The organism is Patescibacteria group bacterium, from assembly GCA_028715115.1.
In the GTDB taxonomy this organism is placed as follows: Bacteria; Patescibacteriota; Patescibacteriia; order UBA2591; family UBA4787; genus JAQUSN01.
On record JAQUSN010000001.1, the window covers coordinates 1 to 115343 of the forward strand.

The following is a 115343-nucleotide window of genomic DNA, read 5'->3' on the forward strand; positions in this document are numbered from 1 at the left end:
ACGGCGAAAATGGCAATGGTAGTCAAGAGGCCAATGATGGCAACCACAATCAAAAGTTCGACGAGAGTAAAAGACCGTCGAGAAAAATCGGCCTTAAATCTACCAACACTATTAATGGACATAAAAAATTAAAAGCTAAAAACAGAAACTCAGGGAAAGATGTGAGAGTAGGTTTTCATCTATTATAGATTATTTTTCCTTGGGCCGCATGGTCGGGAATAAAATAACCTCGCGGATATTATGAACATTATTAAATAAAATAGCTAAACGATCAATACCAAAGCCCTCACCGGCTGTCGGTGGCATGCCATATTTCAAGGCTTCAATAAAATCAAAATCTAAGCGTTGCGCTTCTTCGTCGCCGGCTTCGGCCATAGCCTCTTGAGCCCTAAATCTCCCCTCTTGGTCGATCGGATCGTTTAACTCGGAAAAGCCCTTGCAAAGCTCCATGCCAGCCGCCACCAGCTGAAAACGTTCCACATAGTCAGGATTATCGGCTTTTCTTTTGGCTAACGGTTCAAGCTCAACCGGATAATCAACTATAAAAATCGGATCGATTATTTTTGGCCTGACAAATTGTTTAAAAAATTCGTCTAAAATATTAGCCTTCTCCCAAGTGGGGTCAATTTCCAGACCTAATTTTTTGGCTTCTTTGGCCAACTCTTTAGTTTCTTTACATTTATCAATATCAAGTCCTGTTTGTTTTTTTATGGCTTCGCGATAAGTAACCCTAGGAAAGGGTGGGGTAAAATCCATTTTGTTATTTTCATAACTAACCTTGGTGCTACCGCAAACTCGTTCGGTTAAAAACTTTATCAGTTCTTCGGTCAAAATCATCAAATCATTATAATCAGAATAGGCCTGATAAAATTCTATTTGGGTAAATTCTGGATTGTGAGCTTTATCAATACCTTCGTTTCTAAAGCAACGAGCAATTTCGTAAACCCGATCATAACCGCCAACAATTAATCTTTTTAAATAGAGTTCCGGCGCAATGCGTAAGTACAATTCCATATTCAAAGCATTATGATGCGTAATAAACGGCCGAGCGTTAGCACCGCCTTGTAGGGGTTGTAAAATCGGAGTTTCAACTTCTAAATAATCACGGTTGTTAAAAAATTCACGAATCGACTTAACTATCAAGCTTCTATTGCGAAATAATTGGCGAACCTCAGGATTAGATATTAAATCCAAATAGCGCTGTCTAAATCTAACCTCGACATCAACCAACCCGTGCCATTTTTCCGGCAAAGGTAATAAGGTTTTCGTAATTAAACGAAAACTTTTAACTTCTAATGTCTGCTCATTGGTTTTGGTCAAAAATAATGTACCGGTTGCTTCAATGAAATCTCCCAAATCAATAGAATCTTTCAAGAGTTTATAATTTTCTTCACCGACTATATCGCGGCGGAAAAGAATCTGAATTTTATCCGTTCCGTCCTGTAACTGCGCAAAAGAAGCCCCGCCATGAAGCCGCAGCAAGACTAAGCGACCCGCCAAGGTAATTTCCTTTTTAGTCTCAGATAATTTATCAAAATTTTCCTTAGCCAAATGGCAAGTATGGTCGCGCTTAATTTTAGCCGGATAAGCATTAATGCCTTTTTGGCGTAAGGCGTCTAATTTTTGCCGTCTGATTGGTTCTAATTCGGTCATACCAAATTTGTCGAAATTTACGAGTTAGTTTGTAACGAAGTAAATTTCGTTACAAATTTGCCTGTCCGCCATAAGCCAGCCAAAGTATTTTTACCATTATTATTAGCAGGTAAAATCTAAAAGCTTTATTAGCTATAACATTTGGCAGGCGATGGCAGGCGGGAGTATCCCGTAAGCCGATAGCAGTCGGCTTTTACGGGATAGCCTATATTCAGTCTATGTTAAGTATAACAAATTTTTTAATTTACCACCAGATTATCCGCCTAATGATAGCCCAATACAAGCCAAAAACAGGATTGACTATATATCGTAAAATCGGATTCTTAAAACCGCTGAAGGTCAACCTGCCTTCTATCCATTTAACCATTTGCCGATCAGGGATTTTCCTTGTTTTTTGCACATCTCGCCGCGCATGCAAGGTATTGGGCAATTGTTTTATCGCGCTGATATAGGATTTAATTTTCAAACTAAACCATCCTGCTGTAAGGGCAAATACCAATACGCCCAGCTCCATAATCAACCAAGGCAGAAAAATCAAAATCAAGGTTGGCCATTTATAAAATTTTAACAGTGTTAAGGTTCGATTTCTTTCTGACCAAAACCATCTATTTTTAACAATTCCGTCAGTATATTTATGATAAACAATGGCCTGCGGCGCCACAAATATCTGATAGCCTAAAAATCTTGCTCGCCAAGACAAATCCAAGTCATCGTGATACATGATTAAATCTTCATCAAACAACCCCACTTCTTTTAAAACAGAAGCGCGCATAAACAAGGCTGCACCTGAGGCGTAAGTAATTCTTTTTATTTTTAAATTTTGATATAAATCTGCCGATTTTTTAAAATCACCGGAATGGCCAAATCCTAAAAAATGAATTTTATCTCCGGAAGTCTGAATTACGTTTGTCTGCGGCCACCACAAAAGCATAGCCTGTAAGGCAAATAAATTATCCTGCAATTCGGCCGCTTCTAATAATTTTTCTAAACATTTATCATCGCAAATAGTATCCTGATTTAAGAGAAAAATATAATCTGCGCCATTGTTTAAAGCTTCGGCCATGCCCTTGTTACATGAACGGACAAAGCCGATGTTTTTTTCATTATAAATAATCTTTAAATCAGTGCCTTTTATTTTAGCTTGGGATAAAAATTCTCGACTCGCATCTTTTGATTGATCTTCAACCACAATCACTTGATGGGGCAAATATGTCTGCTTGGCTAAACTAGCAAAACAGTCGGGTAAATATTCCCGACCATTATAAATAGGAATAACAACGCTTATTATTTTTCCGGCCATAAAATATTCAAACTATAATTTCGCCTTCGCCGGTCTTATTTATTCCAGCTGCATTAGCTTCGTCAGTATCGATATGAAAAACTGGCATAAATTTTTCATCAGATTTCAGATAAACATTATTAAAAACCAATCCTCTCTCTCCATCAACCTTAACCGACACCGACTCTTTTTCGGACAAACCGTTTTGTGCCAAAAACTTAGAATTAACGTGAATATGCCGCTGGGCCAAGATTACGCCTTGCGATAAACTTATCTCGCCAACCGGACCAACTAAAATACAAGGGTCAGAATTAGCCAAATCTCCCGAATTGCGCACTGGTGGATTAAGACCAAGAATCAGGGCATCGGTCTTAGAAATCTCAACCTGGGTTTGCGGGCGAAGCGGACTAACAACTCTAATCTTCTCTAATTTATTTTTAGGAGTTTTTATAGCCAGTGTTTCTTGAGCGGCAAACTCTCCAGGCTGCGAAAGATCTCTTAATTTATTCAATTTATAGTTCACGCCAAATAGTTTTTCCAGGTCATGCTGTGACAAATGAACGTGCCGGGCGGAACTTTCAATAATAATTTTGGTCATTTTGTTAAAAATTTCTTAATTTAGCATTAAATTTATCAAATAATAATTTTACCAAATCATTAATAACCTTATCTATTTCCTGTGAATTTAATGTTCTTTCAAATGATTGAAAAGTTAAATGAAAGGCGACATTAAGCACGTCAGCGCCTAATTTGTCTGACTCAAAAACATCAAATGCTTCTACTCCAGAAATTAAGGGATGAAAGTCCTTGATTGTTTTTAATAAGTCAGCTAAAACCGTCGACCTAGCCACAATAAAAGACAAATCTCTTAAAATCGGAGGGTAATTGGAAATAGTTTTAAACATTGGCGTGGGCCTTTCGATTACCTTGAGGTTTTCTATATTAATTTCAAATAAACCAGCGCCGGAATTTATCTTTAATGAGTTTTTTAGAGCATCATCTAATTCTCCTGTGACGCCAATCAATTTTTTATCAACAAAAATGCCGATTATATTTTTAAGATATTGATACTGATGATTCTTGCCAACTTGAAAAGAGATTCGTTCCGTACCAAAACCGGCTTTCGACAAAACCGTTTCGATTATTGATTTAATCGAATAAAATAATTTTTTATTCTTTTCGATGATAATGCCCGAGCAATATTTTTCTTCTTTTACCAGCATTTCCTGATCCGGTTGATAGATTTTACCAACCTCAAAAATCCTAAACTGACCAAAAATTGGAATATTCTTTAGGGCATTCTCCAATAAATAAGGAATTAAACTTATTCTTAAATATTTCAATTGCGGACTTAAGGGGTTGGCTAGGGACAAATGATCCTCGATCTTCAGCTTTAGCTGATTAATTAATCTATCTCCGTAAAATGAATAATTATAAGTCTCATCAAAACCACTGGCAACTAGGGTTAATTTAATATTTTGCTCAAGTTTAAAATCGTCATTATAAGAAACCGGCGTAATTTGACCCGTTAGCGGTTGCGGCATCAAATCGTCTAAACCATAAATACGCACAATATCTTCTATTAGGTCTTCCGGCTGCTCCACGTCAGGCCTATACAAAGGAACGCTTACTGATATTTTTTTCTGGCTTATTTTTTTCACCCCAAAACCCAATGACTTTAAAATGCTTATTATTTTAGTTAAATTAATCGGAGCGCCAACTAAATCATGGACTCTTTTTACGTCTAAGGCGATGATTTTTTTGTTTTTTATTAAATTACTAATCTTAACACTCCGTAAATCATAAATCTGGCTGACTATCTTCCCGCCGGCTAATTCTTCTATTAATTCAACGGCTCTGGCGAGTCCTTGCTCGGAAAAAGTTACAGGTAAACCTTTTTCAAAACGCAAAACCGCCTCGGTTCGCAAGCCGGTTCGCCAAGAAGTACGACGAATAGCGGCTGGTTCAAAAAGCGCCGATTCGATTATGACAGTCTTGGTCTTGCTATCAATAGCTGAGTACTGGCCGCCGATAATGCCGGCCAAGGCTATTGGACCGCGGTTATCAGCAATAACCAAGTCGCCTTCCTGGCATTCGTAGGTTTTGGCATCAAGCGCTAAAATACGTTCGCTTTTTTTAGCCAAACGAACAAAAATATTTTTATTTTTTTCTGACGATACCTTGTCTAGCTTATCAAAATCAAAAGCATGAAGCGGCTGACCTCTTTCTAGTAAAACATAATTAGTAATGTCTACGACATTATTGATCGGTTTAATGCCCAAATTTCTCAATCTATTTTGAAGCCAAAGCGGCGAAGGGCCAATCTTAATAGAATCCATAATCACCGCCATATAGCGTGGACAGAGTTTATCGTTGCTAATTTTAATGTTAACTTTTAGTAAACCGCTTTTTGTTTTTGGTAGTTTAAGCGGTATTTCTTTTATTTGCTGTCCTTTGATGGCTGCGATTTCTTTGGCAAAACCTTCAACCGAGAATAAGTCAGGCCGATGAGTTAATGATTTATTTTCCACGTCTAAAATAGTATCGTCAAGCTCTAAAAGTTTAGTAATTGGTTCGCCGACCCTTGATTTTTCGGGCAAAACTAAAATGCCGGTATGATCATCGCCCAAACATAATTCATCTTCGGCGCAAAGCATACCGATCGATTTTACACCCCTAATAACAGCCTCTTTTATCTCCGCACCATTAGGCAATCGCGCACCGGGCAAGGCTAACGGAACTATCTGACCGGACTTGATATTAGGCGCGCCGCAAACAATTTCTAAGCGCTGATCTTGCCTGGTTTTTTTGTCGGGGAAAATAATGGTCGCGATTTTTAATTTATCTGCGTTAGGGTGCGGCTTAACTTCAACAATTTTGACGGCAATAATCCGATCTAAATTTTTATTCAAAGATACCGTGCCCTCAACCTGCGCTACGCGCGTAGTCAAAAGTTTAGCCAAATTTTCTGGCGATTCGTTGAATTTTACTAACTTCTTGAGCCACTGATAAGATAATTTCATGCCAAAATTATTAAAAAATTTAGAGTGGAGCGAATAAATTTTTTGCCTGCCTGCCGGCAACTAAAATTTTGCCTGCCCGCCATAAGCCAGTCGAAATATTTTTGCCGTTTATTATTAGCAAGGTATGTCTAAATTTTATTTGCTATAACATCTGACAGGCGATGGCAGGCGGGTGCATCCCGTGAGTCCGACTATAGTCGGACTTTTACGGGATAACCAAAAATTTATTACTAAAATTTTAGATTCGCCATCTGGCGAAGACAAAGAGAGATAACCCAATCAACAATTATTATTATTATTGTGACTAGAATTAATATTGTTAACTGGTTTTTCTTTTTCGATTAACCTAACCCTCGCTTTAGCCACGTCTGACTTAGAAGGATCGTTAATTGAAGTGACCTGGATTGGGAATTCGTAAAATCTATTTTCTATAGCCTCTTCATTTTTGACGGAAATTTCTAATCTAACTTCTTTGGTTAAACCGCTGGCCAAGTTGCCGCTTTCCCAACCGGTTCCCAAAATTTGTGAAGTAATTTCATTTCCATCTTCTAGAATATTGAAAAATCTAATATTCCAATTTTTATCCGGATAAGCCTGAACTAAGAATTTATCCACGCCTCGCCCGTCGTTTTGAACTTTCAGGTGGAAAACCGCAGTTTGTTCAGCAGCAATTTCTTGTTCTTTGCTTTGACCTAGGCCATCTAAATTATAAATTGTATCTCCCAAGTATCGATCATCTGTTTCGTCGCCATTTTTAATCTGCGCATCCGGTTGATAGGCTAGAATCTCTTGCTTGTAGAAAGCATCTTTCAGCTTCCAAATTAAAGCCACCAAGATGATAAAACCTATTAAGCCTAAAACCCAATATAAAACAATCAGCCACGCCGGCGTCTTTAATCCTAATAAAATATCTATTTTATTACCATCTTTACTTAAAGTAAAAATTGGAGACGCGTATGGATTGAAATTCTCTTGATTAACTTTCAACCGATATGATCCGGCAGGTAGCATGAATTCATCATATACCCCGTTCTCGTCGGTTATGGTTGAAGCCATAAATTGGCAACAGCCCTCGCCACATCGATATAAGTTAACCGTCACATTAGCCATAGGCTCATGATTTTTTTTCTTATAAACATGTCCGTATGGACTGACGAAAAATTGATTTTCCTGAAAAACCTTGCCATTGCCGATGGTTTGCAAATTATAACCACCAGGCTGAATTATCAAATCTTTATTGATTTGGAAAGTCAGCATGCCGTCTTTATTGGCCTGATAATTAAAAGGACTTTTATTGTCGGTGGCATTAATTAAATTAAAATTAATAGTTTGCTCTGGTAAAATAGTTCCAATAATGCTTTTCACCGGACCAGCAATAACAAAGTGGTCAGATTTTAATCCCGGCAAAATAAGTTTTGTATTTTCAACTATTGCTCCATCCCACAGCCCATCACCGTCAGTATCTTTTTCTTTAGGATTAGTCCCTAAAGTACACTCTTCCTTATTAATCACAAAGTCACCATCTAAGTCTAATTGAGCGTCACTTGGATCCTTTGGATTAAGTCCATATTTAACCTCGCAAAGATCAGACATACCATCTTTGTCTAAGTCTGTATCAATATTTACTCTAACCTTAGCTGCATCTATCTTATTAACCGGATCATTGAGAGAATGGGTGGCAATACCAAATTCAGCGAAATCACCGGTCTGGACTGATTCGGGCACGCTAATTTCCATCTTAAATTCTAAGTTTTTATTGGGCTGTAAGCCGAATCGATAACCATTTAACATTTGCAGACTAATGTTGTCCCATTTATCACTATTTTTAACAAAATAACTAACCTGCCAATCCTTGGTTTCACTGCCCGCTTTAAGCACAAACGTATCAGCTTGGCTGCCGACATTAGTCACTCCCAGGTTAACGACCGCCGGATTAAAGGCGGCACTAGAAACTATGATTTTAGATTGGATAACCACTGCGTCTGGTTTTTCATAAACTCCCAATCCGATATAATTTTGCTCGCCTGCTGTCTTAATTTCTAAATCAGGCTGTTGAGCAGTTGTCGGCGTAGTTGAACCGCCTCCACCGCCTTGGTTACCACCGCCAGGCTGACCCGGCTGACCAGGAGTAACACCACCGCCTTGGTTACCACCGCCGGCATTAGCACTATTGAAGCGTATGGTAATGACACCCCTAACTAAATCTTGATTACCGCTGGTAGCTGAACGAGCTCGAACGAAAAAGACGCTTTCCTGGCCGTAAAAAACATTTTCCGTCGGCGTCACATACATAAAAAATTCTTCCTGGCGATTATGCGGCAAAGAAGCCGTGCTCCAACCGCTTCCGGTGATGTTGCCGGTAATATCTCGGCCTGTAACGTCCTTATAAAGTATAGTCCAATAGCTATCAGTTGATGAACCAGTAATCACAAATTTATCTACTGGGTCACCGTCATTTTCTACTCTCAGACGATAACCAACCTGTTTATGCGCATCAATAATCTGATAAATAGTTTGATTAAAAGCAGTGTTGTTATAAATCCCACCGCCAGCATAATTAGCCGTAGTGTCATAGCCGATCATTAAATCAGGCTGATAGTCCGGCGCCTGAGCTTTAACCACCGAAGAATCAAATGTTGGCAATAAAACAAAACTTACTAAAATCAAACCGACTAAAAACATTTTTCTGATCGATGTTTTATTCATAATCCTTTAAATATATAATTTAAATATTTAAAATTGTCTTAAAAACCTTAAATCACCGCCATTAAACCATCTAATGTCATCAACTTTATGACGCATCATCACCAACCGATCTAAACCGATGCCAAAAGCAAAACCAGTATATTGAGGCTGGACCTGCCTGCCGGCAGGCAGGTAGCCAGCAGCACGCAAAACATTGGGATGAATCATGCCACAACCGAGCATTTCGACCCAACCGCTTTGACCGCAAACAGGACAACCCTGGCCACCACATCTAAGACAAGAAAAATCTAATTCAAAACTTGGTTCAGTAAAAGGAAAATAGCTTGGTCTAAGCCTAACTTCGACGTCGCGACCAAATAAATAATGCAAAAAAGTCTTTAAAGTATGAAGTAGGTTAGCTACGGAAACGTTTTTATCAACCACAAATCCTTCAATTTGGTATAAACTATGTTCGTGTCTAGCATCCGTCGCTTCGTGACGATAGCATTTGCCGATAACGCAAACCTTGAGTGGCGGTTTTTGTTTCTCCATTACCCTAACCTGCATCGCCGAAGTATGCGCCCTTAAAAGCAATCTGCCATTTTTTGATGGTTGATGATTGAGCCAAAATGTATCCCACATGTCGCGCGCCGGATGATTAGCGGGAATATTTAAAACATCAAAATGATAATGTTCGTTCTCGACCTCTGGCCCCTCTAGCACCTGCCAACCCATGGAGTGAAAAATGTCAGCTACTCGCATCTTCATTTGCGTGTGTGGGTGTAAATGACCGAGCTTAATCGTCTGATCAGTTAAATTTAAATTCAAGTCCGGCAAATCGTCGACTTGTCGAGAATCAGCCACTGATAAATCATTTTTTCTATTATTTATAGTTGACTCTAAAATATTTTTTACCTCATTGATAAGTCGTCCCATTTCTGCCTTCTCTTGTGGAGTCATATCTTTTATCTTTATGCTAAAATTCCGCAATTGCCCGTTGCGTCCTAAATATTTGCGCCACAATTCTTCTAATGAATTAAAGCCGCCCGCCGTTCTAATTTCTTGCAGCGCTGAATTTTTTAAATTTTCCAAAGACTCTTTCATGGTTATTCTAAATTTTTAATCGGGCGACGATTGGTTAAAATTAAAACCTCAATAATAATGACGAGCAGGGCAAACAAGGCGACATTCCACCAACGTAATAAGCGAAAACTTTGAAGCAATAAAGCAAAAATAATTATTAAAGCAATCCAAATTCCCTGACGGAAAGCAATGCTGACTTGGGCAAAAATAGGGGTTTTGCCCAAACGAGCACGAATTAAAAATCCCACCAAGGCAGTACTGCCCAAAATCGCCAAAAATAAACTAAGATAAAATAAAACAAACCCTAATATGCCGGCGTTTTGCGGGTTGACCAGGAAGATCGATAAAACCCAAACGCCCCAACAAATTAAGGTGCAAATAAACATTAAATTGAGATATTGTTTTAACGTCATAGATGTTAGTTATTTTAACAAAATTTAATAAAAAATCAAGCCCAGTTAGAACAACTTTACTAATGCCTTAGCCCCGCTAAGCGGGGCGTAAAGTTTAAGGGTAAGTCTATATTTTACGGTACTCACAAATATCCTTAAAATCGCAATACTTGCAAAGCATACTCGGCTTGGCCGGAAAATTACTGTGATGAATTTCGTCAAAAATTTTGGCGATTTTTTGTTTCATATCATCCAGCTCGCCCTCCGTCCCTAAAAAAGACAACTGGGAATTATCTTCTAAAAAAATATAAGTTAATTTTTTAATTTCTTTTTTGAACAAACCGGCCGCGGCTAATTGATAAATCAGTAATTGCTCTTTATCTTCGGCTGATAATTTTCCGTCTTTAACGGTACCGGTTTTATAATCAATAATTTCTAAACCGTCTCCCAAATCGTCTACCCGGTCAATTTTTCCCTTAATCGTGCAGTCGCCGACCTTAAAATTAAAATCTAACTCCACATATTGAACGTCTGGTTTCGAGGTGCTGAATTCCTGATAAAATTTCTTTAAACTCTTCTCTCCCTTTTGCCGATATTCTTCCCGCAACTTATCGTCCGGATACCATTCATCAATCCAGCACTCATCATAAATCTTCATTATCAAATCCTGGTTTGGCACGACAGGCTCTTCCTTTTTCGGCGTTTCAAATAATTTGCTTTGTACGACTTTCTTCTGCAATAAAACTTGCGACAAAAACTTTTGGAGCGTTAGATGCATAGTCTGGCCAAAACTAAATACATAACGGCCGCGAACTGGAATACGCAAAATAAAACCGAATTTATATTGCAACGGGCAATTTTCAAAAGCGCGCAGTTGGCTAAAACTAATTTTGGCCGGCAAATTAAATTGAGTGATTACTTTTTTTTCTTCCTCTTTAAAAATCGGCAATTTTAAGACTTTTGTTTTTTTACCTATAGCCTCTTCTTTTATTAAACCTAATTCATATAAAAATCTTGAGGCCTTTTTCTTGCGGGCGCCACCGTAATCATCGGCTAAAGTTAAAAATAAATTATCTTTGGCGCGAGTTAGTGCCACGTAAAATAATCGCCGTTCTTCTTGTAAATGAATATCGCCTTCGGGAATTATCTCGCGAGTCAAGGCATCGGGCAATTCAACGCCTTCTTTGCGCTCTGAAGTAGGAAAACGGCGATCAACTAAATTAACTAAAAAAACCGTTTTAAATTCCAGGCCTTTAGCGCCATGAACGGTCATAATTTTTACCGTCTCCGGACCAACTTCAATAATATCAGTCGGCAACGAGCCCTCATCGCCAGCTTCAATAATAATATCGATCGTCTCAATAAAATTCTTTAATGATTTATCGGTATTGGTTAATTCGAATTCTTCTATTTTTTTGAAAAATTGGCTAACCCAGGCAACATTCTCTATATTTTCTAGGCCGCCTTTTTCAGCCTGCCGGGAAATACTTTTCAAATAACCAGAATCTTCCAAGAAAGAATAAACTATTTTACCCGCGCCCTGCTGTCTGGCCATCTGGCTATGTTTTTCAATCCAGCCCAAAAGCTGATCAATGGCCGACGCGCCATCTTTGGAAATTTCTTGCAAAGAATGAATTGTTTTTAGTGTTTGATAAAGAGATTTTCCTTTGCGGCGCGCCGCATTTATTATGTTGACTAAGTCTTCGTTAGTTATTTTTCCGCCCGAGGCGTGAACCCTAGGCTCATCAGCCTTGGGCTGAGATCGGCCTGCCTGTCCGCTAGGCAGGCCCTGGGCCGAAAAAATCGGCGACGTTAAAATCCGATAAAGCGCTGTGCTTTCGTGATAATTAACTAATAATTTTAAATAGGCCAAAATGTCTAAAATAATCGGCTTAGAAAATAATCCGCTGTGGGCTAAAAATTGATAAGGCACATTGCGCCAACGCAAAGCCTGGCAAAATATTTCCGCCTGATTATTAGCCCGCACTAAAATGGCAAAATCGTTCCAACTGGCTTCCGGGTTTTTTTCTTTCATCTCGATAATTTTATCGACTACGGCTTTGGCCTCTTCGTCTTGAGTGGCACTTTGCAGTAAATCAATGTTTGCGCCATTACCGCGCGTAGCTTCAAGTTTTTTGCAAATTACGTTTTTGGGCAAATCGCCCACTCCGTCAAGCTGAGAAACCTGCGCCTCCAGACGATTGGGATTATTAAGCTGAATAAAACGATAGGCCATATCTAATATCTCTTGTCTGGAACGATAATTTTTCACCAAAACAACTTCTTTGGTTTTGGGGTAATCTCTTTTAAACTGAATAACATTGTTATATGAAGCGCCACGGAATTTATAAATACTCTGGTCATCATCGGCCACTACGGTTAAATTATTCTTTGGAGCGCCTAATAATTTTAATAATTCATATTGCGACCAATTAGTATCTTGAAATTCATCAACCAAAACATATTTAAACTGTTCCCTGTATTTAGCTAAAACGTTTGGCCGATCTTTGAAAAGCTTGATCGTATAATTAATCAAATCACCAAAATCAAGCGCCGAATTTTCTAATAATAGTTGCTGGTAAGTTTGATAAGCCTCGGCGATTTCTTTGAGCCGGCCGGCTTCCTGATCTAAAAGTTTATGGCTGGTTACCGTATCCTGATCTAGGGCAATTTTCTCCGCGTAATTTAAATATTCTTCGGGTGTAATAAATTCGTCTTTAGCCCGAGAAAAATGCTTGATCAAATCTTGAATGAATTTAAACGGCGTACCGAGCGGCCGATAATAGTTTAGATTAAAACGGCTAAAATTCTGGCGGACCAAAAGAGCCTGTTGGGCAGAATTAATGATTTTAAAATTAAGCGGGAGTCCAATTTCAATGGCGTGCTGGCGTAAAATTCTTTCGCAAAAAGAATGAAAAGTCGAAGCCCAAAGGTCAACATAACCATAAGGTAATAATTTATCAATGCGCTCTTCCATTTCTTCGGCCGCCTTATCAGTAAAAGTCAAAGCTAAAATTTCTTCGGGTTTGGCCTTTCCGGACAAAATCAGCCAGGCGATGCGCCGGGTAATAACCGTGGTTTTGCCCGTACCCGCTCCGGCGATAATTAAAAATGGACCGTCGCCGTGAATGACCGCCTGTTGTTGCTCTTGGTTTAAATCGCTGGTTATTTCTTCTAAAATCATAAGCATATTCTAGCAAATTTAATTTAAAAAGCCAACCCTTGACAAAAGAGAGAAAATATGATAACATATGGGTACTTAGCACAAAGGGCACTAATGCCCAAGGAGGTTCTACGTGAAAGTTCGCAATCTCTGGCACCTGACATGGATCGTGCCTGTGACCGTAACGGCTGTGATTGGGCTCGGGACAGCAATCAAGCCCATCACCCACGGCATCAAGCAGGCGTACGCCAAAATGGGCCGAGTGGCCGGCGATTTCGCCGACAACACAGCCTGTGCAGCTATAAACCAGCTCAATGACGACACGCTCGACGCGAAGCGGCTGTCCAGGCGGCAACTACTCGACTCCCTCTACTACCTAAGAATGCGGGTCCAGGAACAGGAGTATGAGCTGACAGACCTGTACAACCAGCTCAACACCAACCTGTACTACCAGACCGGCATCTTCCGGGTCGAGGCGGCGGAAATACAAAACGTCCAAATCAACGGCCTCTACGAAGAAGCCGATGGCCTGATCAACAGACTGATCCATACCTGTTACCTCGGTCGAAACGTCATGTCCGACTACCTGACAGCACCCAAGGGCGCCCAGGCAGACACCAAAGTCATGCTTGAGCATGCGTTTTACCAGGTCATTCGACCTGCGTCGCGACGCATCATCCAGTACCTGCAGATCAAGCACTACAGGGACGGATGGACCAACAACCTGGGAATCGGATGGCCGGAACTGAACGGGGAAGATCTGCGATGCCTTAACTGGGCAGTCGCGGTCAACCTAGACCAGCCAACAACCTGGCTCTACAGCGAACCGTAACCGTTCCGAAAAAGGCCGGGCCCCGCAAGGAGCCCGGCCTTGACTTTTATCTAAAATATGCTATTATATAAAAGCAATCGTAGAAATACGAAGGCAAGAACGTCGCTGGACACAAGTCTAGCGGCACAAACTAAGGAGACAAGAATGAAGACGCTTATTCCCTTAACGATAGTTATCCTGCTGCTCGGCTTCGGGGGCTGCACCAAAACTGGCGCAATTCCCGAGGACAATCTGGTAGCAACCAGCATAACGGCCCCGCACGATTCCCTGGATGAACTCTCAACATCAGCGAAACAGCTGATACGGGACGTCAAGGACGCCATAACAGACAATGACAACCCGCGCGACTTCTGGTTCTGGACGATCGGCAGGTCGTTGGCCAAGATGGCTGTGGCACTGCAACGTGCCCCGACCGAACGACAGACGTTCTATCTGCCTATCCTGAAGAAGGAACTCGAAGTCTACAACCAGAAGTTCTGCCCTTGTGCCCGTTCCTACCGAGAAGACCAGGCAGTCCTGACCTGGGTAAAGCAATTCCAGGCGGAAGACTCGACTACCTGGACACCACCCGAAGTGCTCCTGCGCGGAGCACTCGAATAACCTCCGCTGGAACCAAAACCGGCCGCCTTCGGGCAGCCGGTTTTCCTTTTGCGCAACAATCTATTAAATACCAAATAATTTTTCGCTGTTTTCCATCGTCGCCTGTTCTACTTCTTCAAAAGAAGTATTTTTTATTTGCGCGATTTTTTCGATAATATATCTGACATGCCAAGGTTCACAACGCTGGCGCCGCACTGGCTGTGGCGATAAATACGGACAATCGGTTTCAACCAAAATTCTATCCAAGGGTGTTTTTGCCACCACCTCAAGTAAATTGTTCATAGCGACCCTCCTTCGTTCGTCTGACGAACGACGGGTTCTCGATTTTTCATCTTTGCTTTCAGCAAAGGAAAAATCGGAAGGATATGTAATGATTCCGGTAAAACCAAGATAAAATCCGCAGCTTAAAAATTTATGCGCGGTTTGCCAATCAGCTGAAAAGCAGTGCAATTCGCCTCGCGGCGCATAACCAAAATTATCTATTATTAACAATAGATCTTCATAAGCCTGAAGCGGTCTATCTTTACCGCCCCGACAATGTAAAATAACCGGTAAATCAACCTCTTTGGCTAACTCTAAATGTCTTAAAAAAACTTCTTTCTGCCTATCATAATTCATAATTCCTGATTCATTATTCTGATGTTGATCCAAGCCTGTTTCGCCAATGGCTTTAATAAAATCATAATTATTTTTTACCAATTGGCAATATTGTTTTAAATCAAAACTCTCGTCTTTGACATGAATCGGATGAAGGCCAACGGCTGCAAAAACTCCGTCAAATTGCCGAGCAATCTGAATGGCCTTTTGACTAGTTAAGAAATTTGAACCGATATTAATAATTTTAGCCACGCCTTTGGCTTGGCTATTTTTTATTACCTCGGCATAATCGTCTTTGAACGCCTGAAAATTTAGATGGCTATGAACGTCGAACATGAAAAATAAAATATGAGAGATAAAAACTCGGTCTTATCTTTTTAATAAATATTTTAGCCAACTGGACGCGTGAATCCAGGTTATTTTTTTAAATAGGCCCAGCGGTTCAGCTGATAAACGCTGGTGATAATGATAAAACGGCGCTTCGGCTACGTACCAAACCTGCCAATTATTTTTTTTCACCCGGCGGCATAATTCCACGTCCTCAAAATAAAGAAAGAATCTTTCATCCAGCCCGCCAATTTGCTCAACCGCCAACCGGTTTAACATCATAGCTCCGCCCAAAACCCAATCAACTTCCCTATTTTCTTGATGATCCCAGTCTTTCATTAAATAATAATCAATTTGTTTTTTACCCCAGCCAAATCGGCCCAAAAAAGTACGCCGCAAAATTGGCATATACCACTTAGGAAAACGATAGGCCGAAAACTGAAGGGTTTTATCCGGATTTAAAAGTTTTGGCGCAGCAATAGCGCAACGACCATGGCTCTTTATAAATTGATGCAGTTTTTCAACCGACCCGGGCAAAATAATAATATCTGGATTTAAAACTAAAACATATTGGCCAATAGATTGTTTAAGACCTTGATTTACGGCCTTAGCAAAACCAAGATTAACAGCATTTAAAATTATTTGCGGTTTAATAGCGGGCTCGTTTTTAATGTCACTTAATAAGTCCCTCGTGCCGTCGGAAGAATTATTGTCGACAACAATCAATTCAAAATTTAATTTTATCTGTGCATTAATAATGTTCTGCCAGCATTGTTTGAGCAGATTTTTTTGATTGTAATTAACAATGATAATCGACAGGTCCATTTTAATTAATATATTTTCTTATTTTATCGCTCTTGATTTTAGCCCGAGAAAAAATCTGCGCGCGTTTTTTAAACATTAAAATCTGCTTAGCATAAAATGATTTTTCGGCTTTTAATAAAACCCCTGGTTGAGTAAATAATAAATATAAAATTTTGATTGATTGGTAAAAGAAAATATGAAAAATATCTTTTAAAAAATTGGCGATGGGCTCATTTTTAATAAGCAACCACAAATGATTGCGATAGGATAAAAAATTAACCCAGCTCGACTTGTTGAATCTTTTCATTGCCGACACTTGCCGAACATGATATGCTATCGCCTCTGGCACATATAAAGCACCCCAATTGCGCCACTTTAGTCGCCACGCCAAATCAATGTCTTCTTGGTAAGAATGAAAATCTTCGTCAAAATATTCATTTCTAAAAGCCGACTTGCGTCGCTCTCCCATAGAAAAACGTGAAGCACTTGGTGCAGACGAATAATGAGAAAAAATTTTTAATTTTATATCATCTAAAGCCTTCCGTCTATACAAGACGCAAGCACCAGAAACGCCAAAAATATCAAATAATTTATCGTATTGTTTTTTATCGACTTCCCCTTCGCCGCGATCAACTACCCGCCTAGTTCTTCTAATAGCAAGGCCTGTGCTATCTAAAATATCGGTTTTAGTCACGCACCAGTCGGGGTTGATGGCTGCGCCAGCGCCTTGTTGCTCCTGGTGCTCGCCGTGATCAATATGAGAGAATTTCATCTTTAATAATTTTGGCGCAAAGCTGCCAATCTTCTTTTGTTTGTCAACTTCATTAATTATTTTTTCTAAAAAATCCGGCTCTAAAATAACGTCCGGATTTAAAACCAAAACATATTCGCTATCTGTAGCCAAAATCCCCTGGTTGTGGGCTCTGGCATATCCGCAGTTGCGGGAATTTTTTAAAATTTTAACTTGCGGCCAATTCCTAATTAAATAGCCGACCGAATGGTCAGAGGAGGCGTTATCGATAATTAAAATCGAAAAATCCCGAAAGGTTTGGTTAAATATCGACTCCAAACAATCAGGCAAAAACCTTAAAGAATTCCAAGTGACGATTTGTATTGAAACCTTGACCATCCTACCTACTAATTACGAATTAAAACTAATTGCGAATAATTTCTATCTCCGATCAATATTAAATAAAACTAATCATTAAAACTTGATAAAAAATTCCTAAAGGATGAAATAAAAATGGGCCGGTTAAATTAGCCACCATTAAAGAAACAAAACCAACCGCTAAGCCGACGGAAAGATCTCGGGAAAAACGTGAAGCACCTTTAAGATAAGAAAAAATTAATTTGCCCGAAAAAGCCAGATAAACCATTAGGCCCAACAAACCAAGCTCCAGCCACATCTCTAACCATCCCCAATCAGGATTCGAAGTTTTCGTGATTAAATTATTAAGCGGATTTAAAAAACTGACCATAGAGCCCAGGCCAGGGCCAAAAATTGGATTCTGCTTTATTTGAAACAATAAATTGGGCAGAATTCTCAATCGCGTCAAAGAGCTTAATTCTTCTTCTGGTTGAGTAATAGTCCCCAAGCGTCCAGACAGAAACGTCAAACCAGCCAGCTTCCCGGTAGTTAGAAAATAAATCAAATTAAATTCTACTACAAAAACCAATAAAATCAAGATGAAAGCTATTAACCAACGACGCCAAGATAAATTGAGCTTTAAAAGCATAAGTCCAGCTAAGATGCCTAAAAAATAACCGCGCGAAAAATTAATCATTAAACTCAAACTAATGGCCACGGCTAAAATAATAAGATTCTTTCGTTCTCCACGGGAAACATTTCGGCCCAAGACAAGACTTAAAAGAACTAGAAGCAACGGCAACATCCATAAATGAGCCGGAAAAACAATGCGATAAAATCCGCTTCCCAAGTCAGTCACCTTGCCCACGGCTATTTGCCTCAACCACCAATAATAATTATCATGAACTTGGCTTAGGCCAGCTGAATAAATAAATAAGTTAGCCAAGGTAAGGATGCTTACGCCGATTACAGCCACGGCCAAAATTCTCGTCAGCCACGGCCAATAACTTTCTTTTCTAAAAAATTCGCTGAGCGGAAAAACTAACAAGAAAAAACCATAAGCCATGGCGTCTTGAATCACCAAAAGAGACTCATGGTTATTCCAAAATCCTCGCCCCACAGCCAGTAGAACCATTAGGGCTAAAACTAGCCAATAAACAGAAATAGATTGTTGAAAAAAAAGTATTTTTTCTTGCTTCACTATCTTTCTTGTTAACCAACCAATCAACAAAATTATCATCAAGGCTGAACGCAAAGAAATGTTTTGCCATTCGAGAAAATGCCCAGCCTGACCAAATAATAATTCTCCCAAAAATAATAAAATGGCGAAATCAAATCGCCAAATAACCAAACAGATCATTAAAAATACCAGCAACCAAAAGAAAACAACCTGAACAATAAGGACATGAAAGCCTAAAAATGAAATTAAATTAAAAGCAAAAAAAATGGCCAAGCACAGCCAAAATCTTCGGTCAAACAAATTAGTAACGGCGAGAGACATAATAATTCTTTAGCCAAGGATAAAACAATTGAACAAAAAACGACATTAATAAGCTTAGTGGCGTTAAGCAGGCTAGAAATATCGCCTGCCAAAACGGATGGTGCTTACGAAAATAATAAATCAAACTGCGATTATAAATTTTTTGTTTTTTTAAAGGTGAAATTTTGAAAAAACTTTGATGCCCTAAATGCTTCACTTTTATTTCCGGATCATAAACAACCTGATAATTTAATTTTTTAGCTCGATAGCACAAATCAACTTCTTCAAACCACAAAAAGAATTTTTCGTCAAAACCATGCAATTTTTCCATTAACTCCCGCTTGATTAAAAGGCACGCTCCCATCACCTGATCCACGGCTTGTTGTTTTTGATAGTCAAAATCGGACAAAAAATATTTTTTAAAAACTTTAGTGCGCGGAAAAAGATTGTGTAGTTTCAATAAAATTAAGGCCTGTGAGAAAACGTCGGGAAAACTCCGTACCGAGGCCTGGGTTTCTTTTTCTTCGTCGATAATCTGTCCGCCCAAAATGCCAGCTGATGAATCTTTTTTAAGATGATCGATAGCAATATCTAATGAATTTAATAAAATTTCGGTGTCAGGATTAAGGAAAAGTATTATTTCGCCTTTTGATTTTTTAAACCCCTGATTGCAGGCTCTGGCAAAACCAAGGTTTTGATTATTAAAAATAATCTTAAGATTATCGAATTTTTTACTAATACTTTCTAAAAAATCCTGACTGCCATCGCGTGAATTATTATCAATAATAATAACTTCATATGGCATTGACGGCTGGTTTTGCCAGATAGAATTCAAGCATCGCTCCAATAGCGATCTGACGTTCCAGTTAACAATGATAATAGACAGCATATGGTAATATTATTGATATATCTGATATTTTATCATTTCTTGACAAAATGTCAAAAAATATTATAATTAAATCAAGCAACCTGTTTGGAGGTGTTGATGACTAGAGAGCAAAGTGATTGGCTCGTAATAGGAATAGGGTTTGTACTTACCTACACGCTCTCCCTGTTCTTGCCCTACACGCCATTCTTCGTCCACGCCATCAAGATGTTCATCGTCAACTTACTGTGGTGGGGAGTCGTCATGGGGCTGGCCGCTTCAGAAGGTCGACGCTTCGACGAAGAAACGAAGCAACGAGCCATACGACTGAGCATAACAAACGCCGGTCGCGCCTAAGCGCGACCGGCTTCTATTTATATTATAAGTTTATTATAAAAATTATTGCATCACTTGTCCATCCGGATACCATTCAGCGTCAGGAATGGTATTAATGTTTGATTGTTTGTATTCCAGACGATTAAAAACATCCATACTGGGAATGGCGCGTTTAGTGCCGCCATCAATCACATAAATAGCCGGACTTGAAGCGTATTTAATTAAACTTCCGTCAGGTCGATTACCGCGGTATTTTCCGGCCGGCATATTTTCCGCCGATTGATTGCCTAAAAAATTAAAACTCTTAATCATCATCTTAAAAGTTGTTTTAAAGTTCGCCTCTTGCGCCAAACCTAAATTATAAGTCAAGATATACATTTTATTATCCTTGCCCACATAAACATTTAAATGATCTGGGCTCCAAACTCCCGGCTGGCCGCTGACCACCGCGTCAGCCACCTGATCAGAGGCAACGTCGGTTGATTTTTTTAAATACCACTCGCGCGGCGTCAAGCGATCAAAATTATCTTCCACGGAAACTTCAAAAAATTCATCGGTGTTGGTAACGACCATCACTTGACTGTCGTCGGTTTCCGGCAAAGATTTAACCAACCAATTACCCGGATAAAAAATCGTATAAGACCAAATCGAATTGGTAAAAACCTTTGTCAGGCCAGACATGGCTAGGGTGCCGTCGGTATGCAACGGATCTGACAGGCTGGCCACTTCTAAACCATCTTGTTGACCATCACCATCAGTGTCGGGATTATTTATGTTGGTTTGATAAATCGCTTCTTCGGTATCAGTTAACCCATCATTATCTTGATCGACAGTTGAAAAAATCTGCGGAGCCACCTGTACATCATTGGTAGCTGGTTGTATCTTATTTTTTTCTACAACCAAAGCAAAAGTATCGGCAGGAATAATATCTAAATTGATAGTTAAAACATTTGTAATCGTATCTGGTTGAGCCGATAAGGGCGTCCAAACTCCATCTTTAAGATAGGCCAACTTAATGTCTGCTTCCCAAGCTTTATCAACCGCTGAATCATGATAAGAGAAGGTTAAAATGGCAGCTTTTTTAAGCGCCGGAATAACCGATAATTTAAAAGCTTCGGGCGCTCTCGGCAATATTTGATAAGTATTATCGGTAATAGTCGAGGGCTCTGGAACAAGCACAATCGTCTGTCCTTGATCTAGAGCACCAGCGGGAAAATCAAATTCAGCTGTAATAATTTTAGGTTGCGGGTTCTGTGAACTAGCTAGATCGGTAATATCAGCGGTTAACTTTAACTCCGCCGATTGATTTAAATTAGCCCTAGTTTGTGTGTTTGTTTGCGTATTAATATCCTTGGGCGCTTGCAGATAGTTCTTTGCCCAAAATAAAAAATAAAATAAACCGCCGAAGACAACCACTATCGTCAAGCCTATCGCGCCAATGGTAATTATTTTATTTTTTTTCTTTTTCGCCGTTAAAATCTCTTGGCTGTCAACGTTAAGACTGGCCGAACCTGACAAAATTGACGGCGCCGGCTTATTTTTTTTATAACGATTGGGCATCACTGAAATAAACTCCTCGTCTGACTCTACTGGCGGTTTCGTCGGAGTCGGTTGAGTAGAAGCTGATTGGGCTTGAGACGGTTGGACCGGAGTCGAGGATTGTGGCTGCGAAGATTGTGGAGTTGATAAATTATCAAACATAAAAAACGTTAAAAATTATTAATGGCTTTTTGTAGATCAAATTGCGCGCCCGTAACCGGATCAATGCCGCGGCGGACCGAATCGCCATCGGAAATACCGTCATTGTTGGAATCGCCGCTTAAAGGATTGCTTTTATAAATTTTTACCTCTTCGTTATCTAATAGCCCGTCGTTATCGCTATCGGCTTTATTCGGATCAGTGGCTAAGCTTTGTTCTTCTTGATCGCTCAATCCGTCTTTATCCGAATCTAGAATCGTCGAAGGCTGTGAGGTGTCGTTATTGATTTTATTATTAACCACTTCTTGGACTGGAGTTGGCTTGGTCGACTTCACTTCGGCTAATTTTGATTTTATAATCGGCCCAAATTTTCCATAAGCGTAATAACCGCCATAACCAACCAAAGCAATAATAATAATAATTAAAATTATTTTTAAAAACTTGGTTGCTTGTCGCGGAGAGCCTTGACGTTTAACGGTCCGAGATAATGGATCGGTTTTGCCGGGTACGGCTGCGACAGATTTGTTTGACTCGCCAGAAGCAAAAATATCCTCCGGTTCCTGGTTTAAGTTTGATTCATTAGCAAACATATAAAATTATTTATTTACCATTTTAAAATACTACCCACCCTCCTCCTAGAATCTATTTCTACTTTTGTGACTCTTGCTGTTGCTGCCCCCATTCTTGTTGATAATAATAAGTTTCTAAGTATTGCATGTTAAAACAGCTACAAGATGACGGACTACTGCAAGCATTACCGGTAAAGTTTAAGTCTTTTGCCTTACAGCTGCCATTAATCCAGGCGCACCAATTATGCTTGCTGCAGGTGCTTGTTTGATTATAGCTCGCGCAATTGTGTTGCCAATTATTCGGCTCTCTATACTCAAAATTACTATAAAGAGCATAGCCTTTATTGCCTTGGAAAAACTTATACATATATTGATAAACATGGGATCCGGCAACACACTCGTATTTTAATTTGTCTGGCGCAGAATTATAGCATCTGCCTTGGCATTGCGGATCGTTCACCGGACAATCAGCGCAACAGCTATAAGGTTTTTGGCCAGAACAATTATTTCTGTTAGCAAAAGTGTTAATCGGATCAATAGGCAAAGCTGAACCTAAGCTGTCTCCTAAAGTATCTTGCCAGGAGCTCCAGCGGCTAGTCGTCATGCCGGGCACATAAATACCAGAAATTAATTTTGGAAAATCATTGTTGGCCGCGCGATATTGAGATAGCAACTGATTTAATTGATTAAAATTAACCAAACGGCTTAAGTCGTGAACCAAGCTCATTTTATCGCCACGCACATTAATATTAAACGTCCAATATTTTATCAAATCATTGACGATTTTAATCGTCTCCTGACTGGCATTATCATTATAAGACAATAAGAAAATATTACTATACAACTTCGGCTGGCCGCCACCAATTAAACCAAAATCAACATTGGTAGCGCCGACATAAGTGGTTCGCCCGTCTTTTATCGCCTGATAGTCATCAACGCTAGGCGCGGCAGAAGGATTAGATTGCGAGTTAATTTTCACCTTATACCATTCGGCTGGCGTTAAGTGGTCAAAATTATCGTAAATCCTTAAGCCTATTACGTCCGAAGTGTTTGGTACATTAAATAGCCAACTAACCTTTAATTCGCTATCGGCCTTAGCCGCATTAACCGGATCGGGTAAGGCCGGCAAAAGCGGACTGCCATCGCGACAATAATTTAACTGGAAATTATAAAAATTAGTATCATTGGGCCGCGGATAAACCCATGGGTTTTCACAAATAAAAACCCTGACTGCTGCCGAGTTGGTGAACGACTGATTAAGAGAATCAACTGCTTCGGCAGTTAAAACCGTATCGCCATTTGTACTGCCAGCCACAGCCGCACCCCTAGAAGGATTGTCTTGATCTCCGGTAACCGTAATTAAATTATCCTTAACGGTCCACGCCCATGTCCAAGTATAGACGCCTGTGATCGGCGAAATCGGCTGGTTGTCTCTGGCATAAGCTGTAGCAAAAAAATCATGACCCTTCCTAGCTTGGCTGAAAATATAACTTTGTGGAGTAATTTGAACTCTTTGAATTTGACAAATCTTGTTGCCGGTCGTAAACTGCCACGACTGATCTTGGGCCATCGACACCCCATATTTACTTTTTACTCCGTTGGGCCCGCCGACAATACGTATTTCATAGAGCCGCTGGCTGTCCAAGGCTGAACTAGGAACAAATCGCACTAATGTTTGTTTTTGCTGCGAATCCGAATCAATGCCGCCAATACTAATTACTTGGCTTTTGACTTCTCCGGCTATTTGAGTCCACTCTGATTTTGGTGGCCCTTGTGGTGCGGCCTGAGAAACGTTGATTAAATTATCTCTTAATTTTAAAACTAAATTCTTGAAAAGGTTCCACAAACTGCTGGTTGGACTGCCTTGATCCTGATTTTTGCCCCATAAAGTTACCGTAGTTGTAGTGGCCATGCTGGTATTAATAGTATTGAGATCCATCTCTTGGTCAAAAGTGAACAGAACAAATGCATTGCGACATATGTTAGTTGAATTTGGTGCCGGAAAACGGCTACTTGAGATTATAGTGGGCGCCGGAGAAACCACTAAATACGCTTGATTGCTTTTGCCGCTAGTAGCAGCGGTAATGTTTGTTTCCCCCAACCCCTTAGCCGTAGCAGTTGTGGAATTATTCGGACCGGTCGGGCTAACAGTAGCTATTTTAGTATCACCAGAACTCCACTGCCAAGTATAGCTGCCGGTTAACATTTGACAGGCTTCTCCTAAAGCCTCTGAGTCAAATTTTTGCGTATCATTAATATTTAAAAGCTGTGTTCTGATTGGCAAAACCGCCACTGATTCAACCGGACAGACCGAATCGTTTTTAGTTTTAAATTGCCAAACATAATCCTGAGCCATGCTTGATCCATCTTCACCAATAACGCCCGCCTCTCCGCCAGGCACAATAACTTCATAATAAGTATCAGCTGATAAGTTTTGCGTGGGTTCAAAAACAAAAGCTTCTTTTTCTAAAGTAACCGGATAAACATATACGTCTTTTGCGCCTACTTCGGTTGGATGAGAACAGGTTTGATCCGAACCGCAATTATAAACTTTAATTAAATTGGTACCGTTAATGCGGCCATCATCCACATTTTTATTAAACCGGGCGCCAACTTTTATATTAAGACATGCTTGCTGATAATTGGGTCGTGGATTTGGTGTAGAATAAATTTGGCTCGGAGGCTCACAAGTTGAATCTTCTTCAACGGCTAAATCAGTTAATTTGACAGTCAAAACGCCTAAACCAGTAATCTTTCGGCGTTGACCTAATTTACCGGGTATCTCTATCCAGGTTGAAGCAGAAATATTTGTTTGTCCTTGGCTTAAAGCGCTGGCCGTAGTTTCTAGCCCGGCAATTGGCTCTACGGTCGCCACCACCGGCGCGCTAGAGTCCCAATCAAAGCTAGCAACACAAACTGGTTGTTGATCATCATAAGCATTAGCCGTATATCTTTGTTGAGCGCCGACCTTAACCATTTTATTGGCCGGATTAACATCTATTCTATCAATTTGGCAAAGCTCGTCGCCCGTCTGAAACACCCAGCTATTCACGCCTAACATGGAAACGCCTTTATCTGAACGAACTCCATCGCCGGGTTGACCGTCTAATTTTTTACCGGTAACCATTATGCGATACCATCTATTGGCTTCTAAGAGCGGATTGGTTAAACAGGGATTAATCGTAAAACCAGTCTTAGTAACCAGATCATTAATGGTTAATGTGGCAGGCACAGAGGTTCCGTTGGCACAATTATTATCGTCGCAAATTTCAAACTTTATATTATTCCAATTTAAGCTCGCTTCATCCATTTTTTGATTGAAAACCGCGACTAAAGCCGCATTACGGCAAACTCCTATTTGGTTGTCATCTGGATTTTTTGACTCAATAATTGGCTGAGCATGACAACATTTATTTGTATCTAAAATGCCACAACCCATGCCGGTGCCACACTGCTCGTCTGTTTGACAGCCGCAACAAAGCCCTCGGCTACCGCCCGTACAAGGCGACTGATTGGCCATACATTGCAAACTGCCGGGACAAGTATTTTGTTCGGTCGGGTTACAGCAACATCGGCAATCGGTATTGTTAACTCGACAAGTATAAGTCGGTTCGCCTTGGCATCGAGTTGATCCATTCGGACAAACGTTTCCATCCGAACACACCTCGCCCGGACCGGGTAATTGTTCTAAAACCGTAAATGGCAAAGCATTGCTATTGCCGTTATTATTACTAACATAAACGTCTCCTGTTCCCGCTAAGCTAGGCACTTTAAAATTATTTATTTTCGTATCACTCCAATTACAACCAGTACCAGGGCAGTTGCTCACCGCCGCTTCATTATAAAATTTAACCGCATCCTTTTCGCCACCGCCATTGCCCAAACGAATACCATTTAATTCAATATTGGTTTTATCTCGATAGCCAGAACTGGGGTTAATTACCCACAAGCACGGACCCTGGGCTGAACCGGATCGATCGATTGTGTAAGTCACGTCACTATTACTAGTTTCTTCTTCGCCGCTCGAACTATAAACGATCGTCAATCTTACCTTAGCTGCCACTGGCAAGTCTTCGCCGGTATCGGGTACAGTAGTGGTTAAATAATTATCACTGACATATTCTACTGGCGAATTAACTACTGAGGGCCCGATTAAAAAACTGATTTGATTATTTTTGGGCGCAGCCGAATGGCTGGGCGTGCCGGTAAAACATTCTCCGAAAACGGTTATGCATTGACCACTTGGGCCTTGAGCTGGACTCACGCGATTAATCCACGGCGCACACAAACAATTAGCCGCCGTAGTTGTTTTAAATGACCAAGTTTTTCCTAAGGTATCACCCTTTTGATTTATAACCAGATCGCTTGTCATCTCGATTTGATAAGTTAGGTTGGGCGTCAAATCAACGCGCGGGTTTATGATAAAAACTTTAGTCTGGAGATCAGGGATCGTTAAATCGGCATATTGGTTACTGATAACTACCGGCCCTTTAATGTTTGGATTTTTATTAATCTCAAAAATCAAATTGTCGCCCTGCTTTACCCTAAAGAGGACTAAATTATTTTCCATCGAAGTGCCAAAAGTCAGACCAATATTGGTGCTGGAGCAAACTTTTTCGCCGGTTGGATAATATGAAGAGATTCCCGGAGCATGATCGTTGGTCTGAAACTCCCATTCTACATTATCCGGATCCATGATATTGGAGCACAAATCTTTAATACCGGAAACATGAATGCGATACCAAGTAAATGGTTTTAACTGAACCGTATCGCGCAAATATATTTTAAAACCGGTGTCTTCTATGTCTACCAGCCAATCGGTCGCCGGAATTTGCTCAACCACTAAACCGCCGCGGCCATCTAGGCGTGAGACCCAGATATTTGCAGCGATTGGATTATTATTACTATCCATTACCGTCGTAGCGTCAACTGGTTCGGAAAAATTAACGTCAATAAGCGGCGTTAAATCAACATTACGATCAGGATAGTTGGGGTCGTTCTGTTTTGAAATCGGATAACTACTGGTAATGTATGGTTTGGACGTATCAGTGTGAATCCCGGTAGTAAAGCGCCAAGTAAAATCAGTGTCTGTTTCCGTACAGCCATTGCTGGCTTCACATTTTTTCAATGTCTTACCGCCATTATCGCCAATTTGTTTTGGCAAATGCACGGTATAATCTGTCTCTGAAGCGAAGAGCGAATCGTGCTTAAAGACCAAGGCATTGCCTAAGACCTGCCAAGTGCCGGTAAATGTACCGCCGCTTTCTACTTTTAATAAATTATCCTGAACTAATTGTTGGATGTTGTCCGGCTTAACGCGATGATTAAAAATCGGCTGAACGGCTGAACACAAATAAACGCTTTGATGATAGTTTTGCGGTGGACCTTCATGGGTAGTTAAAATTCTGCTTACCTTAAAATCATCTGGCAAGATTCCCGGACCGCCAGGTTCTCCGCCATTACCAGCAATACCACTAATTATTTGACTAATGGCATTGATAATAAAAGAGGCAAAAGCATAAGCTAGAATAATAATAAGTAAACCAATAATACCAGCGGCCATTAATTTTTTAGCTCGAGTAATCTTTTCTTCGTTACCGCCCGAAGTCATCCAAATAAATCCGCCATAAACGACGATAACCACGGCGATTAATCCCAAGAATCCCAAAATAAAACGAACTATACGGCCGATAATAATAGGCAATGGCGTAGATGGTAGTTCGGTAGTATTAGAAAACTGTTCCAGTCCTTCGTTCATCGGCGGCTGAGCATGAGCAACAGAAAATTGGCCGACTAAAATCAATAAAATAAAAAAGAGAAACGCTAGAGAAAAGAGTTTCTTAGTTCTTGCGCTAAAAAATAACTCTCCAAACTTTAGGTTTCTCATACAAAATAATTTTACTTATTTTATTTGCTCAATTCTTCTTTGACTAAAGCGCTGACCTTGTTGCCGTCGGCTTTTCCTTTAGTTTCCTTAGAAACGGCGCCCATCACCTTGCCGAAGTCCTGCGGGCCAGCCGCGCTTAATTCTTTTATCTTGCTTTGAATTATAACTCTTAATTTTTCTTCTGACAATTGTTCGGGTAAATAAACAGATAAAATTTCTAATTCTTTTTTTTCTTTTTGAGCTAAATCCTGACGGCCGCCTTTATCAAAAGCTTCTATAGATTCTTTGCGGCGTTTAGTTTCACAGCTGACGATTTCTATCGTCAATTCGTCGGTCAATTCTTTTTTCTTAGCCTTTAGTTCGATTTCAAGATTTTGTAAAGAAGCCTTCAGCATTCTCAAGGCCGAAACTTTTATTTCATCTTTCTTGATCATCGCCTGCTTTAAATCTTCTAAAATTTTCTCAAACAAAGTCATAAAAATTATTTTAATAATTTCTAGCTCTTCAAGGCGCCAGTTTTAATCAAAAACTCGCGCTTAGCCTGATCGCTCTTGCGTCGTAAAGCGCTAATTTTTCTCGCTCGCGAAGTAGTTGTTCGAGAACGAAAACGGCGGCCTTTCACTTCTTTGACTAGGCCACTGCGCACTACGCTTTGATTGAAGCGTCGAATCATTCCCTCGGTCGATTCGCCAGCTTTTTTCTTAACTTCGATTGTCATAAAATTCACCTCTTATAGAAATTATAACGTAAAATATAAGAATGTAAATACATTATCCCCAGTTAATAAAGAAAAACAGGTCCCAGCCGAAGCCGGGACCCGTAGGGGGTCAAAACCGCTCTCAGGACGAAAGCGGAGACCGAAAACTCGCCGCCTCCACCACAACATCTTAATATATTTTGACTTTTTGTCAATGGTGTGCTATAGTACGTTCTATGTTAAAAAACCTCAAAAAATCAGACCCGATTATTGCCAAAATAATCCAAAATGAAATCAAACGCCAGCAAGACGGCCTGGTTTTGATTGCCTCGGAAAATTATGCTTCACCGGCAGTTTTAGAAGCACTCGGCTCGGCCTTGACCAATAAATATTCCGAAGGTTATCCGGGCAAGCGTTATTACGGCGGCAATCAATTCATCGATCAGACAGAAAATCTGGCCATTGAACGGGCTAAAAAATTGTTTTTGCCCAAAAATCAATGGACAAACTGGCAAGTTAACGTCCAACCCTATTCCGGTTCGCCGGCTAACTTGGCTGTTTATTTTGCCCTACTTCAACCCGGGGCCCTTGCCAAAGGGAATAAGGCAAGCAAAATCATGGGCATGAGTCTGGCCCAAGGCGGCCATTTGACTCACGGCCATCCGGTTAACCTTTCCGGCAAAATATTTAAAATAATTCCTTACGGCGTTGACCAGAAAACAAATTTATTAAATTATAAAGAAATCGAAAAAATCGCACTAAAGAATAAGCCGCAACTTATCGTTTGCGGCGCTACGGCTTATTCCCGGGAAATAGATTTCAACGCTTTTAGAAAAATCGCCGACAAAGTCGGCGCGATTCTCATGGCTGATATTTCCCATATTGCCGGGCTTATTGCCGCTAAAAAACACTTGAGTCCCTTTCCTTATTGTGACGTTATTACAACCACGACCCATAAAACCTTACGCGGCCCGCGCGGCGCTATGATTTTTGCCAAAAACGAATTGGCTGAACCGATTCAAAAAATGATTTTTCCCGGCACGCAAGGCGGACCGCACGACAATAACGTCGCCGGTATTGCTGTGGCCTTGCAAGAAGCACTAAAACCTTCTTTTAAAAAATACGGGGCACAAATTTGTCTTAACGCCAAGATCCTAGCTCAAACTTTAAAACAAAATGGACTAAACATAATTACTGGCGGCACTGATAACCACTTGATTTTAGTTGACGTACGTAACGCCGAATTAAATGGCAAGGAAGCAGAAAAATTATTGGAAAAAGTCGGTATTTACGTTAACCGCAACACTATTCCTTTTGATCCTAATCCTCCCTTTAAGCCGTCTGGTCTACGACTCGGCACACCGGCTTTAACCACGCGCGGCATGAAAGAGAAAGAAATGAAAATTATCGGCCAATTAATCGCTAAGATAATTTTTGCGCCGCAGAATGAAGCAATAAAAAAAACGGTGCGGCAAACCGTTAAAAAACTAACAAAAAAGTTTAAAATTTACTAATCTTATTATTCCGCTACAATATCATCAAAAATTATCGGAATTCTTTTTTTAAATTCAGCCAGAAGCGGAATGATAATTTCTCTCATTTGTGGGTGAGCCGCGGCAGACGTTCTTAGTTTGAAAAAATGCCGCCATTCACGTAAATTGAAGGTGGTGACGATTTCAGTTTTCAAGGAGTTCGGCAAAACACTGCGCGCTTCTTGCGGCGTCGCCCCCAGCTCGATCAATTTATTGTAGGCTTGTTCTGTATCTTCCATGGCCTTCTGCCAAGCTGCGTACTTCTCAGGGTTGCCAGCGAAGAAAAACGGCTCGATAACCTGAATGCTGCCTTTTTTATGGTAATCACAATAGCGAGTTGACTCCTGAGAATAAGAAGCGAGGCGATGGCGGACTAATTCATGCGTCACGCCGCGATCGCAGATCAATCGCACCGTAACTTTCTCGTGCTCAATCACGCTCTCGTGCCCGCGTTTCAAAATATTAGCAATTAATTTTTCGGCCGACCCTTCGCAGATTTTGTCTTCGCTTTTATAACAGGTTCTAGCGTATTTTTCTAAATTTTTAAGAATTTTTTTACCATCAACTTCGTCTTCTATTATAAAGCTCGGCTTAATAACTTGCATAAATTTTATTTAAAATGGTTAAATTACTTCTCGGAAAACCCGGCGCTGACAAAGTCCTCTCTTCTGTTAAGAGAAAGATTTCTCATAACCGGAAACGACCATGCCTAAGCGCGATTTTGGTCGGCCACGACAAGGCCTCTCTCACTTATGTTAGAATAAAAGAAAGAGCTTGTCAAAGGGTGGGTATTGATTTTAAAAAATATTTATTGCCCGAAAATATCTCGGAAAGTAAAATTGCCAAATTGATTAAAAAAATCAATAATGATAAGCGTATTAACGGCCTCATTATTCAATTGCCTCTACCGCGGCACCTTAATCAAGAAAAAATTACCAGACTGGTTTCGCCGGAAAAAGATGTTGATGGCTTTGTTGTTGGTACCCAATTTGTTTCACCGGTTTACCAGGGTATAATTTTTCTAATTAAACAATCCGGATTAAAATTAAAAAACAAAAAGGCAGTTATTCTGTCTAATAGTTATACTTTCGCCGACCCGCTGGCTAAAATTCTTTTGAAGAAAAAAGTTTCAACCGATATCATTGTCGTTAAAAAACTAAATCCTGGTGATAAAAAAATTATCAAAAAAGCTGACATTATTATTAGCGCCTTGGGCAGGTCCCATTTTATAAAACCAAATTTAATTAAAAATAAATCTTTAATCATCGACATAGGCTTTAGTCACTCGCACGGTAAGCTCTGTGGCGACGCCAGTCCGTTCTGCCAAATGAAAGCCGGTTTTGTCTCGCCCGTTCCCGGCGGCATTGGTCCGCTAACCGTGGCGTTTTTATTAAAAAATTTAACGACGCCCTCTAAAACTAAATAAAGGGCGGGGTCCTTCGAAGCTCTTATATTTAAAAAATAATTAATAAAACTCTCTTTGCTGGATACCTAAATTTAAATCCATAAAATCATCCAGCGAAGGAGGATTTCTTAAAATTTTTTTATGAACAATATCGAATCTAGCCTTGATCCATCTTCATCCGTACCAACAAACAATCCAGAGTCGGAACAAAAAAAGCAGACAAAAGAATACGAACAAGAATCCCGGCCAGATAATAGTTTTTTGATGGTTTTTGAACAACGATTTAACCTTTCAGAAAAAGTTTTAAAATTAATTCCTCCCTTTATCACCAACCGTACCCTGATGCATACTGGCTTTATTGCCGCATGTTTAACGGGTCTTTCTTTTTTTCTAACCACTTTTAACAAAACCTGGTTTCTATCTGCGGCTTTCTTTTTACTAGTATTTCTTTTTTGCGATCGTTATGACGGACGAATTGCCCGCGCCAAAGGGGTTATTAGTAAGCGCGGCTACTTTGCTGACCATATGTTTGACGGTCTCTCCTTGTTTATTTTTTTCGTCGGCTTGGGTTTTTCGCCAGGTATGCGCTTATCAATAGCCCTCGGTATTGTTTTGTTTTATTATATTTTGGCTATTAATACTTTTTTGATGACCTATATTACCGGAACGTTTGCCACTACTTATTATCGGTTCAGCCCGGCTGAAGCAATTTTAATTTTAGTTATAGTTTGCGTTATCAGCTTCCTTTTGCCCTACCCCTACATAGTTTTTCAAACAAATATCCGCGGATTAGAAGAAGTAACCCTCTTGGACTTGTTGGGAACTATTTTTATGATACTTTTTGCCGCCTTGGCGATCAGCGCTACGATAAAAAACTTTTTCTTCGTGGAAAGGTTTGAAAAGCGTTATCCAGCTGACACGATTTGGATGTATTTGCGCAAAAGACAATTAGTAAAAAACGAATATGTTGATCAAATTCTCGACGATTTAGATAAACTATTCAATAATAAAAAATAATATGGCTTATGGCGACGCTAATTTAGAAAAACCAAAAGAAGAAATTATTATATCCGATCCGGAAAGATTAGCTGAATTAGAGCAAGCGCTAATAAAAGGCGGGCCACAAAACCTGCACATTCTTTCTGACTTTGACAGAACCTTAACAAAGGCTTTTATTGATGGGCAATATATTCCATCGTTAATTTCTGTTTTACGAGACCATGGCTATCTAACTCCTGATTATCCGGAACAAGCCCATGCGCTCTTTAATAAATATCATGCCATTGAGCTTGATCCCAAGGTTTCTTTAGCTGATAAAAAAAGAGCTATGCTTGAATGGTGGACGGCTCATTTTGATTTGTTGATTAGATCGGGATTAAACAAAAAAGACCTAAGCGACGTAGTCGAATCTAACCAAATTGTTTTGCGGGATGGATTTAAGGAATTTAGCGAACTTCTAAAAGCGCAAAATATTCCATTAGTCGTGCTCTCTTCGAGCGGATTGGGCGGTGAAATTATTGCTATGCTTTTGGCTAAAGCCGGAGCATTATCAAGCAACGTGCACATTGTTTCCAATGAATTTGAATGGGATGCCGAGGGCAAGGCGATTGGCGTTAAAAAGCCCATAATCCACTCGATGAATAAAGATGAAGCTGCACTTAAAGATTTCTCGTTTTTTAAAGATATAAAAGACAGAAAAAACGTACTGCTAATGGGTGACAATTTGGAAGATACGGCTATGATCACCGGCTTTAGTTATGATAATTTAGTCAGAATCGGATTTATGAACGAAAGAACTAAAGAAAATTTAGAACATTATCAACAAAAATATGAGGTGGTAGTTTTAAATGACGGCTCGCTGGCTTATGTGAATGATTTGCTGAAAAAAATTAATCAGAGTTAAAAAAAACAAAAAATCGCGAAGCTAAAACTCGCGATTTTTTTATTTTAGTTTACCCCATCAGAGATTTAAGCAAATGAGATTTAAGAAATAAAAAATATGATAAAATTTGTCTAACATTTCTTTATTCTAATTAAGATAATCTCTAAGGGGTAAACTATCTTGATTCGATTATTTTATACAGCGCGATAGCCGCAGCCGTAGAAACATTAAGCGATTCTTTAATACCAGCCATGGGTAATTCGATTATTTTATCAGCGCGTTTTAATAAACCCTTAGAAACACCATTAACTTCGTTGCCAATAATCAGGGCCAGAGGAAATTTTGGTTTAAATTTTAAATAAGAAATGCTTTTGGGTGTCTGCTCCAGAGCTACAATTTGATAGCCCTGTTTTTTTAATTTATCGACTTCGCGCCAAATCGACCAATAATGTTCGAAAGGCACGCTTTTTTCCGCCCCCAAAGAAACCTTATCGATTTTGGGCTGCGGCGGCCTGCCAGTAATGCCACCCAAATAAATCTCATCTACTCCGGCACCGTCAGCTAAGCGAAACATCGAGCCGACGTTAAACAAACTTCTGATATTATCCAAGATTAAAACTAATTTTTTATCTTTCTTCGCCACTATCTTTAAATAAAATATTTAATGTATCATCTGCTTAAGTCTCTCGGCTTCTTGCTCGACCACTGCACCGCTATATTCTCCATTGTGGGCATGCGCGCCGTCATAAGACGGTTTTTTTTGGTCTAAATGTAGATTATAAATTATCTGATCGGCCTTCTGTTCGATATAAATATGAAATCGCGGATAAAAAAATCCGCGCAGACGACGAACAAAACTGGTTTGGTGGCTTATCGGATCTTTAAATTCAGCATAACCGCAGCGCTTCAATTTAACTATCGCTTCGGCCAAACTTAGATTTTTAAAAATAATTTTCATGATTATTTTTTTGCTTTTTTGAATCGTTCGACGCGAATCAAGCCGGAACAAGAAATGATTTTTATGCCTTGTTTAGCTAATTCATCTAAGAATAAATTCATGCCCAAGGAATCCGAAGCCATATGGCCAGCCACCACCACGTTAATATGCGCTTTTTCCGCTTCCTTACGGTGCTCTTCGCTCATGTGCATGGCTACTACCGTGCCAATGCCGACTTGGGCTAACTTTTCAAATATTAGCGGTGAGCCCTCGGTACCACCGGTTAATTCAGTTAAGGCTATTTTACCGCAATGATTTTCCGGACGGCCGGAAAAAAGACGCGGACCAGCATTAAGTTTAATCGCCTCTTTGTACTCGGGAATGCTTTTCAAGAGTTTTAATAAATCTTCGACATATTCTGGCTTTTCTTTTTTAATCATCTTATCTAAAAATGAAGCGACGAAATTGTCGGCCGGAGTATGTACGCACATTAAATTCATTTTCAATAACTTAGCTGCATCAACCACTTCGTTATGATTAGCCGGAGACAGCTTACGGCTCACCTCGTCAATTCTAATTTTGACTAAATTTTCGGCGATATTAATCGGCACACCATACATACTTAAAACATCGGCCTGTAAATGCATCACATCGTCTAATCCGGCTAAGCCAATCCCCTCAGGGTGATGGGCTAAAACTAAATCAACACCACCCAATTTATCGGCTAATAATAATTCTCCCACGCCAATATCCACACCAGTAAGAATCTTTTTTATTTGTTTTTTATCGTCAACCAAAACCCGAGTATCAGAAAAAGGATTAATCAATCTTTCTTTGTCGAACTCCTCTTTTTGATCTTTTGATAACTCTTCATATTTTTTCTTTAAATGGGTCAACATTTTGCTAACCGTGGCTTTTCCGCGTAAGTCGGCTTCAGTGCCTAGTTTAATGGCTAATTGATAAATTTGTTGCGCGTTCATAGGGTTATAATTATGGAGTTAATTTCTCTAGTTTAACAAAATATAGATAAAAATCAAGACTTTCTAGGGGTTGACTTTTAACCAAAATATGCTATAATTTAAAAACAAACTAAGGAGGAAATCATGCTGATTGTGATTGTGATCTGGGCCGTCCTGATGCTGGCCTATCCCGTCCTTCCCGTTGTTCTTTCGGGAATCTTACCGCCCCTGGTCTTTCTGATCCTGTCCCTGATCTCAAACGAGGACTCTGTGTTCTCGACTCTGTGGACGGTCTTCATCATCTGCGGTATAGTCGGCGCCATCCTGAGCATCTTCTTCGTCCCGCAAGAGATCTTTTCGGCCAAAGACCCTGTGGTGCTGTATTTCCGGTTCACGAGGATGTGTGGCCTAATCGCCGCCTACGCAGTCACGATTGTCGTGGCTATTGTGAAAGTCATCAACTTAATCGAGACAAGGGCAAGAGCAAGGGCCGCAACAACCGTCTGATCAGCAACTGGGGCGCTCGCACATCGCGGGCGCCTCTGACCGTTTTAGAAAAATTCTACCAAAAATTCTATATTCTTATCTTGATATTTTTGGTTCATATATTTTTTAATCAGGCCTTCGGCCAATTTGATTAATTCATTTTTAACGGCCCGATCAAGCGTCTTCTTGAAACGAATTAAAACTGTCGGGCCGGCCACATTGTCGGGCTCAACTAAAATATCTTTGGTTCGGCTTATTTTTTTTAATTGCTGATTTTCTTTATGATTACGGCCGACTACACACAAGACATCTTCATGCCAAAAATTACGGCCCACTTTTAATAATTCCATATCTTCAATGTCGGCCTGCGGCCATTTATTAAACATTTCTTTGAGCCGCTGACCAAATGCCGGATCAGTTAACAGACATCCGCCGGCTGGCGTCGGATAATCCTCAAGATTATATTGCTGCGCTAAAGCCATTTGTTTCTGTCGCGAGCGACCGCTGATATCCATTAATTTATCTCTACCAACAATACTCCTGTTTTCGGCAATGGTCGACGCTAATAATTTAGCCGATAAGGGCCTTAGCAAATAACCTTCGAGGCTCGATTTTTTTTCTAATAATTTTAGAGCGGATTCATTTTGCGAAAACGGCCGTTCACCTAAAACCTCGCCGGTAGCGACGAAATCAAAGCCCTCCCGCCGCATCATCTCGCCAGCTTTTTTAAGCATCATTAAATGGCAATCAAGGCACGGATTCATATTCTTGCCATAACCATATCGCGGATCTTTTACTATTGTTAGATGTTCTGAAGAAATATCAACTACTCGTAAAGGTAAGGAAATTTTAGCGGCCATTTTTTCTGGTATTGTAGCGTTAAAAAAACAACTGACAAACGTCAGTCCGGTCACCTTTATCGCTTGCTCTTGTAAGAGTTTAACCGCTAAAATCGAATCAAGCCCGCCAGAAAATAAACAAAGGGCTTTAGCCATGAAAATTATTTAATCTTTATTTAATAGTAATATTTTAAAACTAAAGCCATGCTAATTGCGCCCCAAAATAGAGATAAAATCATCAACCATTTTCCGTCATTTTTAAGTCCTGGTTCCCGCCACAAAGCATAGCCATAAATTAATCCGGCAAAAAATGGATTAAGAATAGTAACCAAAAGGCCAACAATTATCCATTTTTGTTTTGACACAACAATCTTGTCCGAGTCTTTATTTCTTACCTCGGTTATCATAAAAAATAATCTACTCAAATTATCCTTCCACTTTAAAAACAATGTCGCCGGGCTTGACCATTTGGTCAACCTTCATGCCTACAGCATCGCCAGCTTTAGCTTCTTCGATAGTTTGATGTTCGACCTGCATTGAATCCACAATTTGAGTAAAATCTCGACCACCGCCAACGATGTGAATGGTTTCGCCGGCTTTTAAACTGTCGGTTAATTCTAAAACGGCTACGCTGATTTTGGCAAAATAATGCGTTATTTTGCCGATTTGTTTTTCTTCGGCCATAAATTTATAACAAACTAATTAATATATAAATTATAAAGGGTATCTTGATTCAAAGCAAGCTTTGAAATTATTTGCTTTCCTGATTAAAAAATCGGTTATTATCTGTAGATAATTAAATAACGTATCGACCGCCCTTGATTTGATCGCCGATAACCATGCCGTGATCTAAGGTAATTACTCGACGTTTTAATAAATTAACAATTTCTCGATTATGACTCACCAGTAAAATAGTCGTACCGAATTTATTAATTTTTAAAAGCAAATCAATTATATCTCTGGTATTAATGGAGTCGAGATTGCCAGTCGGCTCATCGGCAATTAAAATTTTTGGCTTATTGGCAATGGCTCGGGCAATAGCTACGCGCTGCGCCTCGCCAGCCGATAATTGATGAGGCCAACGATTGGCCTTACTTTCTACGCCAACAATGCGTAAAATTTGCGGAACCATAGCTTTTATTTTTTTTTCCGGAGTACCGACTACTTCAAGGGCAAAAGCAACGTTTTCGTAAACGTTTTTTTTGGGCAATAATTTAAAATCCTGAAAGACCACACCCACCTGACGGCGTAAATATGGTATTTCTTGACTATTAATATCAGTGATATCCCAGCCGCCAATGATGATTTTGCCCTGGGTGGCCTTTTCTTCGGCAATAAGCAATTTTATAACCGTGGTTTTGCCGGCACCTGATTGGCCAACCAGGGAAACAAACTCGCCCGCCTCAACACTAAAAGAAACATTACGCAAAGCATGCGTATTTGGCGGATAGAATTTACTAATGTTGATTAATTTAATCATTTAATTTTTTTCTGGAGCCGAGGGTGAGGATCGAACTCACGACCTATGGTTTACGATACCGTTGCCCCGCCTGCCATCGCCCTAGCCCGCGGTCGGAATCGAACCGACAACCTACGGTTTACGATACCGTTGCTCTACCAGTTGAGCTACACGGGCTCAGGCTATGGCGGGCAGGTCTACCCTACTTCGAGCTTATTAATTAAGCTCGAACGGGCCGTCCAGTTTTTTTCAAAAACTGGAATAGGCCAATTGAGCTATCTGGGCAAAAGTGGCGGGGCAAGGCTGCCCCGACGTTTTAGTCGGTCCGATGACTCCGACGAGTATCGGACTCCGTCGGAGGACTCCGACTGTAACGTCGGAGAGCTACCTCGGCATTAACACTCAGTCAGCCTATTAATATAATACACTAGGCTGAAAATTTTTCAATTGGAGCGGGTAACGGCCTGCCTGCCCTGACTGCCGTCAGGCGGGCGGTAGGCAGGGAATTGAATCTTTACTTGGGAAGTCCTAAAAGTTTTTGCAATCCGCCAAATTGCGGAGAAGTAGTGAATTTTTGTGGAGCGGGCGACCGGATTCGAACCGGCGACCTTCTGCTTGGGAAGCAGACATTCTACCACTGAACTACGCCCGCTTAATCAAAAGGGATATATCTTGGCTCGCAAAAAACCGGATCCTCGAAAAAGATATTCACTGCCAACTGGCAGATCATTCTTTTCCGGGAGACGCATTCTGCCGTTGAACCATACCCGCCTAAAATTATTTTTTAGAGCTATTCTTAATTTTTTTTAATTGTCCTCTTAATTTGGCTTTTTGATAAAAACTTAGTCTATCAATCAATAATTTACCGACTAAATGATCCATCTCGTGTAAAATTACTCTAGCTAAAAGATCTTCAGCCCTAATAATGGTTTTTTGTCCGCTAGAAAAATCTATATTTTCAATTTCTATTTTTTCCGGCCGTTTGACTAATACGGATACTCCTGGCACGCTTAAACATCCTTCTTCTAATTTTTTGCATTTTTTTGACTTCTTAATTATTTTGGGATTAATTAAAATAATCGGTCCTTCGCCAATATCAACGATGGCGATTTTTTTAGCCACTCCCACTTGATTAGCGGCTAGACCAACTCCATCAGCATCGCCTAAAGTCGCCAGCATATTGGCAATTAGTTTTCTCGCCTCATCGTCAATAGCTAAAACCGACTTAGCCGTCTGACGCAAAACTGGATGCCCATAAGCTACAATATCTAAAATTTGCGAGGTAAAATTTTTTATCTCGCTATTAATTATCGGTATAGCATTGATTCTCTTGCCTTTTGAGGATAAAGTCATAAGTAAATAATATATTAGCAAAATCTGCCGATTTGTCAAAATTAGTTAGACAATTATCGACGTTGGGTATATACTTAAACTATTAAATAGTAATATAGATTTTATGATTCTCTTTTGGGTCATTTTAATTGTCGTTGTTTTGTTTATTCTTTGGCTGATTGGCGTTTTTAATTCGTTGGTTATGGCTAAAAACCGAACCAATGAAGCTTGGGCTGACATAGAAGTACAATTAAAACGCCGCTATGATTTAATCCCCAATTTAGTTGAAACCGTCAAAGGCTATGCGACGCACGAACGTGAACTTTTTGAAAAGGTTACCTTGGCCCGCACTAAAGCTATGGGCGCACAAACCCTTAAAGAGCATGGCGAAGCGGAAAATATGCTAACCGGCACGCTGAAATCTTTATTCGCCGTAGCGGAAAATTATCCAGACCTTAAGGCCAACCAAAACTTTTTAGAATTACAAAGAGAATTAGTTGACGCTGAAGATAAAATCCAGGCTGCTCGCCGATTTTATAACAGCAACGTCAGAGACTTTAACACAAAAATAGAAATCTTCCCGAATCGCATTGTGGCTGGTTGGTTAAAATTCACTTCTCGCGACTTCTTTGAACTGGGCGAAAATGACGCAGCCGCCAAAGAACCGGTTAAAGTAAAATTTTAATCACATGAATCTCTATAACAATATTTCTTCCAATATTCGCAAGACATGGTTGCTTATGACAATTTTTTTGATTTTGATTATCGGTATCGGCTATTGGTTGTCCTATGTTTATAATTCTTATGATATTTTGATTATTGCCGTTATTTTTAGCGTAGGTACCAGCTTTCTTTCCTATTGGTATTCTGATAAAATCGTGTTGGGCTTAAATAAAGCGCAGGAAATAAAAAAACAAGACGCACCCGAGCTTTATCGCTTGATTGAAAATCTCTGTATTACTGCCGGTTTGCCGACGCCAAAAGTATATGTTCTTGAAGAACCAGCTATGAATGCTTTTGCCACCGGACGAAATGCCCAACACGCGGTTATTGCGGTTACTCGCGGCCTATTAGAAAAGCTAGACAAAACCGAATTAGAAGGGGTTATTGCTCATGAATTATCACATATTGGCAATCGCGACATGTTACTGCAAACTGTAGTGGTAATTCTGGTTGGCATGCTTACTATGGCTTGTAATTTATTTTTTAGATTGAGTTTTTATGGGGGCCGACGGCGCTCTGACAATAACGAAGGTGGCGCGGCCGGCGCGATATTTTTAGTCTTGGGTTTGATTGCTATTATTCTAGCGCCGATTTTAGCCAGATTGCTTAGTTTAGCTATTTCGCGCAAGAGAGAGTTTTTGGCTGACAGCTCCGGCGCCATGCTTACTCGCTATCCTGACGGCTTAGCCAGCGCTCTAGAAAAAATAGGCCAAGATCAAGCGCCGCTTAAAGTCGCTAATCCAGCTATGGCCCATCTTTACATCGACAATCCGTTTCACAATCAGCAAAAAATAAATTGGTTTAACAAGCTATTCCTGACTCACCCGCCGATGGAAGATCGAATCAGGGTTTTAAGGCAAATGAATATTCAATAAGGTGACCCTCCGACTCGCAAACTCGCTCCGGGTTATTTTAGCTCCGCTTAATACCCGCTGACTTGGCATTGAAGCTAAAATAAAAAATATAAAGTAAAACAAAAATCCTGAGTTAATCGGGATTTTTTGTTTAGAAAATTTCTGGCGGGATAAACTTCGTTTCACTACACTTATCTCATCTTTCTGCTGTTAAACTTCACCAACACCTCATTAAGCGAAGTGTTAGCGGAGTTTAATGGCGAGACGTTCGGGTTAAGCGCCCCGATAGCAAAACTTTATAAGGGTATTTTAACGTTATTTTTGCTGAGATCCTAATGTTTACGGGTCGCAGCTAAAACAGAAAGAATATAAATATTATAAGTTATCTTGAAATAATCCCGTTTTAAGTTGCATAATATATCTTTCCACAAGATCTATATTTTCCTTTGTCGCGATTATACTAGTGGGTGAGAACTTATAAATCTGGGATCTATTACTTAAAAGCTGGTTGAATAAATTTGACAGCTCTCTCGGTATGTTGTTATTTTTAGCTTCAATATTGACTAAAGATTGGGTGGCGCCGTGAGTTTTCGCACCTTTTATATTATTACCTTGTAGAGGATTTTTAAAAAGTGTAGCATGTAAAGCCTGTTCGAGAGCTTGAAATAAATTATATGCTTTAACCTTTTCGGTACTTACGGCCTTAGCGGACTTGATAAAATCTTCGGCTAATCTTATCTTTTCACATGCATTTTTTTTGTTCGGGATAAAGTTAAAATAAATTGTCCAGTATTTGTTTATGGTGACCACAGCAATAAAACCAAAGTTGTCAAAAATTTCTTCAGGAACCGATATATTCTTTATTTTATGTTTTGCTAGTTCTTGAGCGGTAATAGGAGCGCCGGGCACTAAAGGGCCACCCACCGAGGGATCAATAGTGATTTTAAGTTCGGTTTCTCCATTCAGGCGAATTTCTGTTTTTTCCGGTCTAAATATTATTAAAATTGCGTAAATAGGATCGGTAAAGTTGCGACGAGCAACTTCAGGCATAATCCACAATTCATGGATTTGTCTGATTAAATTTTGAGTAGCGATAGTGTTCATGTCCTAATTAACTACTGCGCCATGGAAAAAAATAATATTTAAAAATAAAGATTCGGGTCATGCCGATAAAAAATTTTAATGGCGGGGGTGGCAGGAATCGGACCCGCATTATCGGTTTTGGAGACCGGTGTTCTACCACTGAACTACACCCCCGTATTTGATGGTTTTGCCTACCTGCCGCAGGAGACTAGTGCTCTGCTTCACCCCACCTAAACAAGCCGGGCAAATTTAACTACGCCCCCAGGCTGGTAGTACACTGTTTATTTAGTTTCCTTGTGAACAATATGCTTTCGGCAAGAACGGCAATATTTTTTCAATTGCAAACGCTCTTTGACGTTTTTTTTATTTTTCGTGGAAAAATAATTAAGCCGATGGCATCCCGTACATTCTAATTTTATCAAATTTTCTTGACTCATAGAAAAATGGTTATGTATTAATAATATTTTCTAAAACTAAACCGTCCCCCTTAATTAAAGTAAAGCTCCGGAAAAATCATCTCGAGATTACTCGCTCGACCACCTCTCTTGAATTTTAGGACAAGTAATATTCTTATTCTTTCTCGGGGTTAAAAATTTCTTGCGAGCCAGCTTCTATTTGGTTGTCCGGAGGGAAAGATCGAGAAAATTCAATTTGCTTACCAAGAATATTGGCGAGCCTTTGTTTCCCATCTTCTGTAAAACTGCCCGTAAACCCCACCTTCCCTTTGTCCGCCTCTATTCCACGCAGTTCACCGAGATCACCGAATTCGTAAACCTCCTTTAGCTTTTCCTCGGGTATGCCCAAAAGGAGAAACAGCTTCTCTACTTGCATTGTTTTAATCTTACCGGGGCCACCTGATGGTATATGCACGGAATTGTATTCTGGAAAAACAAAAGCTCTACAAGGAACGCCAACCTTGGCGCTAGCCCGAAGATCGTCTAGAAACTTCTGGTCTTTCGCTTCTTCTTTTGCAATCCACTCTTCAGCAGCTTCATAATCTCTTTTTGTCGGCTGAGCGTCTTTATTTAGCGAGCCAATCGTTTTGTAATCAAACACTTTTCCGCTTGCTTCAACCTCCATTCTAACTGCCGCGAACGATCTTGCTATGGTTTCTACCCTCTTTTCTCTCGGCACTTTATACCATGGTACTATATTGGGTTCAGGCCTTCTGACCGTGTTCTCTGGTGATGATACCGCCTCATGTTTTCTAAAAGGATTAAACATAGATTTAATAGTTTGATATTAATTTATAACTTCAACCTGGTCTATCTTATATTTCGACCTTTAAAATTAACATGCCCTTCCCATTAGCCGAGGGTCGGAATCGAACCGACAACCTATGGTTTACAAAACCATTGCTCTGCCTATTGAGCTACCTCGGCATAGTCAGCTCAGACTAAGGCGGACGGGCAGAGCCACTACCGCCCAGTTTTAAGAAAAACTGGAATAGGCTGTTGTCCCGACGTTTCAGTAGAAAAGTCGGGTCTCCGACCGAAAGCGTCGGAGAGCTAGGGCGGCATGCTCGCGGTTACAAATCGCGTAACTATTTTTTTCTAGCCAATTTTCTTGTTTCCTGAATTATACCCATATAAATTCTGGTGGGCGGGGCAGGATTTGCACCTGCGAAGGCCGGAGGCCAACAGATTTACAGTCTGCTGCATTTGACTACTTTGCTACCCGCCCCAATTAACATCTAAGCCCGAGGTCGGATTTGAACCGACGACCTACTCCTTACCATGGAGTTGCTCTACCAGCTGAGCTACCCGGGCATGTTGTAAATATTGTTTTAAAATTTTCTGCTTTAATTTGGCGCTATATAAACTTTTAAAGTATTTTTCTTGTTCCATCGCTTCAACTCGTGTATCAAATGATTCTTGATGAATAACAATAAACGGCCTTCTATTTTTTGTCGATATTACCTGCCCACTATTATGTTTTTTAACTCTCGCCACTAGGTCATCAGTTTGCCCAACATATAATTTTTTATCTTTCAGGCTATATAAGATATAAACAAAATACATATTTTGCTACTTGCTTTACCCTAATTCGAGCTTATTAGATAAGCTCGAACGGGCCGTCCAGTTTTAAGAAAAACTGGAATAGGCCAGCTGAGCTACCCGGGCATAAAAACATGATTAAAAATTATAGCAGATATTCGTTAAAAAATCAAGAGGTTTTCTTAGAAAAAACTTTCTTACAAAAAGCAGCAAATTTTGAACAACCGACTCTTGTATCCTTAAAAAATTTTTGCCACCAAGCTGCCCACTCGCGCATAAACCTTTGCTGCATTAAATTCTTTTTAATTTCCGCTTGTAGTTCTGATCTGGTATCTAGCGGGATAGAGGCAACTAAAGGCAGTTTTTTGAAAATTATTGCCCAAATAATAATTAGCGCTCCAACTAAAATTATTAATAATAGAATATTGAAAATCATATAATAATTATTAAGAAATTATTCGGCACAAACGAATGAATTCAGTGGGGTTCAGGCTGGCCGCTCCAACTAAAATTCCATCAATAGTGTCTTGTTCTAAAAACTTTTTAATGTTGTTGTGATTGATATTCCCACCGTAAACAAAATTGATATTATTGCGAACTATCGGCAAAGGATATAAATCAATCATCTTCTGCTTAATAACTCGATTAACGTATTCTGCTTCGTCGGCCAGAATGGTTTGCCCTGAACCGCTAACCCAAACCGGCTCATAGGCTAAAATTAATTTTTGGTGAACTTTTAATTTTACTCCATCCAACGCTTGGCCGACCTGCTCCATTATCTTATAATCACGAGCCCCGCTTTGTCTTTCGGTAAAGGTTTCGCCCACACAGACAATCGGTGTTAAGTCGTTATTAAGGGCGATTTTTATTTTTTTATTAATCATTTCGCTCGTCTCTCCTAAATATTCCCGACGTTCAGAATGACCTACTAACACATACTGACAACCGATCTGTTTTAAAAATAACGGCGAAGTTTCACCGGTATACGATCCTCGTTCTTCCCAAAAACAATTTTGTGCGCCCAAAGCGATATTTAAACCGCCAATTTTGTTCTTTTTTATAATATTTTGCGCGCTAATTAAAGAAATAAGGTCGGGACAAAAAACTAAATCAAAATTTTTAATACTTTTGTTCTTTTTTAATTCTTTTAAAATATCGGCCAGTAAAAAATCCGTTTCCTTTGAAGAAATGTTCATCTTCCAATTCGCAATAATTATGGGTTGTTTCATAATAAATTAATTATTTATTCTCAGCCGCCCAAACAGTCAAACCCTTAACCTCCTGAGCTCTATCTTGCTCGCTATTGGCGCCCAATAAAATAACTATAAAATCATTTTTTTGATATTCAGTAATGCCGGCAAAACAATAGCCCGCTTCTTCGAGATAACCAGTCTTACCCAAATTAACCGTTAAAAAACTATTCAAAAGCTTATTAGTATTTTTAACCTGATATGATTTGGTCCCTCCGCTGAGCGTAGTTTTAAAACTATATATTTTATTAGCTAAAGCTTCGGTTATCTCTTTTTTATCTTTTACTTCCATAATCAATTTGGCTAAATCTTGCGCGCTGGATAAATTGCCGGAATTAAGACCGGTTGGTTCGATAAAAATAGTTTGTTTCATTCCTAATCCTCCGGCCTTCTGATTCATCTGCCCGACAAAATTATTACCGCAGCAAAATGGCGTTTGGCGAACTATGGTTTTAATAACATTATTGGCTGATTTAACCAGGGCGGCAGTAAACAAATCCTTTAAATTTATTTTCTCTCCGTCACTAAAAGCAATTTGCGACGGTTCCAAAGATTTGCCTTTTTGCTCTGAATCAGTATTATCTTCTTTTTTGTATTCTATCTGTAACGACCAATCGGGATTAGTCCCTAAAAAAATATCGGCAGTCATCAGTTTAGTTAAACTGGCAATCGGCAAAGGTTGTTCGATATTCTTGGCAAATAAAACTTTATTGGAAGATAAGTCGATAACCAAAGCGCTTTTAGCAGTCAAATCAATGCCCAAACTCACGGGCTTATCTTCTATTTTATCAAAGCTGATGACTTGATTGACGAGCGTCGGTTGCGGCAATTGAGTCGATAAGTTCAGGGTTAGTAAACTGGCTAAAAAAAATAACAACATAATTAACAAACAGATAAATGCTTTTCGAAATAAACTTTTAATTCGTCAGCTTTAATTAATTCCTGCTTCATACTATCTCTGTCGCGAATCGTGACCGTGCCTTTTTCTAAGGTATCGAAGTCAACGGTAACGCAATACGGCGTGCCGATTTCATCTTGGCGGCGATAGCGCTTACCGATATTGCCATTGTCGTCGAACTCGCACATATATCGTTTTTTTAAATCTTCATAAATGGAGCGAGCTTTGGCTACTAATTCCGGCTTATTTTTCAGAAGCGGAAAAACAGCAATTCTAATCGGGGCTATCTTTTTATCAAATTTCAAAACTATGCGCGTTTCATCTTTTACTTTTTCTTCATGATAAGCGGCATCAACAAACATTAAAAATAACCTAGTTAAGCCAACCGACGTTTCAACCACGTGTGGAATGAATTTTTCTTTTGTTTCTGAATCAAAATAGGTCAAATCAACTCCGGAAAACTCAGAATGCCTGGATAAGTCCCAATCGCCGCGAGCATGCACCCCCTCAACCTCTTTAAAGTCGCCTAGCGCCTTAAAATCATATTCAATATCACAGGCTTTAGAAGCATAATGCGCTAGTTTCTCATGCTCGTGCCAACGAATTTGTTTTTTGTCTATACCGTTTTCTAAATACCAATTCCAGCGAATTTCTCGCCACATTTCATAAGCTTTTTTTACGTCTTTGGGATTTAAAAAATATTGCATTTCCATTTGCTCAAATTCTCTGGTGCGGAAAATAAATTGCCGGGCCACTATTTCGTTGCGAAAAGCTTTGCCGACCTGGGCTATGCCAAATGGCAATTTAGGGTGTAGGGAATCAAGCGTATTTTTATATTCCAAATAAATACCACCGCAAGTTTCTGGACGCAAATAAACGACATTCTCTTCGGTCAGCGCTTCAGTTGGCGAACCGAGGTTTGATTTAACCATTAAAGAAAATTGTTTGGCTTCGGTTAAATCCGTACTGCCGCAAACCGGACATTTTAATTTGCCCTTGGCTCTTAATTTGTTTATTTCTTTATTGATGAAGTCGAGCGACTCCTTGTCAGTCTTAACTCCCAGCGGTTCAAGTAAATCTTCGGCAGTGGTGCGATTCTTACATTTACGGCAATCAATCATCGGATCGCTAAAGCTCGCCACATGCCCTGAGGCAACCCAGGTTTTTGGATGCATGAAAATAGCGCTATCTAGACCCAAGACATCGTCGCGCCGCTCAACCATCGCCTTCCACCAGGAATCGCGAATATTATTTTTAAGCATTACACCATAATGACCGTAGTCGTAAATGGCCGACAATCCCCCATAAATTTCCGAAGAAGGAAAAACAAAACCGCGGCGTTTACAAAGCGAAACTATTTTGTCCATTATTTCCTGATTTGCCATAGATAATATAAAAAATTAAATAATATAGTATTGCCAAGGGAGCGACCTGCCCGCCTATTGCCTATCCAAGAGTTAATCTAAACAAGAATTAAAGAAACAATATTCTTTCTAGGTTTTAACTCCATGGGACGGCGTTGGCAGGCGGGGCGATAAAGAAAAATTAATTTTTCTTTTCCGATCCGCCAGCCGGCGGAGTTGGCAACAATAGGATGTTATACATCCTATTATAATATAAATAATAAAAAAGAAAAGCCAAAAACCTGGCTTAAAAGCGGTAAAGTATTGAGTTGGTTTTTAAATATCCTGGGCTCGTTTGATCACGATAATGCCCATGGCCTGAGCCAAAACCGACAATGATTTATCACGGGTTAATAAATATATTTTATCATTTTCCGTCCTTTTTAAGGATAAACAAGAAGCAATAATACGCAGGTCTGTCGTGCCGATTAAGTCGCGTAAAGCGGTGGCGTGTGGATCAGAAATCGGGGCTAAGTTTATTTTTTCTCGTTTTAAATTCCACTCTCGTTTATTTTTACGGAAAATATTTCTTAACTGCTCGGCGGTGTTAGTGTCAAATTCGGCCAAAGTTTTGTTCTCGATTGATTGTAAAAGTCCGGAGCGAGACGAGCCGGCCACGTGCCATTTCCTGTTTAATATCTTCTGCAAAATAATAATCTGGATAATGAAAAATATATTATAGTGCATATTTTCGTCCTCTTCTTTCTCCTTTTGCAACCCCATACGCAGCACTTGTTCTAAAACGGCGCGAGGGATATAAATATTTTTCAAATATTTTAATCGTTCGCGATCCTGACCGCTCAATAAAACACAGGTGTCAACCACCACGTTTTTTTTCTTTCGGCTTAACCCCCAAAAATATAGTCGTATCTTTTTAAACATGTAGATATTATAATCAAAATCAAATAAAAAGTCAATTCTTCTGTTAAACTTTACCTCGACTTATCAACTGTCTCAATTTGGACATTAATTCTAAGTAAAAATAAAGATTATGAATACTTGCCAAACGCTGACCAAGTTGCTCATTAATCACGAATAAATGCCGTAAATAAGCACGTGTAAAATTCGAGCATGTATAACAAGCGCATTTTGAACTAATCGGCCGAAAATCGTTTTTGAACTTCTCGTTGGTAATATGGATCTGGTCGTAGAAATTTCCTTTTAATTCTTTGTTTTTCCAAATGTATAATAAGCCGTGCCGGGCGTTACGTGTTGGAATGACGCAATCAAACATATCCACGCCGAGCTTGACCGACTGAACGATTTGTTCGGGTTTACCCGCCCCCATTAAATAACGCGGCTTATTTTTTGGTAAAAACGGCTCAACCACTTTTATGGTCTTATAGGTCAACCCTGTTGGTTCGCCAACGGCCAAACCGCCAATCGCATATCCTGCCCAGCCCGGGGCGAAGCCTTTAGGGGAAAGATCCAAAGCAACCAGTTGTTTGGCGCTTTCCATCCGCAAATCCTGAAAAGTACCACCTTGAATAATACCAAATAACAAAGATTTGTTTTTATGCTTTTTAAATTCCTGCTGACCGCGCTTAGCCCAGCGACTGGTTAACTCCAGCGCTTTTTTTGCTTCTTCTTTTTTAGCCGGATAACCGATGCACTGATCAAAACTCATAATAATGTCGCTTCCCAAGGTCAGTTGAATTTTTATTGATTCTTCCGGGGTCAAATTTATTTCCCGGCCATCAATTTCAGAACGAAACTTAACGCCTTGTTCGCTGATTTTTCTACGATGCGCCAAAGAAAAAACCTGAAAGCCGCCCGAGTCGGTTAAAATCGGCTTATCCCAATTTATAAATCGGTGAAGTCCACCGGCTTTTTTTATAATCTCCAACCCTGGCCGAGTAAATAAATGATAAGTATTGCCCAAAATAATCTGCGCGCCCAGAGTGTTTAATTCGTCGGGTGCTAAATGTTTGACCGCGCCGCGCGTGGCAATGGGCATAAAAATCGGCGTGGCAACAACACCATGCGCCGTGGTCAGTTTGCCCAGGCGCGCTTTAGATTTCTTTGATTGTTTTAATAATTTAAAAGACATAATTTATCCTAAATGCCATTTAAAGAAGCGATTTATAACTACTTTGGCACGACGAAAATCAGCTTTTATGAATTTACTTCGCTCTAATTGATCAAAACGACGATACAATAATTGACGCAAAACTTCGGCCACGGCCGGACTAATTGAGATGGCCGCGGCATGTTTTTTTACCAAACATTTTTCACACACCAAACCGCCATGAGACACATCAAAAAATATTTTTTCACCCGCCTTGGGCTGCCGATGGCAAAACAAGCATTTTTTTATTTCCGGCTGATAACCCAATAAAGACAAAAACTTTAGTAAAAAGGCGTAAAAAAATATTTCTTTATCGATTAAGGTGCGCCGGTTCAGGCTTTCTAAAAATTTTACTATTAAATCGAAAACTTGACGATTAATTTTTTCCGGTTTGATGATTTCATCCAGCGTTTTAAATAAGCGCGCCAAGAGCCAAGTCTTGTCGTAACTAGATAAAATATTTTTGAAATACTTTTTTATTTCACCGCCGATTAAATGATAATGATTTCTGCCTGATTCAAGTGAAAGACTTAGTATAGCATAAAATCCGCTGGTCAGCGGAGCTAATTTGCTATTTGATTTTTGAGCGCTGCGAACCAAAATATCAACCTTACCGAGTTCACGGGTATAACAAGTAATTATCCGGTCGTGTTCTTTATGCACTCTCGACCGTAAAACTATGGCATTAAGAACCATATTGAATTATATAAACAATATTATTTCTGCTCCATCAATATCGGCTTCTTTAGAAAACTTCGCTTCTTTGGGTTGGCCAAGAATAAAATTATTGCTTAATGTTTCGGTTTTAATCTTATCAGAAAAATTATCGATAACGCCTCTTAAGCCTTCGTCGCCGGTGCCATAATATAAATCGATTTTATCTTTAATGGTCAATTTAGCTTCCTTGCGGAACGAATTTATTTGACGAACCAACTCACGCACCTGTCCCTCGGCTTTTAATTCAGGAGTAATGATCGTATTAAGAGCAACTCTGTCTTCGGCGCTCACCCAGCCGTCGCCGCTCGATAATTTTTCGACAATCGTCGTCTCTTTAACGTTTAATTCTTCTCTGATGATTCCCAGAAGTTCTACCGGAACCTGACATGATTTGGCAATTTCTAAACGGCCAAGCGGTTGGCGGACTTTAACGCCACTCGAAGCTCGCAAACTGTGAGCCAAAGCGCAGATATCAACGACTGCCTTCATCTGGCTAAGTAATTTCTCGTCAATTAGAGATTTATCGGCTATCGGCCAATCGGATAAATGAACCGAATCGGCTTTATTGGTTAGTTGCTGATAAATTTCATCGCTGATAAACGGCGTAAATGGCGCTAATAATTTAGCTATGCCTAATAAAACATAACCTAAAACCTGGCTTTCGTTAGGATTTTTTTTGAAACGATCGCGTGAACGGCGAATATACCATTGCGACAATTCGGTGATAAAAGCTTCGATGTCGCGGCCGGCAGTCGTTATATCATACTTATCTAATCTTTCGGTAACGTTTTTGACCAAAAAATTATATTTTGCCAAAAGCCATTTATCTAAAACATTTGATGATTTATTTGCTTCAATATTAGACGGCAAAGAATGACCGGTTAATTTATAAAACTCCAAGCAATTCCAAAGTGTCAGAAGCATGCGTTGCACGACTTTTTTCACACCTTCAGTATCAAACAGTTTGCTTTCGCCAGGCTGATTGACGGTATACAAATACCAACGCAGGGCATCAACGCCGTATTCGTTGATCACGCTCATCGGCGCGATGACATTACCCACGTGCTTGGACATCTTCTGTCCCTTTTTATCTAAAATATGACCCAAACAGATCGCGTTTTTATAGCAAGCGCCTTGATCTAAGAGCGTCGAAATACCGAGCAAAGTATAAAACCAGCCACGCGTCTGATCAATGGCCTCGGAAATATATTCAGCCGGATAGTTTATGCCTTTATCGATTCTCTCTTTATTCTCAAAAGGATAATGCCACTGGGCAAAGGGCATGGCGCCGGAATCAAACCAACAATCCATCACTTCGGCTACGCGGGTCATTTTTTTGCCACACCCAGGGCAGTTCCAGGTGTAATCATCAATATATGGTTTATGCGGATCAAAAGGCTCAGGTAATTGTTTACCGGCTTTCTCTGATAATTCTTTATAAGAGCCTAAACATTCTCTGTGTTGGCAGCCCTTACATTCCCAGATCGGAATCGGTGTACCCCAATAACGTTCACGCGAGATCGCCCAGTCTTTAATGCCGCTTAACCATTCACCGAAACGTCCTTCTTTGATGTGGGCCGGCACCCAATTTATTTCCTTGGCATTATCCAATAATTGTTTTTGCAGTTCGGTCATTCTGATAAACCAGGATTTTCTCGAATAATATAAAAGCGGTGAATCGCAGCGCCAGCAAAAAGGATAATCGTGCGCGTATAATTCCGTACCAAAAAGAATGCCTCGTTTTTTCAAATCTTCCATAATGTCCGCATCAGCATCTTTGGCAAATTTCCCCTTGCCCGGCACATCAACTACCAGCTTGCCCTCCAAATCAAGTGTCAGCATTTCCGGAATTGGCAGTTTATCTTGAATAAATAATTGATAATCTTCTTCGCCGTAATGAGGCGCGATATGAACCATGCCCGTGCCGTCTTTAATAGAAACGAAATCAGCCGCGTAAACTTTAAAATAAGTTGGATCATCGTAAATCTTGTACATCGGTTCATAGCGCCAGCCAATTATCTTATCGCCCTTAAATTCTTCGACAATTTCATAGCCATGCGCGCCCAAAACTTTATCTACTAAATTTTTAGCTAAAATATAAAAATCTTGGCCTGACTTAGCTTTGACATATTCTATTCGTTCACCGGCGGCTACGGCCAAATTTGACGGTAAAGTCCAGGGCGTAGTCGTCCAAACTAATAAATAGGTATTTTCCTGACCGACAACTTTTAATTTCAAATAAACTGATTGCTCTTTGACGTTTTTATAACCCTGGGCCACTTCATGCGAAGACAAGGCCGTGCCACAACGCGGACAATATGGCACCACTTTATAGGCTTGATAAATCAAACCCTTGTCCCAAACTTGTTTAAAAATCCACCATAGAGTTTCAATATATTCTTTCTCATATGTGATGTAGGGATGTTCGAGGTCCAACCAGAAACCGATGCGCCGAGTCATATCTTCCCACTCTTTTTTATATTTCCAAACGTTTTCCTTACATTTTTCATTGAATTTGGCCACGCCGTATTTCTCAATGTCCGGCTTGCCGGAAACGCCGATTTGTTTTTCAACTTCAAGCTCAACCGGCAATCCTTGCGTATCCCAACCAGCCTTACGTTCAACAAAATATCCCTGCATGGTCTTATAGCGCAAAATGATATCTTTAAAAATTCGGGCTAAAACATGATGAATGCCGGGCAGACCGTTGGCGGTCGGCGGACCTTCAAAAAACACAAAATTGCCCTTGGGCGATTTTTTCGCCAAAGATTTGGCAAAAGTTTTGTCCTTATCCCAAAAAGCCAGGATCTTTTCTTCAATTTTAGAAAAATTTATCATACCAAATTTGTCGAAATCAAGGTTGGTTAATAGAAAAATAATACCACAAAATTAATCGTTGTCAACAAAAAACGCCTAAATCAGGCGTTAATCGGAGCTTATGGCGTTGTTATTAACAATTATTTAATATCTTGACATTTTCTTAAAAACGTGCTATAGTATAATTACCAATTAATAAGGAGGCTCCGGTGAGCGATTTCTTGAAGATATTGATCGGCTTAGTAATGCTGATCGGAGGCGGACTACTGAGCTATACGGCGTTCTGCCCCATCGTCCTGTGCATTGCCGGAGCAGGCGCCATCATAGCGCTTTGGTCCGCTTATGTCATGGCTTGCCGGTCTTGTCACATAGCAGGCTGACTTCGGTCAGCCTGCTTCTGCTTTTATTTAATTTTTTCTTTTATTTTTAATATTATTTCGTCAACCTTGCTTTGCCAAGAATTTTCTCGGGCCGCTTCGATTCGCAGTCTTTCCCGTTCAGCGTCATTTTCGGCCAGAGCTTTTTCTATATTTTGCTGAAAACCGGCATAATCCTGGGCAAAATAAATCAAATGTGAAAATTTGCCCAAGGCCGGCATCGGCGTACTGACTACCGGCTTACCACAAGCCAGATAGTCATAAAGTTTCATCGGGTTCATCGACATAACAAACTCATTGACTTGATGGGGAATAATGGCTACATCAAATTGATGAATATAATTTGGCGCCGCATCATAACCCTTACGGCCCAAAAAATAAACGTTTTTATACTTTTTTAATTGGCGAATTTCTGAGGGCGCCTTTCTGAAGGAACGGAAAAATTGCGGCCAAATCGGCCCAACTAAAACCAGGGATTTGTCCGGATTTTTTTCGGCCACATATTCTAATAAATTAAAATCTAAACGATCTTGAATAATGCCCAAATATCCGATAATCGGATGTTTTATTTTTTTCATATCAAACGGCACTTTATCGGCGCCGATAAAGTGCGACGCATCAACGCCGTTAGGCAGCCAATAAATGTCCTTGTTCCGCCCCAGCTGCCGAAACAAATCAACCAACGAATTGGCAACGGTAAAAATTAAATCGGCCTTTTGGCTGATAATTTGATAATTTCTTTTTAAAATTTCTTGATATTTAATATAAGAGGGGTGGGCCAACCAATTATCCACGGCCTCAAAAACATTTAAATCCTCGTTTAACCGACCAAAATATTCAATAAACATCGGGAAATAGGAAATCACCACTCGCTTCATTTGTTTTGGTCCGTCGTTTAATTTTTCTAAAATAGAATTTAATTTTTTTATTACCAATTTTTTTGAAAAAAAAGAATCAATGGTGGAAAAAACTATTAATTTTTCATTAATTTGCCTAACTCGCGTGGTCGGATCGCTATAAATCAACTCTTGCTGGGGAGCGCCGATAATATTTTCTATCCAATTTCGAATCGCTCGATGAAATGTAAAAGGCAAAAAATCAACAACTACAATTCTTTTAATTTCGGGGCTGGCCAATAATGAATTTAAAATATGAAAATTACGATTATTGGTGCCGCGCTGCCACTCTGAATACGAAGACATGTTAAACATTATCAGCTCCATATCTTTTAGCGATTAGTTTTAAAAAATTTGGTCAAGTTTTTTAAATATTGAATATCGGCTGCATTAATAAGTCCCATAATCCAAACGCCTAAAGCATAAATACCAACGCCAATGATGGCCACCACCCACCAAGGAAAAAGCGAATTTAATAAAACCATAATTAAGCCCATGACTACGCTGATAACTAAAACCTGGACGAATTTACTTAAAAGCGAACGAAGTGGAATAAAAATTACTTTCTGCGTTCCGAGCCAACCCAAAACAACCAGCAAAATAAAACTTAAAACAAAGGCAATAGAAGAACCTATCTGTTGTAGTAAAGGAATTAAAAGCAAGTTAAAAATAATTATTACTATCATGGCTACGGCTCGATTAAAAACATTGCGTTTTTCTTGGCCGATGGCGTTTAAAACGGTAAAAAATACATAATCCAAGAAAACAAACAACATACTCCAGCTTAAAATTTTTAAAGCCGGCACGGCCGATAAGAATTTATCACCGAAAAGAATTAGAATCGCCGGTTCGGCTAAAACCCATAAGCCCACCGCCAGCGGTACGGTAAATAAAATAATATAGAAAATAATTTGTTCTAAAATTCTTTTTAATTCTTCTTTATTGTTTATAAAATAAAAACAAGCCGCCGGATAAAGCGCCGAAACCAGAGCAATCGGGAACATCCTCAGCCCTGCCGGAATCTTGCCGGCCGCCGAATAAAATCCAACTGCCTGATCATTAGCCAAGCGCGACAAAAGCACAACATCAATATAAGAAAAAACCGTGCCGAATAAACCAGACCAAAAAAATGGCAAAGAGACTTTAATCATTCCTCGAATAGTCGCCTTGTCTAGTTTTAGGCTTATCTTAATTGATCTTTTTTTGCGCAAAAAAAACATTCCGTTTAAAAAATTAAAGATTGAAGCTAAAATTAACGGAATGATTAAATATGGCAAAGGTAAATGGGCGAATAAAATCACCAAACCAGTTGCTAAAACGATTACTTGATAAATTCCCAAACCCAGACCTTCATATTTTAAGTTTTGCCAACCGCGCAACACCGAATAGTTGGTATTGGCAAGATTCTCTAAAACAATAACCAAGCCGGCCAAATAAACTAATTGTCGAGTAATCTCCGGATAAGGTAGAAGCTTAACCGCGATAACTATTAAAAGATAAATAATCGCCGAGGTGATCAGCTTAACCGAAATAATATTGTAAAAATAACCTCTAGCCTTTTCTTCGTCACGAGCGGCTTCGCGTATTAAAAATTGGTTTAAGCCCAAGTCGATAAAAATAGAAAAAATCGCCGCAAAAGAAATGGCGAAAGTGTATTTACCGACTGAGTCAGGCCCTAAAAATCTGGCTAAAAAAATAAAATAGACAAAGGCCAGTATTTTCTGAACAACCGACCCGCTAAGTAAATAAATACTATTGCGAGATATACTGGCCATATGACTATTAATTTATATAGCTCTTTAGCGTTTAGTCCATTGTGGAGCGCGTCGAGCTCGCTTTAAACCTGGTTTCTTTCTCTCTTTCTTTCGAGAATCACGGCTTAACAATCCTAATGGTTTTAAGGTTTTTCTAACTTCAGCATTAAAAATCACCAAAGCACGGGCAATACCAAGACTAACCGCTTCGGCTTGCCCCATGATGCCACCGCCATTAACTTTAACATCAAAAGTTCCTTTCTTGTCCCATCCGGCCGCGGAAATTGGTCTTTCAACTGTTTTTTGCCAGTCAAAATATGAAAAATATTTACTAATTGGTTTGCCGTTAACCGAAATCTCCCCTTGGCCATCGGTAAAAAACTTTACACGAGCCACTGAGGTTTTTCGTTTGCCGGTCGCTAAAATGAATTTATTTTCGGCCGCATGGCGAACCGGCGCGGTTTTAACAACCGGTTTCTCTATTTTGTGTTCGATCGCTTTGTGTTCTAAATGAACTGCGGCTGGTTTTTTAACGGCCGTTTTTTTGATAGTTTTTTTAGTAGCTGGTTTTTTAATTTTAGTGGGCATATTACTTCTTTATTTCAAAGGCTAATCGCTTAAGCATTGGTTTTCTTAATTTATTTTTGGGCAACATGTGAGATACGGCTCTTAAAAGAACTTTTTGCGGTTCTTTAATAAAAACTTCTCCCATTAGCTTGGATTTCATGCCACCAGGATAATTACTATAATGGAAATATTTTTTTTGGGTTAATTTATTGGGCCAAATCTTCATTTTATCAACATTTGAAACGATCACACGATCGCCGCATTCTTTATAAGGAACATAACTGGCTTTATGCTTGCCAATTAAAAGGGTGCTGATTTTAGTCGCCAATCGGCCCGGAGTTTCACCACTAGCGTCAAGATGATGTGTTTTGATTTTATTTTCTGCCATAATTTTTTAAAATGCGAGCATCCCGTCTCGGTGGGACAACCCATAATTAGATAAATTCGAGCACGGCAACCTTGGCCGCATCGCCCTTTCTTTGTTTTAATTTTACTACGCGAGTATAACCACCCGGCCTGCTGTTATAGCGAGGACCAAGTGTCTCTAGTAATTTTTTGGTGGCTGTCTGATTATTTAAGTAAGATAAAATTTTTCGACGGCTTGATAAATCATTTTTTTTAGCCATAGTCACTAATCTTTCGGCTAAAGACTTAACGGTTTTAGCTTTAACTTCGGTAGTTTTAATCTTTTCAGCTAAAATAAAATTAATAGCCAAGCCCCTTAACAAGGCCCTGTGTGGACTGCTCTTTCTATCAAGGGTTTTTTTATTTTTTCTATGTCGCATAACTACTTCTTTGATTTAGCTTTAACAACTTTCTTCTTAATGACCTTTTTAACCGTTTTAACTTTTGCCTTGGCTTTCTTAGCCTTAACCGTCTTTTCTTCAGATTTAATATCCATTCCTTGGGCAATGGTTCTTGCCTGGCCGGTTAAAAAGGCAAATTGACTATTTAACAAATCGGCTGCTTCGACAAAAGCTGCATAAGGAGTAATAGTGCCATCGGTTTCGATGGTTAATTTTAGTCTGTCATAATCAGTACGCTTACCAACGCGCATGTCTTCAACGTCAGAGGCAATCTTAACGATTGGGCTAAAAATTGAATCCAGAACAATAGTACCAAGGTCTAAGCCAGTACGATCTTTTTCTTCTGATGGAATATAGCCGAAACCCTTGCTAATATTAATTTCAATTTCTAATTCTGCCTTTTTGTCGGTTAAGGTTGCCAAATGCAAATCAGGGTTAACTATTTCCACGTCGGCTGATTTTTCGATATCTTTGGCGGTGACTTCTTTTTCTCCTTTTACCGATAATTTAAGCTGGATCGGCTCTTCTCTAAAAACCTTAAATCTTAGTTGTTTAAAATTTAAAACTAAATGCAAAATATCTTCTTCAACGTGGGGTAAAGTTGAAAATTCGTGGCGACCGCCTTTAATTTTGATCGAATCAACGGCTGCCCCGGGCAAAGACGATAGAAGAACTCTTCGTAAAGCATTGCCCCAAGTAATGCCGTAGCCCGGATAACATGGCTCGATAGTAAAATAACCCTTATTTTTGTTTTCGGGATCGGCCTGGTATTCAATTTTATTCGGTAAAATTATTTGCTCCATAAAATATGTTTTATTTTTTAATATTTTATCGACTATAAAATTCGACGACTAATTTGGTATTAAAATCTTTCGGCAAATCTTCGGCGCCCGGCAATTTGATGACTTTAATCTCCGGCTTGGTTTCATCAATCAACAGCCAAGGAACACACCTTTCTCGGCGCTCTTTAGAGGCAACGGAACCGGTTAAAGCTTCCTGAACTTTTTTTGTTAATTTTGTGTTTGATTTTAAAGCAATCACGTTATTAACCCTTACTTTAAAAGAAGGAATACTGACTTTACGTTTATTAACCGTAACATGGCCGTGATTAATCATTTGCCTGACACCATAGCGAGACGTGCCGAATCCGGCATTAAATACTACGCTATCTAATCTGGTTTCAAGCATTCTGATTAAATCAATTTCGGTATTACCAGTTTTCTTTTTAGCCTTATTAAAATAATTTTTTAATTGCCGCTCGGAAATATTATAAAATCTTTTAATTTTTTGTTTTTCGCGCAATTGAATGCCATAACCGGTCATTTTTGGATAGCCCTTTTGACCATGGATTCCTGGCGGATATTTTCTTTTAACTATTTCGCATTTAGTCGTATAACAACGATCGCCTTTTAGAAAAAGTTTGGTTCCTTCGCGGCGACAAATTCTGCATTTTGGACCTAACATAGATGTTTTAAAAAATTAGACTCGTCTGACTTTTGCCGGCCGACAACCGTTATGCGGTACCGGAGTCAAATCTTGAATCGATAAAATATTTAAGCCATTGGCATGGAAAGCTCGAACCGCGCCTTCACGTCCAGCACCAACGCCTCGAATAAAAACTTGAACTTCTCTCACGCCATATTTGGCGATTTTATCCAATAAATCTTTAACCACTATTCCGGCGGCATAAGGAGTAGCCTTTTTCGGTCCACTAAATCCCATTTTGCCCGCTGCTGACCAGCCCAAAACATTACCTTGCAAATCGGTCACATTAATAATGGTATTATTATAAGTAGCATGAACATAAGCCCGCCCGCGCGGGACCTGAGTCACCACTTTATTGGACTTTCTCACTTTTTTTACTTTTTCGGCTTTTATTGCTTCGGCCATATTAATTTAAATTAAGATTAACCTTTAGTGACGGCGCGACGACCGCTACCCATGGTATGGCGAACATTGCCGCGGACTGTGCGCGAATTAGTTTTGGTTCGTTGTCCGCGAACCGGCAAATGTTTGGCATGTCGAGATCCACGATAAGAACTGATTTCTTTCAATCGTTTAATATTCGCGGAAACATCGCGGCGCAAATCGCCTTCTACGCGATAAGTATTCTCAATATGAGATTTTAGACTATCGATTTCTTTATCGCTTAAATCTTTAACTCTTTTTTCTCCGTCAACGTTAGTTTTGTTTAAAATTTTTTTAACCGTAGTTGGGCCAATGCCAAAAATATAGGTTAAACCTATTTTAACCTTTTTCTGCGGGGGAAGATTGATACCGGCAATTCTAGCCATAAAAATTAAAAATTAATCGTTATCCCTGTCTTTGTTTATGCTTGGGGGTAACTTTACAAATAACATAAACTCGCTTGCCCCGACGGACAAGTTTACAATGTCGACAAATTGGTTTTACAGATGTTCGAACCTTCATCAAACCTACGAATTACGAATAATGAGTGAATTCTTTAAGAATTATAATTTGTATTCGGCAACTGGCGGAAATTTATCTATAGCTCAGAACCTATAAGTTACTCTGCCCTTGGTTAAATCGTATGGACTCATCTCTATTCTCACTCTATCTCCCAATAAAATCCTAATCTGATTCATTCTTAAACGCCCAGACAAATAAGCCAGAATTTCTCGGCTATCGTCTAGTTTGACTTTAAAAGTCGTGGACGGCAGCACTTCTTCGACTACACCCTCGACTTCTAAAAAATCTTGTTTTTTTCCCATACGTAGTAAAAGAAAACAATGTTTAATTATTATAATGGAAAGCTAAATTATGTCAAGTCTAATTTTAATTCTTTCCCCAGAGGCTGGCAACCTGGCCTTCTGGCTCCAGGAGTTGATTATTTTTGAGCTTTGTAAGTTGGGTAGAGTTCGCAAATAATCCTTTGCTTCGTCAACCGTCTTGTTCACTAATTGATTTTTTATTTTCGCAAAATCATAAACGGGAATTACCTCATTAGTGACAAAAAATGTTACTATCGCCGTCTCTTTCACTGGATCAAAGGCCGTAACCTGAGAACTATAAATAACGAATTTATCCTTTAACGGCGCCCGATCTCCATATGTGGTGTCGATTAGCTTCTGTTTGAATAAGGCATCCAAATCAGACAAACGGCAGGTTAAAAGTCGATTAGTCTGCGGGTCAAATAGCTTGTCACTCAAAAAATATCTTCTAGTATTAATCTTTTGACCGCGGACAACTATACCGGGGACAGTGTCCAGCTGATAAATACCTTCTTTTATAGAAGAGTCTATTCTAACTAATTGTTCCGCACCATACGGCTCTCTGTTCACCCGTAAAATAACCTGCGCTGAAGGTAAAAAAAATAAACCCGCCACTATTAAAAGGATAACAAATAATCCCAAAAAAACAAGGGCGATAAAACGATGGTGCTGAAATTGCGTTTCCGATTTAATGGCCTTATTAAGCATAATTAGATTATCTCCACCTCTTCTTTTATTTTAATTTTAAATTTTTTAAAAACCGCTAATTTGGCCAGCTTAATCATCCTCAAAACATCCCTAGCCTTGCCTTGACCTAAATTTACTATGAAATTGGCATGCTTGGGACTAATCTGGATTTGCCCGATTTTTTTACCCTTAAGACCAGATTTATCTATTAGCCAAGCCGCGGGAATGAGACCAGTTTTAGTGATATTAACAAGCTCTGGATATTTTTTAAGTAAGGGCTGATGTTTTCTCGAAAAGGTAATATTTTTAAAAATACAACCGGCGCTGGGCTCGCAAGGCTGGCCAGATCTTTTGAATAAAATTTCGTGAATTTGTTTTTTGATTAAATTCTTATCGCCCCCTTTAAGCTCTATCTCTACCTCTAAAACAATAAGCAAACGATTTTGTTTAAAAATACTATCTCGATAAGAAAACCTGCACTCTTTATTGGAAAAATTTTTTTTCGCTAATTTAGGATCAATAATTAAAACTCTTTTTACCACGTCGGCCATCGAACCGCCAAAAGCGCCAGCATTACCGCGAATCGCTCCGCCCACCGTGCCCGGGATCCCGGCCGCCCACTCTAAACCGCTTAATCCGTTTTTAGCCGCCAAGCTTACTAATTGCGCCAAAGGCATATTAGCGCCAACTGATAATTTTTTGCCCGATATTTTATTTTCGTTTAATTTAATCTTAATTACCAAGCCGTTAAATCCTTTATCAGGAACCAATAAATTGCTTCCACCGCCCAAAATAAAATGTTTTAATTTGTTTTTCTTGGCCCATTTAAGGGCGTTAATCAGTTCATTGGCTGATTTTGCCAGAAAAAAATATTTGGCCGGTCCGCCAATTTTAAAAGTAGTATAATGTTTTAAATCGACGTTTTGATTAATCTTTAGATTGGCCATTCAAACAAAAAATTGTTTAGTTATTAAATTATAGCGAAAATTTTTAAAAAATCAAATCCTTTATCCACAAGAAATTGGGACTATTGGCAAAATTAAAATTTAGCATATAATCAAGAAGGATACTTAACATTAAAAACCATATTTATGGACCATCCTTCAACCGTTCAAAAAATCGAGGGAAACGGCATTAGCTGGATTAACGTCTCTAAGATCGGTTCAGAAGAAATGAAGTATTTGGAAAAAACTTTTAATTTCCGTCCACTTCATTTAGCTGATTGTTTTTCACCGCTACAACGCCCTAAGGTTAATCTTCAAAATGATTACTTGTTTATGGTGTTGCTTTTCCCTGTTTATCGGCGCAAGACCAGGGAAATTATCACGGCCGAATTAGACGTTTTTATTGGTAAAGATTACTTGGTCACAGCTCATAATAATGACTTGTCTCCGTTGATTAATTTGTTTAACCTCTGCCAAATCAACGAAAACCAACGGCAAAAATATTTTAAAAATAATCCAACCTTCCTAATTTACGAAGTCCTTAATCGCCTTTGCTGTTATTGCCAACCGATTTTAGATGACATGCAACTGGCCACGGCCAGTATTGAAGAGCATATTTTCCGCGGCTATGAACGCCGCATGGTCAGGGAAATTCTAATCGTTAAAAGAAACATAATTAATTTAAGACAAATCACGCGAGTTCATGAATCTGTTTTAAGCCAATTCGTCACTAAAGGAGAAAAGTTCTTGGATTTTAGCGGTATTAAAGCTAATTTTTTAGAACTTATCGAAAGTACCGGCGACATGTGGAATCTTCTAGAAAACCTTTATCAAAATATCGAAGCCTTAGAAGAAACCAACAACTCTCTCGTTTCTTTTCGGCTTAACGATATCGTAAAAATTTTAACCACCATTTCCGTTCTAGCCCTGCCAATTACAATCGTTACCAGCCTTTTCAGCATGAATATCCATCATAGTCCGCTTATCGATTATCCGGCCGCTTTCTGGATCTTAATCAGCGGCATGATTATACTTTTCGCCTTCTTGCTTTTTTACGTTAAAAGAAAAAAATGGATTTAATATGCAACTATTTAATACTTTAACTAGAAAAAAAGAAGAATTTACTCCCATCAAACCGCCTTACGTCGGTATGTATACTTGCGGACCGACGGTTTATAATTTTGCTCACATCGGCAATTTACGCGCCTATCTTTTTGAAGACTTATTGAAAAAAACCTTATCTTACAACGGCTATCAAGTTCACCATGTAATGAATATTACCGACGTTGGCCACCTGATCTCTGATTCAGATGCTGGCGAAGACAAAATCGAAAAAGCCGCGAGCGAAAAAAAACAAAGCCCACAAGCAATTGCCGAATTTTACACCAAGGCTTTTCAAAAAAATCTGTGCGACTTAAACATTGCCGACCCCGATATTTGGTGTAAGGCTACCGAACACATCCAAGAGCAAGTCGAATTAATAAAAAGACTAGAAAAAAATGATTATACTTATATTGGATTAAGCGGAAATGTTTATTTCAATGCCTGCAAATTTAAAAATTACGGCGACTTGGCTAAATTAAATCTGGAAGAACAGAAAGCTGGCGCGCGAACGGAGATAGATTCAGAAAAAAAACATCCACACGATTTTGTCTTGTGGTTTTCGGTCAACGGTTCAAAGTTTAAAAACCACTTATTAAAATGGCCATCGCCCTGGGGTGAAGGTTGGCCCGGTTGGCACATTGAATGTAGTGCCATGAGCATGAAATATTTAGGTGAACAGTTTGACATCCACTGCGGCGGGATTGATCATATACCCGTTCATCATACTAATGAAATAGCGCAGAGCGAAGCGGCTACTGGCAAAAAATGGGTTAATTATTGGCTACATAACGAATTTCTTTTGCTAGATAAAGAAAAAATGGCCAAATCAGCCGGCGGATTTATTACCCTGGAAAACCTAATAAACAAGGGCTTTAATCCACTGGCGTATCGTTATTTATGTTTAACTGCTCATTATCGTTCACAGCTAAATTTTTCTTGGCAATCTTTGGAAGGAGCGCAAAATGCCTTGAACAAACTTTACCAAACTATCGCCAATTTTGATAAGGCCAATGGCGTTGATCCGGAATATAAAAAAGAATTTGTGGAAGCGATTAGCGACGATCTTGATTCGCCCAAAGCCGTGGCCCTGGCCTGGGAATTACTGAAAAGCGATTTGCCCGAAGAGATTAAACTGGGCACATTATTTGATTTTGATAAAGTTTTAAGTTTAGATTTAGAAAAAAAATGGCGCGAAACTAAAAACATTCCTCAAGAAATAAAAGATTTAGCCAAAGAACGAGAAAACGCTCGCGCAAATAAAGACTGGGCTAGGTCTGATGACTTGCGAAAAAAAATACAAGAACTCGGTTACTCGGTTGAAGACACGCCTGACGGCAACTTGGTCAAAAAGATGAACCAATAAAAACGCATATTTTCTCGGCCGAGAAAATATGCGTCATAATATAAAAACAGCTCTCAGAATTACGGGAGCTGTTTTTTATATTTTAAAAAATTATTTAGAAATAGCCTGAAAAACCAGGTTTTTTATTTTCTTATTTTTGAATTTCATTTTTTTGACAATATTTTGGCCCTTTTTTGATAACCGAAAGTACATAAAAGCGATCTTCTTTAATGCTCTTTCTTGCCCGTTTCTTTTTAAAACCGACGGAATATTGTAAGCAAAAAAGGCTAAACTATCGGCATTTTTTAAAATGTCGGTGTTTCGATCTCCTCCAACTTCATGTTTCTTAATCAAAGCTACAGCATCTTTAATCAAAAATGATTGATAATGATGTTTTTTAATAAATCAGCGGTAATTTTGGCTGATCGCAGGGCATGAGCCTTTTTGAATTGATTAATCTTTGAATAATCTTTAAGATCCCTCTCTGTAATTCCCGTAACCGCTCGCTCGATATCGTGTGTAATGGCCGCTATTTTAAGTGCGTCATTGGCTTTCGGGTTTAATTTTAAAACATATTTTAAAACCAAACGAGAATGCATAACCTCAAAATCAATTGGTGATTTAACTAAATTTTTTTCTACTTCTTTTCTAAATGAATTAAATTTTTTAATATCCATAATCTATTTTTTATTTAGAATCAACGCAAATACAGCGGCGAGTAAAGCCAATAAATTCAGCGAAGCAATCATACTAATACCAGTGCGATAACCGTCAACAACAAGTAAGAGCACCCCCAAAGCATAACCAGCCACGAATAAATTTTGTAGATTATGATTTTTCTTTAAAAGCATTACTAATTGATAAAGCCAGGCCAAAACAATGATCACTAAACCAATAGTTGTCATAAATTTAAAATTAACTAATTAGATACCGACAATTTTAGCAAATCCAAAAATTTATTCAAGTTTAAAATTTAGCCAAGCGATACCAACGCATTGATAGAGCGTTTAGAACCACGCTTACCGAAGAAAAAGCCATAGCTGCCGCGGCCAGAGCTGGATTTAAAAGCCAGCCGGTTATAGGGTATAATATGCCAGCGGCCACGGGTATAGTAATCGTATTATAAAACATAGCCCAAAACAAATTTTGTTTAATTTTTCTAAGCGTATAGCGCGATAAACTCATAGCTCTCAACACGTCTTTCAAGTCATCCTTAATTAAAACTATCTCGCCCGTTTCTAGCGCTACGTCCGTACCAGAACCCAGGGCAATGCCCAAGTCTGCTTGCGCTAAGGCCGGCGCATCGTTTATCCCATCGCCGACCATGGCAACGACAAATCCTTGATCTTGAAGCTTTTTTATTTCTAAAGATTTATCTTGCGGTAAAACTTCGGCCAATATATTATCAATGCCTAATTTTTGGCCAATTGCCCCAGCTGTTAATTGGTTGTCTCCGGTAATCATCGCTATCTTTATGTTTTGTTTTTTTAAAGCAGCGACTACATTATTGGCGCTCGGTTTTAATTCGTCAGCCAACAAAATAACTCCTACTATGCCTTGTTCTTGCGTTACAAATAAATACGTGCCTATGGAATTTAACTTGTTAACAAAAGAATTATCTAGCCCAACTAATAATTTCTTATTACCAAGCATGATTTTTTTATTTTTATTATCAAAGCCAATAATTCCTTGCCCTTCGATTTCTTGAAAATCTTTCACGGGGAATGTCTCTATCTTTTTTTCTTGAGAGTAAAGAGCAACAGCTTGCGATAACGGGTGATTAGAATTTTTCGCTAAAGAAGCAGCTATTTGAATAATTTCTTTCTCATTAAAACCAAGCGACGGATTAATGACAACTTCCTGCACTTCGGGCTCGCCTTTAGTTAAGGTTCCTGTTTTATCAAAAACAACAAAATTAACTCTGCGACTAATTTCCAGCGCCTTGGCGCTTTTAATTAAAATGCCATTTTTCGCCGCCAAGCCTGTCCCCATCATTACAGCCGTCGGCGTAGCCAGGCCTAGGGCGCAAGGGCAGGCAATAACCAAAACTGCGACAAAAACCGTTAAAGCAAAAGACAAAGGATAACCTATAATTAGCCAAATAAATAAGGCTAATAATGCAACTCCAATAACTGCTGGCACAAAATAAAAAGAAATTTTATCGGCCAAAAGCTGAATGGGCGCCTTAGAGCCCATGGCTTGTTCGACAACTTTAATAATCTGGGCCAACATTGTGTCTTGACCTATCTTAGTAGCCCGAAATTTTAAAATGCCATTTTTATTAATCGTGGCGCCAATAATAGTGTCTCCTGCTTTTTTTTCTACTGGCAAACTTTCGCCAGTAATCATTTTTTCGTCGACACTCGAAGCTCCTTCGATAATTATCCCATCAGCCGGAACCCTTTCCCCCGGTCGAACCAATATAATGTCGTCTAATTTTATTTGATCAATAGAAACTATTTGCTCTTGATACTCACCATTAATTAAAATTAACTTGGTTGCTTCTTTTGGCTGTAAACCGATTAAATTTTTAATGGCTTGGCTGGTCTTGCCTTTGGTTAAATTTTCTAAATAATCTCCTAGGGCGATAAAAACTAAAATAAAAACGGCACTTTCAAAATATATCTCAACCGATTTGTTCGTTAATCGGCCAAAAATAAATAATAAAGCAACAACCATACTGTATAAATAAGCCGCGCTAGTGCCCAAGGCGATTAAAGAATCCATGTCGGGCCTCCGGCGCCACAAACCCAAAAACCCGGAACGATAAATTCTTCGATTAATGATAATAATTAAGGTTGCTAAAACCATTTCTATTAATAGCTCGACGGCCATTGAAAGCGGTAACCGCGGAAGGCCAAACATCATGCCCATAGTTAAATAAAGAATCGGTAAACTTAAAATTAATGAACCGATAAAGACATTTTTCAATTTTTTATTATTTTGCGCTTGCAGATGATCGGTATGGATAGACACCCCAACTTCATGTTCTATCGCCCGATAACCAAGGGTGGCAATTAAATCCTTAATTAATTGCGCATTGCTTTGATTTGGCTCAAATTCTACTAAGACCGTTTCTTGGGCAAAATTAACACTCACCGATTTTATGCCAGCCTGCCGGCCTAAAAACTGCTCAATATTAACCGCGCAGGAAGCGCAGTGCATGCCAATAATTTTAAATATTTTTTTCATATAGATTATTTGGTTGTCTTGGCAGGATATTCTTTAAAAATACCAGCCGACAATAACTGGTCAACCGAGGTTTGCTGCGGATCGTATTTAACTTCAAAACGATTAGGCAAACTAAAATAAATAGTTCCCACTCCTTTTATTTTTTGTAATTCGCTAATAATCAAAGAGCTATGTCCCGAACAAGGAATATCTACCTGAAGAATTACCGAATTGCTTTGAGCTAAAACCTGGCCGTTTTGGTTAACATTGGCTACTAACGGAAAAACAACTAAAAATAATAATAAATTAATGCCAATGGTAGTACCATAAAGGGTCAATAAGTATTTCCATTTTCTTTTAATACCTAAGCGCGAAGCTGCCTTATGGCGCCTAAGATAAAACACGGCCGATAGAGTAGCGAAAACCAAAGACAGACCGATTAGGATGTAGAAAAAATATCGATTAAGCAATAACGCTCGAAAAACTGAAGTAAAAATTGTCACGCCCAGCACAGAAAAAATAATAAAAATCAAACATGGAATATGAGGGAAGGCCCCGAAAAGAGCTCCCTGCCAAAAACCTTTTTTGTTTGAATTTGGCTCTTGGCAACAATTATTATGTATATTCATAAAATTTTTATTAAAAAATTAACAATTATGATTTGTAGTAAAAATTGTCAATAATTCTTTGATCATTTTCTTGCGCGCCTGCTCATTGTTACTTTTAATGACTGTGGTAACACAAGTATTAAGATGATTAGCTAGAATAATATCATTTACTTTTCTTAGGGCGGCAATGACAGCTAAATTTTGTTTAATAACATTTATGCAATAAACATCATCGGCAACCATCTGCCGGACACCCTCTAGGTGTCCTTTTAAATAATTCATGCGGTTTAGAACTTGTTTTTTAATGATGCTTTTCATAGATTAATAATTAAATTTTAATTTTTATTTTTATTCATACCCCCTGGGGGTGGGTCTATTATATAACTAAAAATAAAATAGGCAACGTTTGCCTGTGGATAAACTAAACAAAACTATATTAATTATTCGGAACAATTATTACAAAAACTGGCTGATTGCATTTCCCGACAAATATGGCATATTTCTTTGGCGTTTAAAGCGCGATTATAAATGCGCATATCATCAACAAGGCCGTTCGCATAATAACTTGAACCAAATTTCCCCGTTAGAAACTTTGATGGGCCACTCGCCAATGCGCCAGATGCCGCCGTGGGTGCTCCCGAAGCCCCATTTACATAAGCAGTTAAAAACGATCCATCCCAAACCATAACAATATGAGAGAATACAGTAGTGTCGGAAATTGAAGCAGTGGCATTTTTACTAACACCGTCCACATTAACCGTGGTGAGTATTGATGATCCCGCCTTTGGAATAAGAAATAAATTATAGCCTCCACTTCCATTAATAGCTGCAGCTATCAGATGATGTGTGCTATTTGTGCCGCCAGAGTCTCTAAGTCGTTTCCACCATACACTTACCGTAAACGCAGAGGGCGTAGAAATAGCGCTACTCGCCTGCACGTAATTTTTGTTGGTCCCGTCAAAGTTCAAACAGCCACCAGAACCGCACCCCGAAATTTGCCAAGTCGGTGGTGTAGCGCTTAATGTTCCGTTATTGCCCGAACCCGAGTCATCCACTGTCGTTGCTCCGGCTCCACCCGTCCCCTCTTCAAAATTCCACCAGCCCAATAAACTAGAATAATTTGGATCAAGATTTGAAAGTCCGCTTGATGGCCAAACAGACTTGTAGGCAGAAAGAAGAATGGAAGAAAAACTAGAATAAGCTTCAAAGAATTGAGGATAGAGGCCTCCGTCGCCCTGAGAAGAGGTATAGCTAGAAGATGACTCTAATTTAGCAGCTATTCTGAAATTTGTGCCATCTGAGTTATATAGATAACACTGCTGATTAGGTAGAGGGTCATTAGGAATATTAGGTATTTGGGCTAAAAGGTTGGTACACCAGGCCGGAGGAGAATCAGCCACGCAAGTAGACAGACAAGCAGTAGCAGTGGGATTAGGATAGGCGCTGTTAGTGGCATAGGCTAATTCCAAGGCATTGGCAATCTGTTTAAGATCTGCCATGCGTCTCGCGTCCCTAGACTTAGCTCGAGCAGCGCTAAAGCCGGGAACCGCAAAGGCCACCAAAAGACCGATAATAGCCACGACAATGAGTAATTCAACGAGAGTAAAGGAGTGTCGAGAAAAATCAGATTTTTCTAAACTTAACATAGATATTAAATATTTTATTTCTTCAGAGCCATGGTGGTTTTAATGACCGTGTCTGGATTAAGAGAGATGGAATCAATCCCTTCTTTGACTAAAAATTTAGCAAAATCAGGAAAGTCCGACGGCGCTTGTCCGCAAATACCAACTTTGCGCTTATATTGATGGGCGATTTTTATTAACTGACGGATTAAAATTTTAACTGCCTCATTTTTTTCATTAGCAATGTGTGAAATTATCCCTGAATCGCGATCAAGCCCTAACGTCAACTGAGCCAGATCATTAGAGCCGATCGAAAACCCGTCAAAAATCTTACTAAACTCTTCGGCTAAAATTATATTTGACGGAATTTCTGCCATCACATAAACCTTAAGCGGTTTTAGTCCTGCTTTCTGCTTTTTTAACCCATGAGCGTTAATAATCGAAATAACTTTTTGGCCCTCTTCAATCGTTCGACAAAACGGCACCATGGCGATAACGTTGTCTAACCCGAAAATTTCGCGAACTTTTTTAATCGCCCGGCATTCAAGATCAAAGGCTGCTTTAAATTTTTGATCATAATATCTTGAAGCGCCGCGCCAACCAATCATCGGATTCTGCTCAACTGGTTCAAATAATTTTCCGCCAATTAAGTTGGCATATTCATTGCTCTTGAAATCAGAAAAGCGAACGATCACGTCTTTGGGATAAAACGCAGCAGCAATACGGCCAATGCCTTCGGCTAATTTGTCGACGTAAAATTGAGTTTTATTGCTATAGCCAGCCGTAATTTGCTTGACTTGTTTTTTAACCGAGGCTGGCATTTTAGAAAAATTAAGCAAAGCCAGCGGATGAATACCGATATAATTATTAATAATAAATTCTTCTCTGGCTAATCCAACACCGTCACTCGGAATAAAAGAAAAATTAAAGGCCTGATCTGGTTCGCCCACATTCATCATAATTTTAACTTTTGGCCGATATAAACCCTTAAGAGAGGTTTTTTTAATTGTAAAGGGCAAAATTCCTTGGTAGATGATTCCTCGCTCGCCCTCAGCGCAACTAACTGTTACTTTTTGTCCAGAACGCAAAATTTGAGTCGCCTTAGTGCTGCCAACCACACAAGGAACACCAAGTTCGCGCGACACAATTGCCGCATGACAAGTCCGACCGCCTTCGTCAGTGATAATCGCCTTAGCCATTTTCATAACCGGCACCCAATCTGGATCGGTCATCTTGGTCACTAAAATTTGCCCTGGCTTAAACTGTTCGATTTCTTTGACGTTCTTTATTACCCTGATTTCGCCCTGACCGATTTTTGAACCAATGGCAATGCCTTCTAATAAAACTTTTTTATTTTTTGCGGATTTGTCAAAAACATATTCTTCCAAAACGTTAACGTTTTTCTTGGATTGGACCGTCTCTGGCCGGGCCTGAATAATATATAAACTTTTATCATGGCCATCTTTTGCCCATTCGATATCCATCGGCCGGCCATAGTGTTTTTCTATGGTTATTGAATAACGAGCTAGTTCTAAAATTTCTGAATCAGTGAGAGTAAATTTTTGCCTTTTATCAATAGGTGTCGTTAAATTTTTAGTCGGCCGACCTGATGCTTTATTGTAAATCATGGTCACTTCTTTGCTGCCCAATTTCCTTTTAATAATTGGCTGATAGCCCTTTGTTAATAACGGTTCGTAAACCATAAATTCATCAGGCGTAACGCGCCCCTTAACAATATTCTCGCCCAGGCCCCAAGAAGAATTAATTACGGTCACGTCGGCAAAGCCAGATTCTGTATCGCAAGAAAACATCACGCCAGAATAGGCCAGGTCAGAGCGAACCATTTTTTGCACGCCAACCGATAACGCGGTTTTAAGATGATCAAATCCTTGTTCCACGCGATAGACAATTGCTCGGTCGGTAAATAACGAAGCAATGCAAAGACGAACTGCCTTTAGAACTTCTCCTTCTCCGGAAATATTCAAATAAGATTCTTGGGCTCCGGCAAAAGAGGCGCCCGGCAAGTCTTCGGCCGTAGCCGAACTACGCACGGCGACATCCAAATTTTCCGTATCATATTTTTTTGATAACTGCCGATAATATTTTAAAACTTCTTTGGTTAATTTTTCTGGCAAAGGAGTGGCAGAAATCATCTGGCGGATGGTTTTGCCTCGATAGGCCAAATCTTTCAAATTTTTTATATCGAGGCCGGTTAGTGCTTTTTTTATTTTTTTATCTAAACCGGTTTGTGCTAAAAAATATCGATAAGCCTCGGCAGTTGTCGCGAATCCGTCTGGCACTCGCAAACCATGTTTAGTTAATTGCGTAAACATTTCTCCAAGAGATGCATTTTTACCGCCCACCCTAGAGATGTCCTTAATTCTTAGATTCTTAAATGGTAAAACAAAATCTTTTGACATATTTAATCCAAATTAATTTTTTTAGATAAAAAACTAAGCAACGGCAATTTCCATTTTTTACCAGCTAGCGCGGCAAAAAATCCAATAACAGAAAATATTAAACAAAGAAACCAGCCCAAAATACCAATTATCCAACCAAAAATCGGGAAAACGAAAATAAAAGTAAAAATGATTTCAGCAATTAAAAGGGCCAAACCTTGGCGTAAATGATGCTTAATAAAATCGCTGCGTTGTTTTAACCCGAAGGGGATAATAACTAAAACGCCCAAATAAGAAATCGCGACCCAAAGAACATCTCGACCGCTTACTTTTACTTTGTTGGTTGTTTCGGTCATAAAAATAATGATTACGAATTAATGAAATACAACATATCTTATTATAGCAGTCTTCTTTTAAAAAAACAATATTTCATTGACAAAAATTTACTTTTATATATCATATAAATACGCGTCTCTAGTGGTTGTAATAACTTAAGGAGAGCAAATGGCGCGAAAAGCAACACCAACAAAACGAGTCCCGCCAATGGCCGGCTGCCAGAAGGTCAGCTTCGTCAGCAGCAGCGGTACCAACTGGGAAGACCTGTTCAAAGAAGGAGGGATGATCTTGTCCCTTCATCGCCCAGGAAGACGTGCCTCGGCCGCCCTTCGCCTGGTAAGCGTCCTCGACATCCCTCGCACTCAAGCGCCGATTATCGTAGTCCTGAGACCGGCGAACGAAACCGAGGACACGCTTATTCCCGGCTTTGTCTGGCCGGCATTTCCTTCGCAAGGATCAGACGGACCCATCCGCATCAAGGGGTGCCTGCTCGTCCCAGACAACTACACAGACAAACTCAACCTCTAGGCGTACACCGATCAGACAAGGAGGACCAGTCCAGCGTGTATCCATTCTAGCCCGCCGCAGCTTATCTGCGGCGGGCCTTATTATTTAAAAAAATATCAATCTTGACAAATCACTAAAATTTTGCTACAATTACAATATAAGCACACAAACCAAAGGAGGAATGCCGTGAGAAAAACGCTTGTGGCCGTAAGCCTCGTCTGCCTTCTGACCGTCCCGACCTTCGGGTTCGACGTGGTCAAATTGACCATGTGCAGCGGTCAACCGGCCAACTTCAAGGCTGCCACTACCCTGTTCGGACCGCTGATGGCCAGGATCGGCATCCCGATCCCAGCCAAGCCTATGTCCATCAACTTGGGTCTTGGAGCCATGTTCCGGATCCAAATGAACCAGAACAGCGTCTTGAGTCTCAATCCGCTCATCGCTATGACGGTGAGCGATACCTCGCAGGGCCCAACGCCCTACGTACCGCTCATCTCATCAGACAACGTCTTGAGCCTCTGCCTCGGCAAGACAACCGGGCCAGAGTTCGAAACAAAGTTCGCGGCCGACTACTGCCTGACCGCAGCGCCGGGCGATCCCAAGATCGTTCCCTCCGGATATCTCTTCGGACTCCAACGACTCAACGGCTGAGCCGTTGGCGCACAAGCCGACGCTAAGTACAAGAAAGGATTGACGTTGTACGCCGGACCGCGAGCCGATCGGATCATCGGCAAGTTCAGGCTCTACTTCGCCTGGGAACGGCTCATTACCGCGCCCAGCGCGCCCACGCCCCCAAGTCAATGGACATGGAAGGCGGAAGGCAAGTACAGCTTCTGAACTAAGACCTCATCTTCACAGAGGGCGTCGCAAGACGCCCTTTAATTTTATTAAAACAAAAACGGGTTATAAAAACCCGTTTTTGCAAAAATTTTAATAATCTTTAATATTCTCCGCCAGGCAAGCCCATAGACGGCGCCGCATGATTATGTTTATCTTGTTTTTCGGGCAAATCAGTAACCACGGCTTCAGTAGTTAAAAGCAAGCCGGCAATCGAAGCAGCATTCTGTAAAGCAGTGCGGGTTACTTTGGCCGGATCAATAATACCGGCTACCACTAAATCCTCGAATTTATTTGAGGCGGCATTATAACCGAAATTACCCTTTTCTTGTTTTATTTTCTGCACTACCTCGCCCTCGTCTTCATAACCAGCATTATGCGCAATTTGCTTAATTGGCTCTTCTAGGGCTAACCTTAAAATATCTATACCCAGTTTTTCTTCTCCTTCAAGCATAAGCGTATCAAGAACCGGCAAACAGCGAATCAAGGCTACTCCGCCGCCGACCACAATTCCTTCGGCCACGGCTGCTTTGGTTGCATGCACAGCGTCTTCAACTTTAAATTTCATTTCTTTCATTTCGGTTTCTGTCGCCGCGCCAACTTTAATCACGGCTACTCCACCGGATAGCTTTGCCAGACGCTCTTGAAATTTTTCCCGATCAAAATCAGAAGTTGTTTTTTCTATTTCTTTTTTTAAATGACTAACGCGATCTTTAAGCGCTTGCTGATCGCCCTTACCCTCGACGATAGTTGTGTTGTCTTTGGTGGAAATAATTCGGCGGGCCTGGCCCAAATCTTCAATTCTAACTGATTCTAATTTTAAACCTAAATCTTCAGTAATAACCTTTCCGCCGGTTAAAATGGCAATATCTTGCAACATTTCTTTTTTGTTATCGCCAAAACCAGGCGCCTTAACTGCTAAAACATTAAATACGCCTCTTAGTTTATTTAAAACTAAGGTGGTCAAAGCTTCTCCTTCAACCTCATCAGCAAAAATAACTAATTCTTTCTTGCCGGCTTGCAACATTTTTTCTAAAAGCGGAACAATTTCATTAATAGCCGAAATTTTTTTGTCAGTAATGAGAATTAATGGATCGTTATATTCTGAAACCATTTTTTCAGTATTGGTAATCATATAGGGCGAGATATAGCCCCGGTCAAACTGCATGCCCTCGGTCACTTCCAGGGACATTTCAAAAGATTGTGAATCTTCCACGGTGATTACTCCATCTTTACCGACCTTGGCCATGGCTTGGGAAATAATTTTACCGATATTAACGTCACTAGCTGAAATAGAAGCCACTTGTTCGATTTCTTCTGGGGTGGAAACCGGTTTAGCAATTTTTTCTTTTAATTCTTTAACTACTGCGGCCACACCCTTTTCAATCCCACGGCGAATTAGTATGGGGTTAGAGCCAGCCGTGACGCTTTTTAGGCCTTGGCTGAAAATCGCTTGCGCCAAAACTACAGCTGTGGTCGTACCATCTCCTGCCACATCATTAGTTTTCGAGGCCGCCTCTTGTAATAGTTGCGCTCCGGCATTTTCGAATCTATCCTCAAGCTCAATTTCTTTGGCTACGGTCACGCCATCGTTAGTAATGGTCGGCGAACCATAACCCTTATCTAGGGCTATGTTGCGACCCTTGGGGCCTAAGGTAATTTTTACGGCCGCGGCTAATTTATCAATGCCGCGCTTCATGGCCGTACGAGCCTCTTCGTTAAATAAAATTTGTTTTGCCATAAATGTTAGAAGTTTACGAGTTATGAAATAATTGCTAAAATTTTGTCTTCGCTAACAATAATAAATTCTTCTTTGTTTATTTTTATTTCTTCGCCGCCATATTTATCGAAAATCACTTTGTCGCCAGGCTTTACGCTCATCGGTGCACGCGAACCATTGTCTAATAATTTACCGGGGCCGACGGCAACAACCTCGCCCTTGTCGGATTTTTCTTCGGCTGTTTGCGGTAAAAAAATGCCAGCTGCGGTTTTTTCGTTCTCTTTGAGCGGCTTAATTAAAACTCTATCATTAATGGGTTGTAGATTTGACATAAAACTTCCTTTTAAAAATTAAATTGGCGTTCATTGCCTATTATTAATTATTATAAACTATTTTAAAACCATGTCTAGGGTTCTGCGTTTATGGCCCTCTTTCTTGACGCTAAAAAATATCGTGCTATAATGAAATAGCTTAAAAATTAATCCTTTATTATTATGACTAAATATCTGGATATTGCTCAAATTATAGTAACCGCCCTGCTTGTTATTTCTGTTTTATTGCAATCTCGCGGCAGCGGTTTATCGTCTCTTCTTGGTGGCGGTGGGGAGTTTTATAGCACTAGGCGCGGCCTGGAAAAAAAGATCTTCATTGCTACTGTTGTTTTGGCTGTCATTTTCTTAGGCTTAGGCGTCGCTCGCTTGCTCATAAGGTAAAGAATATTAAACTCTTTATTGTCTGGGCTCGCTTAATAATAAACACTATGTTTCTTCATGATATAAAATTTCAGCAGAAGCTGATTCAAAATGTTTTTCCGACAAAATGGCCCAAAATTAAACAACTAAAATATCTACCCCGCTTCCTTAGTCGCAAAGAAAAAATAATTATTAGTTCGGCAACGATTTTGGCCATTTTGAGTTTAATCGGATTAGTAGTGGGCACGCCCAACTCGGCGCTGAAAACTGCTCCGCGCAGCGGCGGACAATATACCGAAGGAATGGTGGGCGAACCGCAATACTTAAATCCGATTTTGGCAAAAAACAACGAAGTAGATTTATCATTAACCAGAATTATTTTTTCTGGTTTATTTAAATACGATGAAAATTTAGAAATTGCGCCTGATTTGGTAAAAACCTATAAAATCAGCGAAGATAATCTGCGCTATAAAATAGAGCTGAAAAATAATGCAGTTTGGCAAGATGGTGAACCGCTTAATGCCGATGACATCTTATTTAATATCGCCACGATTCAAGACCCGCAAATAAAAAATCCTTGGAGCCCATATTTTGAAGACGTAAGGGTTAATAAAATAGACGATTATAACATTGAGTTTATCTTAAAAAAACCGAATCAGAGTTTTTTGAAAATTTTAACAGTTGGTCTGATCCCAAAACATATCTGGCAAAATATTCCAGCCAAACAATTTTCTTTGAACGATTATAATATCAAGCCCATCGGCAGCGGCCCGTTTCAATTCAAAAAAATTAGCCGCACCGAAAGTGGATTTGTAAAATCTTATACGCTGGAACGTAATAATAAATTCTACGACCAGAAAGCATATTTAAGCACCTTGGTTTTAAATTTTTATTCAGATTTTGATTCCTTAGCCGAGGCAGTTAAAAAAAGACGGGTTGGCGGCATTAGTTATGTACCTAAATACTTTGAAGAACAATTGGGCCTTACTAGTACTTTTAAAAAATATAATCTGCAACTCCCGCAATACACGGCTATATTTTTCAATGCTAATAGCAACAACGAACTTGCCTCTAAAGCTGTTCGCAAAGCCCTGACCTACGCCACACCAAAAGAAAAAATCTTAAACGAAGTTTTAGTGGGCAACGGCCAAATTGTCGACGGCCCCATCCTGCCTTTGTCGAGCGATTATAACCCGGCTATTACAAAATATAATTATGACGTTGATAAGGCGGCTAAGTTCCTGGAAAATGCCGGCTGGGAAAAGGGAGATGACGAACTTTGGCATCAAAAAGAAAGAACCCTGTCTATAACCCTAACTACGGTTCAACAGCCGGAGCTAGAAAGAGTCGCCCAAATAATACAAGAGTCTTGGCAAACATTGGGAATAAAAACTAAGCTGGTTACTGTGCCGGCCGACGCGATTCAAAGAGATATTATTTCTACCCGGAATTACGAAGCGCTTGTCTTCGGCGTCATCCAAAATTTTGACAGCGACCCCTATCCCCTCTGGCATTCTTCTCAACAAAAAAGCCCTGGACTAAACCTGACCTCTTTTAGTAATGCCAGAGTCGACGAATTATTGATTAAGGCCGAAGAAACACCGTTTCCCGAAGTACGAAAGAAAAAATATTTAGAATTCCAAACAATTATTACTGACGAAGTTCCGGCTATCTTCCTCTATAGCACCTCTTACACTTATTTGGTGGACAAAAATATTAAAGGAATTCATTTAACAAAAATTAACCAACCGGCGGACCGATTTAATGGCATTGCCAACTGGTATATTAAAACCAAAAAAGTGGTAAAATAGAAATAGTGCTCAACGATGCCCACGTGGCGGAATTGGTATACGCGCAGGTCTCAGAAGCCTGGCCCGCAAGGGCATGTCGGTTCGACCCCGACCGTGGGCACCATATTAAAATTTTATATCATTTTATGAGCCGTTTATTTAGCGGTATACAACCAACTGGAGTTATCCATATCGGCAATTATTTAGGCGCTATCAAAAATTGGGTGGCCTTGCAAGAAAAATACGATAGCCTTTTTTGCGTGGTCAACTATCACGCCATGACCGTGCCTTATGACGCCAAAAAAATGCCTCAAATGACTTTAGATTTAGCTATTGATTTAATGGCTTGCGGCATTGACCCATCCGCCAGCCGGCGGACTATTTTATTCGTCCAATCTGACGTGCCAGAAACTACCGAATTAACCTGGATTTTAAACACGGTTACTCCGATTGGTGATTTAAAAAGAATGACACAGTTCAAAGATAAATCAGAAGAACATCCAGAAGCCGTAAACATGGGTTTATTTGATTATCCGGTTCTTATGGCCGCTGATATTTTACTTTATAAGGCCACTGTTGTGCCGGTCGGAGAAGATCAATTACAACACTTGGAACTATCGCGTGAAATCGCCCGCCGATTTAACAATGCTTTTGGTAAAACCTTCGACGAACCTAAGCCGCTTTTAACCAAAGCCGCCCGGCTAATGAGTTTAACCGACCCAACTAAAAAAATGAGCAAATCTATGGGCCCGGAAAGTTATATTGCCATTACCGACAGCCCGGAAGTAATTGAAAAAAAACTGGCCACAGCCGTGACTGATGAAGCCAGAAAAAAAAGAACCGACCCTGGCGCGCCGGAAAAATGCAATATTTATGCTTTACATAAATTTTTCTCTTCTAAAGATGAGATTGATTATATTGCAACTAATTGCCAAAAAGCCAGTATCGGCTGTTTGGATTGTAAAAAGCTTTTAGCCAAAAATATTATTAAAGAACTTGAACCGATACAAAAAAAGCGAGCCGAATTAATTAAAAATCTCAACCAAGTTAAAAAGATTTTAGCTGACGGCGCTATCCGAGCTAGAGCCATAGCTAGGAAAAATATCGAAGAGATAAAAAATAAAACCGGCTTATTCTATTAAACGCAATATATAATATAGCACTATTTATCGATGGCTATTTTATTTTCATCAACTAAAAAACGCATATTTTCTCGACCGAGAAAATATGCGCATAATTAAAATTTAAATAATTAAGTAACATTCTAATTATTTATAAAATTATCTTATGAAGTTATCGATAAACGAAAAAATTTTATGGACAATTTTTAAATACCTCGAAAAAGCTGATCAAGTCACCTCTTCTAAACAATTTCTAAGCATCGCTCGACCTAAAACTGCTTTTTACAACAAAGGGTATGTCGATTACCTATCGATAAAACATCTTACCCAAAAATCTTTACGTAAGAAAAATTTTAGCGCTCTTATCTATCGACTTAAAAGAAGTGGATTTATTAAAACTACTAAAATAAATAATGCCAAGGCTATTATCCTGACTCCGAAGGCTAAAGATAAAATCCTGCAAATCAATTTAAAACAAACCGACATGCAGTGCCGTAAAGATAAAAAATGGCAAATGGTTATCTTCGATATCCCCGAAGAATTTAGAAAAAACCGAGATCGTTTCCGATTATCTTTAAAAATAATGAGTTATCAAAAATTACAGCAAAGTATATGGATTTGTCCCTACGATGTCGCCGAAAAAACCCAACTATCTATTAAATATTTTTCTTTGGAGAATTATGTTAAGTTGCTGTTGGTTGAGGAAATAAAAATATAAAAATCAGTAAATATAGAAAAACGCATATTTTCTCGACCGAGAAAATATGCGTTTTTATTATTATTTATTATCTATTATTTATTATTAATTATGTATTATGTATTATTAATAACTATTACTCTCGACTGTTTATTCTTAACTAACTTTTTTAATTAACCTTAAATTGAGCTCTCCGCAAAACCAAGCCCCCTCACTCTGATAGAGTGAGGGGGTTGGTTGTTAGACTAAGTACTTTTATTGTACTTCTAACTGCGAATCGTTATTCGTACGCTACGATCAAAACGTTAAAGTGTGATTACCTGGACAATGTCTGGTTATCAGTCGGTAAACCGGTAACCAAGTAACCATTGGTCCAATCCATATAAGTTGACTGATAGGTCTCAGCATGGTTAATACCTTTGGCCTTATCAGACCATAAGAAATCAACCGTAGACTGAGTAGAACCATCGTCAAGTTGGGCTAACTCGGTGTCATGATCGCTCAAGCCACCGGTTAGAGGACTGGTATCATTGGAAACTGGCATGCTGGTTAAGACTGAATCGTATTGAGTGGAGTTGGAAACAACGGCCTTCAAGATAAAGCTCTTGGTAGAACCGGCGCCAACTTCTTTCTCGTTAGTTAATTCAATCTGCATGGTCTTAGCAGCGGTGATAGAAATAGCACCGGTGGTAGAGGTAGAAGTACCATTAGACCATGTACCAGCTAAAGCAGTAGACTGATCATCATAATCGTATAATTTCCAGGTGTTAAGAGTAAGAGCTCCACCAGTACCCGCATCATTGGGGGTAACGTAGAAGCTCAACTTCTTGACAGTTAACGCACCAGAGGTACTGGCAGCAACATTGAACTTATAGAGAGTCATCGTGCCATCAGCTAGAATAGTGTTCGAAAGAGCAGTTAAAGTAACGGTTGGTTTGGTGGCTCTTAAGTACATATTATTGCCATAAATATCGCTGGCATTGGTCGGAGCAGATAAGACGGTTTGTGAAGTACCCACAGCTTCGAAAACGTCGGCAGTGGTTCCATCAACACCAATCTTTAAGTTACGACCAGTAGCGTCAATAGTAGAAAGAATGGTAGATAATTTAGCCGAGATCGTTAAGACCTTGGTACCATCGGCCGGAATAGTCCAACCAACGTTGCTGAAGTTAGCATAACCAGAGGTTAACGAACTGGTTTGAGCAGTGCCGCCTTCTGGAGAGATGGTGACAGTGTCAATACTACCATCGTTAGTAGCGGTATTTAATTTAACTCTGAATTTATTAACCACAAATTGCTCGGTCGCAGCCGTGAATTTAATCTTGGCCAAGACAACATTGTCGTTACCGGCTAAGACGATACCAGCCACAGGAGTATTAGCATCCTGAGCAGTGGTTAAAGTACCAGTCGTAGAAACGGTAATGGCGATCTTGTTAGCAGCGGAAGCGGCAATAGCGTTAGCATCACTAGCAGCAGACATATCAATGACATTGCTGTCGCCGTCATAGGCGGTAATATTAGCGCCTAAGACAGAAGTCAAAGTATAAACAGCCGCAGATTGACTGCTAACGTCGAATTTGACGGTTAATTTTTTAGTAGCCGATTTAGTAATATTGACATTTAAATTGTCAAAAGTAACTAAACCGTAATCATGGGTTGATGCCGTATTACTAAGAGTCTTGGTAGATAGCAAAGTAGTGCCATCATACAAATAAATCGAAGTAATGTTAGCATTCGGTGTGGTCACTTCAGTAGCGCCATTGCCAGTCGTTGGTGTGGCGGCAGTGTTAACGTAAACTCTAGCTTGAAGCTGAGTTATTTTAACATCTGAAGCATTGCCAGCAGTCAAATTAACACCCAAAGCTTCAACTTTAGAAGCGCCCTTAACTACAGTTTGAGAAACTGGAGTAGAGGCAGCGCCAACAGTTAAGCTGGAAGCCTGGATGGTTTGATTGTCACCGGTAATGCTAGTAGGAATAACGTCGGCTAATTTGATATAATCGCCCGTATTCACATCGCGGAATTCATAATCAGTAGCCGCGGTGTGTTCAACGGCGAAAACGTCAGCGCGAATATATTCAGTCGGCAAGGTAGCACTAGTACCAACGTCAACAGTAACAGCTAGGTGTCTAGTAACACCAGCAGATAAGTTGAAAACGTCAGTTAAATCCCATCGATTAGTATCGGCATCAGCATTGGCGGTAACGCAGGAATCTGCGTTCACACAATTCGAGGTACTGATTGATTTAGACATAACAGTAGCGCCAGTGTCTAAATCTTTAATTCTTAAATCAGTAATGCCGTTGGTAATAATAAGATTAGTGCCATCGCTTCTTAACACAACTCTTAATTTTTTAACTTCAACATTTCTGCCAGAAGTTAAAGAGAACTTAGTTAAGACAACGTCTTGAAGATTCCTGCCGATATAGCTGGCGGTCGGACCATTGTCAGCTATACTCACCACGCCACCCTGCATAGTTATGCTGCCGACAGAAATGGAAGGACCGCTAACAGCGGCGCCATAACCGGAAATTTTGTCGATAGCAACTAAGTGATCAACATCATCAACCTTAACAGTCAAAGTTTCAGCAACTCGACCAGCTAAGTCGGCTTTAACCGTGAAAATGCGGTTATTGCCCTTGGTAATGGTGAATGGAGTGGCTAAAGTGAAGGTAACAGTATCGTTAGAGGCAACACTAGCCGCAGTGGCTAATAAAGTGCCTTCCTGATATAGCTTCAAGTTAGTAGCTGAGCTACGAGCTAAGCTGCCGCTCAAAGTCAAAACGACTTCCTTAAAGTCAATATCATTGGCTCCGGCAGTTAATTTGAATGAAGCAATCTCAGCTGCCTGAGCGCCAATGGTTGGATTGCTGATGGAAGTACCAGCGGCAACAGTAACAGTGCTACCACCAGTCACACCGATAACGAATTCGTTACCAGAAACTGGTAGGCCGGTTACAGTAGCAGCAGTAGTCACAGTCTTCAAAGAGAAGGCGTGACGACCACCAGTAGTACCAGGATTACTAACAGTACCTCTTAAGCTAATAACTTTAGAGGAATTGGCAGGAATAGAAATATCGAGGGTCGGGAACTCTACATCATTAGTATCAGAACTAATGGTTCGACCGGAAGAAACTAAGCGGACGCCATCGGCGTAAACCGCCATAGAGGTCCAGTCGGTAGTAGCACCAACGCCAGTTCGATGGAAAACTAAACCGGTCACGTTAACTGCGGTCGCACCAGCGGATAAACGAACCTTTAACAGGTCAACGTTGGCCGCGGTAGGAGGTAGAGTGGCGCCAGAAATATATTCGGCGACGCTAGCAGTTAAACCGCCGACAGTAGGAGTACCAACCCAACCAGGGGTTAATAAACCGGATTCGGCGCCGGTAATAGTGGTGCCAGTCGAATAAACTTCAGTATCTCCAATTAAGATGATATTTGAAGTTAAATAACGATTGGCAGTGAAAGCAGCAGTAGAGGCGAAAGGTCTCTTAACGCCGCCGGAGATCAAATAGATCGTACCACCCTCATCGTATCTGACTAAAGAGCCATCTGAATGAGTAGTAGAAGAGGTAATTAAATCTCCTAAAGGATAAGTGAACTTATCCAATAAGTCACTCGGGACCCAAGTAACCTTCAACCAGTTTGGATCCTTGAATAAGGCCTGATAAACGGCAGAAGACACAACGGGTCTAAGTGTTGCACCCTGAACAAAATAAACAGCTTCTTTGGCGTATCCACCAATGCCCGAGCTAGTCCCACGGAAAAGTGAGCCATCGCGGAAAGGCATCGCATTGCCATCACTATAAGCGGCTAAATCAGTAGCAGTTACAGTTTTGACAGTGCTATAGTTTGATGGATATCCCCATGATAAATAAACATTAGCATGAGGGAAAACGCGTTTAGTAGCTCCCTGGATGTAGTAGACAGCTGGAGAACCAGCAACCTTAACTAAATCGCCATCAGAGATGGTCACGGCACTGGCAGTTAAAACACCGCCCATGCTGGAAAGCACTAAAGCAGCGCTAGCACCAAAGTATAACGCTTTCTTTAGGTTTGACATAAGTAAAAACTCTTTTGAGTACAAATCATTTATTTTGAATAGAACAGATAATAACCAATTAAATTATTAGATGTCCTGTCAAATTAACAATCTGCACTATTTAATTAAGTTAGTCCTATCTTAATGGTTTAAACCTTCAAGGGTTAACCCGATTTGAAAGTTTAACTCGTTTTTAAGACTCGACCTTTAATAGTCCGTCCTAATTCGCTCCGTCATCCGTCATCCGTCAATTGACGGAGACGGAGATGGGTGGCGAACGGATTAGGGCTTAACCTTAACCCAATTCAGGTAATTAAAGGAGAAATGGATTAAGATCAGAGGACTTATAATTGGTAGATTATAAAAAATAATATATAAACCAATTGTAATCCTTAAATATTAAAATTAAATTATTTTTCAAAAATGACGTCTCCGTTAAATGTGTTTTCTTTGACGATGTCTATTTTAACCTCGTCAACCGGCTTAATCAACGAGTTATTAGTATTTACGGGTTTTTCGCTGGGCTTAACCACCGGAACGGTGGGGATGATTACCGTATCTAACTGGTTGATAACCGGAGTAGAGGTAGAATTGTCGCCAGTAACCGTTGGATCGGTTGCATCAACTTGACCGGAAACAGCGCTAATCTTATCGGTAATTTCACCGGCCTTGGTTAAAGCTGTATTTAAATCTTTTTTGACCAACGAAGCCTTGGTTTCATCTAAAGATTTTTGTACATCAGACGATAAAATAAGGCCGGCCATAGTTTTGCCGTCTTGAATTGGCAAAGATCCTTGCTCAACCTGTTTAACATTGTCGTCGACTGGGCTATTGGCGTTTAATTCGTTTTTCAAGGTGCTGATATCTGATTTAATGTTAGTGACCGCGGCCACTAAGTTCTTTTCGGCATTGCCGTCAGCGCCACCTTGGATTTGGCGTGCCAAAACTTTTACTTCTTCAACGCGGGTAGTTATTAATTCAGCACGTAAAACATTTTTTTGGTTTTGGTTGGTGGTCATGGCTAACCTAACTTGCTCGGTCAGTCTCTTTACTGTATATAAAGGTTGTCCGGGTAAACTGTTTTTAGCGGCAAAAATTGTTGAGACGCCGGTAAAACAAACAACTCCAAGAAGCACAAAAGTGGCAATAGCTGGACGTAAATTAAAATAAAAAACCGGACCGCTTGATTGGGCTCCCGTATTCTCGGACAAATAAGTCAACAAATGTTGCTTATTGCTATCAGCCCACAAATGGTCTGGCTTTTTATGATTTAATTTTTTTAAGCCTGTTAACAGGCTATAATTATTTGACATAGGCACTTTTTGGGTTTTAACTTACACTAAATAAGACGTAAAAAGGCCAAAAACGTGACAAAAGACCCCGATTAAGGGATCTCTTTTACCCAAAAACCTTATAAAATAAAGGGTTTAAGGCTTATGCGGTCATTTAAAACCAACACCAATCGGGCAATGATCTGATCCTAAAACTTTACTATATATGTAAGCGCCTCTTAAGCGCTTAATTAAATTTTTGGAAATAAAAATATAATCTATGCGCCAACCCAAATTTCTCTGCCTAGCTTTGGCAAAATACGGCCACCAAGTATAATAACCGCCCTCTTGATTAAAATTTCTGAAAGTGTCGATGAATTTTAAATTAATTAAATCGCTAATTTGTTTCCTTTCGGGTGAAGTAAACATAATATTGTGGCGATTAGATTTTGGCCGGGCTAAATCTATGTCTTCATGAGCTATATTAAAATCGCCGCAAATAATTATTTTTTTATTTTTTATTTTTTTAAGATGATTTAAAAAATATTTATAAACTTTTAATTTATATTTTAAATTCTTTTTATCTCTACTGCCATGCGGCATATAAATGTTAATTAAGATAAAGTCTGAGTAAACTAATTCTAAAAACCTGCCCTCTTGGTCGAACCTTTTAAGCCCCAACTTATTGATTATTTTAAGCGGCGCTTTTTTAGCAAGGATTATAATGCCGCTATAACCCTTTCTCTCGGCTAAATTCAGATATGAAAAATACCCTTGATATTTAAGTAAAATATGGGGTATGTCGCTCTCCTGAGCTTTAATTTCCTGGAAACAAACAATATCCGGCTTAAGGCTTTTTAGACTTTTAATCAGGCCCTTTTTATAAACTGACCTTAATCCGTTAACATTCCAACTTAATATTTTCATGAAGGAGGTTTTATTTGGCTGGCGCGCCCAATTTATCGCGCAGCATCTTTAGTCCGCGATGAGCCAGCATGCGCGCATTATCTTCTTTAATATTCAATGTTTTGGCAATCTCTTTAAAGGGCAGATCTTCGATAAATCTTAAAACCAAAACATCTCGATAGGGATTTGAAACTTGCCCCAGAGCAGATTCAATCTGATTCAGATTAAATTTCTCGTCCAGCATTTCGTCGACATCTTCGTCGGAAACATTTTCACTAATTGATTCGTCAAGCGGCATTTCTTCTTGGCCGCGACTGCGATAAAAATCAATGACTAAATTTTTTGCCACCTGATAGGCGAAACTTTGAAAATTCTCTACTTCTTTTCCGTTAATTAAGTATTGTAAAATTTTTATAAACGTTTCGCTGGTTAAATCTTGAGCCAAACTTTCATTGGAAACACGAAAAAAAATAAAACGATAAATTTTATCTTGATAACGATCATAAAGCCGAGAAAAGGCCGTTTGATTGCCTCTTTTAATCTGTTGTAAAAGGATTTTCTCTTCGAATTTAAACATACCAGGTAGTAAAAATTTGATGTTTCTTAATTAGTGCGATTTATTTGCACGGGTTAAAAAATAATAATTTAATCGATTTAAAATAAACCAGCCAAGATAGTACGAAGCTAAAAGCACTATCAAACTTCTACTACCTGGCATAAATTATCTTGTATTTTAGGCTAAGCTGGTACCAGTCATTTCCGGCGACTTAGGCAAACCCATTAATTTTAAGATGGTCGGCGCCACATCGGCCAAAACGCCGCTCGGCGTTAAAGCGCTTAAATCAACGGGCTGATCCAAATGCGGCGACAACTCAAAATCATTACCTACTATAATAAAGGGTACTGGACTGGTTGAATGTTCTTTGTTTATTTCGCCATTGCGCAAATTGACCATTTCCTCAATATTGCCATGATCAGCAGTAATTAAGGCCACACCGCCCTGCTTTAAAACTTGCAATAAAATTTTGCCCAATTCTTCATCAACTACCTGCAGGCTTTTTTGCGCAGCCTCTAGATTGCCAGTGTGGCTGACCATATCAGCATTGGCAAAATTAACTACGACAAAATCATAGACCCCTAAATCCAAGGCCTTAATGACAGCTGCTGAAATTTCTGACGCAGCCATGGCTGGTTTTTGATCAAAAGAAGAAATTCGCGGCGAAGGAATCAACAATCGGTCTTCTTGTTTAAACGGTTTTTCCGCGCCACCATTAAAGAAAAAAGTTACATGGGCATATTTTTGCGTTTCGGCTACATGAAGCTGCCGCCAGCCAGCATCGCTAATAATTTTTGCCAAAGGCTGCTCTACCCTTTCCGGAGGAAAGGCGACTTGAACCGGCAAGCCCGGTTCATATTCGGTCATAGTAACAAAGAATGAATCAGCTAATAATTTGGCGCGAGTAAAATTCTTAAAATTCAAAACGGTTATGGCGCGAGTAAGTTGTCGCATTCTTTCTGGTCGAAAATTAAAGAAAATTACCGCATCTTTATCGTCAATTGTGGTGATCGGCTGATTTTTTTCATCGACAATAACCGTGGGTAAAAATTCTTCATCAAAAATTTTCTGCTCATAAGAATCTAAAACCGCCTGTATTGGATTTTGGCTTGTTTTATCAGCCTTGCCATTGATCATAGCTTCATAGGCTTTTTGCGTTCTATCCCAATAATTATCTCTGTCCATGGCATAAAAACGGCCGCAAAGGGTGGCGATCTTACCGCAACCTAGGCGCTGGCACTTATCTTGTATTTGTTTAATAAACGACTCGCCAATATTAAAAGCCGTATCTCGACCATCTAAAATAGCATGAACAAAAACATTACTAAGATCATGACTTTTAGCTAAATCCAATAAAGCAGATAGATGTTCGAGTGAAGAGTGAACCGCGCCGTTAGAAGTTAAACCAATTAAATGTAATTTTGAATTATTTTTTTTGACTGATTCAATAGCTTTTATAAAAGCGGAGTTTTTAAAAAACTCTCCATCGGCTATGGATCTATTTATTTTAGGTAAACTTTGCCAAACGATTTTACCGGCGCCTAAATTTAAATGTCCGACCTCTGAGTTACCAGCTTCGCCAAAAGGCAAACCAACGGCTTCGCCAGCAGCCTGCAAGGTCCAGGCAGAATAATTGGTTAAAAGTTTTTGCCAAACCGGCAGATCAGTTAAAGTAACGGCGTTCCCCTGAGAGGGCGCAGCCACGCCCCAACCATCTAGAACAACCAGAACGACCGGCTTAATTTTAGGTTTAATTTCTTCCATACTATTTAGTGATTAACGACTTACCCTTCATGTCCGAGGGCCGCTCAACTCCCATTAAATCTAAAATAGTTGGCGCCACGTCGGCTAAATTGCCGCCCGGTCTTAGCTCGGCCTTTTTATATTCAGAACTAACCAAAATGCAGGGCACAGGGTTGGTTGAATGTTGAGTGTCAATTTCATCAGTGGCTAAATTAATCATCTCTTCGGCATTACCATGATCGGCGGTAAGCACCAGGGAACCATTTAATTCCTTTAACTTATCAACTATTTTAGCCAAACAGTGATCGGTAAATTCAAGGCCTTTTATGGTGGCCTCTAAATTTCCAGTATGGCCCAACATATCGGGATTAGCAAAATTAATAGCCATAAAATCAAACTCGGAAATATTTTTTAGAATATTTTTTGTTATTTCGGCCGCGCTCATTTCTGGCTTCAAGTCATAAGATTTAACCTGGGCCGAAGGAACCATTAAACGTTGTTCTCCATTGACTGGATGATCGTAACCGCCGTTAAAAAAGAAAGTCATATGCGCGAATTTCTCGCTTTCGGCTAAATATAATTGGCGATAATTTTTTAAAACAAGAGGTAAGCTATCGGTAATTAAACGGCTGGGATAAGCTGTACGCACCAAATCAAGATCCGGACCAAAATCACTTAAAGCGATAAAAAATATTTCCTCTGACCAGCGGCGGCGATGAAAAGAACCGGGATTTTGTTTGTTAAAATCTTTTTGCGTAAACGCTTTAGCTAATTCTCTGGCGCGGTCAGAACGCAAATTCATAAAAACAACCACATCTTTATCGCCGATGGTTGCGACCGGCTGATTATTCTTACAAATAATGCTAGGCAAAATAAATTCATCTGTCTCGCTGCGATTATAAGCTTGAACAATGGCCTCTTCGGCTGATCTGACTTTTAGCCCTTCGCCCAAAACCAATAAATTATAAACCTTTGAAATTCTGTCCCAATCTTTGTTGCGATCCATGGCGTAAAAACGACCGCAAATACTAGCGATTTTTACCTGACCACGGCCGCTTTTATTCACGCCATAATGACTATTATATTCGTGGGTATTTCTAAGTTTATTTTCAAAACGGCGAATAATATTAATGGCTGCATGTTGGGGCGAATCTCTGCCGTCGGTAAAAAGATGAAGATAAACTTCATTAACTTTACGTTGGTCCAAAAAATTCAACATAGCCAGCCAATGTTCAGGCGAAGAATGGGCGCTTTGTTCTTCGGTAATAAGACCCATTAAATGAATTTTTGAATGATTTTTTTTAGCGTAGTTAATGCCCTCTAAAAAAATTGGATTCTTCGAAAACGTACCATCTTTGATGCTCTCTGAAATATAAACCGCATCGGCTTTAACTATGCGACCGGCGCCTAGATTAAGGTGTCCGGCTTCGGAGTTTCCATCTTGCTTAACAGGTAAACCAACGCATTTGCCACTAGCGCATAATTCTGTGTAGGGGTATTTATTTTTTAAATCTAAAAAGGTCGGGGTCTTAGCTAAAGTAATAGCATTACCGCGCGAAGGCGGCGCCACGCCCCAACCGTCTAAAATAATAAGAAGTGTCGGACTTGTTTTTTTAGGCATAATTAATTAACTAGCGTCTCTTCTTGCTCTGACCGAAAAGGAGGAGTGGCCGTAGCAATCATTTTTAATTTTCCTTTATAAGTAAACCGGTTATTGTGGGGAATTATTACTAAATCGCCTTTGGCGCACTCTTCTTTGATATTATTAATCAAAAAATAACCGCTACCTTCTAAAACATAATAAATAAAATCTGATTCATGCTCTAAAATAGTTGTACCATGACCGGTCTCAGTCTCAATTAAAAAGTAATGCGTTTTGTCGGTTAAATTTTTAATGGGAAATATTTTACCCTTAATGCCAATTCTTTCGAAGGAAAAATTATCTGGCTCATGAATAACGTGCATAATTTTATATTTTTATAAAACTATTTATTAAAATTTTTATTTTAATTCTTGCTCAATTTCCAGTAAACGATTATATTTGGCCACTCTTTCGCCGCGATTGGGCGCGCCAGTTTTAATATAATCAGCATTAATAGCTACGGCCAAGTCGGCGATGAAATCATCGTTAGGTTCGCCGGCGCGCTGCGAAACAACTATTTTATAGTTATTCTTTTTCGCCTCTTTAACGCAATTGATTACTTCAGTAATAGTGCCTACTTGATTGGGTTTAATAATCATGGCGTTAGCCGTTGATTCACTCAAGCCGCGCTGTAATCGTTTTAAATTAGTGCTAAAAATATCATCACCTATAACCGCCGCCCCCGGCCGAATCGATAAAACTTCTTTGGTAAAAATCGGCCAACTCTCCCAATCATCTTCGGCTAAAGGGTCTTCGATGACTAAAAACGGATATTTTTTAAACCAACTAAGATAAATCTCGATCATTTTTTTGCTTGAATAATTTTTATTCTCAAAACGATATTGTTTTTTATTTTCTTGATAAAAAACCGAAGCGGCTACGTCTAGGGCAAAGAAAACTTCTTCACCTAATTTGTAATGCGTATAATTAGAAATATCTATCATTAAATCCAGGGCATTCTTGACTGTTTTAGCCCTTGGAGCAAAGCCACCCTCATCTCCCACGGCTGACCTTAGGCCTCTTTTTTCTAGAACCATCCTTAGAGCACTAAAAATTTCTACTCCCATCCTTAATTTTTCCGCAAAAGTATCGCGAGCTTGCGGAATAATCATAAACTCCTGAACCGCCAAACCGGCATCTGAATGTTTACCGCCTTCCATTACTAAAAACATCGGCGTCGGCAAAGAAAAAGTAGTTAAAGGTAAAGAATAGGCGCTACGAATATATTTATAAAGCGGGGTTTGTTCGTTTAAACTAGCGGCGCGGCAACAAGCCAACGATACACTTAAAATAGCATTAGCGCCTAGTTTGCTTTTATTTTCCGTTCCGTCTAAATCTAGCATTTTTTGATCGATCACGGAAAGTTGGTTGATCTCTAGGTCAAGTAAGGTCGGAGCGATTATCTCATTAACATTAGCCACGGCCTTTAAAACGCCTTTTCCTAAAAACCGATTCGGATCACCATCGCGAAGCTCGACCGCCTCATGGACGCCAGTTGAAGCGCCAGAAGCCACGGCGGCGCGGGCCGTAAGGCCATTGTCCAAAATAACCTTGGTCTCCACGGTAGGAATGCCGCGTGAATCTAAAATTTCTCGAGCTATAATTTGTTTGATTTTTGCCATATAAAAAATTTTTACTTATAATAAATTAATATTTTAACAAAATTTTAAGACTTAATCAAAGAAACGGCCATCAAATTATAACATAAAATAAAATTAAATTAAAGATCTTCTACTATAATTAATCAAAAACTAATAAAAAGTAAAACGGCCCCAGGTAAAACCCAGGGCCGTTTCTGCGATTTGGAGGCCTAGCGAATAAGGACGAGCCTGACTGGCGGCGAACCATCCGAGGTTCTTGCTTCGTAAACGCCATTCGGCGCCGCGAAACCGCCATCGTCTCTTCCATCCCAGAGACGCCCTGATTCTCGTCCAGCAACATGCCTGACGCACCGGCCGGTAGAGTTATAGATTTTAACCGAGTTGACGCTGGTTAAAAACCTAAACTCCCTGCCAATCGTCGGCTTAACGACCAGCGGCTTTCCGGCATGGATTAAGGTCGAGCTTTCTTCGATGCCCATGGCTGGCACAACCAGACGAACGCCATAGCCAAGGTGATGAGCCACTTTGTGGCGCCGACCCACGGCTATAATCGTATCTCCCCTGGCTATCCAGTCGCGAAGACAGAAACTCGGTAGGAAACTGTCTGATCCATGGAATGTCCAGAGGGTATCTTGATTCGCATAGTCGAATGCCACAACCAGGCCGTGGCCAAAGGCGCCGCCACCCTGACCGACTGCTATTACTACGTGCCCGCTGGCCCATTTCTTCAGCCTATACAAAACCGAAGGGTTGCCGTATGAGAAGTAGGATTTGGTCCAAAGCGTATCGCCATTTCTTAGGTCAACAGCCATAAACCAGAATCTTCCTTCATCGTAACGCGAAGTCTTTGCTACCACTAGGGCGATAGTATCATCCAGTTGCTCGACGTCGGCGGCGTCATCGGCCGAATCGGGATTGCCGTAAGTGCGACTCCATAACAGCTCCCCCGCCGTATCCAAGCGGGTAACAGATATGTCCCAAGCATGCATTTCGTTGGTGTCGGCGACAGTGCCAACAACAATAAAATCGCCATTGGTAAGACGCCGCATGCTTCTAACGCTGTCCTTTCTGGCAAGACTATAGGTCCGACGCCAAATCGGAACAGCGTGACAGTTGATCTTCATCAACAGCAGATTGGACATGCCGAGTTCTTTGCGGGTAACCGAATCAACCGGACGGTTCTCTCCAGCCACCATGATGTTACTATCGTTGGGCAACATGACTGCGGCTCGGACGTAGTCATCGCTCGGGAGTACGGGTAGATGGTAGAAGAAGTTGATGCTGTCGAATCGCTCGTTAACAGCTGCCTGAACCGCGAAAAAGCCGCAGAAAGGATGGTCCCCCGAGAGGTTCACGCCAACCGCATAGAAAGTATCCCTGTGACTAAATAGCTCACAGGGATCTTCGTGGGTGTAGACGTAGGGGGGCGGAACATTATAGGCACGCCGTCCCAATACCTCCCCCTGTGTATTCATCCGGAACAGAGCAACTGGTAGCGTCGCGGCTCCTGGCGGAGTCGGCTCCCAATCAAAAGTACCCAACACTATGAGCTCATTGCCCCAGGGAGCTTCATAGATCCGATAGTACAACGACCCAAGAATGCATGTATCCCGAAACTCCCCCCAGGTTGATAGGCGCTACAGCCGACGCAGTCGTGGCCAGAAAGACCACGACCAGACAGACGACCATTATCAGGTGTTTCATTTTCTGCCTCCTTAGCAGAGTTTGTTAAAGATCTCCTCCTGATTGAGCCATAATAGGCCCATGATTCGGTTTTATCGCGTTTTAAAATAATGTCAAGCCCATTTAGAACAACTTTACCCCGTTAATCAGGAAGCTGTCATTAAAACTAGGCATAAATTAATTTTAATATTCGAGTAGAATATTCCTTTTTAAAAAATAGGGATTAACGGGGATTACTAACTGCCTTTGTTTTGACTTTAATATATTACTTTAATGCATTAATGTTAACATTTTGACTCATATTTCTACGGCCGTTAAAATGTGAGTCAAAAAACAATTTATGCCATTTATTTACATATATATAAATAAGGGCCATGTTTACGACGTTATAAAAGAGAAATATAAAATTTTCTAACTGGGTAAAGGTACAATTTTCTGCTATAATAAATAGTATCAAACGTACAATTTATAGTATATAACCTATAATATTTAATAAATATGCGTATTGGCATAGACGCTCGCCCCCGGTCACAAGCAGGGCATGTGAGGGGACGTCGCTCGTTTAAACCAATTACGTTATCATGATTAAATAATTAATAATTTGGCTTTGTTTATGAAGATAGGAATAGACGCTCGCTTCTTTGGCCCACAGGGCAAAGGAATCGGCAGATACACAGAGAAGTTGATTGAATCTTTGGAAAAGCTCGATCAAAACAACGAGTATTTTATCTTTTTAACTAAAGAGGGGTTTGATTTGTATGAACCTAAAAACAAGAACTTCCATAAAGTTTTAGCTAATTATCCTTGGTATTCTTTTAAGGAACAATTGCTTTTGCCAAGACTACTAAACCAATATCATTTGGATTTGATGCATTTCTTACATTTTAATAAACCACTACTCTACAAAGGAAAGTATGTGGTGACTATACATGATTTGACCTTGTTGGATTTCTCGACAAAAAAAAACACCCAGGGAAAATCCTGGTGGTGGTTTAAAAATATTATTTTTAAAATCGTCATCAGTCAGTCAATAAAAAGCTCGGAAAGAATTATCGCTGACTCGCAATTTATAAAAAACGATCTATTGAAAAGGTTTAAAATACCAGAAGATAAAATTAAGGTTATAGAGTTGGCAGTGTAAAAAATAAATCAGGAGCTCCTTAATTACTGTCGTGGTTGCCATGCGGTTTCTGCCGGTACGACGGGTAGTTTCTTTGACAAAGATCCACAATGTTGGCGCTGCTAACCCAAACAGCGATAGTTACCAAAAGTGCTATCGCTGTTCTTTATCTAAAAAATTTACTAAAATATAGGCATGAAATATAATCAAATATATCAAAATAATAATGTTTGGGGACAACAACCAAACAGACTCTTACGGAAACTTCATGGCCTCTTTAATATTAGCGGGGGGTTCTTGGATTTGGGCTGCGGGCAAGGAAGGGATTCTTTGTTTATGCTACAAAAGGGATTCAAGGTAGACGCTGTAGATAATTCTCAAGAAGGCATAAATAAAATAAAAGAGCAAATTCAAGTAAATAATTTACTGCCCACTAACATAACTCTATTTTGCGATAGGATTCAAAATTTTAATATTGCGAAAGATAAATATGGCATCATAAATGCTTTCAACTCATTGCAGTTTTTGTCCAAGCAAGAGGCTTTAAAAATAATTAATAACATTAAAAGTAATATAAAAAACAACGGATATGTTATTATTTCTAGCTTTACTACGAATGATCCACTTTATATAAAAATAAACAACGATAAACGCTGTTTTTTTGAACCTCAGGAATTAAAAAAAATATTTTCTGACTTTAATATTATTGAATATGAAGAAAAAATTATCGAAGATAAGGGACACCCCGGCACCCCAAAACCGCACCATCATGGGATTGTAAAATTAATTGCACAAAAGATAAGAAGTATTCCAAACAATAATACTATTATTTAATAATTCTATTACTAAATATTTTAAAAAAATATTTAACTAAAACTAATTGGGGGCCCGCGGCAGGATACCGCGGGCCCTTTCTGATCGAAATCGAGCTACGAACCTCCAGTCGTAGTCGAAGGGATGGTAGATGTCGTCTAGGAATTAACGAACGACGATAACCTTGTGAGTCTTTTCCAGGTCAGTATCAAACAGGAAGAACACTCCCTGCTCGATCGGGTCCTGAATTCGCCGTCCATTGACGTCGAAGATGACGAACTTGTGTTGAGCGAAGACGCGCTTGAAAGACGCGAACGGGATGACGGTAGGAAGGGGCGCCTCGTGATTAAGCACATTTGCCTGCTCTTCAAGTATACTGGTTGGTAGTATGTAGATGCTGTCGACAAGGGTGTCGTTGTGTGGCGACTGGTCGCCCGAGAGCTGAGTGACACAGCGAACGCGCACCCATCCAGTAGTGCTATCGCTACGGGACGAAAAGCTGATGAGAGCTTCGTGGTTGGGAAGTACTTGCGAACTGGTGTCTAGATAGCGGTTGGAATCGACGTAGAGTTCAGCTGGAATGACAGTGGGGTAAATGCCGTGATTTTTGACGTTGATGTTAATGCCAAACGAGACGTTGAGATTCACAGTGTCTGGAACGACCAGCTCCAGCGGCTGAGCATCGATTGAGTCGATGATAGCTGGCCGAGGCCACAAGACAAAGATGTCTTTAAGGTGGCCCGGATCGACAATCTGGTAATCCTCGTATCCTGGCCTGGTGTTTCGAGCTCGAATCCAGGTAGAACACTTGGCTACAGAAAGTCGGCTGTCGTTAAAGCCAGGTAGATCGCGGCCATTAACCGTATCAATCGCAGTCAACCAATAGCCGGGCGGAGTGCCGTTCGTGCTGCGATACCAGCTCGGTTCAATCCCACCGCACAGCACTGTTCCCAGATGAGTCCAAAACTCAAGCTGGTAGTTGACGTCATTCTCGCATCCTGGCGTATATGGTGCGCCGGGATACTCGTAGTCATCAGCCCAGCCTGGAGACCAGGCTGGCTGGGGTCCGGCCGCGCTTACGACTACAGTCTTATAACGGATGGCTTCCGGCGCTTTACAGCCAAACCAGGTAGCAATGCCCTGGTGCAAACTGTCTACACCAGTACCAAAGGCGAAACAAGACCAAACGGCAACGAACTTGTAGCCAGGCACTGCACAGCACCAAGCAGCTAACATACTGTCGGTCAGGACTTCGTTGTTCCACAGAACCGTCTGCCAGAGATGCTCTGGTGGAGGGCAACCATGGCCGATAACCTGAACAACCAGGATGTCGTTGGAGTCCATCTGACTACCATAGCTGCTAAGGTGGCGCTGAATGCTTGCGAGCGTAGTCGAATCATCAATCGGCGATCGCCGATATTTCACACTAACGCCCGAAAGGGGATTTCCCCGCTGTGGCCAAGCATTGCCCATCAGATTGACGTTAGTATCGACCTGAAACCGGCCGTCCTGGCAAGCCGAGTCATATCCTTTCACCTGATACCACATGCAAATGTCGTCACTCATGTTCTGAGCATTGGACGTGCAAATGGTCAGACTGAAAACCTTCTGGGAGTCCGGCGTCTGGGCAAAACCCAAGCCGAACAGCACCAGAACGAACAGAGCGGGAAAGAGCTGTTTCATTGGATTTCTCCTTATTTCTTGGGTTTTTCTGTTTCTTTGCTTGCTCTGACACTTGTCAAAGAGCTATTTATTATAATACACCAAAAATTGACAAAAGTCAACCCGTAAAGCTAACTTTTGCACTATGAGGTTTTCTCGCTACATTTGGTCTAATATTTATATTTTTAGTAATTTTCATTAACTATGACGCCACGGGTCACGGCCCGTAAAGCTAACTTTTGCACCGCGGATTTTTTTGATTAATTAGCTTACTTTTAGTCCAGAATCTAACGCAACACTCTTGACGCCACGGGTCACGAGTCCTTTAAAAATTATATACTTCTCTAATTTTAACGGGTAAATGATAAAAATTGGCCGCAAAAAGCTAATTTTGATATTAAAACAATGGTAATTAAAGAAAAATTAATAATTATTTACTATTTAAAGAAAATAAATAACTCGCCTTTTGTTGACGAGTTATTTATTATAATTATTTTATATTCCGTGTTCTACGTTCTATTTTACCTGCCGGCAGGCAAGTAAATTCTAGATCCTATTCCTGATTATCTTTCTTTTTCTTGAACCCTGGCCTGACAAGTAGTTTTATCGCATCCGTAACGATACCACTCAGCGTTAACCGTTTTACAGCTGGTTGTATCGCGCGGTCCTTTAGCCGACGATTCCCCAGCGCCGCTAGTTTGCGTTAATGAGTAATAATAGATCGTATTCGGATTAACGCGAGAGTCAACAAACTGGCAGCAAGGATTTTGCTCTGTGCAGGCAAATTCAGTCTGACTAGCGCCATATAAAAATGGCTGATTGGTTGTTAACTGGCAAGAAGCGGATAATGAATTCGATAAACTTTCCACCAAAAGTGAAGTATGGGAACGCACTTCTTTATAAGCAGAAACATTATCAAGCATGGCGCTTAAAAGCACGCTAGTGCCAGCCATATTAAACGAAGCCGTGTTAGATGTGTCTCCAACTAAAGAAATATCAGCTGGCGTACCTTCAAAATTTTTATCAACAAATAATTTTAAATTAACACCGTGGCTGGCTACGCAAGCAAGATAATGCCAATTATTATCATTAACCGTGGTAGTGCCGGTAACCTGAGCTTGATTGGTGCCATCACTAATAAAACATTTAGCCTTGCCGCTAACTATACTCAATTGATAACCATTGTTCCCGCTTATTTTCTCGATAACCATGCCGTCAGTATCAGTCGTTTTAACCCAAGCGCTAATAGTAAACGATTCTGTGGTTAAATTAACATCCAAAGAATCACTATCAGCAACGGCTAAGTGGCCACCATCAAAATAGCCAGAGCGATTAAATTTTGCGCCTTCGGTAGTAGGATAAGGCGAGCCATTGGCCGTAGCATCATTATTATAATAAGAAGAATCTTTAGCCGCGCCCTGACCAGACCAAGATGTTTCATTCATTTTCCATTGGCCGACTAAATTTTCGCCACCCGGTAAACCCTCGCCTAAATGTCCGACAATAATACAATTACTGCCAGTTAAAGAATCACAGCCATTAGACCTGACCGAACGATAAATATTATAACCATCTATGTTATTACGTTCATCAGCTGTTGGCGCCCAGAACAATTTTAATTGACCACAAGTATTACCTTGAACCATTACATCTTCTACTAAAGAGCAGGGTACGGTTTTAACGCAAAAAGGCTGAGGATGATTTGGCAAAGTATCAGTAGCCCAACGGTTGCCATTATTGTTCCAAGCTTGCATTTTATAACAATAACGGGTGTTTGGCTCTAAATACCAATCATCAATAGTTTGACACTCATCATTAGTACAAGCATCCTTAGAAATAGAATAAGGAGAATAATCATAACCGCCAAGGCACTCATCAAGAGTGGCGTGAGCTGGGCAGCGCCAAAATATATATGAAGTGGCGCCTTCAGAGGCCTCCCAAGTTAAATTCATACTAGCATATCCTCCCCCATCGCAACTTAAATTAGTAATAGGCGCAGCTGAAAAAGTATCAAATGCCTTAGGGGATGCTCCAGAAAATACATGTGACCCAGTAATCCAACCAAAATAATTAGAATTCCAAGACCAGGTGCGCCAGTCATAATGGCCCGACGGAGAATACCATCCGCCAAAAGTATAATAACCGCCACCTTGTGAATGGTCATTTAAAAATAAACCCCAGGCATAATCATCAACACCCGGCTCACTAACTTGACCATTATTATTATAAATATCAGTTTGATAATTATTAACCACTCCGCTTAATCCGACCCAACCATCAGAACTACCACTAGCCCGCACCCTGGCCCAACCGGTCACTTCTTGCTTGGCATCTTGCCAAAGCTCTTGGGCAGTCTTTACCCGATTATAAATAACCACATCATCTAAATAACCGCTTAGATGCGCGCCGGTTTGTTCGCCGCCTAAATATAAAGGAGATGTAGTAGCTATATTAACGCTTCCTGATTGAGCGTAAACTCTGTCTAAAGCGCCATCTAAATATAGTCTTACGTAAGCGCCGTCATAAGTCATAGCCACATGGCGCCATTTATCCTGATAATTAACTCTAACTTCACTATCGCTAAAATTATAAGCATTCCAAGTGCCGTCAATGTATAATTTGGCTTGAAAATTATCATAAGTTGCCGGAATCACGCCCAAGGCATAGGCATCGGCCTTACGTAACATAATTTGCTCTGCGCCAGTATCTCCTTTTAAATTAATCCAGCCTTCAAGAGTAAAATTGCTTGTTAAATTTAGAGGTGAACTGCTCTGTACTTGAGCCCAAACCGCATCAGGCGCCAAAGGATTATTATCAACATCAAAATCCAAAGCGCTATTAAATTTGCCGGTAATAAGAAATGGAGAAAAGGTCGGATAAGTCGGACCAAGAGTAGCGTTAAGCCCTGTACCAACTGAACTTGGAGTAGTGCCATTCCTAGTATCAATCTCATTAAATTTCCATTGAGCCACTAAATCTGGATCTGGCGTGCTATCAGTGCAGCTACTATTATAATTAAAATCTTCACCGCAATCACCTAAACAGCTGCCATTGGACAATCGAGATCCTATACAAGCCCAAGTCGAAAAGCCATCAGGCGCAGTACCGCCACAAGTTTCACCAAAACAAACATAGCCGTCTCTGGTAGCCGTTAAATCTCCGGCCGAGCCAAGATTGGCCATATAAGCATAACCATTTAATTTGTTGGTTGCCGTCGCGCCCAAATCAACATTAAGACCATAATCATTGGAAGCTACTGAATAAGGACAAGCTCCGGCTTCAGCCGGACAATAGCCGGCATCAGGGCAACAACAATCAAACGTCCCGTCATTATTATAGTCATTATAGCAATTAGTGTTCAACCAGCCGTAATTTTCCGACCAAAGCCAACCACGGATATTGTGAGTAGAACCGCCGCGAGCGGAAAAAAGTTTCGTCAGCCAGCCGTCAAATACAAAACGATTCATCGGATCAAGGAAAGACAAAACCCTAGTAGACGTAAAGGTCTGAATCAGCATCATGATTAAAACCAAGAGTATGATACTGCAAACCGCCAAAAGTATTTTTTTTGATTTAGACATAACAAAAAATCAAAGGATTATTCAAAAATTAAATACATCTAAATTCCTTATGATAAAATTCCTCCTGGTAAATAAAAACTCCGTAAAACAAACCTAATCCTATAAAGGACAGCAGGTTATAGATACTGTCATCTCTAAACCGCCGCCGCCGCCACTATCAAGAGAAACTCCTGTCACCACATGACCTGCTGGACAAGAGGCCAATGGCGACTCAGGCGTTGAGCTAACTACTACACAAGGAGTTAATGAATTGTTTATAGTTGTTAATTCGCCATTAACTGTTAAATCTCCATTTATGGTAGTATCACCATTGGCATCAACATATATGTCATTAATTGAACCAGTACGACGAATCAGGAAATTATCAGTTGAATTATCCATGCCAACGTACCATTTTTCCGTAGATTGACGATCCATACGCACACCAGTATAAAGTTTAGTGGCATTATTTTGATTAAGCCTAACCATGGCCGTGCCAGTAGCGGCAGAATTTTTAATATCTAGCTCATAACCCGGTGACTCTTCCCCAATACCAAGTTTAGTAGAGAAGAAACCATCCCCGAGAAAATAACCTGCCCAGCCACCATTGGCAGCCTGAGATAGAATAGCCTTTCCGTTAGCAACATCTGTATAACCAAATACGCCTGCATAATCAGCTGAGTTCGTTTTACCATATACCCCGTATTCATTGCTCTCGCCAAATATTGCGTAATTATCTCCTCCTAAAACAGTTAATTTATAGTTTGGACTTGTCGTCCCAATACCGACCTTGCCGCCGGTAATGGTCATGTCGGTGTGACCCTGCCCGCCGAATTGGACAATCCGGTTAGCTGCACAAATTGCCGCACCATTAGCATCACCGCCGCCGCATAAATCGCCCCAGCCAAACTCGGCTTTTTCTGTCCCATTTTTTTGGAAACTGGCAAAACCGCCTACAGCCGCAGCGCTAGTGTTAACAAACAATGGACTTTCATTGGCTCCCGCGCCAGCCGTTGGCGTAAGTGTCAAAATTTGAGTAGTTTTATTATAAGTCATGCCGATCGCACCGCCAAAACTATCGCTATCGTTAAATTGTATTTGGGTATTGCTACCGCCGGGCGTGGCGCTGCCGCCGGTTCCGCAACTTCCCCAGGTTAATGCACCGGCCCCATCATTCGTTAGACATTTAGTTCCACTAGCCTGAGAAGCCGGCCAAGTATAGTCTACATTGTTAATTCTGGTAATATCTCCGGCGGCCGTAACAAGAAATTTTTCGGGTGAAGCGCCCTGACTAATACCAATAGTGCCTCTTGTAGCCACGTTGCCACTAATATCAACCGAAAGGGCAGTAACGGCGCCTTCACAAATGTTGGCGCCGGTGCCGCTACAGTTTTCTAATTTCAGCAAAGTGCCAGTCGAGGTACTTTTGGCATTGCCGTAAATAACATTCTTACCACCACCGACAACCAAATCGCCCTTACCAACAATTAAACCAACATTGGCCCCTGAATTTCCCTCAATATTTAAACTTCCGGTTTTGGTCTGATAAGTTGAACCAATATTAACCGGAAAATCCGGATTGCCACCAGGTGGGGGCGCGGACGGTTCAGACCAGGCAGCTAGGCCCGGCAAAATGCCAATAAAAAATACTCCAACGAGGAGTATAATCAAAAAGCCAAATAAACCTTTTAAGGCAATTTGACCAGCTTGATTAGAAGAAGGTCTTCTTGTCATAAAAAATAACCTCTTACTGTCCCTTTAGGGACAAAATTATTTTGTTTAAAAAAAATAACTTACAAAACCTATATTAATATTATAGATGTTAAAAGATTAATGTTAAGTGCTCAGCAGTGGAAAAGTCTACCAGACAAATTAACTGCCGCCAATGATTTGCCAGCGCGGAAAAATCATTTCTATCACTCGCTGAAAGGTTTTATAAGTACCAACCGACTTAGAAATCTTTAAACTCTTGGGCAAATTCCCAGTCCAATTAATAGTGTAATCCTGACTAATAACTCCACTATTATGCAAGGTTATTTTATAATATGAATTTAAATAATAGGGACTAGCCCCCACGCTAATCGGAACCACAAAAGACGAAGAAAAATCAGTATAAATAGTTTCTGTTTGAATCCCTGTGGCAATCACCTCTTCTAAAACAACCATATCACTCGAACAGCCGGCCGTAAGACAACTAACCGTTAGCCCAGCGCTAGGATAACCAACTCCACGAATATCTAAATAAAGAACAAATGATTTCCCGGGCGTCAAAGTAATATTACCGAACGATGCGTCTGCGTTTTCTACTGTAATATCATTGTTGCCTTCCACTAAATATTCCGCGCCATTGCTTAAAGTATCATTAGACCCGCAGCTATTCGGATCGCCAAGCTCGCAATGATTTTTTAAAACCTTATAAGCAGTTTCTTCGGCCCCGGACTCGGCGGCGTAAAGCGCCGCCTCTGAATTAGCCGAACCTTTGGTCATGCGCGCCTGGCGGATTAAAACATCTGCTACTAGGGCCGCCGAAGTTAAAAGCGAACTGATGACAAAAATTACCAACAAAATAGTAATGGAGCGCTTATCCCGTAACATATAACGTGATATGTTTATCATAAAAATAAATTTTCAATTTCTAATAAATGATTTTATTTGTAAAAATTCGCGAATAATTTGTAGCTAATTCGCGTGATTGGGGCTGCTCTTTACCTTTTTTCTTCATAACGTTGACTAATTGTTTGTTGCAGTCGAACGTATTTTTGCCCAAAGCGCTCCTTTTGCGAACTTAGTTCCAAAACCGTTGTTACGCGCGGTACCGTAAAGGTGGTCGCTCCGGCCGTATACGGATTTGTAGTGGGGTCAATGTAAAAATTTAATTTTTCAACCTGAATATCAAGCATAGTTACTGGTTCAAAGTTAACGGAAACACTATCACAGTAAGTTGCGTTACCGACGGATTCACAGCGCTCAGCGCGTTTACTGAATGCATTAAAATAATAAACCGTATAAATATAATTAGCCGAACTGCTATCGTTGTCATTTATTAAGGCCAAGGCGTCTTCTGGCGTATCAACTCCCGCGGTATAATAACTGTAATTTATGCGTTTATCGCGAATATCTTTGGTAATTTTGCTTAATAAATTTTGGCCATCCTGCTGAAGATCGGCGTTGACCGAAGATTTTTGTTGACTGCCGATGGCATAAATATAAATTCCAGTCGCCACAACGATAATAATCGAAATTAAGCCGACAGAAACTATTAATTCTAATAAACTGAATCCTCGGCGATGTAATTTATTTTTAAGACTCATTATAAATTGATAATTAAATTAATCTTAACGCCAATCGGTAAACTTCTTCTCTAGGGTCACTTGATGGGGACGATCTTTTTCCGTCCATTTAACCAAAACCGTAGCCACTTTTTCACAATTAGCGCTGCAATTAGTGCCTAAGTCGTCGCCAGTGGCTATAGTCACAATCCGTCGAAAGAGGGTCTTGGTTAAACCTACGGTGCAATTACCGCTATCATCGGCGTGTGAATAAATTTTAGTAGTCGGATCAAAACAAAGTTTGCAATTTAAACAACTATCTATATTGCCATTAGCCGCGGTGTCAAAATCAGTATCACCATAATCAAAAACATAAACCCCGTTATCTAAACCAAAAGACCAGGTCTGGCCTTCATTAAACCAGTTAGTTGATCTAACCGCTTGGCAAACCTCAACACCTTCTCGAGCTAAAGTAATCGCCTGAACCCATTCGGTGGTTTGTCCACCCAAAGACAATGTTGAAAGGGCTAAAGACAAAATGCCAACCAACGCTATGATCACAATAGCGGTAGCCACAATAGTTTCAATTAAAGTTTGAGAAGATTTTCTCTCCATGAAAATATCTTAATAATATACTAAGATTGCGAAGTAACAACGTCTATTCTGCCCTTGGAATTAATGCGTATATATAGGTAAGTTTGATTGCCGGAACTTTTAATGCTATAGAAAATGTTTGCTCCACTGGTCAAAGCGGCTCCATCGCAATAAACTTGTCCTTCCGGCCGAGTAAAAACCAAGTCTTTACAGCCGGCATTCTCGATAATTAAGCCCGGAGACAAAGTATAATCCTCTATTGATTCATCACTTGCGCTCGCGTCCCATTTATAATTATTGGGCGCGCCTTGATCAATATAAAGCTTATAGGTCGTGCTATTATTAGATGGCACATATATGCCATAGCCATAATTGGTTAAATTGCTCGTTTGTTTATAACCAGTCAAGGCCATACTTTGCGATCGCTTGATTACGCTGAGCATCTCCTTGCTGTTGGTCAATAAATCGTCTTTTCTTTGACCCGTGCGATAGTTGACAATAGTCATGGCGCTTAAGACGCCTATAATAAAAACAACCACCACTAATTCAATAATCGAAAATGCTTTTGATTTTTTTTTATTATTACCTTCCGCCATCTACTTATTTTATCTAATTATAAAAAAGTATGCAAATACCAACCTATGATTTTTTGGCCAAAAAACATTGTCACCAAACTTCCAATAACCAAAAAGGGGCCCAAGGGAACTTGAGAGGCCCATTTTTTTTGACGAGTAAGAATTAGGGCTAGGCCTATTAAGCTGCCGATCAGATAAGAAGCTAAAATCGCCGCCAAAATGTTCGGCCATCCGAAATAAACGCCCAATAAAATCCCGATGCGAAAGTCTCCCAAGCCGATTCCTTTGCCACGGGTAATTAAATATTGGACGATAAAGAACAGGCCTGCCCCCAAGCCAGCTAAAACAATATTCAACCAGTATATTTTTAATAAAAATAAATTAATAAATAAAATAACAGCTGCGATCGGCATTAAAACAGTATCTTCTATAATATAAAACTTAAGATCGTAGACAAAAGTAAATATTAGCGCAAAAATCATCAACCAGTCGCGCAGTAAATAAATTACCACATCGCTCGACCCCGAAGCCAATTGATGATAAGCGGCCGCTAAAAATAAAAAACCAGTAGCAAGCTCCACGAGTGGATATTGCCAGGAAATTTTTTGCCGACAAGAACGGCAGCGGCGTCGCAGTAAAAAAAAGCTTAAAACCGGAACATTATCATACCAACTTATTTTTTTAGAACAACGAGGGCAAAACGACCTGCCTAAAATGCTTTTTTTATGATACAAACGATAAATGAGGCAGTTTAAAAAGCTCCCCATTATCAACCCGATGACAAAAGAAAATACGAAAAGTAAAATCATGATTCTATTTTAACATAATCCCCGAAAAAAAGAAGGGCTCCGTAAAAAATAGTCAAAGGCGCAATCGTTAAAAGATTTCTTTGGTCAATAACGCCAACCAATAAATAATAATTATTTGAATCGGTAAAAACATAAAGAGCTAAATAGAAAATCAAGCAGCCCAAAACGGAAAAAAATAAAAATGAATTTTCTCTATGCCAAAGAGATCGCCAATTAAAAATAATTAGCAAAATAAATATCAACCACCAAATGTTCCAATTTGAAATGACAATAAGCCGATTAAATAAAATGCTTAAAGCGCCGAAGCTATGAATTAATTTGAACGAATTTTCGTTGTTTGCCCAGCTTAAATGATGGCTAAATTTAAAAATTAACCACGGCAAAACCAGAGCAATAAGTAAACCAGCGCTAATTAAATGTTTTACTCTGAATTTTTTCTTTACTAATGAATAAATCAAGGAAGAGACTAAAATAATAATCGATAGGGCCAATCCTTCATTTTTGGTCCAAGCCGCACTGGCAGCTAGAATTGCGCCTAAAATAAAATATCCCCTGTTTTCCTCCCGCCAGCCACGCCAAAAATAAATCGCAGTGGCTAAAACATAAAAAGATAAAATTAAATCTGCATAATCATGCCTGGCATGATAAACCACAAACGGCATAGTCGCCAAAAAGAAAGTAAAAATCATGGCGCGAAAACGCGAAGCGGTGCGGCGCAAAGCGCTATAAAGAATAATTAATAATGATAAATAATAAATGGGCAAAGTAAGTTTTATGGCCGGCTCAAACCAGCTCCCGACCAAAACAGATTGCCAATCCTGCCACAATGGCAGTTGTAAAGGATAGCCTAATAAATGGATACCCAAGAAATATGGATGGTCTTGGTTAAGAATAATTTTATTTTGGCTAAAAAATATTTTTGCTTTTAATGACCAGGTGGCCAAAGCGTCATACTGAATAATCGGCCGCCACCAGGCTGAGAAAAAAACAAAAATTATTGTTGCGGCGATAATAATAAATAAAATTATTGTTAAAATCTTGGTTAACAACTTAATTTTTTGTTCATTTGGCTTATGGTTAATGTGAGAATCAACAGCAACTCGGCGTAAAATTATAAAAACAATACTTAAGAATAATAGTGCCAATAAAATATTTACCGACAAGGTTAGCAATAGACCCAGCCAAGAAAAAATAAAAATTAACATAGTTATAAAAAACACGCCCAAGGCAAAACTTAAAGCAAAAATTTCGCTTAAGAAAAATTTTGTTTGGCGAGCGATTAAAGTTATTAAAACCAAACCAAAAATTATCGGCGCTAAAATCCCTAAAATAGTTGAAGCTATTATTATCATTTTCTATAATAGATTAATTGATTAGGCGCGACGACTATTTTTTCAAAGCCATCATAGTTTGCCTCTAGAGCAAAATAAGACAAAACATATTTGGCCAGATTGATATCGCCGACAACTTGGTATTGATCTATTAAATCATAAATTAAAACAATGCGGCGATAATCAGTCGATGGCGGCAGGAAAATCTTACTGCCCAAGGGTATTTTTTCTTTAACCGCCCTCAAATAACTATTTAAGTCCGTACCTGAATTGTCCTGTAAAAAACTGTTGATTAAAATTGCCCTTTTTTGATCGTTTGATTTGGAAGACAAATTATAATCATCTTTAAATTCTAAAAACCAAGCGCGCAAAAAATAAATTCCGCTACAAAACCAAGCAACTAAAACGACGATTAAAAATATTTTTTGCCAATGGGCGCGCAAAGCGCTATCGCGACAATTAAAAAGATACAAAACTATCAAAATAATTGCGGTGAAAATTAAAATATAATATGAAAGAGGTGTAGCGTAAACAAAAATCGGCGGCAGCATATTAATCCAAGATAATCCTTCGGCTGGCAAAGAAAAATATTCCTGCCATAGGGTTTTTAAAACTAAACCAGGCGTGCCTGAAAGTAAAGAAAAAGAGTCAACTTCAATTTGTGATGGATTAAACTTTAAATATAGGCGGTCGACCATGCCATACCAGGCGTCAAAATTAGATAAATTAAAATAATAATCGGTGAATTGATTATTCTTTTTATTAAAAATAAAATTATTTAACGGCTTGGCTCCTCCTTGTGGATTTAAAAAATTTACCGATAATTGAGAAAAATCCGCGGTGGTTTTTAATCTTAGAGCTAAAAAATGGTATTTATCAGCGGCAAAATTTAATTTTTCCTGCGGAGGTAAATAAAATATTAGTCCGGCATTCTCTTTGATAATCAAGGGATCGCCTGCAATGTTTTTTTGGCAATTAAGACCACGGTCGTTCACAAGACAACGTGGTTTGTTTTCATTATTTTGCGCTTCAAAAGCAATAACTGATATTGATTTCAAAATAAAACTTCCGGCCAAGAAAACAATGACCAGGCCTAAAAGAATTATCGTTTTTTTATTTTGCCGAAGCCACTTGAGCATAAATTAACTATACCTATATTTAGCAATGGCCCAAATAGCCCTTAGGCCATCGGTATATTTTATCTTTTTGCCGTCTTTATAAAGGCGCGGATGATAAGAAATTGGTATTTCTAAAATTTTATGTTTTTTCTTTAAAAAATCAGCTGTTAGTTCTATCTCTAAATCAAACCCGTTTGACTCTAATTCTAAACTTTGGATCAAATTTCTTTTAAAAACTTTATAACAGGTCCAGGGGTCGTTGATTTTATGCCCATAAAAAAGATAAAAAAGAAAAGACAAAAAACGATTGCCTAAATAAAATATTTTATAAATCGGGCGATGTTTGGTTAAAAAACGCGAACCATAAACCACCTCAGCCCTGCCCTCTGAAATGGGCCTAACAAGATCGGGCAACTCTTGCGGATTATATTCTAAATCAGCATCTTGGATGGCAATAATATCGCCGGTTGCTTCTTTAAATCCTCGACGCAAAGCAAGCCCCTTGCCCTGATTAACCTCTTGAAAAAATATTTTATAATTATTTTGCTCTTCTTGGGCAACGTTTTTTAAAATTTCTCTGGTTCCATCAGTAGAGGCATCGTCAATAATTATTATTTCCGAATCAATATCAAATTTAACAGCTTTAATTCTTTCAAGTAAATCTAAAATCGTTTTTCTCTCGTTATAAACCGGGATAATGATTGATAATTTCATATTTTATTTTTGCGCCACGATAAAATTATTAAAACCAAACTGAAATTGTTGTGCCTTAACAATTTTAAAACCTAATTTTATTAATAAATCTTTAAGTTCGCTTAAATTAAAATAGCGGAGATGGCTGCCAATTTCTTCTTGGCTCAAAATATTAAACTTAAAGGCTAAAAATTCTAAAAGATTTTTTGATCTGGGAGCTGGAGTGGTAATAATAATCCGACCACTATCTTTCAAAGGTCGATAACAGTCCTTTAAGATATCTTCCGGGTATTCAACATGCTCTAGAACCGCCAAAAGAGTAATGACGTCAATAGAGTTAGACGGCAGGTTAATTTCTTTGGCTAAATTACTGTGGCAAATTTCTAAATTGTCTTTTTTGAGATTGTCGATTTTTTTATCAAATCCGTAACCTTTCGAAATTGAATTCTTAATAGACTTTAAAAGAAAGGCTGATTGGCCGCAACCAATATCACAAACTACTGCACCATTTTTAATATATTTTTTAATCTTATTAACCCTTAGTCTTCTTAAGACTTCTTCTAAGAACATAAAAGATAAATAAAGCGTATTACTTTAAGTAAATTTGACCTTATGGCTCCGTAATGTTTTTGCCAATAATAGTTTTGCGACTGGTAATAAAGGGTTTTGCGTTTTTTATCGCTAGTCAGGCTTTGGCCACCCAGGTGAATTATTTTTGTAGTAATCAAAACAATAATTTTATAGCCCAAATTTTTAACTCGGCGGCACAAATCGCGATCCTCAAAGTACATGAAAAAATTCTCATCAAAACCGTTGATTTGTTCAAAAATTTTTCGGCGGATTGCCAGGGCCGCGCCACTAACCCAATCAGTGAATAAATAATTATTTTTCTTGATTAATTGCGTTTGATTGCCTCGATATATTTTATCGATCATTTTGTCTCGGCCAAACGAATAGGGCTGAAGTTGACCGTTGTCCAAAATCAATTGCGGCGATATAACTCCTACCTCTTTGTTATTTTTAAAGCATTCGCTGATTTTTTCAAATATGTCTTCAATAAAAATCGTGTCTGGATTTAAAAAAAACAAAACATCTCCTTTGGCCTGCTTGGCTGCCATATTATTGGCGGCGGCAAAACCAAGATTTTGTTTTAATAATATTAAATTAATAAAAGGATACTTTTCTTGATAACCAAAAAGGGCGGATTCTTGAGAATTGTTGTCAACAATAATAACCTCTGTTTCAATCCGGCTAATGAATTTGATCAACGAATTAAGGCATTGATCCAAAAATTTCCAGCTATTATAATTGACGATGATAATAGATAATTTCATTGATCGCAAGTTTTATATATTCTAACCAAGAACGATTACCGAGAGAGCGTAAATTCAATGTATAAAATTTTTTCTAATTTTATTTTTTATAAAATTTATTGTCTCTTTCGGCCGTCTAAAAAAATATTTTACTAAGAGATAAAAGCGCCTTTTTTTGCGTTCCTTCAAAAATAGATCGTATAAACATTTTAATTCTTCTCGGTCTAATTTTTCTGACAAAATTAGATAATTTTTATAATTATTTGAAAAATCAATACTTAATTTATTCCAATCCATATCATTAGAAACCAATCGCCTCCCTAAGGCATATTCCCAAATAGGCGTACCTGGCAAAGGCAGAAGAGCATAAACATCAAAAGAATCTAGTTTACTCTTCTTAATAAAATTTAAAGTATCCATGATTTCTTCTCTCGTCTCGTCCGGCGAACCTATAATAAACGAAGCACTAACCTGCAAATTATATTTTTTCAAATAATTAATAGCATCCATATTGTCTTTGACTGTTACCAAATCGCCCTTAAGAAATTTAAATATTCTCTCGTTCCCAGACTCAAGCCCCATAGAGACTATGTCAACCCCCATCTCTTTAAGCAATCTGGCAGACTCATTATTAACCAGATTGGCACGCACTGAAACGGTAAATTTTATCTTTTTATAAAATTTCTGTTTTTTTATTAATTCAACTATCTTTTTTAATCTTTTTTTGTCGGCGATAAAAAGATCATCGCAAAACGTTATTCTGGGAGAATTATAACGATCGACAAGATACCCTATCTCCTTGATCACATATTCTGCCGAATTAAACCTGGTCTTATCCCAAAATCTCGAAGAAAAACAAAACCTACACTTATAGGGACATCCCCTTGAAGTAAACATATAAACATTGTCTCCCTTTTTGATGTTAAAAAGATTTCTGTCGGGAAAGGGAATTAAGTCTAAATTTTCTATAAGAGGACGACTCTCTGTTTGAACAAGTTTGCCCTCATCATGGAACACCACCCCTTTAATCATCCTAAGATTTTCCTTAGTAAATTTTTTATCAATAAATAGCTTTATAATCTCGCCAAAGGTTTGCTCTCCTTCGCCGATAATTCCCACGTCCATATTACTGTCCAGGCTTGAGGGAATGGCGGTAATGTGGCTTTTCCCAATAATTACGGCTATATTTTTATCTTTACAAAACCTAGCTATCTGCTTCGCCCTGTTGAAATTTTGCGAAACGCAAGAAAGGCCCACCATATCCGGACCAAAAGAAACAATCTTCTCTTCGACTTGGCTGTTAACAACCTCAACTTCGATCTCTTTTCTGACATCTTTGGGTAAAAAAGAAATTAGATAACCAAGCCCCAAAGAATCATATTTAGTTTGAATTTTATCCTGATTGTCGATGACGTCCACTAAAATAAGTTTCATAAAAATTTTTACTTAAAAAAACCGTCCGAACAAGTTTGTTCTACGTTTTTAATACACAAGATCTGAAAGGCTATTTCCGGCCAATAATATGCCATGAGTTGCGTCAACGAAGCCGCTTTTTTCCAAAAAACAGCTGGCCAAAATTTAATATCTCCCTTTTCTCTCCTTAAAAACTTTAACCCGCTTATGCCAAAAACTAAATATCCCATATTTCTCATTTCTTTAACACTGTAGCCCGACAGATGAACCTGCCCGGTATTGCCATCAAATGTTTCTTGCTTCAAAAATCCATTTGGAGTAAAGATTATAACTCTTTTTTTTGCTATTCTTTCCGCCTCTTTTATCAATTTCAGACCATCGGTCTTATCTAAATGCTCAATTAAATCTAGCGCCACAACACAATCAAAAGATTTATCCTTGATTTTTCGACAAGCGTCAAAAACATTAGAAATCAAATAGTCTGAGTGAATTCTTGAATTTTTACTTCGCTCAATATAAGGGACAAAATTATCAATGCCCAAGCTATATTCTAATTTGTCAGAAAATAATTTAATGGGCGATTGTTCTCCGCATCCTAAATCCAAAACAGTTTTGCAGGAATCTAAAATCTCTTTTTTTAATTTAAATTGGTATCTGAAATCATTAAAATAATCGCTAATTTTTTTGAAAGGATTCATAAATAAATATTTTACTATATTCAAGACCTCTTCATCTATTTACTTTAATCGCTCTAAAAATATTTTTATGGTCTGCGCATCTGGTTTTAATTTTAGGGCCTGCTGGGCATAATCACGAGCCATTTGAAGACTTCCTTTTTCATAATACAATAAAGCTACGGCCCACGGCCAATTAAAATCGCCTGGATTTAAAACCATTCCGTGTAAATTATAACCGATGGCTGAATTTAAATCGTGACGTAAATAATAAATATCGGCGATTTTTTTATAAATATTATATTTTCGCGGATTTAACTTCAAAATTTCCTGATAAACAATCAAGGCTTGATCATAGTTGCGTTGATCCATATAAATTTCAGCCAGTTGCTCTTTTACTAGACCCTCTTCATTAGTAATCTCTAATCGCTGGGTTGGCCCAAGTTGCGGCGTAGCTAAATCAGGATAAAGACTAAGGGCCGTATTGCACTTATCTGTTGCCTCATCTAAACGCTTTTCATAAAACTTTAATCGGCACCAATCATAATATAAAACCGCCATCTTGGGTGAAAGCGAAATTAAGCGGCCAAGATCTTGCTCGGCAACCTGAAAATCGTCTAACTTTTGACTGTCTTCGGCTTTTAGGGCGCGCAATCTGGCCCGATAAGCCTGAGCTTCGAAGCTGATTTGATTGGCGGGAATGTCATCAATAATTTGAATAGCTAAACTAAATAGTTTTATTCGCTCATCTTTATTTTTTTCCGGCACCGAATAGGTAAGATCTAATAGATCCCTGGCAAAACTTTCTCGGTAATAAGATTCTTCTGGTTGTCGATTTATAGCTTTATAATAATAATCAATGCCTTGGGAAATTTTTTGACTGCGAATAGAGACAATGGCCTGTTTGTAATACCAATCAGCCATAATCATTTTGGCGCTGAATTGCCAAATAAAAAATATAGTAATGAGAAATAGGATTATAGAAATAACAATCCTCTTAAAATCTATTTTTATATTTTGTAAATAATAATCTTCACTAAAATCTTTATCCAGGTTTATAGTGACAGCATAAATCAGCGCCAAATAAAGCCAAAAATATAAGCCGGTTTGCACGACGTGAAAGCCAAACTGTAAAGCCACTAGATAGCCTATCAATCCCAATAAAACAGCGCCGATTAAGGCATAAGCGCGAGGCCCGTCTTTAAGTTTATTTTTAAGAAACCCAAGAACTTGCCAAAAAAAAGTAATAAGTAAATAAAAATATGCTATTAAACCCAAAAGTCCGGCTATTAATAATGTATCCAAAATATCATTATGAGCCCTATCGGGATAACTATTAATAGCCTCATAAATCGCATTATCAGGTTGGTAGTATTTGACGGCATGTAAACCAAAAATTTCTTGACCGTAGCCCAAGAGAGGCTTTTGGCTAATTTGGTCTATGGCTGCCTGCCAGGCAAGTAAACGAGTGTGGCCGGTAATCGCCCTTTGCAAAAAAACAAAGCTTACTAAACGGTCTAAAATTGGTGGTTCTAAGGCTTTTTGAGGATGCCAGGGTAAACTAGCGGCCCATGACCATAGCAGTAAAACTGTCGCAATTATTAAAAACCATAAAATAGTTTTTCTTTTGTTGCCCCGAGACCATATCCAAAGCAACAAAAAACAAAAAAGCTCTGCCACTAGGCCCATCCAAGCGGCTCGTGATAAGGTTAATAACAAAGAAATAAATATACTAACAATCAAAAAACCTATGGGTAAACGCGCCGAAGCGGATTTGAAATAATAAAAACAAAAAAACACTAACGGCAGAACCAGCAGCAGCCATTGGCCCAAAAAAATTGGTTGGCCTAAAGAAGAAAATATTCTATAACCTATCGTCGCGTTATTAAGACCCCAATCAATAATATCTAATCCTAAAATCTGCAAAAATCCATACAAACAAACCAGGCCGGCAGAAATTAAAATTACTAATAAAATTCTTTTAATTTGTGTTGATCTCCTTATCTCGGAAATAAATACTAGAAAAAACAAAAAATAATGTATCCAGGTGATTAATCCCATCTTTCTGGCATAGCTGCCCAGAAAACTTAATCGCGGCGATTGCGAAAAAATTGTCGCCAGAGATAAGGCGAACAAAAACAAAAAGGCCGGTAAGATTAATTTTAAAGATAACCTTGACGGGCGCCAACCGAAGATAACCTTTAATAACCAAAACAACGTTGCTAGCTCAATTAAAACTTGGATTAAAAAAAGCTGGTTTGTTTCCCAGCAGCGATATGTTAAACACTGGAAAAAGACCGGGCTTAAGCCAATGATTAACAACAAACAGACTTCTATAGCAATATTTAAATATTTTATTAATCTCATAGGTGGCAATTGGATTGACTAATTTTATCATGAACCGTTAAATAAATCAATCTTATTTTATAAACATAAAAACAAATCTGCCTCTTTCTGGGGCAGACTTGTTTAAACTTTCGCAATTCAATTACAGGCCAGCTGGACTCGCTGTACGAGTACCAGCGGTTAAACCGCCGGTTGCCGA

General features: G+C 39.5%; 107 protein-coding genes and 7 tRNA genes (1 of these 114 running past the window's edge). 20 read left to right on the forward strand and 94 right to left on the reverse strand.

The genetic code is table 11. The annotated features are described in order from the left end of the window. Window positions 1-188: hypothetical protein (locus PHV78_00005; GenBank protein ID MDD5395641.1), on the forward strand; the 188-nt coding region annotated here is incomplete at its 5' end. A 1-nt stretch (window position 189) separates the two neighbouring features. On the opposite strand, the gene lysS is transcribed toward PHV78_00005, so the two are convergent. The 8 genes from lysS to PHV78_00045 all read right to left on the reverse strand — a co-directional run bounded on the left by lysS (window position 190) and on the right by PHV78_00045 (window position 13305). Then, complete coding sequence (gene lysS, locus PHV78_00010; protein MDD5395642.1) at window positions 190-1653, reverse strand: lysine--tRNA ligase; 1464 nt, start codon at window positions 1651-1653, stop codon at window positions 190-192. A 244-nt stretch (window positions 1654-1897) separates the two neighbouring features. Further along, the gene (locus PHV78_00015; GenBank protein MDD5395643.1) at window positions 1898-2953 is read right to left on the reverse strand and encodes a glycosyltransferase family 2 protein; all 1056 of its coding nucleotides are present in this window, start codon (window positions 2951-2953) and stop codon (window positions 1898-1900) included. 7 nt (window positions 2954-2960) lie between these two features. Beyond that, window positions 2961-3530, reverse strand: a complete 570-nt coding sequence (gene pduL / locus PHV78_00020; protein MDD5395644.1) for a phosphate propanoyltransferase — start codon at window positions 3528-3530, stop codon at window positions 2961-2963. Between the two features lie 4 nt (window positions 3531-3534). Then, on the reverse strand, window positions 3535-5955 hold the full coding sequence (gene pheT, locus PHV78_00025; protein MDD5395645.1) for a phenylalanine--tRNA ligase subunit beta: 2421 nt from the start codon (window positions 5953-5955) through the stop codon (window positions 3535-3537). Window positions 5956-6234: 279 nt separating this feature from the next. Beyond that, entirely contained in the window at window positions 6235-8661 is a 2427-nt protein-coding gene (locus PHV78_00030; GenBank protein MDD5395646.1) for a hypothetical protein, read from the reverse strand. Between the two features lie 27 nt (window positions 8662-8688). Beyond that, window positions 8689-9744, reverse strand: a complete 1056-nt coding sequence (gene pheS, locus PHV78_00035) for a phenylalanine--tRNA ligase subunit alpha (GenBank protein ID MDD5395647.1) — start codon at window positions 9742-9744, stop codon at window positions 8689-8691. Window positions 9745-9746: 2 nt separating this feature from the next. After that, window positions 9747-10136, reverse strand: coding sequence for a hypothetical protein (locus tag PHV78_00040; GenBank protein ID MDD5395648.1), 390 nt, complete (start codon window positions 10134-10136; stop codon window positions 9747-9749). A gap of 106 nt (window positions 10137-10242) precedes the next feature. Further along, a complete protein-coding gene (locus tag PHV78_00045; GenBank protein ID MDD5395649.1) occupies window positions 10243-13305 on the reverse strand; it encodes a UvrD-helicase domain-containing protein in 3063 nt (1020 codons plus the stop codon). Window positions 13306-13411: 106 nt separating this feature from the next. On the opposite strand from PHV78_00045, the gene PHV78_00050 reads away from it, so the two are divergent. Both PHV78_00050 and PHV78_00055 read left to right on the forward strand, forming a co-directional pair. After that, window positions 13412-14110 (forward strand): hypothetical protein, encoded by a 699-nt coding sequence (locus PHV78_00050; GenBank protein ID MDD5395650.1) that lies wholly within the window; start codon window positions 13412-13414, stop codon window positions 14108-14110. A gap of 144 nt (window positions 14111-14254) precedes the next feature. Continuing rightward, window positions 14255-14710: a hypothetical protein gene (locus PHV78_00055; GenBank protein ID MDD5395651.1), complete on the forward strand. Its 456-nt coding sequence runs from the start codon at window positions 14255-14257 to the stop codon at window positions 14708-14710. A 63-nt stretch (window positions 14711-14773) separates the two neighbouring features. Here the strand turns inward: PHV78_00055 and PHV78_00060 are convergent, their stop codons facing one another. From PHV78_00060 to PHV78_00105, 10 genes are all read right to left on the reverse strand, one after another. Further along, the gene (locus PHV78_00060; GenBank protein MDD5395652.1) at window positions 14774-15643 is read right to left on the reverse strand and encodes a TatD family hydrolase; all 870 of its coding nucleotides are present in this window, start codon (window positions 15641-15643) and stop codon (window positions 14774-14776) included. Between the two features lie 33 nt (window positions 15644-15676). Then, on the reverse strand, window positions 15677-16459 hold the full coding sequence (locus tag PHV78_00065) for a glycosyltransferase family 2 protein (protein ID MDD5395653.1): 783 nt from the start codon (window positions 16457-16459) through the stop codon (window positions 15677-15679). A 1-nt stretch (window position 16460) separates the two neighbouring features. Continuing rightward, window positions 16461-17567, reverse strand: coding sequence for a glycosyltransferase family 2 protein (locus tag PHV78_00070; GenBank protein ID MDD5395654.1), 1107 nt, complete (start codon window positions 17565-17567; stop codon window positions 16461-16463). Between the two features lie 58 nt (window positions 17568-17625). Then, complete coding sequence (locus PHV78_00075; protein ID MDD5395655.1) at window positions 17626-19026, reverse strand: O-antigen ligase family protein; 1401 nt, start codon at window positions 19024-19026, stop codon at window positions 17626-17628. After that, window positions 19007-19894 carry a glycosyltransferase family 2 protein gene (locus tag PHV78_00080; GenBank protein MDD5395656.1) on the reverse strand — a complete coding sequence of 296 codons (888 nt, stop codon included), beginning with the start codon at window positions 19892-19894 and terminating at the stop codon, window positions 19007-19009. Before PHV78_00080 ends, PHV78_00075 begins: the two co-directional genes overlap by 20 nt. A 375-nt stretch (window positions 19895-20269) precedes the next feature. Then, complete coding sequence (locus PHV78_00085) at window positions 20270-21907, reverse strand: hypothetical protein (GenBank protein MDD5395657.1); 1638 nt, start codon at window positions 21905-21907, stop codon at window positions 20270-20272. A gap of 8 nt (window positions 21908-21915) precedes the next feature. Next, complete coding sequence (locus PHV78_00090) at window positions 21916-22494, reverse strand: thrombospondin type 3 repeat-containing protein (GenBank protein MDD5395658.1); 579 nt, start codon at window positions 22492-22494, stop codon at window positions 21916-21918. 58 nt (window positions 22495-22552) lie between these two features. Then, entirely contained in the window at window positions 22553-28360 is a 5808-nt protein-coding gene (locus tag PHV78_00095; protein ID MDD5395659.1) for an Ig-like domain-containing protein, read from the reverse strand. A gap of 20 nt (window positions 28361-28380) precedes the next feature. Further along, window positions 28381-28836 (reverse strand): GatB/YqeY domain-containing protein, encoded by a 456-nt coding sequence (locus PHV78_00100; protein MDD5395660.1) that lies wholly within the window; start codon window positions 28834-28836, stop codon window positions 28381-28383. Between the two features lie 20 nt (window positions 28837-28856). Then, window positions 28857-29078, reverse strand: a complete 222-nt coding sequence (locus tag PHV78_00105; GenBank protein MDD5395661.1) for a 30S ribosomal protein S21 — start codon at window positions 29076-29078, stop codon at window positions 28857-28859. A 215-nt stretch (window positions 29079-29293) separates the two neighbouring features. Here PHV78_00105 and PHV78_00110 point away from each other — a divergent pair, with 215 nt between their 5' ends. Continuing rightward, window positions 29294-30571, forward strand: coding sequence for a serine hydroxymethyltransferase (locus PHV78_00110; GenBank protein MDD5395662.1), 1278 nt, complete (start codon window positions 29294-29296; stop codon window positions 30569-30571). 5 nt (window positions 30572-30576) lie between these two features. Here the strand turns inward: PHV78_00110 and thyX are convergent, their stop codons facing one another. Next, window positions 30577-31194, reverse strand: coding sequence for an FAD-dependent thymidylate synthase (thyX, locus tag PHV78_00115; protein ID MDD5395663.1), 618 nt, complete (start codon window positions 31192-31194; stop codon window positions 30577-30579). Window positions 31195-31208: 14 nt separating this feature from the next. Here thyX and PHV78_00120 point away from each other — a divergent pair, with 14 nt between their 5' ends. The 3 genes from PHV78_00120 (at window position 31209) to PHV78_00130 (ending at window position 33897) form a co-directional block, all read left to right on the forward strand. After that, on the forward strand, window positions 31209-32015 hold the full coding sequence (locus PHV78_00120; GenBank protein ID MDD5395664.1) for a bifunctional 5,10-methylenetetrahydrofolate dehydrogenase/5,10-methenyltetrahydrofolate cyclohydrolase: 807 nt from the start codon (window positions 31209-31211) through the stop codon (window positions 32013-32015). A gap of 120 nt (window positions 32016-32135) precedes the next feature. Next, window positions 32136-33011, forward strand: a complete 876-nt coding sequence (locus PHV78_00125; GenBank protein ID MDD5395665.1) for a CDP-alcohol phosphatidyltransferase family protein — start codon at window positions 32136-32138, stop codon at window positions 33009-33011. Window position 33012: 1 nt separating this feature from the next. Continuing rightward, the gene (locus PHV78_00130; protein ID MDD5395666.1) at window positions 33013-33897 is read left to right on the forward strand and encodes a hypothetical protein; all 885 of its coding nucleotides are present in this window, start codon (window positions 33013-33015) and stop codon (window positions 33895-33897) included. 154 nt (window positions 33898-34051) lie between these two features. Here PHV78_00130 and PHV78_00135 read toward each other — a convergent pair whose 3' ends face one another. Genes PHV78_00135 through PHV78_00145 form a run of 3 tightly spaced genes read right to left on the reverse strand, consistent with a single transcriptional unit; the run spans window position 34052 to window position 35793 of the window. After that, complete coding sequence (locus PHV78_00135) at window positions 34052-34519, reverse strand: RNA methyltransferase (GenBank protein ID MDD5395667.1); 468 nt, start codon at window positions 34517-34519, stop codon at window positions 34052-34054. 18 nt (window positions 34520-34537) lie between these two features. Then, window positions 34538-34834, reverse strand: coding sequence for a hypothetical protein (locus PHV78_00140; protein ID MDD5395668.1), 297 nt, complete (start codon window positions 34832-34834; stop codon window positions 34538-34540). A 2-nt stretch (window positions 34835-34836) separates the two neighbouring features. Beyond that, the gene (locus PHV78_00145; GenBank protein MDD5395669.1) at window positions 34837-35793 is read right to left on the reverse strand and encodes an NGG1p interacting factor NIF3; all 957 of its coding nucleotides are present in this window, start codon (window positions 35791-35793) and stop codon (window positions 34837-34839) included. 123 nt (window positions 35794-35916) lie between these two features. Here PHV78_00145 and PHV78_00150 point away from each other — a divergent pair, with 123 nt between their 5' ends. Next, complete coding sequence (locus tag PHV78_00150; GenBank protein ID MDD5395670.1) at window positions 35917-36279, forward strand: hypothetical protein; 363 nt, start codon at window positions 35917-35919, stop codon at window positions 36277-36279. A gap of 44 nt (window positions 36280-36323) precedes the next feature. Here PHV78_00150 and PHV78_00155 read toward each other — a convergent pair whose 3' ends face one another. The 7 genes from PHV78_00155 to def form a co-directional block, all read right to left on the reverse strand. After that, on the reverse strand, window positions 36324-37253 hold the full coding sequence (locus PHV78_00155) for a tRNA 4-thiouridine(8) synthase ThiI (GenBank protein MDD5395671.1): 930 nt from the start codon (window positions 37251-37253) through the stop codon (window positions 36324-36326). A gap of 20 nt (window positions 37254-37273) precedes the next feature. Then, window positions 37274-37504, reverse strand: a complete 231-nt coding sequence (locus PHV78_00160) for a hypothetical protein (GenBank protein ID MDD5395672.1) — start codon at window positions 37502-37504, stop codon at window positions 37274-37276. A gap of 19 nt (window positions 37505-37523) precedes the next feature. After that, window positions 37524-37781: a hypothetical protein gene (locus tag PHV78_00165; protein ID MDD5395673.1), complete on the reverse strand. Its 258-nt coding sequence runs from the start codon at window positions 37779-37781 to the stop codon at window positions 37524-37526. Window positions 37782-37893: 112 nt separating this feature from the next. Further along, complete coding sequence (gene ftsE, locus PHV78_00170; GenBank protein MDD5395674.1) at window positions 37894-38577, reverse strand: cell division ATP-binding protein FtsE; 684 nt, start codon at window positions 38575-38577, stop codon at window positions 37894-37896. An 83-nt stretch (window positions 38578-38660) separates the two neighbouring features. Beyond that, window positions 38661-38733, reverse strand: a tRNA-Thr gene (locus PHV78_00175). Between the two features lie 400 nt (window positions 38734-39133). Continuing rightward, a tRNA-Gly gene (locus PHV78_00180) sits at window positions 39134-39208 on the reverse strand. Between the two features lie 125 nt (window positions 39209-39333). Further along, window positions 39334-39909 carry a peptide deformylase gene (def, locus tag PHV78_00185; GenBank protein MDD5395675.1) on the reverse strand — a complete coding sequence of 192 codons (576 nt, stop codon included), beginning with the start codon at window positions 39907-39909 and terminating at the stop codon, window positions 39334-39336. A gap of 103 nt (window positions 39910-40012) precedes the next feature. On the opposite strand from def, the gene PHV78_00190 reads away from it, so the two are divergent. Both PHV78_00190 and PHV78_00195 read left to right on the forward strand, forming a co-directional pair. Beyond that, a complete protein-coding gene (locus tag PHV78_00190) occupies window positions 40013-40573 on the forward strand; it encodes a LemA family protein (protein ID MDD5395676.1) in 561 nt (186 codons plus the stop codon). A 4-nt stretch (window positions 40574-40577) separates the two neighbouring features. Continuing rightward, window positions 40578-41486 (forward strand): M48 family metallopeptidase, encoded by a 909-nt coding sequence (locus PHV78_00195; GenBank protein ID MDD5395677.1) that lies wholly within the window; start codon window positions 40578-40580, stop codon window positions 41484-41486. Window positions 41487-41840: 354 nt separating this feature from the next. Here the strand turns inward: PHV78_00195 and PHV78_00200 are convergent, their stop codons facing one another. The 28 genes from PHV78_00200 to murB form a co-directional block, all read right to left on the reverse strand. Further along, a complete protein-coding gene (locus PHV78_00200; GenBank protein ID MDD5395678.1) occupies window positions 41841-42569 on the reverse strand; it encodes a hypothetical protein in 729 nt (242 codons plus the stop codon). Between the two features lie 79 nt (window positions 42570-42648). After that, window positions 42649-42722: transfer RNA gene (locus PHV78_00205), tRNA-Trp, on the reverse strand. A gap of 107 nt (window positions 42723-42829) precedes the next feature. Beyond that, complete coding sequence (gene rpmG / locus PHV78_00210) at window positions 42830-42985, reverse strand: 50S ribosomal protein L33 (GenBank protein ID MDD5395679.1); 156 nt, start codon at window positions 42983-42985, stop codon at window positions 42830-42832. 133 nt (window positions 42986-43118) lie between these two features. After that, window positions 43119-43772: a hypothetical protein gene (locus PHV78_00215; GenBank protein MDD5395680.1), complete on the reverse strand. Its 654-nt coding sequence runs from the start codon at window positions 43770-43772 to the stop codon at window positions 43119-43121. 85 nt (window positions 43773-43857) lie between these two features. After that, a tRNA-Thr gene (locus tag PHV78_00220) sits at window positions 43858-43930 on the reverse strand. Window positions 43931-44144: 214 nt separating this feature from the next. Beyond that, window positions 44145-44231: transfer RNA gene (locus PHV78_00225), tRNA-Tyr, on the reverse strand. Between the two features lie 13 nt (window positions 44232-44244). Beyond that, window positions 44245-44317 (reverse strand) — tRNA-Thr (locus tag PHV78_00230). Window positions 44318-44714: 397 nt separating this feature from the next. Then, window positions 44715-44981, reverse strand: a complete 267-nt coding sequence (locus PHV78_00235; GenBank protein ID MDD5395681.1) for a hypothetical protein — start codon at window positions 44979-44981, stop codon at window positions 44715-44717. A 10-nt stretch (window positions 44982-44991) separates the two neighbouring features. Further along, window positions 44992-45774, reverse strand: coding sequence for a triose-phosphate isomerase (gene tpiA / locus PHV78_00240; GenBank protein ID MDD5395682.1), 783 nt, complete (start codon window positions 45772-45774; stop codon window positions 44992-44994). A 10-nt stretch (window positions 45775-45784) separates the two neighbouring features. Beyond that, window positions 45785-46675: a serine hydrolase gene (locus tag PHV78_00245; GenBank protein ID MDD5395683.1), complete on the reverse strand. Its 891-nt coding sequence runs from the start codon at window positions 46673-46675 to the stop codon at window positions 45785-45787. Window positions 46676-46677: 2 nt separating this feature from the next. Continuing rightward, a complete protein-coding gene (locus PHV78_00250; protein MDD5395684.1) occupies window positions 46678-48078 on the reverse strand; it encodes a glycine--tRNA ligase in 1401 nt (466 codons plus the stop codon). Between the two features lie 294 nt (window positions 48079-48372). Continuing rightward, entirely contained in the window at window positions 48373-48978 is a 606-nt protein-coding gene (locus PHV78_00255; protein MDD5395685.1) for a PIN domain-containing protein, read from the reverse strand. A gap of 43 nt (window positions 48979-49021) precedes the next feature. Next, on the reverse strand, window positions 49022-50146 hold the full coding sequence (tgt, locus tag PHV78_00260) for a tRNA guanosine(34) transglycosylase Tgt (protein ID MDD5395686.1): 1125 nt from the start codon (window positions 50144-50146) through the stop codon (window positions 49022-49024). A 3-nt stretch (window positions 50147-50149) separates the two neighbouring features. Further along, entirely contained in the window at window positions 50150-50860 is a 711-nt protein-coding gene (gene recO / locus PHV78_00265; GenBank protein ID MDD5395687.1) for a DNA repair protein RecO, read from the reverse strand. Window positions 50861-50866: 6 nt separating this feature from the next. Then, window positions 50867-53719 carry an isoleucine--tRNA ligase gene (gene ileS, locus PHV78_00270; GenBank protein ID MDD5395688.1) on the reverse strand — a complete coding sequence of 951 codons (2853 nt, stop codon included), beginning with the start codon at window positions 53717-53719 and terminating at the stop codon, window positions 50867-50869. Between the two features lie 382 nt (window positions 53720-54101). Continuing rightward, window positions 54102-55277, reverse strand: a complete 1176-nt coding sequence (locus PHV78_00275) for a glycosyltransferase (GenBank protein ID MDD5395689.1) — start codon at window positions 55275-55277, stop codon at window positions 54102-54104. Between the two features lie 26 nt (window positions 55278-55303). After that, on the reverse strand, window positions 55304-56746 hold the full coding sequence (locus PHV78_00280) for a flippase (protein ID MDD5395690.1): 1443 nt from the start codon (window positions 56744-56746) through the stop codon (window positions 55304-55306). Window positions 56747-56770: 24 nt separating this feature from the next. Then, a complete protein-coding gene (gene rpsI, locus PHV78_00285; GenBank protein MDD5395691.1) occupies window positions 56771-57151 on the reverse strand; it encodes a 30S ribosomal protein S9 in 381 nt (126 codons plus the stop codon). Between the two features lie 163 nt (window positions 57152-57314). Then, a complete protein-coding gene (gene rplM / locus PHV78_00290) occupies window positions 57315-57680 on the reverse strand; it encodes a 50S ribosomal protein L13 (protein ID MDD5395692.1) in 366 nt (121 codons plus the stop codon). 46 nt (window positions 57681-57726) lie between these two features. Further along, complete coding sequence (gene rplQ, locus PHV78_00295) at window positions 57727-58077, reverse strand: 50S ribosomal protein L17 (GenBank protein MDD5395693.1); 351 nt, start codon at window positions 58075-58077, stop codon at window positions 57727-57729. A gap of 2 nt (window positions 58078-58079) precedes the next feature. Beyond that, window positions 58080-58901 carry a DNA-directed RNA polymerase subunit alpha gene (gene rpoA / locus PHV78_00300; protein MDD5395694.1) on the reverse strand — a complete coding sequence of 274 codons (822 nt, stop codon included), beginning with the start codon at window positions 58899-58901 and terminating at the stop codon, window positions 58080-58082. A 25-nt stretch (window positions 58902-58926) separates the two neighbouring features. After that, window positions 58927-59562 carry a 30S ribosomal protein S4 gene (gene rpsD / locus PHV78_00305; protein MDD5395695.1) on the reverse strand — a complete coding sequence of 212 codons (636 nt, stop codon included), beginning with the start codon at window positions 59560-59562 and terminating at the stop codon, window positions 58927-58929. 15 nt (window positions 59563-59577) lie between these two features. Then, window positions 59578-59988 (reverse strand): 30S ribosomal protein S11, encoded by a 411-nt coding sequence (rpsK, locus tag PHV78_00310; GenBank protein MDD5395696.1) that lies wholly within the window; start codon window positions 59986-59988, stop codon window positions 59578-59580. A 17-nt stretch (window positions 59989-60005) separates the two neighbouring features. Beyond that, window positions 60006-60392: a 30S ribosomal protein S13 gene (gene rpsM / locus PHV78_00315; protein ID MDD5395697.1), complete on the reverse strand. Its 387-nt coding sequence runs from the start codon at window positions 60390-60392 to the stop codon at window positions 60006-60008. 19 nt (window positions 60393-60411) lie between these two features. Next, window positions 60412-60528: a 50S ribosomal protein L36 gene (gene rpmJ, locus PHV78_00320; protein MDD5395698.1), complete on the reverse strand. Its 117-nt coding sequence runs from the start codon at window positions 60526-60528 to the stop codon at window positions 60412-60414. 83 nt (window positions 60529-60611) lie between these two features. Further along, window positions 60612-60830: a translation initiation factor IF-1 gene (gene infA, locus PHV78_00325; GenBank protein MDD5395699.1), complete on the reverse strand. Its 219-nt coding sequence runs from the start codon at window positions 60828-60830 to the stop codon at window positions 60612-60614. A gap of 42 nt (window positions 60831-60872) precedes the next feature. Next, window positions 60873-61538: a hypothetical protein gene (locus PHV78_00330; protein MDD5395700.1), complete on the reverse strand. Its 666-nt coding sequence runs from the start codon at window positions 61536-61538 to the stop codon at window positions 60873-60875. Window positions 61539-61540: 2 nt separating this feature from the next. Beyond that, window positions 61541-62464: a UDP-N-acetylmuramate dehydrogenase gene (gene murB, locus PHV78_00335; protein MDD5395701.1), complete on the reverse strand. Its 924-nt coding sequence runs from the start codon at window positions 62462-62464 to the stop codon at window positions 61541-61543. A 144-nt stretch (window positions 62465-62608) separates the two neighbouring features. On the opposite strand from murB, the gene PHV78_00340 reads away from it, so the two are divergent. Both PHV78_00340 and cysS read left to right on the forward strand, forming a co-directional pair. Continuing rightward, entirely contained in the window at window positions 62609-63541 is a 933-nt protein-coding gene (locus PHV78_00340; GenBank protein MDD5395702.1) for a magnesium transporter CorA family protein, read from the forward strand. 1 nt (window position 63542) lies between these two features. Next, window positions 63543-64928, forward strand: coding sequence for a cysteine--tRNA ligase (gene cysS, locus PHV78_00345; protein ID MDD5395703.1), 1386 nt, complete (start codon window positions 63543-63545; stop codon window positions 64926-64928). 90 nt (window positions 64929-65018) lie between these two features. On the opposite strand, the gene PHV78_00350 is transcribed toward cysS, so the two are convergent. The 9 genes from PHV78_00350 to PHV78_00390 form a co-directional block, all read right to left on the reverse strand. Then, window positions 65019-65282 (reverse strand): hypothetical protein, encoded by a 264-nt coding sequence (locus tag PHV78_00350; GenBank protein ID MDD5395704.1) that lies wholly within the window; start codon window positions 65280-65282, stop codon window positions 65019-65021. Further along, window positions 65279-65584 (reverse strand): hypothetical protein, encoded by a 306-nt coding sequence (locus tag PHV78_00355; GenBank protein ID MDD5395705.1) that lies wholly within the window; start codon window positions 65582-65584, stop codon window positions 65279-65281. The genes PHV78_00350 and PHV78_00355 overlap by 4 nt, the downstream gene beginning before the upstream one ends. Window positions 65585-65587: 3 nt before the next feature. Next, the gene (locus tag PHV78_00360) at window positions 65588-65812 is read right to left on the reverse strand and encodes a hypothetical protein (protein ID MDD5395706.1); all 225 of its coding nucleotides are present in this window, start codon (window positions 65810-65812) and stop codon (window positions 65588-65590) included. A gap of 61 nt (window positions 65813-65873) precedes the next feature. Beyond that, window positions 65874-68099, reverse strand: coding sequence for a heavy metal translocating P-type ATPase (locus tag PHV78_00365; protein ID MDD5395707.1), 2226 nt, complete (start codon window positions 68097-68099; stop codon window positions 65874-65876). A gap of 5 nt (window positions 68100-68104) precedes the next feature. Then, window positions 68105-68707 carry a hypothetical protein gene (locus PHV78_00370; protein MDD5395708.1) on the reverse strand — a complete coding sequence of 201 codons (603 nt, stop codon included), beginning with the start codon at window positions 68705-68707 and terminating at the stop codon, window positions 68105-68107. 18 nt (window positions 68708-68725) lie between these two features. Beyond that, window positions 68726-69004, reverse strand: a complete 279-nt coding sequence (locus PHV78_00375; GenBank protein MDD5395709.1) for a metal-sensitive transcriptional regulator — start codon at window positions 69002-69004, stop codon at window positions 68726-68728. 122 nt (window positions 69005-69126) lie between these two features. Next, window positions 69127-70332: a prepilin-type N-terminal cleavage/methylation domain-containing protein gene (locus PHV78_00380; GenBank protein ID MDD5395710.1), complete on the reverse strand. Its 1206-nt coding sequence runs from the start codon at window positions 70330-70332 to the stop codon at window positions 69127-69129. Window positions 70333-70346: 14 nt separating this feature from the next. After that, window positions 70347-72728: a phosphoenolpyruvate synthase gene (gene ppsA, locus PHV78_00385; GenBank protein MDD5395711.1), complete on the reverse strand. Its 2382-nt coding sequence runs from the start codon at window positions 72726-72728 to the stop codon at window positions 70347-70349. A 2-nt stretch (window positions 72729-72730) separates the two neighbouring features. Further along, window positions 72731-73063 carry a hypothetical protein gene (locus tag PHV78_00390; GenBank protein ID MDD5395712.1) on the reverse strand — a complete coding sequence of 111 codons (333 nt, stop codon included), beginning with the start codon at window positions 73061-73063 and terminating at the stop codon, window positions 72731-72733. Between the two features lie 673 nt (window positions 73064-73736). Here PHV78_00390 and PHV78_00395 point away from each other — a divergent pair. Then, the gene (locus PHV78_00395; GenBank protein MDD5395713.1) at window positions 73737-74201 is read left to right on the forward strand and encodes a hypothetical protein; all 465 of its coding nucleotides are present in this window, start codon (window positions 73737-73739) and stop codon (window positions 74199-74201) included. A 289-nt stretch (window positions 74202-74490) separates the two neighbouring features. On the opposite strand, the gene groL is transcribed toward PHV78_00395, so the two are convergent. Both groL and PHV78_00405 read right to left on the reverse strand, forming a co-directional pair. Next, entirely contained in the window at window positions 74491-76128 is a 1638-nt protein-coding gene (gene groL, locus PHV78_00400; protein ID MDD5395714.1) for a chaperonin GroEL, read from the reverse strand. Between the two features lie 20 nt (window positions 76129-76148). Then, window positions 76149-76439, reverse strand: coding sequence for a co-chaperone GroES (locus PHV78_00405; protein MDD5395715.1), 291 nt, complete (start codon window positions 76437-76439; stop codon window positions 76149-76151). A gap of 162 nt (window positions 76440-76601) precedes the next feature. On the opposite strand from PHV78_00405, the gene secG reads away from it, so the two are divergent. From secG to PHV78_00430, 5 genes are all read left to right on the forward strand, one after another. Then, the gene (gene secG / locus PHV78_00410) at window positions 76602-76820 is read left to right on the forward strand and encodes a preprotein translocase subunit SecG (protein MDD5395716.1); all 219 of its coding nucleotides are present in this window, start codon (window positions 76602-76604) and stop codon (window positions 76818-76820) included. 47 nt (window positions 76821-76867) lie between these two features. After that, window positions 76868-78610: an ABC transporter substrate-binding protein gene (locus tag PHV78_00415; protein ID MDD5395717.1), complete on the forward strand. Its 1743-nt coding sequence runs from the start codon at window positions 76868-76870 to the stop codon at window positions 78608-78610. Between the two features lie 17 nt (window positions 78611-78627). Next, window positions 78628-78713, forward strand: a tRNA-Leu gene (locus PHV78_00420). 22 nt (window positions 78714-78735) lie between these two features. Next, window positions 78736-79731 carry a tryptophan--tRNA ligase gene (gene trpS / locus PHV78_00425; protein MDD5395718.1) on the forward strand — a complete coding sequence of 332 codons (996 nt, stop codon included), beginning with the start codon at window positions 78736-78738 and terminating at the stop codon, window positions 79729-79731. A gap of 145 nt (window positions 79732-79876) precedes the next feature. Continuing rightward, the gene (locus tag PHV78_00430; GenBank protein MDD5395719.1) at window positions 79877-80428 is read left to right on the forward strand and encodes a hypothetical protein; all 552 of its coding nucleotides are present in this window, start codon (window positions 79877-79879) and stop codon (window positions 80426-80428) included. A gap of 295 nt (window positions 80429-80723) precedes the next feature. Here PHV78_00430 and PHV78_00435 read toward each other — a convergent pair whose 3' ends face one another. The 9 genes from PHV78_00435 to PHV78_00475 form a co-directional block, all read right to left on the reverse strand. Continuing rightward, window positions 80724-84473: a hypothetical protein gene (locus PHV78_00435; protein ID MDD5395720.1), complete on the reverse strand. Its 3750-nt coding sequence runs from the start codon at window positions 84471-84473 to the stop codon at window positions 80724-80726. 389 nt (window positions 84474-84862) lie between these two features. Then, window positions 84863-85765: a DUF5667 domain-containing protein gene (locus PHV78_00440; GenBank protein MDD5395721.1), complete on the reverse strand. Its 903-nt coding sequence runs from the start codon at window positions 85763-85765 to the stop codon at window positions 84863-84865. A 129-nt stretch (window positions 85766-85894) separates the two neighbouring features. Then, entirely contained in the window at window positions 85895-86650 is a 756-nt protein-coding gene (locus tag PHV78_00445) for an exodeoxyribonuclease III (protein MDD5395722.1), read from the reverse strand. A 10-nt stretch (window positions 86651-86660) separates the two neighbouring features. Beyond that, window positions 86661-87206, reverse strand: coding sequence for an RNA polymerase sigma factor (locus PHV78_00450; GenBank protein ID MDD5395723.1), 546 nt, complete (start codon window positions 87204-87206; stop codon window positions 86661-86663). Between the two features lie 156 nt (window positions 87207-87362). Beyond that, window positions 87363-88949, reverse strand: a complete 1587-nt coding sequence (gene gpmI, locus PHV78_00455) for a 2,3-bisphosphoglycerate-independent phosphoglycerate mutase (protein ID MDD5395724.1) — start codon at window positions 88947-88949, stop codon at window positions 87363-87365. Between the two features lies 1 nt (window position 88950). Next, on the reverse strand, window positions 88951-90549 hold the full coding sequence (gpmI, locus tag PHV78_00460) for a 2,3-bisphosphoglycerate-independent phosphoglycerate mutase (GenBank protein MDD5395725.1): 1599 nt from the start codon (window positions 90547-90549) through the stop codon (window positions 88951-88953). Between the two features lie 2 nt (window positions 90550-90551). Further along, window positions 90552-90893 carry a hypothetical protein gene (locus PHV78_00465; protein MDD5395726.1) on the reverse strand — a complete coding sequence of 114 codons (342 nt, stop codon included), beginning with the start codon at window positions 90891-90893 and terminating at the stop codon, window positions 90552-90554. 36 nt (window positions 90894-90929) lie between these two features. Further along, on the reverse strand, window positions 90930-92192 hold the full coding sequence (gene eno / locus PHV78_00470) for a phosphopyruvate hydratase (protein ID MDD5395727.1): 1263 nt from the start codon (window positions 92190-92192) through the stop codon (window positions 90930-90932). A 188-nt stretch (window positions 92193-92380) separates the two neighbouring features. Then, complete coding sequence (locus tag PHV78_00475; GenBank protein ID MDD5395728.1) at window positions 92381-93526, reverse strand: hypothetical protein; 1146 nt, start codon at window positions 93524-93526, stop codon at window positions 92381-92383. A gap of 941 nt (window positions 93527-94467) precedes the next feature. Between PHV78_00475 and PHV78_00480 the strand changes: the two genes are divergently transcribed. Both PHV78_00480 and PHV78_00485 read left to right on the forward strand, forming a co-directional pair. Then, the gene (locus PHV78_00480; protein ID MDD5395729.1) at window positions 94468-94995 is read left to right on the forward strand and encodes a glycosyltransferase; all 528 of its coding nucleotides are present in this window, start codon (window positions 94468-94470) and stop codon (window positions 94993-94995) included. Window positions 94996-95169: 174 nt separating this feature from the next. Then, window positions 95170-95808: a methyltransferase domain-containing protein gene (locus PHV78_00485; GenBank protein ID MDD5395730.1), complete on the forward strand. Its 639-nt coding sequence runs from the start codon at window positions 95170-95172 to the stop codon at window positions 95806-95808. Between the two features lie 144 nt (window positions 95809-95952). On the opposite strand, the gene PHV78_00490 is transcribed toward PHV78_00485, so the two are convergent. The 17 genes from PHV78_00490 to PHV78_00570 form a co-directional block, all read right to left on the reverse strand. Beyond that, complete coding sequence (locus tag PHV78_00490; protein ID MDD5395731.1) at window positions 95953-97470, reverse strand: hypothetical protein; 1518 nt, start codon at window positions 97468-97470, stop codon at window positions 95953-95955. A 542-nt stretch (window positions 97471-98012) separates the two neighbouring features. Then, on the reverse strand, window positions 98013-101030 hold the full coding sequence (locus PHV78_00495) for a LamG domain-containing protein (protein MDD5395732.1): 3018 nt from the start codon (window positions 101028-101030) through the stop codon (window positions 98013-98015). Window positions 101031-101129: 99 nt separating this feature from the next. Next, on the reverse strand, window positions 101130-102743 hold the full coding sequence (locus PHV78_00500) for a hypothetical protein (protein MDD5395733.1): 1614 nt from the start codon (window positions 102741-102743) through the stop codon (window positions 101130-101132). A 138-nt stretch (window positions 102744-102881) separates the two neighbouring features. Continuing rightward, window positions 102882-103625, reverse strand: coding sequence for a hypothetical protein (locus tag PHV78_00505; protein MDD5395734.1), 744 nt, complete (start codon window positions 103623-103625; stop codon window positions 102882-102884). Window positions 103626-103714: 89 nt separating this feature from the next. Continuing rightward, the gene (locus tag PHV78_00510; protein ID MDD5395735.1) at window positions 103715-104320 is read right to left on the reverse strand and encodes a prepilin-type N-terminal cleavage/methylation domain-containing protein; all 606 of its coding nucleotides are present in this window, start codon (window positions 104318-104320) and stop codon (window positions 103715-103717) included. A gap of 24 nt (window positions 104321-104344) precedes the next feature. Next, window positions 104345-104893 carry a hypothetical protein gene (locus PHV78_00515; GenBank protein MDD5395736.1) on the reverse strand — a complete coding sequence of 183 codons (549 nt, stop codon included), beginning with the start codon at window positions 104891-104893 and terminating at the stop codon, window positions 104345-104347. Window positions 104894-104913: 20 nt separating this feature from the next. Continuing rightward, a complete protein-coding gene (locus tag PHV78_00520; GenBank protein ID MDD5395737.1) occupies window positions 104914-105468 on the reverse strand; it encodes a type II secretion system protein in 555 nt (184 codons plus the stop codon). A gap of 17 nt (window positions 105469-105485) precedes the next feature. Further along, a complete protein-coding gene (locus PHV78_00525; GenBank protein MDD5395738.1) occupies window positions 105486-106256 on the reverse strand; it encodes a prepilin peptidase in 771 nt (256 codons plus the stop codon). Next, window positions 106253-107608, reverse strand: a complete 1356-nt coding sequence (locus PHV78_00530) for a glycosyltransferase family 39 protein (GenBank protein MDD5395739.1) — start codon at window positions 107606-107608, stop codon at window positions 106253-106255. Before PHV78_00530 ends, PHV78_00525 begins: the two co-directional genes overlap by 4 nt. After that, window positions 107605-108726, reverse strand: a complete 1122-nt coding sequence (locus tag PHV78_00535) for a hypothetical protein (protein MDD5395740.1) — start codon at window positions 108724-108726, stop codon at window positions 107605-107607. Before PHV78_00535 ends, PHV78_00530 begins: the two co-directional genes overlap by 4 nt. A gap of 3 nt (window positions 108727-108729) precedes the next feature. After that, on the reverse strand, window positions 108730-109419 hold the full coding sequence (locus PHV78_00540; GenBank protein ID MDD5395741.1) for a glycosyltransferase family 2 protein: 690 nt from the start codon (window positions 109417-109419) through the stop codon (window positions 108730-108732). A gap of 3 nt (window positions 109420-109422) precedes the next feature. Then, a complete protein-coding gene (locus PHV78_00545; GenBank protein ID MDD5395742.1) occupies window positions 109423-109968 on the reverse strand; it encodes a class I SAM-dependent methyltransferase in 546 nt (181 codons plus the stop codon). Then, window positions 109959-110732, reverse strand: a complete 774-nt coding sequence (locus PHV78_00550) for a glycosyltransferase family 2 protein (GenBank protein ID MDD5395743.1) — start codon at window positions 110730-110732, stop codon at window positions 109959-109961. The genes PHV78_00545 and PHV78_00550 overlap by 10 nt, the downstream gene beginning before the upstream one ends. Window positions 110733-110786: 54 nt before the next feature. Beyond that, entirely contained in the window at window positions 110787-112145 is a 1359-nt protein-coding gene (locus tag PHV78_00555) for a radical SAM protein (protein MDD5395744.1), read from the reverse strand. Window positions 112146-112153: 8 nt separating this feature from the next. Next, window positions 112154-112822: a methyltransferase domain-containing protein gene (locus PHV78_00560; protein MDD5395745.1), complete on the reverse strand. Its 669-nt coding sequence runs from the start codon at window positions 112820-112822 to the stop codon at window positions 112154-112156. 39 nt (window positions 112823-112861) lie between these two features. After that, window positions 112862-115165 (reverse strand): O-antigen ligase family protein, encoded by a 2304-nt coding sequence (locus PHV78_00565; protein MDD5395746.1) that lies wholly within the window; start codon window positions 115163-115165, stop codon window positions 112862-112864. 121 nt (window positions 115166-115286) lie between these two features. Then, window positions 115287-115343, reverse strand: the 3' end of a protein-coding gene (locus PHV78_00570; protein ID MDD5395747.1) for a prepilin-type N-terminal cleavage/methylation domain-containing protein. It continues 420 nt past the right edge of the window; 57 of the gene's 477 nt are visible here — the last part of the coding sequence; its start codon lies beyond the right edge, outside the window; it ends in the stop codon at window positions 115287-115289.

Coding starts and splice junctions, on each gene's coding strand:
- lysS (MDD5395642.1), bottom strand. CDS start 1,653: ATGACCGAATTAGAACCAATCAGACGGCAAAAATTAGACGCCTTACGC.
- PHV78_00015 (MDD5395643.1), bottom strand. CDS start 2,953: ATGGCCGGAAAAATAATAAGCGTTGTTATTCCTATTTATAATGGTCGG.
- pduL (MDD5395644.1), bottom strand. CDS start 3,530: ATGACCAAAATTATTATTGAAAGTTCCGCCCGGCACGTTCATTTGTCA.
- pheT (MDD5395645.1), bottom strand. CDS start 5,955: ATGAAATTATCTTATCAGTGGCTCAAGAAGTTAGTAAAATTCAACGAA.
- PHV78_00030 (MDD5395646.1), bottom strand. CDS start 8,661: ATGAATAAAACATCGATCAGAAAAATGTTTTTAGTCGGTTTGATTTTA.
- pheS (MDD5395647.1), bottom strand. CDS start 9,744: ATGAAAGAGTCTTTGGAAAATTTAAAAAATTCAGCGCTGCAAGAAATT.
- PHV78_00040 (MDD5395648.1), bottom strand. CDS start 10,136: ATGACGTTAAAACAATATCTCAATTTAATGTTTATTTGCACCTTAATT.
- PHV78_00045 (MDD5395649.1), bottom strand. CDS start 13,305: ATGCTTATGATTTTAGAAGAAATAACCAGCGATTTAAACCAAGAGCAA.
- PHV78_00055 (MDD5395651.1), top strand. CDS start 14,255: ATGAAGACGCTTATTCCCTTAACGATAGTTATCCTGCTGCTCGGCTTC.
- PHV78_00060 (MDD5395652.1), bottom strand. CDS start 15,643: ATGTTCGACGTTCATAGCCATCTAAATTTTCAGGCGTTCAAAGACGAT.
- PHV78_00065 (MDD5395653.1), bottom strand. CDS start 16,459: ATGGACCTGTCGATTATCATTGTTAATTACAATCAAAAAAATCTGCTC.
- PHV78_00070 (MDD5395654.1), bottom strand. CDS start 17,567: ATGGTCAAGGTTTCAATACAAATCGTCACTTGGAATTCTTTAAGGTTT.
- PHV78_00075 (MDD5395655.1), bottom strand. CDS start 19,026: ATGTCTCTCGCCGTTACTAATTTGTTTGACCGAAGATTTTGGCTGTGC.
- PHV78_00080 (MDD5395656.1), bottom strand. CDS start 19,894: ATGCTGTCTATTATCATTGTTAACTGGAACGTCAGATCGCTATTGGAG.
- PHV78_00085 (MDD5395657.1), bottom strand. CDS start 21,907: ATGTTTGATAATTTATCAACTCCACAATCTTCGCAGCCACAATCCTCG.
- PHV78_00090 (MDD5395658.1), bottom strand. CDS start 22,494: ATGTTTGCTAATGAATCAAACTTAAACCAGGAACCGGAGGATATTTTT.
- PHV78_00095 (MDD5395659.1), bottom strand. CDS start 28,360: ATGAGAAACCTAAAGTTTGGAGAGTTATTTTTTAGCGCAAGAACTAAG.
- PHV78_00100 (MDD5395660.1), bottom strand. CDS start 28,836: ATGACTTTGTTTGAGAAAATTTTAGAAGATTTAAAGCAGGCGATGATC.
- PHV78_00105 (MDD5395661.1), bottom strand. CDS start 29,078: ATGACAATCGAAGTTAAGAAAAAAGCTGGCGAATCGACCGAGGGAATG.
- PHV78_00110 (MDD5395662.1), top strand. CDS start 29,294: ATGTTAAAAAACCTCAAAAAATCAGACCCGATTATTGCCAAAATAATC.
- thyX (MDD5395663.1), bottom strand. CDS start 31,194: ATGCAAGTTATTAAGCCGAGCTTTATAATAGAAGACGAAGTTGATGGT.
- PHV78_00120 (MDD5395664.1), top strand. CDS start 31,209: ATGGTTAAATTACTTCTCGGAAAACCCGGCGCTGACAAAGTCCTCTCT.
- PHV78_00125 (MDD5395665.1), top strand. CDS start 32,136: ATGAACAATATCGAATCTAGCCTTGATCCATCTTCATCCGTACCAACA.
- PHV78_00130 (MDD5395666.1), top strand. CDS start 33,013: ATGGCTTATGGCGACGCTAATTTAGAAAAACCAAAAGAAGAAATTATT.
- PHV78_00140 (MDD5395668.1), bottom strand. CDS start 34,834: ATGAAAATTATTTTTAAAAATCTAAGTTTGGCCGAAGCGATAGTTAAA.
- PHV78_00145 (MDD5395669.1), bottom strand. CDS start 35,793: ATGAACGCGCAACAAATTTATCAATTAGCCATTAAACTAGGCACTGAA.
- PHV78_00150 (MDD5395670.1), top strand. CDS start 35,917: ATGCTGATTGTGATTGTGATCTGGGCCGTCCTGATGCTGGCCTATCCC.
- PHV78_00155 (MDD5395671.1), bottom strand. CDS start 37,253: ATGGCTAAAGCCCTTTGTTTATTTTCTGGCGGGCTTGATTCGATTTTA.
- PHV78_00160 (MDD5395672.1), bottom strand. CDS start 37,504: ATGATAACCGAGGTAAGAAATAAAGACTCGGACAAGATTGTTGTGTCA.
- PHV78_00165 (MDD5395673.1), bottom strand. CDS start 37,781: ATGGCCGAAGAAAAACAAATCGGCAAAATAACGCATTATTTTGCCAAA.
- ftsE (MDD5395674.1), bottom strand. CDS start 38,577: ATGATTAAATTAATCAACATTAGTAAATTCTATCCGCCAAATACGCAT.
- def (MDD5395675.1), bottom strand. CDS start 39,909: ATGACTTTATCCTCAAAAGGCAAGAGAATCAATGCTATACCGATAATT.
- PHV78_00190 (MDD5395676.1), top strand. CDS start 40,013: ATGATTCTCTTTTGGGTCATTTTAATTGTCGTTGTTTTGTTTATTCTT.
- PHV78_00195 (MDD5395677.1), top strand. CDS start 40,578: ATGAATCTCTATAACAATATTTCTTCCAATATTCGCAAGACATGGTTG.
- PHV78_00200 (MDD5395678.1), bottom strand. CDS start 42,569: ATGAACACTATCGCTACTCAAAATTTAATCAGACAAATCCATGAATTG.
- rpmG (MDD5395679.1), bottom strand. CDS start 42,985: ATGAGTCAAGAAAATTTGATAAAATTAGAATGTACGGGATGCCATCGG.
- PHV78_00215 (MDD5395680.1), bottom strand. CDS start 43,772: ATGTTTAATCCTTTTAGAAAACATGAGGCGGTATCATCACCAGAGAAC.
- PHV78_00235 (MDD5395681.1), bottom strand. CDS start 44,981: ATGATTTTCAATATTCTATTATTAATAATTTTAGTTGGAGCGCTAATT.
- tpiA (MDD5395682.1), bottom strand. CDS start 45,774: ATGAAACAACCCATAATTATTGCGAATTGGAAGATGAACATTTCTTCA.
- PHV78_00245 (MDD5395683.1), bottom strand. CDS start 46,675: ATGTTGTTATTTTTTTTAGCCAGTTTACTAACCCTGAACTTATCGACT.
- PHV78_00250 (MDD5395684.1), bottom strand. CDS start 48,078: ATGGCAAATCAGGAAATAATGGACAAAATAGTTTCGCTTTGTAAACGC.
- PHV78_00255 (MDD5395685.1), bottom strand. CDS start 48,978: ATGTTTAAAAAGATACGACTATATTTTTGGGGGTTAAGCCGAAAGAAA.
- tgt (MDD5395686.1), bottom strand. CDS start 50,146: ATGTCTTTTAAATTATTAAAACAATCAAAGAAATCTAAAGCGCGCCTG.
- recO (MDD5395687.1), bottom strand. CDS start 50,860: ATGGTTCTTAATGCCATAGTTTTACGGTCGAGAGTGCATAAAGAACAC.
- ileS (MDD5395688.1), bottom strand. CDS start 53,719: ATGATAAATTTTTCTAAAATTGAAGAAAAGATCCTGGCTTTTTGGGAT.
- PHV78_00275 (MDD5395689.1), bottom strand. CDS start 55,277: ATGTCTTCGTATTCAGAGTGGCAGCGCGGCACCAATAATCGTAATTTT.
- PHV78_00280 (MDD5395690.1), bottom strand. CDS start 56,746: ATGGCCAGTATATCTCGCAATAGTATTTATTTACTTAGCGGGTCGGTT.
- rplM (MDD5395692.1), bottom strand. CDS start 57,680: ATGGCAGAAAATAAAATCAAAACACATCATCTTGACGCTAGTGGTGAA.
- rplQ (MDD5395693.1), bottom strand. CDS start 58,077: ATGCGACATAGAAAAAATAAAAAAACCCTTGATAGAAAGAGCAGTCCA.
- rpoA (MDD5395694.1), bottom strand. CDS start 58,901: ATGGAGCAAATAATTTTACCGAATAAAATTGAATACCAGGCCGATCCC.
- rpsD (MDD5395695.1), bottom strand. CDS start 59,562: ATGTTAGGTCCAAAATGCAGAATTTGTCGCCGCGAAGGAACCAAACTT.
- rpsK (MDD5395696.1), bottom strand. CDS start 59,988: ATGGCCGAAGCAATAAAAGCCGAAAAAGTAAAAAAAGTGAGAAAGTCC.
- rpsM (MDD5395697.1), bottom strand. CDS start 60,392: ATGGCTAGAATTGCCGGTATCAATCTTCCCCCGCAGAAAAAGGTTAAA.
- rpmJ (MDD5395698.1), bottom strand. CDS start 60,528: ATGAAGGTTCGAACATCTGTAAAACCAATTTGTCGACATTGTAAACTT.
- infA (MDD5395699.1), bottom strand. CDS start 60,830: ATGGGAAAAAAACAAGATTTTTTAGAAGTCGAGGGTGTAGTCGAAGAA.
- PHV78_00330 (MDD5395700.1), bottom strand. CDS start 61,538: ATGCTTAATAAGGCCATTAAATCGGAAACGCAATTTCAGCACCATCGT.
- murB (MDD5395701.1), bottom strand. CDS start 62,464: ATGGCCAATCTAAAGATTAATCAAAACGTCGATTTAAAACATTATACT.
- PHV78_00340 (MDD5395702.1), top strand. CDS start 62,609: ATGGACCATCCTTCAACCGTTCAAAAAATCGAGGGAAACGGCATTAGC.
- cysS (MDD5395703.1), top strand. CDS start 63,543: ATGCAACTATTTAATACTTTAACTAGAAAAAAAGAAGAATTTACTCCC.
- PHV78_00355 (MDD5395705.1), bottom strand. CDS start 65,584: ATGGATATTAAAAAATTTAATTCATTTAGAAAAGAAGTAGAAAAAAAT.
- PHV78_00360 (MDD5395706.1), bottom strand. CDS start 65,812: ATGACAACTATTGGTTTAGTGATCATTGTTTTGGCCTGGCTTTATCAA.
- PHV78_00365 (MDD5395707.1), bottom strand. CDS start 68,099: ATGAAAAAAATATTTAAAATTATTGGCATGCACTGCGCTTCCTGCGCG.
- PHV78_00370 (MDD5395708.1), bottom strand. CDS start 68,707: ATGAATATACATAATAATTGTTGCCAAGAGCCAAATTCAAACAAAAAA.
- PHV78_00375 (MDD5395709.1), bottom strand. CDS start 69,004: ATGAAAAGCATCATTAAAAAACAAGTTCTAAACCGCATGAATTATTTA.
- PHV78_00380 (MDD5395710.1), bottom strand. CDS start 70,332: ATGTTAAGTTTAGAAAAATCTGATTTTTCTCGACACTCCTTTACTCTC.
- ppsA (MDD5395711.1), bottom strand. CDS start 72,728: ATGTCAAAAGATTTTGTTTTACCATTTAAGAATCTAAGAATTAAGGAC.
- PHV78_00390 (MDD5395712.1), bottom strand. CDS start 73,063: ATGACCGAAACAACCAACAAAGTAAAAGTAAGCGGTCGAGATGTTCTT.
- groL (MDD5395714.1), bottom strand. CDS start 76,128: ATGGCAAAACAAATTTTATTTAACGAAGAGGCTCGTACGGCCATGAAG.
- PHV78_00405 (MDD5395715.1), bottom strand. CDS start 76,439: ATGTCAAATCTACAACCCATTAATGATAGAGTTTTAATTAAGCCGCTC.
- secG (MDD5395716.1), top strand. CDS start 76,602: ATGACTAAATATCTGGATATTGCTCAAATTATAGTAACCGCCCTGCTT.
- PHV78_00415 (MDD5395717.1), top strand. CDS start 76,868: ATGTTTCTTCATGATATAAAATTTCAGCAGAAGCTGATTCAAAATGTT.
- trpS (MDD5395718.1), top strand. CDS start 78,736: ATGAGCCGTTTATTTAGCGGTATACAACCAACTGGAGTTATCCATATC.
- PHV78_00430 (MDD5395719.1), top strand. CDS start 79,877: ATGAAGTTATCGATAAACGAAAAAATTTTATGGACAATTTTTAAATAC.
- PHV78_00435 (MDD5395720.1), bottom strand. CDS start 84,473: ATGTCAAACCTAAAGAAAGCGTTATACTTTGGTGCTAGCGCTGCTTTA.
- PHV78_00440 (MDD5395721.1), bottom strand. CDS start 85,765: ATGTCAAATAATTATAGCCTGTTAACAGGCTTAAAAAAATTAAATCAT.
- PHV78_00445 (MDD5395722.1), bottom strand. CDS start 86,650: ATGAAAATATTAAGTTGGAATGTTAACGGATTAAGGTCAGTTTATAAA.
- PHV78_00450 (MDD5395723.1), bottom strand. CDS start 87,206: ATGTTTAAATTCGAAGAGAAAATCCTTTTACAACAGATTAAAAGAGGC.
- gpmI (MDD5395724.1), bottom strand. CDS start 88,949: ATGGAAGAAATTAAACCTAAAATTAAGCCGGTCGTTCTGGTTGTTCTA.
- gpmI (MDD5395725.1), bottom strand. CDS start 90,549: ATGCCTAAAAAAACAAGTCCGACACTTCTTATTATTTTAGACGGTTGG.
- PHV78_00465 (MDD5395726.1), bottom strand. CDS start 90,893: ATGCACGTTATTCATGAGCCAGATAATTTTTCCTTCGAAAGAATTGGC.
- eno (MDD5395727.1), bottom strand. CDS start 92,192: ATGGCAAAAATCAAACAAATTATAGCTCGAGAAATTTTAGATTCACGC.
- PHV78_00480 (MDD5395729.1), top strand. CDS start 94,468: ATGAAGATAGGAATAGACGCTCGCTTCTTTGGCCCACAGGGCAAAGGA.
- PHV78_00485 (MDD5395730.1), top strand. CDS start 95,170: ATGAAATATAATCAAATATATCAAAATAATAATGTTTGGGGACAACAA.
- PHV78_00490 (MDD5395731.1), bottom strand. CDS start 97,470: ATGAAACAGCTCTTTCCCGCTCTGTTCGTTCTGGTGCTGTTCGGCTTG.
- PHV78_00495 (MDD5395732.1), bottom strand. CDS start 101,030: ATGTCTAAATCAAAAAAAATACTTTTGGCGGTTTGCAGTATCATACTC.
- PHV78_00500 (MDD5395733.1), bottom strand. CDS start 102,743: ATGACAAGAAGACCTTCTTCTAATCAAGCTGGTCAAATTGCCTTAAAA.
- PHV78_00505 (MDD5395734.1), bottom strand. CDS start 103,625: ATGATAAACATATCACGTTATATGTTACGGGATAAGCGCTCCATTACT.
- PHV78_00510 (MDD5395735.1), bottom strand. CDS start 104,320: ATGAGTCTTAAAAATAAATTACATCGCCGAGGATTCAGTTTATTAGAA.
- PHV78_00515 (MDD5395736.1), bottom strand. CDS start 104,893: ATGGAGAGAAAATCTTCTCAAACTTTAATTGAAACTATTGTGGCTACC.
- PHV78_00520 (MDD5395737.1), bottom strand. CDS start 105,468: ATGGCGGAAGGTAATAATAAAAAAAAATCAAAAGCATTTTCGATTATT.
- PHV78_00525 (MDD5395738.1), bottom strand. CDS start 106,256: ATGATTTTACTTTTCGTATTTTCTTTTGTCATCGGGTTGATAATGGGG.
- PHV78_00530 (MDD5395739.1), bottom strand. CDS start 107,608: ATGATAATAATAGCTTCAACTATTTTAGGGATTTTAGCGCCGATAATT.
- PHV78_00535 (MDD5395740.1), bottom strand. CDS start 108,726: ATGCTCAAGTGGCTTCGGCAAAATAAAAAAACGATAATTCTTTTAGGC.
- PHV78_00540 (MDD5395741.1), bottom strand. CDS start 109,419: ATGAAATTATCAATCATTATCCCGGTTTATAACGAGAGAAAAACGATT.
- PHV78_00545 (MDD5395742.1), bottom strand. CDS start 109,968: ATGTTCTTAGAAGAAGTCTTAAGAAGACTAAGGGTTAATAAGATTAAA.
- PHV78_00550 (MDD5395743.1), bottom strand. CDS start 110,732: ATGAAATTATCTATTATCATCGTCAATTATAATAGCTGGAAATTTTTG.
- PHV78_00555 (MDD5395744.1), bottom strand. CDS start 112,145: ATGAAACTTATTTTAGTGGACGTCATCGACAATCAGGATAAAATTCAA.
- PHV78_00560 (MDD5395745.1), bottom strand. CDS start 112,822: ATGAATCCTTTCAAAAAAATTAGCGATTATTTTAATGATTTCAGATAC.
- PHV78_00565 (MDD5395746.1), bottom strand. CDS start 115,165: ATGAGATTAATAAAATATTTAAATATTGCTATAGAAGTCTGTTTGTTG.